This is a genomic window from Hymenobacter duratus (genome assembly GCF_014698995.1).
GTDB lineage: Bacteria > Bacteroidota > Bacteroidia > Cytophagales > Hymenobacteraceae > Hymenobacter > Hymenobacter duratus.
The window spans coordinates 172610-287952 of the sequence record NZ_JACWZZ010000002.1; the positions used below are offsets into that span (position 1 = coordinate 172610).

96 protein-coding genes, 1 tRNA gene, 1 other RNA gene, 1 pseudogene and 1 riboswitch (2 of these 100 running past the window's edge) are annotated in these 115343 nt (G+C 59.4%); of the genes and pseudogenes, 49 read left to right on the forward strand and 50 right to left on the reverse strand.

Annotated features, from left to right (window positions below; genetic code table 11):
• Both IC231_RS08640 and IC231_RS08645 read left to right on the forward strand, forming a co-directional pair.
• A protein-coding gene (locus IC231_RS08640; protein ID WP_190784138.1) for a M1 family metallopeptidase crosses the window boundary here: on the forward strand, positions 1 to 1430 show its 3' portion. 433 nt of this gene lie to the left of the window's left edge; only the last 1430 of its 1863 coding nucleotides appear in the window; the start codon falls outside the window, past its left edge; its stop codon occupies positions 1428 to 1430.
• A gap of 102 nt (positions 1431 to 1532) precedes the next feature.
• On the forward strand, positions 1533 to 2588 hold the full coding sequence (locus tag IC231_RS08645; RefSeq protein ID WP_190784139.1) for an NHL repeat-containing protein: 1056 nt from the start codon (positions 1533 to 1535) through the stop codon (positions 2586 to 2588).
• Positions 2589 to 2660: 72 nt separating this feature from the next.
• Here the strand turns inward: IC231_RS08645 and porX are convergent, their stop codons facing one another.
• A complete protein-coding gene (gene porX / locus IC231_RS08650) occupies positions 2661 to 4229 on the reverse strand; it encodes a T9SS response regulator signal transducer PorX (protein ID WP_190784140.1) in 1569 nt (522 codons plus the stop codon).
• Positions 4230 to 4577: 348 nt separating this feature from the next.
• Between porX and IC231_RS08655 the strand changes: the two genes are divergently transcribed.
• The 6 genes and pseudogenes from IC231_RS08655 (at position 4578) to IC231_RS08680 (ending at position 10695) form a co-directional block, all read left to right on the forward strand.
• Positions 4578 to 5807, forward strand: a complete 1230-nt coding sequence (locus tag IC231_RS08655) for an HD domain-containing protein (protein ID WP_190784141.1) — start codon at positions 4578 to 4580, stop codon at positions 5805 to 5807.
• Positions 5808 to 5934: 127 nt separating this feature from the next.
• Complete coding sequence (gene lpxD / locus IC231_RS08660; RefSeq protein ID WP_190784142.1) at positions 5935 to 6975, forward strand: UDP-3-O-(3-hydroxymyristoyl)glucosamine N-acyltransferase; 1041 nt, start codon at positions 5935 to 5937, stop codon at positions 6973 to 6975.
• Positions 6976 to 7111: 136 nt separating this feature from the next.
• Positions 7112 to 8506 (forward strand): bifunctional UDP-3-O-[3-hydroxymyristoyl] N-acetylglucosamine deacetylase/3-hydroxyacyl-ACP dehydratase, encoded by a 1395-nt coding sequence (locus IC231_RS08665; RefSeq protein WP_190784143.1) that lies wholly within the window; start codon positions 7112 to 7114, stop codon positions 8504 to 8506.
• A gap of 111 nt (positions 8507 to 8617) precedes the next feature.
• Entirely contained in the window at positions 8618 to 9415 is a 798-nt protein-coding gene (gene lpxA / locus IC231_RS08670) for an acyl-ACP--UDP-N-acetylglucosamine O-acyltransferase (RefSeq protein ID WP_190784144.1), read from the forward strand.
• Between the two features lie 58 nt (positions 9416 to 9473).
• Positions 9474 to 10037 (forward strand): annotated as a pseudogene (locus IC231_RS08675) (ABC transporter ATP-binding protein); the annotation flags it as partial.
• Positions 10038 to 10332: 295 nt separating this feature from the next.
• A complete protein-coding gene (locus IC231_RS08680; protein ID WP_190784146.1) occupies positions 10333 to 10695 on the forward strand; it encodes a hypothetical protein in 363 nt (120 codons plus the stop codon).
• Positions 10696 to 10808: 113 nt separating this feature from the next.
• On the opposite strand, the gene IC231_RS08685 is transcribed toward IC231_RS08680, so the two are convergent.
• Positions 10809 to 11564 carry a DUF4197 domain-containing protein gene (locus IC231_RS08685; protein ID WP_185886848.1) on the reverse strand — a complete coding sequence of 252 codons (756 nt, stop codon included), beginning with the start codon at positions 11562 to 11564 and terminating at the stop codon, positions 10809 to 10811.
• A gap of 106 nt (positions 11565 to 11670) precedes the next feature.
• Positions 11671 to 12498, reverse strand: a complete 828-nt coding sequence (locus tag IC231_RS08690; RefSeq protein WP_190784147.1) for a DUF4197 domain-containing protein — start codon at positions 12496 to 12498, stop codon at positions 11671 to 11673.
• A 98-nt stretch (positions 12499 to 12596) separates the two neighbouring features.
• Between IC231_RS08690 and IC231_RS08695 the strand changes: the two genes are divergently transcribed.
• The gene (locus IC231_RS08695; RefSeq protein WP_190784148.1) at positions 12597 to 13859 is read left to right on the forward strand and encodes a competence/damage-inducible protein A; all 1263 of its coding nucleotides are present in this window, start codon (positions 12597 to 12599) and stop codon (positions 13857 to 13859) included.
• 26 nt (positions 13860 to 13885) lie between these two features.
• On the opposite strand, the gene IC231_RS08700 is transcribed toward IC231_RS08695, so the two are convergent.
• The 6 genes from IC231_RS08700 to IC231_RS08725 all read right to left on the reverse strand — a co-directional run bounded on the left by IC231_RS08700 (position 13886) and on the right by IC231_RS08725 (position 19106).
• The gene (locus IC231_RS08700) at positions 13886 to 14659 is read right to left on the reverse strand and encodes a metallophosphoesterase family protein (protein WP_190784149.1); all 774 of its coding nucleotides are present in this window, start codon (positions 14657 to 14659) and stop codon (positions 13886 to 13888) included.
• 69 nt (positions 14660 to 14728) lie between these two features.
• The gene (locus IC231_RS08705) at positions 14729 to 15304 is read right to left on the reverse strand and encodes an ArsI/CadI family heavy metal resistance metalloenzyme (RefSeq protein WP_190784150.1); all 576 of its coding nucleotides are present in this window, start codon (positions 15302 to 15304) and stop codon (positions 14729 to 14731) included.
• Positions 15305 to 15335: 31 nt separating this feature from the next.
• Positions 15336 to 15683, reverse strand: coding sequence for an ArsR/SmtB family transcription factor (locus IC231_RS08710; protein WP_190784151.1), 348 nt, complete (start codon positions 15681 to 15683; stop codon positions 15336 to 15338).
• A gap of 135 nt (positions 15684 to 15818) precedes the next feature.
• Entirely contained in the window at positions 15819 to 17891 is a 2073-nt protein-coding gene (locus IC231_RS08715; protein ID WP_211538964.1) for a heavy metal translocating P-type ATPase, read from the reverse strand.
• Positions 17892 to 18053: 162 nt separating this feature from the next.
• A complete protein-coding gene (locus IC231_RS08720) occupies positions 18054 to 18452 on the reverse strand; it encodes a hypothetical protein (RefSeq protein ID WP_190784152.1) in 399 nt (132 codons plus the stop codon).
• 60 nt (positions 18453 to 18512) lie between these two features.
• Complete coding sequence (locus IC231_RS08725; RefSeq protein WP_190784153.1) at positions 18513 to 19106, reverse strand: glutathione peroxidase; 594 nt, start codon at positions 19104 to 19106, stop codon at positions 18513 to 18515.
• Positions 19107 to 19479: 373 nt separating this feature from the next.
• Here IC231_RS08725 and IC231_RS08730 point away from each other — a divergent pair, with 373 nt between their 5' ends.
• Positions 19480 to 23274, forward strand: coding sequence for a PAS domain-containing protein (locus IC231_RS08730; protein ID WP_190784154.1), 3795 nt, complete (start codon positions 19480 to 19482; stop codon positions 23272 to 23274).
• A 62-nt stretch (positions 23275 to 23336) separates the two neighbouring features.
• Here IC231_RS08730 and IC231_RS08735 read toward each other — a convergent pair whose 3' ends face one another.
• Positions 23337 to 23732 (reverse strand): thiol-disulfide oxidoreductase DCC family protein, encoded by a 396-nt coding sequence (locus tag IC231_RS08735; RefSeq protein ID WP_190784155.1) that lies wholly within the window; start codon positions 23730 to 23732, stop codon positions 23337 to 23339.
• A 472-nt stretch (positions 23733 to 24204) separates the two neighbouring features.
• On the opposite strand from IC231_RS08735, the gene IC231_RS08740 reads away from it, so the two are divergent.
• From IC231_RS08740 to IC231_RS08765, 6 genes are all read left to right on the forward strand, one after another.
• The gene (locus IC231_RS08740) at positions 24205 to 24558 is read left to right on the forward strand and encodes a hypothetical protein (RefSeq protein WP_190784156.1); all 354 of its coding nucleotides are present in this window, start codon (positions 24205 to 24207) and stop codon (positions 24556 to 24558) included.
• A 10-nt stretch (positions 24559 to 24568) separates the two neighbouring features.
• A complete protein-coding gene (locus IC231_RS08745) occupies positions 24569 to 24904 on the forward strand; it encodes a hypothetical protein (protein ID WP_190784157.1) in 336 nt (111 codons plus the stop codon).
• Positions 24905 to 25331: 427 nt separating this feature from the next.
• The gene (locus IC231_RS08750; protein ID WP_190784158.1) at positions 25332 to 26045 is read left to right on the forward strand and encodes a DUF5819 family protein; all 714 of its coding nucleotides are present in this window, start codon (positions 25332 to 25334) and stop codon (positions 26043 to 26045) included.
• A 27-nt stretch (positions 26046 to 26072) separates the two neighbouring features.
• The gene (locus IC231_RS08755; RefSeq protein WP_190784159.1) at positions 26073 to 27044 is read left to right on the forward strand and encodes an HTTM domain-containing protein; all 972 of its coding nucleotides are present in this window, start codon (positions 26073 to 26075) and stop codon (positions 27042 to 27044) included.
• A gap of 6 nt (positions 27045 to 27050) precedes the next feature.
• A complete protein-coding gene (locus tag IC231_RS08760) occupies positions 27051 to 27371 on the forward strand; it encodes a hypothetical protein (RefSeq protein ID WP_190784160.1) in 321 nt (106 codons plus the stop codon).
• Between the two features lie 11 nt (positions 27372 to 27382).
• Positions 27383 to 27928: a hypothetical protein gene (locus IC231_RS08765; protein WP_190784161.1), complete on the forward strand. Its 546-nt coding sequence runs from the start codon at positions 27383 to 27385 to the stop codon at positions 27926 to 27928.
• A 123-nt stretch (positions 27929 to 28051) separates the two neighbouring features.
• Here the strand turns inward: IC231_RS08765 and IC231_RS08770 are convergent, their stop codons facing one another.
• Positions 28052 to 29302, reverse strand: a complete 1251-nt coding sequence (locus tag IC231_RS08770) for a homoserine dehydrogenase (RefSeq protein ID WP_190784162.1) — start codon at positions 29300 to 29302, stop codon at positions 28052 to 28054.
• A gap of 278 nt (positions 29303 to 29580) precedes the next feature.
• Positions 29581 to 29695, reverse strand: a riboswitch (SAM riboswitch).
• A gap of 175 nt (positions 29696 to 29870) precedes the next feature.
• Between IC231_RS08770 and IC231_RS08775 the strand changes: the two genes are divergently transcribed.
• Positions 29871 to 31265 (forward strand): dihydrolipoamide acetyltransferase family protein, encoded by a 1395-nt coding sequence (locus IC231_RS08775; RefSeq protein WP_190784163.1) that lies wholly within the window; start codon positions 29871 to 29873, stop codon positions 31263 to 31265.
• A gap of 60 nt (positions 31266 to 31325) precedes the next feature.
• Positions 31326 to 31532 (forward strand): hypothetical protein, encoded by a 207-nt coding sequence (locus tag IC231_RS08780; protein WP_190784164.1) that lies wholly within the window; start codon positions 31326 to 31328, stop codon positions 31530 to 31532.
• 73 nt (positions 31533 to 31605) lie between these two features.
• Here IC231_RS08780 and IC231_RS08785 read toward each other — a convergent pair whose 3' ends face one another.
• Positions 31606 to 34194 carry a TonB-dependent receptor domain-containing protein gene (locus IC231_RS08785; protein WP_190784165.1) on the reverse strand — a complete coding sequence of 863 codons (2589 nt, stop codon included), beginning with the start codon at positions 34192 to 34194 and terminating at the stop codon, positions 31606 to 31608.
• Positions 34195 to 34572: 378 nt separating this feature from the next.
• On the reverse strand, positions 34573 to 37203 hold the full coding sequence (locus tag IC231_RS08790; RefSeq protein WP_190784166.1) for a valine--tRNA ligase: 2631 nt from the start codon (positions 37201 to 37203) through the stop codon (positions 34573 to 34575).
• A gap of 327 nt (positions 37204 to 37530) precedes the next feature.
• On the opposite strand from IC231_RS08790, the gene IC231_RS08795 reads away from it, so the two are divergent.
• Both IC231_RS08795 and IC231_RS08800 read left to right on the forward strand, forming a co-directional pair.
• Positions 37531 to 38421, forward strand: a complete 891-nt coding sequence (locus IC231_RS08795; protein ID WP_190784167.1) for a carbon-nitrogen hydrolase family protein — start codon at positions 37531 to 37533, stop codon at positions 38419 to 38421.
• 79 nt (positions 38422 to 38500) lie between these two features.
• Complete coding sequence (locus tag IC231_RS08800; protein ID WP_223831392.1) at positions 38501 to 39664, forward strand: N-acetyl sugar amidotransferase; 1164 nt, start codon at positions 38501 to 38503, stop codon at positions 39662 to 39664.
• Between the two features lie 163 nt (positions 39665 to 39827).
• Here the strand turns inward: IC231_RS08800 and IC231_RS08805 are convergent, their stop codons facing one another.
• Complete coding sequence (locus IC231_RS08805) at positions 39828 to 40172, reverse strand: 4Fe-4S dicluster domain-containing protein (protein ID WP_190784169.1); 345 nt, start codon at positions 40170 to 40172, stop codon at positions 39828 to 39830.
• A gap of 249 nt (positions 40173 to 40421) precedes the next feature.
• On the opposite strand from IC231_RS08805, the gene IC231_RS08810 reads away from it, so the two are divergent.
• The gene (locus IC231_RS08810; protein ID WP_190784170.1) at positions 40422 to 41435 is read left to right on the forward strand and encodes an acyl-CoA reductase; all 1014 of its coding nucleotides are present in this window, start codon (positions 40422 to 40424) and stop codon (positions 41433 to 41435) included.
• Positions 41436 to 41571: 136 nt separating this feature from the next.
• A complete protein-coding gene (locus IC231_RS08815; protein ID WP_190784171.1) occupies positions 41572 to 41877 on the forward strand; it encodes a hypothetical protein in 306 nt (101 codons plus the stop codon).
• A 285-nt stretch (positions 41878 to 42162) separates the two neighbouring features.
• Here IC231_RS08815 and IC231_RS08820 read toward each other — a convergent pair whose 3' ends face one another.
• The 8 genes from IC231_RS08820 to IC231_RS08855 all read right to left on the reverse strand — a co-directional run bounded on the left by IC231_RS08820 (position 42163) and on the right by IC231_RS08855 (position 53283).
• On the reverse strand, positions 42163 to 43035 hold the full coding sequence (locus IC231_RS08820; RefSeq protein WP_190784172.1) for a nucleoside phosphorylase: 873 nt from the start codon (positions 43033 to 43035) through the stop codon (positions 42163 to 42165).
• Between the two features lie 171 nt (positions 43036 to 43206).
• Entirely contained in the window at positions 43207 to 44160 is a 954-nt protein-coding gene (gene trhO / locus IC231_RS08825; protein WP_190784173.1) for an oxygen-dependent tRNA uridine(34) hydroxylase TrhO, read from the reverse strand.
• A gap of 111 nt (positions 44161 to 44271) precedes the next feature.
• A complete protein-coding gene (locus IC231_RS08830; protein WP_190784174.1) occupies positions 44272 to 44904 on the reverse strand; it encodes a NeuD/PglB/VioB family sugar acetyltransferase in 633 nt (210 codons plus the stop codon).
• 94 nt (positions 44905 to 44998) lie between these two features.
• Complete coding sequence (locus IC231_RS08835; protein ID WP_190784175.1) at positions 44999 to 46267, reverse strand: hypothetical protein; 1269 nt, start codon at positions 46265 to 46267, stop codon at positions 44999 to 45001.
• On the reverse strand, positions 46264 to 47568 hold the full coding sequence (locus IC231_RS08840; RefSeq protein WP_190784176.1) for a DUF2851 family protein: 1305 nt from the start codon (positions 47566 to 47568) through the stop codon (positions 46264 to 46266). The genes IC231_RS08835 and IC231_RS08840 overlap by 4 nt, the downstream gene beginning before the upstream one ends.
• Before the next feature lie 149 nt (positions 47569 to 47717).
• A complete protein-coding gene (locus tag IC231_RS08845) occupies positions 47718 to 48362 on the reverse strand; it encodes a LolA family protein (protein ID WP_190784177.1) in 645 nt (214 codons plus the stop codon).
• Positions 48363 to 48481: 119 nt separating this feature from the next.
• Positions 48482 to 51445: an FtsK/SpoIIIE family DNA translocase gene (locus IC231_RS20020; RefSeq protein ID WP_211538965.1), complete on the reverse strand. Its 2964-nt coding sequence runs from the start codon at positions 51443 to 51445 to the stop codon at positions 48482 to 48484.
• Between the two features lie 119 nt (positions 51446 to 51564).
• Positions 51565 to 53283 carry a DUF6044 family protein gene (locus IC231_RS08855; RefSeq protein ID WP_190784178.1) on the reverse strand — a complete coding sequence of 573 codons (1719 nt, stop codon included), beginning with the start codon at positions 53281 to 53283 and terminating at the stop codon, positions 51565 to 51567.
• Between the two features lie 105 nt (positions 53284 to 53388).
• On the opposite strand from IC231_RS08855, the gene IC231_RS08860 reads away from it, so the two are divergent.
• The gene (locus tag IC231_RS08860; RefSeq protein WP_190784179.1) at positions 53389 to 53820 is read left to right on the forward strand and encodes a hypothetical protein; all 432 of its coding nucleotides are present in this window, start codon (positions 53389 to 53391) and stop codon (positions 53818 to 53820) included.
• Here IC231_RS08860 and xerD read toward each other — a convergent pair.
• Positions 53817 to 54719: a site-specific tyrosine recombinase XerD gene (xerD, locus tag IC231_RS08865; RefSeq protein ID WP_190784180.1), complete on the reverse strand. Its 903-nt coding sequence runs from the start codon at positions 54717 to 54719 to the stop codon at positions 53817 to 53819. The genes IC231_RS08860 and xerD overlap by 4 nt on opposite strands.
• 155 nt (positions 54720 to 54874) lie before the next feature.
• Between xerD and aroQ the strand changes: the two genes are divergently transcribed.
• From aroQ to IC231_RS08910, 9 genes are all read left to right on the forward strand, one after another.
• A complete protein-coding gene (gene aroQ / locus IC231_RS08870; RefSeq protein WP_185886884.1) occupies positions 54875 to 55321 on the forward strand; it encodes a type II 3-dehydroquinate dehydratase in 447 nt (148 codons plus the stop codon).
• A gap of 224 nt (positions 55322 to 55545) precedes the next feature.
• A complete protein-coding gene (locus IC231_RS08875) occupies positions 55546 to 56610 on the forward strand; it encodes an aminotransferase class V-fold PLP-dependent enzyme (protein WP_190784181.1) in 1065 nt (354 codons plus the stop codon).
• A 5-nt stretch (positions 56611 to 56615) separates the two neighbouring features.
• On the forward strand, positions 56616 to 57176 hold the full coding sequence (locus IC231_RS08880; RefSeq protein WP_185886886.1) for a MarC family protein: 561 nt from the start codon (positions 56616 to 56618) through the stop codon (positions 57174 to 57176).
• A gap of 136 nt (positions 57177 to 57312) precedes the next feature.
• Positions 57313 to 57780 (forward strand): ribonuclease HI, encoded by a 468-nt coding sequence (gene rnhA / locus IC231_RS08885; protein ID WP_190784182.1) that lies wholly within the window; start codon positions 57313 to 57315, stop codon positions 57778 to 57780.
• Between the two features lie 18 nt (positions 57781 to 57798).
• An RNA gene (gene rnpB, locus IC231_RS08890) (RNase P RNA component class A) lies at positions 57799 to 58206 on the forward strand.
• Between the two features lie 86 nt (positions 58207 to 58292).
• Positions 58293 to 60926: a cellulase family glycosylhydrolase gene (locus tag IC231_RS08895; RefSeq protein ID WP_190784183.1), complete on the forward strand. Its 2634-nt coding sequence runs from the start codon at positions 58293 to 58295 to the stop codon at positions 60924 to 60926.
• A 2-nt stretch (positions 60927 to 60928) separates the two neighbouring features.
• A complete protein-coding gene (locus tag IC231_RS08900) occupies positions 60929 to 63343 on the forward strand; it encodes a glycoside hydrolase family 2 protein (RefSeq protein WP_190784184.1) in 2415 nt (804 codons plus the stop codon).
• Between the two features lie 87 nt (positions 63344 to 63430).
• Positions 63431 to 64588 (forward strand): sigma-54-dependent transcriptional regulator, encoded by a 1158-nt coding sequence (locus IC231_RS08905; protein ID WP_185886890.1) that lies wholly within the window; start codon positions 63431 to 63433, stop codon positions 64586 to 64588.
• Between the two features lie 112 nt (positions 64589 to 64700).
• Entirely contained in the window at positions 64701 to 65219 is a 519-nt protein-coding gene (locus tag IC231_RS08910; protein ID WP_190784185.1) for a YetF domain-containing protein, read from the forward strand.
• A 44-nt stretch (positions 65220 to 65263) separates the two neighbouring features.
• Here the strand turns inward: IC231_RS08910 and IC231_RS08915 are convergent, their stop codons facing one another.
• Positions 65264 to 66268 (reverse strand): long-chain-fatty-acid--protein ligase, encoded by a 1005-nt coding sequence (locus IC231_RS08915; protein WP_190784186.1) that lies wholly within the window; start codon positions 66266 to 66268, stop codon positions 65264 to 65266.
• A 117-nt stretch (positions 66269 to 66385) separates the two neighbouring features.
• On the opposite strand from IC231_RS08915, the gene IC231_RS08920 reads away from it, so the two are divergent.
• A complete protein-coding gene (locus IC231_RS08920) occupies positions 66386 to 66964 on the forward strand; it encodes a hypothetical protein (protein WP_190784187.1) in 579 nt (192 codons plus the stop codon).
• Positions 66965 to 67033: 69 nt separating this feature from the next.
• Here the strand turns inward: IC231_RS08920 and IC231_RS08925 are convergent, their stop codons facing one another.
• Positions 67034 to 69454, reverse strand: a complete 2421-nt coding sequence (locus tag IC231_RS08925) for an alpha-ketoacid dehydrogenase subunit alpha/beta (RefSeq protein ID WP_190784188.1) — start codon at positions 69452 to 69454, stop codon at positions 67034 to 67036.
• 264 nt (positions 69455 to 69718) lie between these two features.
• Between IC231_RS08925 and IC231_RS08930 the strand changes: the two genes are divergently transcribed.
• From IC231_RS08930 to IC231_RS08945, 4 genes are all read left to right on the forward strand, one after another.
• Positions 69719 to 70492 (forward strand): DUF1573 domain-containing protein, encoded by a 774-nt coding sequence (locus IC231_RS08930; RefSeq protein WP_190784189.1) that lies wholly within the window; start codon positions 69719 to 69721, stop codon positions 70490 to 70492.
• A gap of 215 nt (positions 70493 to 70707) precedes the next feature.
• The gene (ald, locus tag IC231_RS08935) at positions 70708 to 71835 is read left to right on the forward strand and encodes an alanine dehydrogenase (protein ID WP_185886896.1); all 1128 of its coding nucleotides are present in this window, start codon (positions 70708 to 70710) and stop codon (positions 71833 to 71835) included.
• A 161-nt stretch (positions 71836 to 71996) separates the two neighbouring features.
• Entirely contained in the window at positions 71997 to 72596 is a 600-nt protein-coding gene (locus tag IC231_RS08940) for an SMI1/KNR4 family protein (RefSeq protein ID WP_190784190.1), read from the forward strand.
• A 75-nt stretch (positions 72597 to 72671) separates the two neighbouring features.
• Positions 72672 to 74588, forward strand: coding sequence for an LTA synthase family protein (locus IC231_RS08945; protein ID WP_190784191.1), 1917 nt, complete (start codon positions 72672 to 72674; stop codon positions 74586 to 74588).
• Positions 74589 to 74613: 25 nt separating this feature from the next.
• Here the strand turns inward: IC231_RS08945 and IC231_RS08950 are convergent, their stop codons facing one another.
• From IC231_RS08950 to IC231_RS08960, 3 genes are all read right to left on the reverse strand, one after another.
• The gene (locus IC231_RS08950; protein WP_190784192.1) at positions 74614 to 75015 is read right to left on the reverse strand and encodes a response regulator; all 402 of its coding nucleotides are present in this window, start codon (positions 75013 to 75015) and stop codon (positions 74614 to 74616) included.
• Between the two features lie 4 nt (positions 75016 to 75019).
• Entirely contained in the window at positions 75020 to 76864 is a 1845-nt protein-coding gene (locus tag IC231_RS08955) for a PAS domain-containing sensor histidine kinase (protein ID WP_190784193.1), read from the reverse strand.
• A 158-nt stretch (positions 76865 to 77022) separates the two neighbouring features.
• The gene (locus IC231_RS08960) at positions 77023 to 77439 is read right to left on the reverse strand and encodes a type I restriction enzyme HsdR N-terminal domain-containing protein (RefSeq protein WP_211538966.1); all 417 of its coding nucleotides are present in this window, start codon (positions 77437 to 77439) and stop codon (positions 77023 to 77025) included.
• A 252-nt stretch (positions 77440 to 77691) separates the two neighbouring features.
• Here IC231_RS08960 and IC231_RS08965 point away from each other — a divergent pair, with 252 nt between their 5' ends.
• The 3 genes from IC231_RS08965 to IC231_RS08975 all read left to right on the forward strand — a co-directional run bounded on the left by IC231_RS08965 (position 77692) and on the right by IC231_RS08975 (position 80764).
• A complete protein-coding gene (locus IC231_RS08965) occupies positions 77692 to 78465 on the forward strand; it encodes an AMP nucleosidase (protein WP_185886902.1) in 774 nt (257 codons plus the stop codon).
• 159 nt (positions 78466 to 78624) lie between these two features.
• Positions 78625 to 79059: a hypothetical protein gene (locus tag IC231_RS08970; protein ID WP_190784195.1), complete on the forward strand. Its 435-nt coding sequence runs from the start codon at positions 78625 to 78627 to the stop codon at positions 79057 to 79059.
• A gap of 46 nt (positions 79060 to 79105) precedes the next feature.
• Positions 79106 to 80764, forward strand: a complete 1659-nt coding sequence (locus IC231_RS08975) for an amidohydrolase (protein ID WP_190784196.1) — start codon at positions 79106 to 79108, stop codon at positions 80762 to 80764.
• A gap of 74 nt (positions 80765 to 80838) precedes the next feature.
• On the opposite strand, the gene IC231_RS08980 is transcribed toward IC231_RS08975, so the two are convergent.
• The 4 genes from IC231_RS08980 to IC231_RS08995 all read right to left on the reverse strand — a co-directional run bounded on the left by IC231_RS08980 (position 80839) and on the right by IC231_RS08995 (position 84997).
• Positions 80839 to 82287 (reverse strand): T9SS type A sorting domain-containing protein, encoded by a 1449-nt coding sequence (locus IC231_RS08980; RefSeq protein WP_190784197.1) that lies wholly within the window; start codon positions 82285 to 82287, stop codon positions 80839 to 80841.
• Positions 82288 to 82369: 82 nt separating this feature from the next.
• The gene (locus IC231_RS08985) at positions 82370 to 82879 is read right to left on the reverse strand and encodes a DinB family protein (protein WP_190784198.1); all 510 of its coding nucleotides are present in this window, start codon (positions 82877 to 82879) and stop codon (positions 82370 to 82372) included.
• 96 nt (positions 82880 to 82975) lie between these two features.
• On the reverse strand, positions 82976 to 84412 hold the full coding sequence (locus IC231_RS08990) for an MFS transporter (protein ID WP_190784199.1): 1437 nt from the start codon (positions 84410 to 84412) through the stop codon (positions 82976 to 82978).
• A 195-nt stretch (positions 84413 to 84607) separates the two neighbouring features.
• The gene (locus IC231_RS08995; RefSeq protein ID WP_190784200.1) at positions 84608 to 84997 is read right to left on the reverse strand and encodes an HU family DNA-binding protein; all 390 of its coding nucleotides are present in this window, start codon (positions 84995 to 84997) and stop codon (positions 84608 to 84610) included.
• Positions 84998 to 85279: 282 nt separating this feature from the next.
• On the opposite strand from IC231_RS08995, the gene IC231_RS09000 reads away from it, so the two are divergent.
• A complete protein-coding gene (locus IC231_RS09000) occupies positions 85280 to 86092 on the forward strand; it encodes a DUF5602 domain-containing protein (RefSeq protein ID WP_190784201.1) in 813 nt (270 codons plus the stop codon).
• Positions 86093 to 86110: 18 nt separating this feature from the next.
• On the opposite strand, the gene IC231_RS09005 is transcribed toward IC231_RS09000, so the two are convergent.
• The 6 genes from IC231_RS09005 to IC231_RS09030 all read right to left on the reverse strand — a co-directional run bounded on the left by IC231_RS09005 (position 86111) and on the right by IC231_RS09030 (position 92809).
• On the reverse strand, positions 86111 to 86716 hold the full coding sequence (locus IC231_RS09005) for a nucleotidyltransferase family protein (RefSeq protein WP_190784202.1): 606 nt from the start codon (positions 86714 to 86716) through the stop codon (positions 86111 to 86113).
• 117 nt (positions 86717 to 86833) lie between these two features.
• Positions 86834 to 88024 carry an XdhC family protein gene (locus IC231_RS09010; RefSeq protein WP_190784203.1) on the reverse strand — a complete coding sequence of 397 codons (1191 nt, stop codon included), beginning with the start codon at positions 88022 to 88024 and terminating at the stop codon, positions 86834 to 86836.
• 130 nt (positions 88025 to 88154) lie between these two features.
• Positions 88155 to 90497 carry a xanthine dehydrogenase family protein molybdopterin-binding subunit gene (locus IC231_RS09015; RefSeq protein WP_190784204.1) on the reverse strand — a complete coding sequence of 781 codons (2343 nt, stop codon included), beginning with the start codon at positions 90495 to 90497 and terminating at the stop codon, positions 88155 to 88157.
• Between the two features lie 136 nt (positions 90498 to 90633).
• A complete protein-coding gene (locus tag IC231_RS09020) occupies positions 90634 to 91617 on the reverse strand; it encodes an FAD binding domain-containing protein (protein ID WP_190784205.1) in 984 nt (327 codons plus the stop codon).
• An 89-nt stretch (positions 91618 to 91706) separates the two neighbouring features.
• Positions 91707 to 92339 (reverse strand): (2Fe-2S)-binding protein, encoded by a 633-nt coding sequence (locus IC231_RS09025; RefSeq protein ID WP_190784206.1) that lies wholly within the window; start codon positions 92337 to 92339, stop codon positions 91707 to 91709.
• Between the two features lie 233 nt (positions 92340 to 92572).
• The gene (locus tag IC231_RS09030) at positions 92573 to 92809 is read right to left on the reverse strand and encodes a hypothetical protein (RefSeq protein ID WP_190784207.1); all 237 of its coding nucleotides are present in this window, start codon (positions 92807 to 92809) and stop codon (positions 92573 to 92575) included.
• A 282-nt stretch (positions 92810 to 93091) separates the two neighbouring features.
• Between IC231_RS09030 and IC231_RS09035 the strand changes: the two genes are divergently transcribed.
• Complete coding sequence (locus IC231_RS09035) at positions 93092 to 93643, forward strand: TetR/AcrR family transcriptional regulator (RefSeq protein ID WP_190784208.1); 552 nt, start codon at positions 93092 to 93094, stop codon at positions 93641 to 93643.
• A gap of 95 nt (positions 93644 to 93738) precedes the next feature.
• Here IC231_RS09035 and IC231_RS09040 read toward each other — a convergent pair whose 3' ends face one another.
• The 3 genes from IC231_RS09040 to IC231_RS09050 all read right to left on the reverse strand — a co-directional run bounded on the left by IC231_RS09040 (position 93739) and on the right by IC231_RS09050 (position 96493).
• A complete protein-coding gene (locus tag IC231_RS09040) occupies positions 93739 to 94491 on the reverse strand; it encodes a LytR/AlgR family response regulator transcription factor (RefSeq protein WP_190784209.1) in 753 nt (250 codons plus the stop codon).
• Entirely contained in the window at positions 94488 to 95597 is a 1110-nt protein-coding gene (locus IC231_RS09045) for a sensor histidine kinase (RefSeq protein WP_190784210.1), read from the reverse strand. Before IC231_RS09045 ends, IC231_RS09040 begins: the two co-directional genes overlap by 4 nt.
• Before the next feature lie 221 nt (positions 95598 to 95818).
• Complete coding sequence (locus tag IC231_RS09050) at positions 95819 to 96493, reverse strand: MarR family winged helix-turn-helix transcriptional regulator (protein WP_190784211.1); 675 nt, start codon at positions 96491 to 96493, stop codon at positions 95819 to 95821.
• Between the two features lie 110 nt (positions 96494 to 96603).
• On the opposite strand from IC231_RS09050, the gene IC231_RS09055 reads away from it, so the two are divergent.
• From IC231_RS09055 to IC231_RS09075, 5 genes are all read left to right on the forward strand, one after another.
• Positions 96604 to 99060 carry a TonB-dependent receptor gene (locus tag IC231_RS09055; RefSeq protein ID WP_190784212.1) on the forward strand — a complete coding sequence of 819 codons (2457 nt, stop codon included), beginning with the start codon at positions 96604 to 96606 and terminating at the stop codon, positions 99058 to 99060.
• A gap of 71 nt (positions 99061 to 99131) precedes the next feature.
• Positions 99132 to 99500, forward strand: a complete 369-nt coding sequence (locus IC231_RS09060) for a spore germination protein GerW family protein (RefSeq protein ID WP_190784213.1) — start codon at positions 99132 to 99134, stop codon at positions 99498 to 99500.
• 84 nt (positions 99501 to 99584) lie between these two features.
• Positions 99585 to 100772 (forward strand): PAS domain-containing sensor histidine kinase, encoded by a 1188-nt coding sequence (locus IC231_RS09065; RefSeq protein WP_190784214.1) that lies wholly within the window; start codon positions 99585 to 99587, stop codon positions 100770 to 100772.
• Between the two features lie 191 nt (positions 100773 to 100963).
• Complete coding sequence (gene nhaA, locus IC231_RS09070; RefSeq protein WP_190784215.1) at positions 100964 to 102307, forward strand: Na+/H+ antiporter NhaA; 1344 nt, start codon at positions 100964 to 100966, stop codon at positions 102305 to 102307.
• A 250-nt stretch (positions 102308 to 102557) separates the two neighbouring features.
• Complete coding sequence (locus tag IC231_RS09075; protein ID WP_190784216.1) at positions 102558 to 104195, forward strand: SBBP repeat-containing protein; 1638 nt, start codon at positions 102558 to 102560, stop codon at positions 104193 to 104195.
• 155 nt (positions 104196 to 104350) lie between these two features.
• Here IC231_RS09075 and IC231_RS09080 read toward each other — a convergent pair.
• The 7 genes from IC231_RS09080 to IC231_RS20330 form a co-directional block, all read right to left on the reverse strand.
• Positions 104351 to 104438: transfer RNA gene (locus tag IC231_RS09080), tRNA-Ser, on the reverse strand.
• Positions 104439 to 104507: 69 nt separating this feature from the next.
• Positions 104508 to 105560, reverse strand: a complete 1053-nt coding sequence (locus IC231_RS09085; protein ID WP_211538967.1) for an asparaginase — start codon at positions 105558 to 105560, stop codon at positions 104508 to 104510.
• Between the two features lie 175 nt (positions 105561 to 105735).
• A complete protein-coding gene (locus IC231_RS09090; protein ID WP_190784217.1) occupies positions 105736 to 106503 on the reverse strand; it encodes a TatD family hydrolase in 768 nt (255 codons plus the stop codon).
• Between the two features lie 20 nt (positions 106504 to 106523).
• Positions 106524 to 107624, reverse strand: coding sequence for a glycosyltransferase (locus tag IC231_RS09095; RefSeq protein ID WP_190784218.1), 1101 nt, complete (start codon positions 107622 to 107624; stop codon positions 106524 to 106526).
• A 156-nt stretch (positions 107625 to 107780) separates the two neighbouring features.
• Positions 107781 to 108419: a polysaccharide deacetylase family protein gene (locus IC231_RS09100; RefSeq protein WP_190784219.1), complete on the reverse strand. Its 639-nt coding sequence runs from the start codon at positions 108417 to 108419 to the stop codon at positions 107781 to 107783.
• A 93-nt stretch (positions 108420 to 108512) separates the two neighbouring features.
• Positions 108513 to 109643 carry a glycosyltransferase family 4 protein gene (locus tag IC231_RS09105; protein ID WP_190784220.1) on the reverse strand — a complete coding sequence of 377 codons (1131 nt, stop codon included), beginning with the start codon at positions 109641 to 109643 and terminating at the stop codon, positions 108513 to 108515.
• 45 nt (positions 109644 to 109688) lie between these two features.
• Positions 109689 to 111101 (reverse strand): oligosaccharide flippase family protein, encoded by a 1413-nt coding sequence (locus tag IC231_RS20330; RefSeq protein ID WP_190784221.1) that lies wholly within the window; start codon positions 111099 to 111101, stop codon positions 109689 to 109691.
• Positions 111102 to 111352: 251 nt separating this feature from the next.
• On the opposite strand from IC231_RS20330, the gene IC231_RS09115 reads away from it, so the two are divergent.
• Together IC231_RS09115 and IC231_RS09120 are read left to right on the forward strand one after the other, a co-directional pair.
• Positions 111353 to 112432, forward strand: coding sequence for a GumC domain-containing protein (locus IC231_RS09115; protein ID WP_185886939.1), 1080 nt, complete (start codon positions 111353 to 111355; stop codon positions 112430 to 112432).
• A 24-nt stretch (positions 112433 to 112456) separates the two neighbouring features.
• Complete coding sequence (locus IC231_RS09120; RefSeq protein ID WP_190784222.1) at positions 112457 to 113938, forward strand: O-antigen ligase family protein; 1482 nt, start codon at positions 112457 to 112459, stop codon at positions 113936 to 113938.
• 65 nt (positions 113939 to 114003) lie between these two features.
• Here the strand turns inward: IC231_RS09120 and IC231_RS09125 are convergent, their stop codons facing one another.
• A complete protein-coding gene (locus IC231_RS09125) occupies positions 114004 to 115239 on the reverse strand; it encodes a PP2C family protein-serine/threonine phosphatase (RefSeq protein ID WP_190784223.1) in 1236 nt (411 codons plus the stop codon).
• Positions 115240 to 115317: 78 nt separating this feature from the next.
• A protein-coding gene (locus IC231_RS09130; RefSeq protein WP_190784224.1) for an ABC transporter permease crosses the window boundary here: on the reverse strand, positions 115318 to 115343 show its 3' portion. The gene runs 1165 nt beyond the window's last position; the window shows 26 of its 1191 coding nt (coding positions 1166-1191); its start codon lies beyond the right edge, outside the window; it ends in the stop codon at positions 115318 to 115320.

Genomic DNA, 115343 nt, shown 5'->3' on the forward strand with positions numbered 1-115343 from the left:
TGGCTTCGGGCCGCGCCATCAAGATGCGGGTGGCGTATTCCTACACGCTCAACAAAGGCTCCCACATGCGCACCGGCGAGGTGGAGCCCAACGCGGCTTTCGTGGCCTATTTCTTCCCCCGCGTGGCTGTGTATGATGACATCGACGGCTGGAACGAGTTTGCCTACAATGGCTCCCAGGAGTTCTACAACGACTTCTGCACGTTCCGGGCGGCCATTACGGTGCCGCGCAACTTTGTGGTGTGGGCCACCGGCGACCTGCAGAACACCGACCAGGTTCTGACCAAGAAATACGCCAAGCGCCTCCAAGACGCGGAGCGCAAAGACGTCATTGCTACCATCATCAGTGAAGCCGACCTGCAGCGCCAGGACATTACGGCCGCCAACGCCGAAAACACGTGGCGCTTCGAGGCGAAGAACGTGACAGATTTTGTATTTGCCACCACCGACCACTATGTGTGGCAGGCCAGCAGCCTCATGGTGGACCCCGCCACCAAGCGCCGCACCCGCGTTGATGCGGTGTACAACCCCAAGCACAAGGATTTTGAGGAAGTGGTGCAGTTCAACCGCCAAACGGTGCAGGCCATGAGCTACACGTTTCCGAAGTGGCCCTTCCCCTACTCCCACGAAACCGTGTTCGACGGCCTCGACCAGATGGAGTACCCGATGATGGTGAACGACAACCCCGTAGAAACCCGCGACGACGCCATTACCCTCACCGACCACGAGGTATTTCACACCATGTTCCCGTTTTATATGGGTACCAACGAAACCAAATACGGCTGGATGGACGAGGGTTGGGCCACCATCGGCGAGTGGATTATTTCGGGCATCATCAAGCCCGGTTTCGAGGACGACTATGGCGTGGAGCCCTACGCCAAAGGCTCGGCGCAGGAGTTCGATGTGCCTATCACCACGCTCAGCACCCAGCAGACCGGCACGGCGTTTTTCCTCAACTCCTATCCCAAGCCCGCGTTGGGCTACCTCTACGTGAAGGATTTGCTCGGTGATGAGCTGTTTACGAAGGCGCTGCACACCTACATCCGCAACTGGAACGGCAAGCACCCCATGCCCTACGACTTTTTCAATTCGATGAACACGGGCGCGGGCCAAAACCTGAACTGGTTCTGGCAGCGCTGGTTCTTCGACGGCGGCTACCCCGACCTAGCCATTGCCAGCGTGAGCAAAACCGCCACTGGCCACGACATCCTCGTGCAGGCCAAAGGCACCAAGCCCGTCCCGATTGACCTGACCGTAACCTACGCCGACGGCAAAACCGAAAAGCTGCACCGCACCATAGCCGTATGGCAGGCCGGCAACTCCAGCGTGACCGTGCCGCTAGCCACCACTAAAGCCGTGAAGCGCGTGGAGTTGGGCAGCACCTGGGTACCGGACAAGAGCAAGGCTGATAATGTGTGGGAGGGGAAGTAGAACACTGAAACCCATATTTCCACCTCCCAATTACCCTATATCTAGACTATGAGAATCAGCTGTAGCTGTACTTGTGCGCTGGGCTTTATGCTAAGCCTTTCCTTGTCTGTTCACGCTCAGAACCTACCCAATACAGCGTCATCTGCCAGTGCTCATACCAAGGTGTTCACGCTGGCAGGTGCCCCCAAACAAGCGGGTAGCATAGATGGTGGTGGCACAGAGGCGCGGTTCAAACGGCCAATGGGCATAGCCATAGCGCCAAACGGAGTAGTTTACATAGCTGACACAGAGAACCATACTATTCGCCGCATTACGCCTGCTGGCGCCGTTACTACGCTGGCAGGCACAGCAGGCAGCAAAGGCAGCCTTGATGGTAGCGGAGAAGCAGCCCGATTTTACCATCCGGTGGGCATTGCACTTGATTCTCAAGGCAACTTGTATGTCACTGACAGTGAAAACCACACTATTCGCAAGATTAATTCGGCTGGTCTGGTAACGACTCTGGTCGGCACAGCGGGCCGTAAGGGCATTTCAGATGGCGCTGGCATACAGGCCAGCTTCAATTACCCGCATGGTATTGCAGTAGGCGCAGATGGTACTATCTATGTCACTGATACAGAAAACCACACCATCCGGCAGATTAGCAGCACGGGCGTAGTTACTACACTAGCCGGCTCTGCAGGCAAAAAAGGAGCTCCCGATGGAACAGGCGCAGCAGCACTTTTTTACCATCCTTCCGGCATAGCCGTTACTGCCGAGGGCATCCTTTACGTAGCGGATAACGGCAACCATACTGTCCGTAAGATTAGCCGAAACGGCGCCGTAACCACACTCGCCGGAATGGCACGTAAGCGCGGCCACGCCGATGGCACGGGACCAGCCGCCCGTTTTGACTGGCCAAACGGTGTGGCGGTCGATTCGCAAGGCCTTGTGTATGTGGCGGACAATGTCAACTCCATAATTCGGATAATCACCCCTACCGGTGTAGTAACCACGTTGGTCGGCAAAGCACTCAGTTGGGGCAGTCAGGATGGAAATTCAGAAAGCGCGCGGTTCGAGTTTCCGTTTGGCGTAGCTGTTAACCCCTCCGGCAACATTATCTATGTAACTGACACTAAGAATCAAACAATTCGTCGCATTCAGCGTCCCCCGTTGTAATCTATAATAGATAGACCTGAAATTGAAAAGGCCAACCCAAATGGGTTGGCCTTTTCAATTTGCGCTGTTTAATTACCCTTTCGGGCTGAGCGTGATGTACGGAATGATACATTCCTCCAGCGAGATGCCGCCGTGCTGGAACGTGTCCTTGTAGTAGTTCACGTAGTAATTGTAGTTGTTGGGGTAGGCGAAGAAATAGTCGCCAACGGTGAAGACGTAGGCGGTACTTACGTTTTCGCGGGGCAGGAAAATACGCTCCGGCTTACGAACCGTGTACACGTCCTTGCTGTCGTCGAAGCCCAGGTTTTTGCCGTGCTTGTAGCGCAGGTTGGTGTTGGTGTTCCGGTCGCCCACAATCTTGTAGGGCCGCTTCACCCGGATGGTGCCGTGGTCCGTCGTGATGATGAGTTTGCCCTTCTTCTCGGCAATAACCTGCAGCATCTCATACAGCGGCGAGTGCAGGAACCACGAGCGGGTGATGCTACGGTACGCCGACTCATCAGCGGCCAGCTCCCGAATCATGGCCATGTCGGTGCGGGCGTGCGAGAGCATGTCCACGAAGTTGTAGACAATGGCGTTCAGCTTGAAGTTGTTGTGCAGGTTGGACATCTTGCCCAGCAGGTCTTTGCCGGCCTGCAGGTTGGTCACCTTGTGGTAGCTGAACTTCTGCTTCTGGCTGGCCTTCTGGAACATGATTTCCATGAACTCGGCCTCGTTGAGGTTTTTGCCCTCGTCATCATCGTCCCACACCCACAGGTTGGGGTATTTCTTCTGAATCTCGCCGGGCATCATGCCCGAGAAGATGGCATTGCGCGCGTAAGCCGTGGTAGTGGGCAGAATGGAGTAGTACATTTCCTCCTGATCCACGGTGAACAACTCGGCAATGATGGGCTCCAGAATCTTCCACTGGTCGTAGCGCAGGTTGTCAATCAGCAGGAAGTATACAGGCGTGTCGCCGGTCTGCTTCATGAGCGGAAACACACGCTCCTGAAACAGCTGGTGCGACATGAGCGGGGCTTCCTTGTCGTCGCCGTTCACCCAGTCCTCGTAGTTTTCCGTGATGAAGCGGCCGAAGTACGTGTTGGCTTCGTCCTTCTGCATGTTGAAGACCTCGGCCATGCTCTTGCCTTCCGTCTCGTTGATTTCCAGCTCCCAGTACACCAGTTTCTTGTACACATCAGTCCACTCGGCGGGGCTGAGGCGGTCGGAGAGCTGCATGCCCAGCTGGCGGAAGTCGCGCTGGTAGCCCGAGTTGGTTTTCTCGCTCACAAGGCGCTTGTTGTCGAGCACCTTTTTCACAGCCAGCAGAATCTGGCTCGGGTTTACGGGCTTAATAAGGTAGTCGGCAATCTTGGAGCCGATGGCGTCCTCCATGATGTGCTCTTCCTCACTCTTGGTAATCATGATGACGGGCAGCGTGGGCTTTACCGCCTTGATTTCGGTGAGGGTTTCAAGGCCGGTCAGGCCAGGCATGTTCTCATCCAGGAACACAATGTCGTAGTTCTGCTCCTGTACCTGCTCAATGGCATCAGCGCCGGAATTCACGCCCGTCACGTCGTAGCCTTTCTCTTTGAGAAACAGAATGTGGGGCTTGAGCAGGTCGATTTCGTCGTCGGCCCAGAGGATGGAGTATTGTTGCATAGTAGGGTCTTGGGTATGGCCGAAGCATGTGCTCCGTGCCTCATTAAACGAGCCAGTACAGCTGCCGTCCGCTCCGCCTTACGGCTTCCCAAGGAAGCCAAAGTGCGAATTTAGGTTGCAACTGAAGTTTCGTAAGTAGCTTTACTCCCAATCCCTGGTTTTTGGTTCTAAAAAATTACCGGAAACAGATATTTGCCTGTAACTCCGCCGTAAAGAAGCCGAAAAAAGTTGGTTTAGGTTCCCGGCTTCACGTGGCGGGCACCCGCCGGACAGGCCGATTCCTGTCTTGCTACTACACCTGATACCGTACTTAATGATGCCCCGGGCCAGTATCTGCCCGACAGCTCTATGAACAAAAAGAAAATCTTCAACGACCCGGTGTACGGCTTCGTCACGATTCCTACCGAGCTGTTGTTTGACCTGATTGAGCATTCCTATTTCCAGCGGCTGCGACGCATTCAGCAGCTGGGCCTCACGATGTTCGTGTATCCGGGCGCGCTGCACACCCGCTTCCACCACGCGCTGGGCGCCATGCACCTGATGTCGTTGGCACTGCGCACACTCAAGGACAAGGGCATTCCGATTTCGGCCCGCGAGGGCGAGGCCGCCCAAGCCGCCATTCTGCTCCACGACATCGGCCATGGCCCCCTCTCCCACGCGCTGGAGCGCAGCATTTTTCATGATGTGCACCACGAGGAAATCAGCCTGCACCTGATGCAGAAGCTGAACGCCGAGTTTGGCGGCGCGCTAGATCTGGCCATTGCCATCTTTAAGGGCTCCTACCACCGGCCGTTTTTCCACCAGCTCGTAAGCAGCCAGCTCGACATGGACCGGCTCGACTACCTCAACCGGGACTCGTTCTATACCGGCGTGCAGGAAGGCCGCCCCGGCGCCGACCGTCTCATCAAGATGCTGACTGTGGTAGATGAAAAGCTGGTGCTGGAAGAAAAGGCGGTGTACAGCATCGAGAACTTTCTGGTGAGCCGCCGCCTGATGTACTGGCAGGTGTATCTGCACAAAACCGTGACCAGCGCCGAGCAGATGGTGATTCGCATCATGCAGCGCGCCCGGGACCTGGTGCGCACCGGCGTGGAGGTGCCGGCCTCGCCCAACCTGCATTTCTTCCTGTCGCGCAACGTCACGCAGCAGGAGTTTGAGCAGGACGACCAGATTCTGCGCCGCTTTACCCGCCTCGACGACACCGACGTATGGAGCGCCGTGAAGCTCTGGGCCGACCACCCGGACAAGGTGCTTAACTTCCTGGCCCAAAGCCTGCTCGACCGGCGCCTGTTCAAAATCACGCTCCAAAGCCAGCCGTTCGAGGAGGATTTCCAGATTGGCATTGTGGAGCTGATTGCCGAGCGGTTTGGCCTCACGCACCAGGAAGCGGCCCAGCTGATGATATCCGGCCGCATCAGCAACAACGCCTACGACGCCGACGGCCAGGACACCATCGACGTGCTGACCAAGCGCGGCCGCGTCATAAACGTAGCCGAGGCCTCCGATTTGCCCAATATCAAGGCCCTGGGCCAGCGCGTGGAAAAGCACTACATCTGCTACCCCAAAGAGATTCTGTAAATCAGGGTCTTGGGGTCTTGGGAGCTTGGGGGCTTGGGTGATGTTCTGTGTGAAACCCTTGCGCTAAATCCAAGACCCCAAGCTCCCAAGCCCCCAAGACCCCAACAATTCTCTACTTTTGCACCCTATGGAATTTACGGTAGGCCAGATAGCAGAAGTGTTGCGCGGCGCAGTAGAAGGCGACGCAAGCCAGCGGATTGACCGGCTGGCCAAAATCGAAGAGGCCCAAACCGGTGCCCTCTCCTTCCTTTCCAATCTCAAGTACGAGCCGCACCTCTATACTACGGGTGCTTCAGCCGTAATTGTGAGCCGCACGCTGGAGCTGAAACACCCGGTTACAACGGCCCTTATCCGCGTCGATGACCCGTATACCAGCTTCACCACCCTGCTCGAGTTCTATCAGCAGGCCACCCGCACCGGCAAGCGCGGCGTAGAGGAACCGGCCTACATAGCCAGCAGCTCTACCATCGGCGGCAACCACTACCGTGGCGCGTTTTCCTACATCGGCGAGAACTGCCAGATCGGCAACGACGTGGTGATTTTCCCGCACGTTTTCATCGGCGACCGATGCAAAATTGGGGATGGCACAATTTTGTACGCCGGGGCCAAAATTTACGCCGAAACCGTAATCGGTAACCGCTGCACGGTGCATGCTGGTGCCGTCATCGGGTCCGACGGCTTTGGATTTGCGCCGCAGCCCGATGGATCCTACCGCACTATTCCACAGATCGGTAATGTGGTGCTGGAAGACAACGTGAGCATCGGGGCCAACGCCACCATCGACTGCGCCACTATGGGCTCCACCATTATTCGCGAAGGCTCCAAAATCGATAACCTCGTTCAAATTGCCCACAATGTGGAAATCGGGCAGCACACAGTAGTAGCGGCCCAGACGGGTATTTCGGGCTCTACCAAGATTGGCGACAACTGCGTGCTGGCCGGCCAGACCGGCATTGCCGGACACCTCACGCTGGCCAACCGCACCACCGTCACGGCCCAGTCGGGCGTGGGCAAATCCATCAAGGAAGAAGGCATTCTGCTACAGGGTTCCCCGGCCTTCAACCTACGTGACAGCCTGCGGGCCAACGCCGTTTTCCGGCACCTGCCGGACTTGGAGCGCCGCCTTACGCTGCTGGAACGCGGCACAAACCCGCCGGAAAAGTCCTAGCTTTGCATTGTACTAGGCTGTTGGCTGATGGCTGTTAGCCGTTGGCTTGGGGCTTTTTCCGCACTTTTTATTTTTGAACCCGCAACGGTTCCGAACGTCAGCTGACAGCTAACAGCCATCAGCTAACAGCCAAGGAATGAACGACAAGCAACATACTATTAAGGCACCCGTCACGGTGAGCGGCATTGGCCTGCACACCGGCGTACAGGCCACCATGACGTTTTGCCCGGCGCCCGTTGGCCACGGCTACAAGTTTCAGCGCGTGGATTTGCCCGGCCAGCCCATCGTGGATGCCGACGTGGACAACGTAGTAGACCTCTCGCGCGGTACCACCATCGAGCAGAACGGCGCCCGCGTCAATACGGTGGAGCATACGCTGGCGGCCCTCGTAGGTCTGCAGATTGATAACGTTCTGATTCAGCTCGACGGCCCCGAGCCGCCCATTATGGACGGCAGCAGCCACGAGTTTATTGAAGCGCTGGAAGAGGCCGGCCTCGAAGAGCAAAACGCGCTGCGCAACTACTTCGAGATTCCCGAAGAAATCCGCTTCCTCGACAACGCCCGCGGCGTGGAAATTGCCGCCTTGCCCCTTAACGACTACCGCCTCACGGTGATGGTCGACTACAACTCGCCGGTGCTGGGCTCGCAGCACGCCTCGCTCACCGACATCAGCCATTTCAAGGCCGATATTGCCAGCTCCCGCACGTTCTGCTTCCTGCACGAGTTAGAGGCGCTCTACAAGCAAAACCTCATCCGGGGCGGCGACCTGAGCAATGCCATTGTGGTGGTAGACCGGGTCGTGAGCGAAGACGAACTCAGCGAACTGGCTACCATGCTGGGCAAGCCCAAAGTGGCCGTGAAGAAGGAAGGCATCCTCAACAACGTGGACCTGCGCCACAAAAACGAGCCCGCCCGCCACAAACTCCTCGATATGGTCGGCGACCTGGCTTTGGTGGGCCGGCCGCTGAAAGGCCAGATTCTGGCAGCCCGCCCCGGCCACGCTGCCAACGTAGCCTTCGCCAAGAAGATCAAGAAAAAGATGCTGGAAGCCGATTCGTCGCCGATTCCCAGCTACGACCCCAGCCGGCCACCGGTCATGGATATCAACCAGATAGCCGCCACGCTGCCCCACCGCTACCCCTTCCTGCTCATCGACAAAATCATTCACCTCGACGCCACTACCGTGACGGGCGTGAAGAACGTGACGATGAACGAGCCATTTTTCCAGGGCCACTTCCCCGGCAACCCAGTGATGCCCGGCGTGCTGCAGATTGAGGCCATGGCCCAGACCGGCGGCATTCTGGTACTGAATACTGTGCCCGACCCGGAAAACTACTGGACCTATTTCATGGGCATCGAAAACTGTCGGTTCCGCCGCAAGGTTATTCCCGGCGACACCCTCATATTCCGCTGCCAGCTGCTGGCGCCCATCAAGCGCGGCATTGCCAAAATGAAAGGCCAGGCCTTCGTGAATGGCAAAGTGGTAATGGAAGCCGAAATGTCGGCCAGCATCGTCCGTAAAGACGCGTAACCCTGAATTAGTAGTTAGTAACTAAGAATGAATAATTCTCAAACGACATTCGCATTCCGCGGCGTTGAGGCATTCTTACTTATTAATTCTTAAGTACTAATTAACCAACGAATGAACCAGCCGCTCGCCTATATCCACCCGCAAGCCAAAATCGCCCAGAACGTGGTAGTGGAACCCTTCACGACCATTGATAAGGATGTGGAAATCGGGGAAGGCACCTGGATTGGCCCCAACGTGACCATCATGGCCGGGGCGCGTATCGGCAAAAACTGCAGGATTTTCCCGGGCGCCGTCATTGCCGCCATGCCGCAGGACCTCAAGTTCGCAGGCGAGAAAACCACGGTTCATATCGGCGACAACACCGTAATCCGGGAATGTGTGACCGTCAACCGCGGCACTGTAGACAGGCTCCGGACCGTAGTGGGTGCCAACTGCCTGCTGATGGCCTACGTGCACGTGGCCCACGACTGTGTAATTGGTGACAACTGTGTGCTGGCCAATGCCGTGCAACTGGCCGGCCACGTCGAAATCGGCGACCATGCCATTATCGGCGGCACTTCGGCCGTGCATCAGTTTGTGAAAGTAGGTCCGCACGCCATGATTTCGGGCGGCTCTTTGGTGCGCAAGGATGTGCCGCCATTCGTGAAGGCCGGCCGCGAGCCGCTCACCTACGCGGGCATCAACAGCATCGGGCTGCGCCGCCGGGGCTATTCCGACCAGAAGATTTCCGAGATTCAGCAGCTCTACCGTTTGCTGTTTCTGGGCGGTATGAACAACAACGACGCCCTCGACAAGATTGAGCTGGAGCTGGCGCCTTCGCCGGAGCGCGACGAAGTGGTAAACTTTGTGCGCAACTCGGGACGAGGCATTATCAAGGGCTATTCGCGCGGCGGCAACGGTGCAGATTGAAGCAACCGGGCTAAGCAAGCGCTACGCCCGCGACTGGATTTTCCGGGGTCTGACGCATACGTTCCTACCTGGCACGGCAACGGCAGTGCTGGGCCCAAACGGCGCCGGCAAAAGCACCCTCCTCAACACTCTGTCGGGCCAACTGCTGCCCACGGCTGGCTCGCTTAGCTACACGCACGCGGGCCAAGCCATTCCGGTGGAAGAACTACCGCCCTTGCTGGCCTATGCGGCCCCGTATCTGGAGCTGATTGAGGAGCTCACGCTCACCGAGCTATTGCAGTTCCACACGCGTTTCAAGCCGCTACGCCCCGGCTCCAGCCCCCGGCAGCTCATCGAGTTGATGTATTTGGAAAAAAGCAGCCATAAACTGGTGCGCGACTTTTCTTCGGGCATGAAACAGCGCCTGAAGCTGGCCCTGGCCCTCTATGCCGACACACCGCTGTTGCTGCTCGACGAGCCTACTACCAACCTCGACCGTACCGGCGTAGCCTGGTACCTGGAGCACGTACACGCCACGCTAGCTGGCCGCACGGTGCTGGTGTCGTCGAACGTGCCGGAAGAGTACGCCTTCTGTACCCAGCAGCTGCTGATTACGGATTTCGGAGCGCAGGCAGCACGATAAGCATTGTTCTGGAGCAGTCTGCGGAGCTGCCTGGCCTCGCTCAACGTTCTCATTTCGGTGACGGTACATGGTGCGTGAGCAGGACGACAGCTGTACGTTGCGCGCTTCTTTTACTGCGCAATTTGGCAGTAGTTAGGCCAAGCAAGGGCGCAGCTAAAGCGGCAGGCGGATACGCGGCCAGCAGAAAAGCAGAAGCAGGCATCAACCGGAAATGGTTCGTGCCGTATCTTCGCAACCGAAACGGCGGTACTTGCGCCTCTTCCTTTTCACCTTCTTACCGCCCCTGACCAAGGCCATGAGACAATACGACGACCTAGACGATGACGACCTGCTCGGCGACGATGACGAGCTGGATAATTTTGCCAAAACCGGCGGCAGCAAAACCCGCGGCACTTCTGAAGACCAACTTTCGGCTAAGTACGCTGATTATCTGATGTGGCGCGACACCGGCTCTTCACACGATGAGGCGCTGGACCTGGCCAACATGAGCGAAGATGAGTTTGAGCTGGCAGATGCCTCCGAGGATTCGGAAAATGACACCAAATTCACTAGCCTCGACGACCTCGACGAAGACGATTATTCCGACGGTGGCGACGAGTATGGTAGCTCCGGCAGTTCCCGCAACAGCGGCCGCAACTCCGACTACGACGATTATTAGTCTGCTTTGATCTGACCGTATATAATTTGATCTGACCGTATATAAAAAGAGCCTGCACGTACTGTGCAGGCTCTTTTTGTGTGTAGCAAGAATACTCCCGCAACTGAATGCAGCTAGTTTTTGCGGCCGAATACTTTCTTAAGCAAATCTGTAGTGCGCGCAACGGGGTTTTCGCGGATGTTGGCTTCTTCCTGCGCAATCAGCGTGAACAGGCCACCAATGGCGCGGTCGGTAGCGTACTGATTCAGGTCAGTCTGAACGGGCGTTACGAGCGGAATCCGGTTGTAGCGGGTTGTCAGGTCAGTGTAGTAGCGGGTGGCGCCCACTTTGTCGAGGCTTTGCTGGATAATTGGCTTAAAGGCCGAGCTTAGCTGGGCAGTAGTAGTGCGCTGCAGATACTGCGTAGCAGCATTTTTCTCCCCCGTCAGAATATTCCAAACGTCCGTGAAGGTCAGGCTTTTGATAGCCGACAGGAAAATAGGCTTGGCACTTTTAGCGGCATCCTCAGCCCCCCGGTTCAACGACAGCTCAAACTTATCGACCTGGCTACCCAGCCCAATGTTGCGAAGCGTGGTGGCCACGCGCTGAGCATCGGGCGGGAACGGAATCCGGATAAGCCGGTTCAGATTAAAGCCATCCGTTTTGGAGGCCTGATCTGCACCTTTGCTGATGCCCTGGACTAAAGCCTCTTTCAGACCATTGGCGGCTTCCGTATTCGTCAGGCCCCCCTGGCTGGTAGTGCTACCCGATTTGGGCAGCGGCGGCAGCTTGATGTTGCCAATTTTAGGAAGGCTGAAAATCTGCGCCGAAGCGCTGAACTGGAAACCCAGCAGCGCCAGGGGAAGAACGAGAAAGAGGCGTTTGTTCATGGTAGGTGCGGCGGTAGTGAAAAGAACAGGCCGAGGCCGTACAGTGCCAATTGCACAAACCGGACCAAACCCCGCCGCGTTCCTGCAGGGGCCGACCAAGCCGCTTCTATTGCCCGAATACCCGCTTCAGCAGCTCGCTGCCGCGCGCAGCCGGGTTTGCCCGGATCCGGGCTTCCTCGGCGGCAATCAGCGTGAATAAGCCATCAACGGTCTTCTGGCTAGCGTAGGCATTGAGGTCTGCGTTGATGGGTGTTACGAGTGGAATCTTGTTGTATCTGGCCACCATTTCAGCATACAGCTTGGTAGCACCCGTTTGATCCAAGGACTGCTTAATGGTGGGCTGGAATGCTGTTTTGAGCTGTTCGGCAGTCTTTTCGTATAGAAACGTGGTACCGGCGTCGCTCTCTTTGCTGGTAGCCAACCCCAGTGCGTCCTGAAAGCTCAGATTCTGCAGCGCACTCAGGAATATCGGTGCGCCATCTTTGGCAGCCGTTTCTGCACCACGGTTCAGCGCTACTTCAAACTTATCCACCAGCGCGCCCATGCGGAGGCCCCGCAATGTGGTAGCTACCAGTTCGGCTTCGGGCGGAAACGGAATCCGGATATCGGCGTTGGCATTAAATCCATCGAGGGCCGAGGCCTGCTCTACGCTACGTGTGATGCTTTGCGTCAGGGCTTCTTTCAAGCCGCTGCTGGCATCAGTATCTGTCAGTGGGATTTTCACCGGGGCTACCACCGTGGCGGCTTTGGTGGTAGTAGTCGTGGTCTTCGCCGTAGTTTTTACGGGCGCTTTTGCGGGCGTTTTCGCCGTGGTTTTTTTGGCAGTGGTGGTTTTCTTGGTAGTTGTCGTGGTCTTTTTGGTCTGAGCCTGAGCGGCTACAGGAGCAACCAGGGCCAGCCCAAGCGCGAAAGTGAGCGTACGAAACGTGGACATATGCGGCAGATGACGAAAACCAGACGGCCTGCGTGGCGGTCTTACGCGTCAGGGTGCCAAATTGCGCCAAATCCCTCTCCTATCCTAACCTCCGCTGTATGCCGCTGCTTCCCGACGTTGAAATCATGACTATTGGCGATGAGCTACTCTACGGGCAGGTCGTCGATACCAATTCGGCCTTTATGGGGCAGGAATTGGCCAAAATTGGACTGCGCGTCCGGCAGATCAGCAGCGTATCCGACCGTGCCGACGAAATTGTGGCGGTCCTTGATCAAGCCCGTGAACGGGCTCAGGTGGTACTCATTACGGGCGGCCTTGGCCCCACAAAAGACGACCTCACCAAACACGTGCTGGCGCACTACTTTCACACGGAACTAGTGCTGCACGAGCCCACGCTGGAGCATGTGGAAGGCATTTTCCGTCGTTTCAACCGCCCGATGCTCGACGTGAATCGGCAGCAGGCGCTGGTGCCGGCCAACTGCGAAGTGCTGTTTAACGCAGTAGGCACGGCACCGGGTATGTGGTTCGAGGACCGGGGCACTGTGTTCGTGAGTATGCCCGGCGTGCCCCACGAAATGAAATATCTGATGACGGAAGCCGTGCTGCCGCGCCTGCAGCAGCGTTTTCAGGTGCCACCCATTGAGCACGTAGTGGTGCAGACCGTGGGCCTTGGCGAGTCGTTTCTGGCCGAGCGGATTGCGGACTGGGAAGCAGCCTTGCCCGCCAATTTCAAGCTGGCCTACCTCCCCTACCTTGGCGGCGTGCGGCTGCGCCTCACCGGCCACGCCGATGGCCTGCCAGACCTGCGCCAGCGAATGGAAGCGCTGCTGCCGGAACTACGGGCCCGGTTGGGCGAGCATGTTTTCGCCGAAGGCGAAGTGAAGCTGGAAGAAGCAATTGGCCGGCTGCTGCAGGAGCGTGGCCTCACGCTGGGCACTGCCGAAAGCTGTACCGGCGGCCTGCTGGCGCACCGCATTACCAGCATTCCGGGCAGCTCGGCTTACTTCCTGGGCAGCATTGTGGCCTACGACAACCGCGTGAAACAGCAACAGTTGGACGTGAAAGCCGAAACCCTGGCGGCTTACGGAGCAGTGAGCGAGGAAACGGTGCGGGAAATGGCCGAAGGAGCCCGCCAGCGCCTAGGGGTGGACGTAGCGCTGGCTACCAGCGGCATTGCCGGCCCCGACGGCGGCACCCCAGACAAACCCGTGGGTACTATTTGTATTGCCTACGCCGATGCCCACCAGACGGTGAGCCGGCGCTTCACCTTCAACCGGGGCCGGCAGCTAAATGTAGAATACACCGTCACGATGGCTCTTAACCTGCTGCGGCTACACTTGCCAGCCTTAGCTGAGGCCTAGCTACCATGAGTCTACGGTACGTTTTCTCAATAAGCCTTACGGAGCATATCCGCGTATTCATCAGGCAGGGTTGATAATTCAATGGCCTGAGCGGCCTTCTCCACGTCGTATGCTACCCGAACCAATTCGGAGCGGATACTTTGAGGGTCGGTGAGCCGGGTGTTTTCATCTAGGTGCAGCAACTGGTAGGCTGCTCGGGGGTCGCCATCCTTGGGTTTGCCTACGGAGCCGATATTGAGCGCATGCCGGTAGCGGGTTTCGCCCTGGTACTCATAGGGCAGAATGCGGTGGTACGGCTTGTGGGTGTGGCCGAAGAGCAACACGTCAGCATTTGCTTCCTGCAAAATTCTCAGTGTACTGGCTTCTGGTCGTTCCTCGAACAGATACTCATTGATTTTGCGTGGCGAGCCGTGCACCATCAGCAGACTCAGGGTGCACGGCTCTTCCTGAAATTCCAGCCGCATGTGTCTGGGCAGACAGCGCAGGTAGCGCCGCTCAGTTGCGTTCATCACGTGGTTGGTGTAGGCAATGCTGCGTGCCCCCAACTCTTTCTCACGGCTGGTTTTGTAGGCGCATCCACATTCTGACGACCCCAGCCCGATGCCTTGGTCGTAGTTTCCGGCCAGCGTTGGTATACCACGGCGGCGCACCTCGTTGACCACTTCGTTGGGCCAGGGGGCATAGCCGACTAAGTCGCCTAGGCAGAAAATCATATCCGGCTGCCGCTGCTCCATGTCAGCCAGCACCGCTTCAAGGGCGGGCAGATTGCCATGCACATCCGAGAAAAAGGCAATTGTCATCTTCGCTATTTTAGGAAGGATAAATACTCCGGCAGGCGGCCGACGCAACTAATACAACCAACTACCTGCCTAGCAGCAACCGCCACCGGGCGTGCAAGCGGCCGTAGTAGCCGGGGCAGCTTCCAGCAGCGTAAAGGCCATGGGCGCGGTAGTAAGTACCTCTTCGGCTTTGGGGGCAGCAGATGCGGATGGCGCGATACAGCACTGGGCACTGCTGCTGGCAGCGTGTTCGTATTCCTGCTGGTAGCGCGGGTCGTTGAATTCCGCATCCTCGTGGAAATAATACACCTCCCATTCCACACCGTCCGGGTCGTTTACCCAGAACTTGTCCTGCTTGGCATAGCAGCAATTCGTGCCCATTTCTTCGCGCGGTAGCAGACCAGTGGTGCGAGCCTGCTCCAGCCGCTGTTCCATTTCCTCCATGGTTTCTACCTGAAAGCCCAGATGGCCGAAGTTGCTGGCTACCCGTTCAGGATTTTCCACGAACGAAATGATGAGCGAAGGCTGATCAAGTACATATTTGGCATAGCCCCGCCGAATTTTGGCAGCGGGCCGGCCAAAGAAAGCCGTGTAGAAATTGACGGTAGCCGTCAAATCAGCCACGTACAGCGAGACGTGCATGCGGGGAAAGGCAGAAGTTTCCATAGAGCAAAGTGGGGTGAAGTGAACAGAAAAATTAGCAGCAGGATGCGCCTGGACCGCAAACATCTTCGGCAGTGGCATCCGTGAAAAAGGTCGTGAACTGCTGCTGCACCTGGCGCAGCAGTCCCATGTTGAGGCAGTAGCAAACGGTAAGCCCGTCTATTTCACCCCGAATCAGGTCCAGGGCTTTGAGTTCCTGCAAGTGCTGTGACACCGTCGTGCGGGAGAGCGGCAGCTCGGCGGCAATGTCGCCGGAAATGCATGTTTTTTTGGAGGCCAGTAGCTGAATAATGGCTACCCGAGCTGGGTGCGCCAACGCTTTAGCCACGCGGGCCAGCTGTTGTTGCTCCTCGGTAAAAACAGTTGTTTTGGCGTACGTCATAGCATCAATGTATTATGACGTAAACATACGACATAGTACGTCGTATGTTTACGTCATAGTCAATTATTTTTTCTCGTTACTCTTAATTGCCTTCTCTGCTGCTTATCCAGCAGCATGCAGTGCCACTCCCTTAGCCTAAAATTTCATACGCTGGATTCGTACGGCGTTCAGAATGGCGAGCAGCGCCACGCCCACATCGGCAAACACGGCTTCCCACATGGTGGCCAGCCCACCGGCGCCCAAGGCCAGCACAATACCTTTCACGATGAAAGCCAGCCAGATATTCTGCCAGACCACGCTGTGTGTGGCGCGGGCAATACGACGGGCAGTGGCAATTTTGCTCGGATGATCGGTCTGTATTACCACATCGGCCGTTTCGATGGTGGCATCGGAACCCAGCCCGCCCATGGCTATGCCCACATCGGCAAGGGCAACTACGGGAGCATCATTTACTCCGTCGCCCACAAATGCCACCCGGCGGCCTTCTGCCAGATACTGCTGCACATAGCGGGCTTTGTCTTCCGGCAACAAGCTACCGTGCGCTTCGTCGATGCCGAGTTGCCGGGCAACTTGCTGCGTGATGCTGTCTTTGTCGCCAGAGAGCATTACCAACTTCGAGATACCATCGGCTTTCAGCTCCTGCACTGCTCGGGCAGCATCTTCTTTCGGCGAATCGGCCACTGTGATGTATCCGGCGTATTGCCCATCTATGGCGGCTACCACAATGCTGTCTACCACCTCGTCGATTTCTGCGGGATAGGCTACACTGTATTTGCTGAGCAGCCGTGCGTTGCCGGCCAGCACGTCGTGCCCTTCTACCCTACCCCGCAAGCCGTGGCCGGCTATTTCCTCAACATTTTCCACGGCTACACCCACAGCAGCCTCTCCTACATGCGCCACTACGGCTTTGGCTATGGGGTGAGTAGATTTGGTTTCCAGAGCGCCAACTAGGCGAAGCAAATGGGCTGGCTCTATACCAGCTGCGGGCCGCACCTGCTGCACAGAAAACACGCCCTGCGTCAGGGTACCGGTTTTGTCCAGCACTACCGTATTGATTTCGCGCATCAGGTCCAGGAAGTTGGACCCTTTGAAGAGGATGCCTGCCTTGGAGGCCGCCCCGATACCGCCGAAATAGCCCAGCGGGATGCTGATGACCAACGCGCAAGGACAGGCTATAACCAGAAATACCAACGCCCGATATAGCCACTCCCGAAATACATAGTCCTGCACCACGAAATACGGCACCAGCACCAGCAACGCAGCCAACGCCACTACAATAGGGGTGTAAACTCGGGCGAAGCGGGTGATGAACTGCTGCGTTTTGGCTTTGCGGCCTACGGCGTCCTGCACCATGGCCAGTATTTTTGAGAGCTTGGTATCTGCAAAACCGGCCGTAACTAAAATCTGGGCCAGAGTTTCCTGGTTAATCATGCCGGCCAGAACCGTTTCGCCAGGCTGTTTGGTCTGGGGCACAGATTCGCCTGTGAGAGCCGACGTGTTGAAGGACGCCGCCGAGTTCTGCAGCGTGCCGTCAAGCGCGACCTGCTCGCCCGGCCGAACTTCCATGATGTCGCCCAGCACAACTTCCTTCGGGTCTAGCACCAGGCTCTGGCCGGCCCGCACTACCCTAACTTCAGTAGCCTGAATATTCAGCAAGGCCTGGATACTGCGCTTGGCTCGGTTCACAGCGGCATCCTGAAACAGTTCCCCGATGGTGTAGAACAGCATTACGGCTACGCCTTCCGGATACTCGCCAATGGCAAAAGCGCCCAGTGTGGCAATGCTCATAAGCAGAAACTCATTGAACACGTTGCCGGAAGGAATACTCAATATGGCCGCTTTCATCACCTTCCAGCCCACCAGCAGGAAGGCTACGCCGTACCACGCCAGGCGCACATACCCCGCAAAGAAACCTGCGTCATAATAATCCAAGCCAATACCAACGAGCAACAGCACCAGGCTTACGCCGGGTATCAAATAAGGATTCTCACCGAGTGGCCCGTGGTTATGGTCATCTTGCCCAAAGCTCAGCTCGCCTGGGTCGTGCGAGTGGCCAGCATGGTCGTGGCCGGCTACATCATGGCCCTGAGGTTGCCGGGTTGCTTCAGGCGTAAGCTGCTCCCGGCTGAGTGCCCCCACGTTTTCGGGCTTAATCTGCTTGGCGGTATTCAGTTTTTCGCCGGTATTGCGGGAAGTCGAATCGGGCATGAGCAAACGGAGGCATGAGAGGTTGAAGCAAGCGGCAGCTTGGGCCAGCTACTGCTACTACGCAAAACCGGCTACTCCAACTATCATCAACCCGGCCTGCGCATGCATACCGTCCATTACGGCTTGCCGCATGAAAACCCGGCAGACGCAGCACTACGCGGCTTAGGCTACCGCCCATTCCCGGGCCTGCTTCGGGTCAGAAAATGAGCGTAGTTCAAATTGCGGGCTGGTAGCGGCCTGCTGATACATCCTGCCAATCAGCAGGCGGTTCATGGTGTCCTGCGCATCCAGGCGGGCAAACCGTCGAATCCCGAGTTTCATCAGAGCGGGCAGTACGTGTTTGGCCACCCAGTCCAGATCAACGGGGCGCACGGCACCCAGCAGCTGGTCGTTGGCAATCCAGCCGGTAACGCCGTGCTGGCGGGCCAGGGCCAGCGCCTCTGTGATGTAACGCCGAAAATCCCGGCTGCCTGTAAACCCCAGCCACTCCGTTTCCAGCGCGGCAGCCGAACCTGAGTGCAGGTGTATCGTCAGGGAAGGGTGAGAAGCAACAACTGTCATAAAGAACCAATCAGCACGCCCCTAACGGGTTGTACCGCCCGGATGTTGCAGGCAGCGGTCCTACCGGCCTTTCAGCTGGCTGGTTACCGTGTCGCTGAGAGGCGAAACGGCCGGCCCGAAATAGTGCGTCAGGCGCCCGTCCTCACTGATAAGGTACTTGGAGAAATTCCAGTCGGGGGCCTGCTCATTCCAGCCGTTGCGGCGGGCATCACTCAGCCACTGGTACACCGGATTTTGCTGTGGCTGCTTTACTACCACGCTTTTTTTCATCAGCGGGAAGCTTACTCCGAAATTCACTTGGCAGAACTGCTCAATGGTCTTGTCGTCGTCCTTCTCCTGCTCGGCAAAGTCGTTAGCCGGGAAGCCCAGCACCACCAGCTGGTCGGCGTATTGCTCGGAGAGCTGCTGCAATTCCTGGTACTGATTGGTATAGCCGCAGTTGGAGGCCGTATTTACCAGCAGCACCTTTTTGCCTTTCAGCTCCTCGAAGGCAAGCGTACTTCCCGTGTTCAGCTGGCTACCCAGCTCGTGGAAAGGCGCCGGCGCGGCTACCGGCTTAGGGCTTTCCAGCACTTTGCCCCGATTACTCGATTTGGAAAGCCGCATGATCAGCGGATACAACTGTTTCAGGAGTTTCTGGCGGAAGGAGGCCATGGTGTCTCGTTAAGCAAAAAAGAACAGAACTGCTGGCAGAGGAAGATGTTTCGCGGGATACAAACCGTCATTGCCCCGGCCGCCCCGGTTTACGACCAATTACCGGGCAGGTTCCGCCACACCAACTGGTCCGGCCGGCCAAGTCTGGCCGCACGCTACGGGAAGCAAGGGCCCAGCAGCGCTGGGAAAAGGCCCGGACTACGGCTGAGCTCCAAAGGCAGGCAACCGGGCCGATGAGGATTTATTGGTAAACAGGGCCTACTTTCAGGGGGAATTGTGCTGCCCGCCGGGCCTCAGAACACCCTTCCCAGAGGATAGTTTATGCTGTACCAGCTGCTCTGCCTTCCAGTCTGCCTTCCGCTTCGCTGCTCTCATGTCTGATTTCCCACCGCTGCCAGTTGTCTTCAACGCCCTGCCCGAGGCCTGCCTTCTGCTCTCCCCGGAGCTGATCATTGAAGCGGCCAGCAATTCCTATCTGGCGGCCACGTTTACGCAGCGGGAAAGTATCCTGGGCAAATCCCTGTTCGACGTTTTTCCTGATAACCCTGATGCCCCCGAAGCCTACAGCAGCCACGATCTGCGGGCTTCCCTGAACCAGGTCCTCGCTACCGGCAAGCCGCACCAAATGGCGCGCCAGCGGTACGATGTACCTTCTCCGCAGTTCGCCGGCCAGTTCGTGGAGCGGTACTGGCTCCCGTGCAATACCCCCGTTCTGGACGAACAGCAGCGGGTGACGCACATTCTGCACGCCGTGGTGAACGTGACGGAGCAGGTGCACGACGAAGCGCGGCTGCTCACCCGCCAGAAACGGGAGGAGGAGGCGTTGGCCCAGGCCGAAGCACACCGCCTGCAGCTGCAGAAGCTGCTGTTGCAGGCCCCGGCCCTGATTGCCAGTCTGCGGGGCCCCAACCACGTGGTCGACATTGTAAATGAAGAATTCCGGCAGCTGTTCGGCGGCCGCGCCATGGAAGGCAAGCCCTACCGCGAGGCTGTGCCGGAACTGCAGGACCAGCCGTTTTTCGACCTTCTGGATGAAGTGTACCGCACCGGCGAAACGTACCACGGCAACGAAGTGCTGGCTTACATCGACCGGACCAACTCGGGGCAGCGGGAGGCGCTGCATTTCAACTTCATTTACCAAGCCACCCGCGACGCCGCCGGCACCATCACCGGTATTCTCATCTTTGCCTACAACGTAGAGGAACAAGTGCGCACCCGGCAGCAGGTGCAGCACCTGAACCAGGATCTAGCCGCGGCCAATGAGGCCTTGGAGAAAAGAGTGTCGGAACGGACGCAGGCGCTGCAGCAAGCGCAGGCGGAGGCGGAGCGGCAGCGGGCACGCCTGGAAAGCCTCTTTATGCAGACACCAGCCGCCATCTGCATTCTAGACGGCCCCGACCTAGTGTATGAGTTGGTTAATTCTGGCTACCAGCAGCTGTTTCCGGGGCGCCAACTGCTGGGCCAGCCCATTTTGCAGGCCCTGCCAGAAATAGCCAACCACCAGGTGTACCAGACGTTCCGGCGGGTGTATGATACCGGCGAGACGCAGCAGGAGTTGGGTATTCTGATTCCGCTGGCCCGCCCAACTGACGGCTTGCTGGAGGACCGCTACTTCAACTATATCCAGCAGGCCCGCTACAGCGCCGATGGCCTCGTGGATGGCATTATCGTGTTTGCCTTTGAAGTAACCGAGCAGTTAGTGGCCCGGCAGCAGGCCGAGAAAGCCCGGCTTACCAGCGAAACGGCAGCGCGGCAGCTGCAGTTGCTTACCGATTCGCTGCCCGTGCTCATCGGCTACGTAGACCAGAACCAGACCTACCAGTTTGCGAACCGCGCCTACGAAACCTGGTTCAATATGGCTCCCGAAGAGCTGGTTGGGCGCTCCGTGCGGGACGTCATTGGAGAGGCCGCCTACGCACGGGTAGCAGGCTTTATAGAGCGGGGCCTGGCCGGCGAGCGGCTGACTTTCGATGCGGCTATGCCGTACCGCGCCGATTTTACCCGCCACATTCATACCAGCTACATCCCCGATGTGCGCGCAGGAAAAGTCCTGGGGTTTTACAGTCTGGTAGCCGATGTAACGGAGCAGGTACAGACGCAACAGCAGGTACAGGAGCTCAACCAGGCCCTGGCCACCATCAACGCGGAGCTGCAGGCCTCCAACCAGGAGATTAGCAGCAACCATACAGAGCTGATCCGAACCCAGCAGGCCCTGCTCGACGCCGCACAGCGCCAGATTCAGCAGCGGGAAACATTTTACCAGGTGTTTGAGCAGACCCCGGCCAGCATTGGGCTGCTGCGTGGCCCTGAGCACCGGTTCGAGTATGTGAACGAAGCATATCAGCAGCTTTTTCCAAACCGGAAACTACTGGGCCGGCCGGTAGCCGAGGCCCTGCCTGAAACCGTGGGCCAGGGCTTTCTGGAACTGATTGACAACGTGTACCGCACCGGCGAAACGTTTTTCGGCACAGAGCTTCGGCTGAGCCTTGAGAGCTCCGACGGTACACAGCCAAATCAGGATGTGTACTTTACGTTCACGTACCAGGCCTACCGCGAAAACGGCGTGATTATCGGCGTTTCCATCTTTGCCTACGATGTGACCGAGCAGGTGCTGGCGCGGCAGGAACGTGAAGCCGAGCGGCAGCGGCTGGAAAACCTGTTTATGCAGGCTCCCGCTCCCATCACCATCCTCGACGGGCCGGAGCTGGTGTTTCAATTGGTTAACCCGGCCTATCAGCTCATCTTTCCCGGCCGCCAGCTGCTCGGCAAACCCCTGTTGGCCGCCCTGCCCGAGCTGGCCGACACCCTCGTTCCGTCATTGCTCCGGCAGGTGTACACTACCGGCGAAACTTATGTGGCCCAGGAAATGCCCCTTATGCTGGCCCGCCACGCGGGGGCTCCGCTCGAAGAAATATTCTGGACCTTTACCTACCAGGCCCGCCGCAATGCACAGGGCGCCATAGACGGAGTTATGTGCTTTGCCCACGAAGTGACGGACCAAGTGTGGGCCCGCCGTGTGGTAGAAGAGCGGGAACAGTCGTTCCGGCAGATGGCCGATAGCGCCCCGGCCATGCTATGGGTAACCGATGCCAACGGCTATTGCACTTACCTGAACTACCCCTGGTATGCATATACCGGACAAACCGAGGAGCAGGCCCTGGGTATGGGCTGGGTAGAAGCCGTGCACCCCGAGGATGCCGCCGCCACCAGCGCCGCCTTCGTGGAAGCCAATACGAAGCGGCAGCCGTTTCATTGCCAGTACCGGCTGCGTCGCCACGACGGCACTTACCGCTGGGCCACCGATTCCGGATTGCCGCGCTTCGGGGCTTCCGGCGAGTTTGAAGGCATCGTCGGGACGGTTATTGATGTGCACGAGCAGAAGCTGGCCGAGCTGGCCCTGCAGCACCTCACCCAGAAACTGCGCACCTCCCGCGACGAAGCCCAGACCCTCAACGTGGAGTTGCGTGAAACCAATGACCAGCTGGTGCGCACCAACGTCGACTTGGATAATTTCATCTATACCGCGTCGCACGACCTCAAAGCGCCGATTTCCAATATTGAGGGCCTGCTCCACATGTTGCAGGATGAGTTGCCGCCGCCGAGCAAGACGGGAGAAGTGCCCCATATTCTGGATCTGATGCAGGAGTCGGTGGACCGCTTCACCCGTACCATCGAGCACCTGACCGATATCAGCAAGCTGCAGAAAGAGCACGGCCAGCCTGTGGTTGCGGTGCCGCTGGCCGCCGTAATCGAGGACGTGCGCCTCGACCTCGCTCCGCTGCTTCAGCAAGTAGGCGGGCATCTCAGCGTGCATATAGAGGCGACCCCCACGGTCAATTTTTCTGAAAAAAACCTGCGCTCAGTGGTCTACAACCTGCTGAGCAATGCCCTCAAATACCATCACCCCGACCGGGCTCCCGAGGTTCAGGTGCGCACCCGGGTAGAAGCCGCTTATCATGTACTAGAAGTGCAAGACAACGGTCTGGGGCTGGACCTCACGCGTGAAAAGTCGTTGTTTGCCATGTTCCGGCGGTACCATACCCACGTCGAAGGCTCTGGAATCGGCCTTTACATGGTGAAGAAGATGGTGGAGAATACCGGCGGCAAAATTGAAGTGGAAAGTCAGGTCGGCAGCGGCTCCACTTTTTCGGTTTACTTTCCTGCCTAACGTCTGAGCGCAGCACTGGCTGCCACTATAGCACCAGCCGGCAGAGCACAGGCCGGCTAGTGTTACAGAAAGCGGCGGCGCAATGCCGGCGTCGGAATACGGCATTCCGTCTGCCGGCCCAGTAGCAGATAGCGGTGGCGAGCTACCAGCTGATACACCCAGTCGCGCAGGAACCGCGGCAGCACCAGTAGAGCCGCTGCGTGGCGCCATCCAGAATCCAGCTGTTGCAGAATCAGCAGCACTGCTTCGGAACGCTCATACAGCTGCCCATTACGCAGCAGATAGATGGTGGAAAGGGTTGCCGGCGGCCGCTCGCCATGCCGGATCAGTAGCTCGTGGGCTACTGCCGATTGCAAGGATACAAACTGAAAACGCGCTGCTTCATCCCGGTCGATGACAAACTGCACGAACCCATTGCAGAGGTTACACACCCCATCAAAAAAGATTATATCGTTCATCTGGCTTATGGCTACATACGTCGACACCCTTTCGCAAGGCTTATTTGCAATTAACTAATATATGAGTAACAAATGAAGTTTCATCCGCAAGAAAAAAATAATTAAAAAAATCTTTTCAGCCCTTGCATATTATAGTGGATACTTGTTATTTGGTCTTAACAATACGCGCTTGCTGCTTGATTAGCAGCCTCTTTTAGTACTGCCTGGTGAAACGCCGGCAGATAGTACCGCGCCCTACTACCACCAACTACCTATTGCACCTGGCTTCCTGAACTTAATGTGCTTTTGCACATTGACAGGAATGCTATTGCCGCATGATTCGTTTGCCAACAGCAAGCGAGACGGCCTGTTATACCCTTAAAATCCTACTTCCAGCCAGCAACAATCTACTGGTTACATAATAGCATTACCCCTCCTGGTCACTCTGGTACCAGTACAATTCATTTTTTTCAACCTTCACATCTTTCCAACGATGAAAAATTTACGCAAGATGAAACGGCCCATTGCGGCTGCAGTGTTGAGCCTATCCCTTTTCCAATTCTCCATCCAAAATGCAGTGGCCGTTGGCAGCTACCAGCAGGCGCCAACCTACGCTTCCATGCAAAGCCAGCAGGACCTGGCTTTTGGCTGGGCTGCTATTGCCGCGGGTGTTGCCGTGGTGGGCGCAGCTGTGGGTGCAGTGGTAGGGGCTTATGAGATAGGCACCATCGTTGGGCACGCCGCGCATGACTTACTGGGCCGCTCTAACGATATGGCCAGCAACTATGAGCGGGCCAGCTATGTAGCCGGCGACTTTTCTCAATTCGACAACGTGAGCCACAATTAAGCAGCTGACTATGAAAACCTTCCACAAATTTCAGCGCGTCATTGCAGCCTGCCTGCTCACAATTTTGCTGTTCACGGCGTCTATGCAGAATACCGTAGCCTTGGGAACCTACACCCAGGCCACGCCACTTCAGTCACAAAATGCTATGCTGGAGGAAGCTGTGTTCCCAGCTGTAGCGGCTGTGGCATTCGGCGTAGTGGTGGTGGGCGCTTTCGCCTACGGTGTGTATACCGGCTACCGCGAGGCGGCCAATGGCGACAGCAACAACATGGCAAATTCGGTGCTGCTTGACCCATATCAGAGCAACGATTTTTCGGAATTTGACCTGAAAGCCGCTGCTATCTAGGCGTTACCGGCAGTAGCATCCCCCGGCCAGGAGGGGTTTGGGGATGCTATACCCTCGCAAAACGCCCGTGCAGTTCGCTTAGCCGGCATAGTACAATTTATCCGGCATCATTAGCTCACACGCTGCCACACAGTACCTATTTGCAGCAGGGCATTCGGCAACTATCGCCCATCCCTGCAGCTGATGTCAACGTCAGCTGATCAATATGCAATCAGCACGACATAGTACTACTCTGCTTGCCTGTCGGCTCCCGCAGGTATCACTGCAGAGTACAGACTCTGATTCTGAATCATTGTAGGAGTCCCTTACGCACTTGCGCCTCTGCTCCCGCCTGACTACGAAAACCAAAGAATAGTTCTGTTTTAGCTGCACTTCACCACCCTTGGCAATAGTGCCTGACCAGCTTTTCTCACCCTTGCTGTGCCCTATGAAACCGAAACTTCTACCCCGCATTCTATTTTCCGGGCGCTACTGGTGGCTGCTGCATACCAGCCTGGTAATGATACTGATAGGCCACTTTACGGTAGTAGCGTTCAGTATGCTCCCGGCCAACCCGATCAGCCATCAATACAAATACCAGATTCAGGGCTACATGAATCCGTGGTTTTCGCAGACCTGGAACCTGTTTGCGCCTAATCCTATTGCGGCCAACCAGCGGCTGCTGTTTCAGTACGAAGTGTTTCAGAAGGGGAAGGCCCTTAATTCTGGCTGGGTTGATGTGGTGGAGCCGCTCACGGATCTGAAAAAAGTCAGCTACTGGTCGCCGGTGCAGCGCATCCTCAAGCACATGTCGGCCTCAACGAACGAGGTGATTGAGACGCAGAACAAGGCCTTCCGCTTTGCAGCCCGCCAGGATACGCTGGCCAAGGACACGGCCAAAACCAAGCGTTTTCTGCGCGCTGTGGTCAAACAGTCGCCGGGCCACCGGGCTATTCTGCAGTACTCGCGCCACACGCTGCAACGCCTCACGCAGGCAAACCCCACCTGGAACCGGGCCGATTCGGTGCGTGTGACCTACCGCATCATGAGCCAGGAATTTCCGCGCTTTTCCAAGCGCGAGCAGGATTACTTCAACGAGAAGAATTCGCGCTACACGCACATGACCAGTGAGGCCTATCTGCTGCACGTGGCCCGCCGCTAACCTGTCTTCACCTCATTTTACTTCGCCATGCTTCCCACTTCTGATTTGCTGCGCAATTCTATGGGCCTGTCGGTATTCCGGTGCCTGCTGGCCGGGCTGGTCATGAAAAATATGATTTTCTACCTACCGATGGCCGATAATCTGCTGGGGCCCCAGGCTATTGTAGACTATGACACATACCTGGGGCTTATGCACGCTTACGGCCTGGAGGCCCTGCTCTATCCGTTTCATGTGCCCTACGCGCCGCAGGCTTTTGTGCTGGTCACGTTTGTAGTGGCTTTTCTGCTCTTTTTTGGGGTGTTCGGGCGCGTTACGGCATTTGTGTTGTGGCTACTGCTCCTGCTCTTCAAGCAGCGCAACGGCTTCATTCTCGACGGCTCCGACAACGTGATTGAAGTAACGCTGCCGTTTCTCATTTTGGCCGATGCCTACCGCTACAACACGCTGAGCACCGGCTCCCGCTGGCAGTGGCCGGCTTCTTTGAGCAAGGCGGGCCAACTTGTGATGCGCTATGCCTCCCTGGCCCTGTTGATTCAGATCTGCTATGTGTACTTCTTCACGGCGCTGGCCAAACTGCAGGGTGACTTGTGGCTGAACGGTACTGCCACCTACTACACCATGCGCGTGGACGAGTTCCGGCAAACCAGTTGGAATATTCCGCTGACGGAGAACCACTATTTTGTGGTACTGAGCACCTATTTCACCATTCTGTGGGAACTGTCTTTTGCCTTCCTGATCTGGTTCAGACCCACAAAATGGCCGGTAATTGTAGGCGGCGTACTGCTGCACCTAGGTATCTGGTACTTCATGCGCATCGACAACTTTTCCTGGATCATGATTGGATCTTACGCCATGTTCATCACCAACCGAAACTACGTGCATGCCCTGGCTTACGTGCGGCGCTTTCTGCCACGCCGGAGCCGGGCCCCACAGCCCGTTTCTGAGCTGGGACAAACCGTGGTGGTCCACAGTGAGCAATCCATTTCTTCTCAAAACTAAGCGCTCATGACAGTTTTCCTGATTCTGTTGTTGTCTCATCTCGCTACCACAGCAGCCAGCCTGAGGCTACACCGCCGCCTGTTTGCCGGCCGTTCTTTTCAGTTTCCCCGAACCATAGATACAGCCGTGCAGGATCCGGTTTTCCGGGCGTTGCTGCTACTGGGCATCATTCTGCCCTACGTCGTTGCATTGATAATTAATACGTTGGTTTTCAAGCTGGATTATGCATCCGGGCGCTATACCTGGACACTGGCACTACATACCAGCCTGAGCATCCTGTACTACCAAGCCAGCCTCCGTGCTGCGTCCAAGAAAAAACGTTCTTAGCTCTACTTACTATGAAAAAAGATCTTCTTTTTCCTTTGCTGACCTGGTCCCTCCTGACATCGTTGGTATACCTGGCAATGCTTTATGCGGTATTCTACAACTGGATGGATGCTGATACCGGATTATTCCGCGACGACAAGATGATTCTGCTGCCTGTGGTGCCGGGGCTGCTGATGCTGCTGGCGGAAGGACTGCTCCACACATTTCCAATTTACCAGCACCGCGCAGAGGCGTTCCGCAACCACCTGAATCCGGTAAAAGGCATCTGGCTGCTGCTAGTGCTTTCATTGGGCACGTTGGTGTTCTGCTTTTCCCTCGATCTGCTTTACTGCCAGTTTGTGGATGCCAGCATTCCGCAGACCTACGCCGAAACCGTGGCCCAGATGTCGCTGAAAGGCGGGCGTGTCCCCGACGATTCTGTTGTTCGCTCGTTCGCGCAACTGCCCTTTTTCGCACAAAACATCTTCATGAACATCATTTCCATCATTCTGGGCAACGTGCTGGCCCTCATGATTGGCCGTAGTATCGCGAAGCCCCTAGTGCCACAGCTCACCTGAGACCTTATTCCGGCACCCAGAGTAAGCAGCCAAGCAGTACGCCCGAACTTCTGTTCTGGAGACTGAAACGAAAAAGGGCCGGACGGCTTCTGGCACTTGTTCCGAAACCGCCCGGCCCTTTTTCTATTGCATATTGCCGATGGCACCAGCGGCAGCTTCTACTGCTTGGGCAGCCCGTAATGTGCCCGGTAGCCGCACCACACAAATACCTGGCTCCCGCAGCCAGCGGGCCTGCGCCAGCTGTTCCAGCCCAATAGTACCGGTCAGGTAGTGGCCCCGCGCATCAGATTGGAACTGCTCATGCACTCGGCGGAAATCGGTGGGGTCTGGGGCTGTTTCCGCCGTAAACGTAACCAGCACTTCCACCTCGGCGGCGGCGGCCCCCAACGCCAGATGGGTTTGCTGGCGCAGTTTTTTGTACTCGTAGCGGTAGCCATAGGTGAGGGCCGACAGGTCGCTGAGCACGGCCGAAGCGGTAGGAAAAGCCCCGGCACCGCGGCCCAGGAAAAACTGCCGGTCGGCGAAACTGCTTTGGGTGATGAGGCCATTGTATTCGTCGTGCACATGCGCTAGTTCGTGCTCCGGCTTCACCAGGGTAGGCAGCACCGCCGCCGCAATAGTGCCGTTGGGCAAGCGCCGCGCTTCTGCCACCAGCTTCAGAGCATAGCCTTGCTCCTTCGCATACGCCGTAGCCAGTGGGCTTAGCCTGTCGATGCCAAGCGTAAGCAGTTGCTCAGGGGCCACTACCAGCCCAAAGGCATGGGCTAGCAGCAGCACCAGCTTGTTGCGAGCATCAAGACCTTCCACATCCAGAGCGGGGTTGCTCTCGGCGAAGCCCAAGGCCTGCGCTTGGCTTAATGCCTGCCCAAACGACAAGGCGTCGCGGTGCATGGCCGTAAGAATGTAATTGGTGGAGCCGTTGATGATGCCTTCCACCGACTCCAGCAAATCCGTGTCGTAGTACTCTTCCAGATTGCGGATTACGGGCAGGCTGGCACAGGCAGCTGCTTCGTAGAGGAGCGGCGTGCCCGTTTCGCGCTGCAACTCAATAAGCTCCCCCAGATGCTCAGACAGCATCTTTTTGTTAGCCGTTACGACTGCTTTGCCCCGGCGCAGTGCCTCGGTCACAATAAGGTAGGCTTCATCAGCATCGTCAATCAATTCCACTATTACGTCCAACGCAGGGTCGTCGAGCAAGTCGTGGCGGCTGAAGGTAAACAGGCCCAGAGGCAACGTACGCGGCTTGGCGCGGTCCTTCACCCCGATGCGCCCGATGCGGGCCCGCAGGCCCGGCGTACGCTCCAGTACCGTGTGCAGCCCCTGCCCTACTACCCCGAAGCCAAACAGCCCGATATTGATGTCTTTACGCAGCATATTCAACACCTAAACAGTCCAGGACAACAAACCAGAAGCGGCCAGCCCAGGCCATATCAGGGCAACATCAGCGCAGGTTTTCTTTCCGCATGACTGAGCAGCGGCAGTAGTAGCATGTTGAGAACAGCATGTGGTACGCATAGGGAAAGGACGTATTGAGGTGAATGAAACGCCTCCCTTACCAAAGCACCTGATCAAGATTCCTTACCGAAATGGGCATAAAAAAAGCCCTTCCGATAAGTCAGAAGAGCCGCACCCGCCGCAGCGGGGCATCATTCAGCTTATCTTCTCCCAAGCCTGCCGCAGCACGCCTGAAACAGGATTTAGCACCTGGTATTGCTACTGGTTGCTAAGGCATCACAGGGCCTGTCCCTCCGCCTTTCTTGATAAGTGCTCCGTGAAAGGAGCGCACGGCAAATATACAACCCGAAGCAGCAGACGCAAGTAGGTATGCCTGCACTAGACATTTGCAGCGCGGCAACCAATGGCATTGGCCGGCGTTGTGGCTTTCTGTTACCTTTGAGTCCGCAAATTCCCCACCCAATACTCCAACCCCTACCCCAACCGCATGGCACGAGTGGAAATGACGATGCCCAAGATGGGCGAATCCATCATGGAAGGCACCGTCCTGAAATGGCTTAAACAAGTTGGCGACACCATCGAGCAGGATGAATCCGTGCTTGAAGTAGCAACCGACAAAGTTGATACCGAAGTGCCTGCCATTCATGCCGGCGTGCTGCAGGAAATTCTGGTGCAGGAAGGCCAGGTAGTAGCCGTAGGCGCTCCTATAGCCATTGTAGAAACCGATGCAGCCAATGCCGGTGCTTCTGCTCCGGCAGCTGCCCAAGCTACTGCTGCCTCCTCCGACAACGGCGTGGCGGCAGTGCCCTATCTGCCCGAAGCCGGCGACCCACAGGCCAACCAGGCGCAAGCAGTGAGTACCTCAGCCGCTCAGCCGCAGCCGGGCCGCTTCTATTCGCCGCTGGTGCTCAGCATTGCCCGCGAAGAAGGCATTTCGATGGCCGACCTGGAGTATCTGCCCGGTACCGGTAGCGAAGGCCGGGTCACGAAGAAAGATATTCTTGACTATGTAGCTGGCGGCAAGAAGCCACTTGGTGCTGCACAGGCGGCGGCAGCTCAACCAGCAGCTCAGCAGCCCCCCGCTGCTCCTGCTCCTCAGGCAGCAGCTCCGGCAGCACAGCCAGTAGCCCAAACACCAGCGGCAGCGCCCAAAGCGGCGCCCTCAGTAAGTGGCAACCAGGAACTGATTGAGATGGACCGGATGCGCAAAATGATTGCGCAACGTATGGTTGACTCTAAGCGCATTTCGCCCCACGTTACTTCCTTCGTAGAGGCCGACGTGACGGACATCGTGAACTGGCGCAACAAGCACAAGGATGGCTATAAAAAGCGCGAGGGTGAAAACCTCACCTTCACGCCCATCTTCATCCAGGCCATTGCGCGCGCTATCCAGGACTTCCCGAACATCAACGTATCGGTAGAAGGCGACTACATCATCAAGAAGCGTGACATCAACGTGGGTGTAGCAGTGGCGCTGCCTTCCGGCAACCTTATTGTGCCCGTAATTCACAACGCCGACCAGCTTAACCTCAACGGCCTGAGCAAGCGGGTGAATGACCTCGCCAACCGCGCCCGGGCCAACAAGCTGAAGCCCGAAGATCTGGAAGGCGGCACCTACACGGTATCCAACGTCGGCTCGTTCGGCAACGTGATGGGCACGCCCATCATCATGCAGCCACAGGTAGCCATCATGGCTGTTGGCGCTATCAAGAAGAAGCCGGCCGTCATCGAAACTCCGCAGGGCGACCTGATTGGCATTCGCCACTTCATGTTCCTGAGCCACAGCTATGACCACCGCGTGGTAGATGGCTCGCTCGGTGGCCAATTCGTGCGCCGCGTGGCCGATTACCTGGAGCAATTCGACCCGAATACGGCTATTTAGGTTGCCTCATTTACTGGAAAGCCCGTCGTTCCGGCGGGCTTTTCTTTTGCCTGAACCACCATGAAAAACGTTATTACCCTTGGGGCGCTGGTCATTTCCCTGGCCCTGATTGTTTACCTGTACGTGCGCCTTTCTGATACAGAACAGAAACTGGCTGCTGCCGAACAGAACGCCAAAGACTGTATGCAGGTGACTTTCCAGCTGCAGAACAAGCTCACGCAAGCTACCAGCGGCAAAGCGCCCGACAGCCTGCAAGCGCGCAAGTAGCTTCCTGCACAGCCACACAAAAAAGGCCCGCCTGCTGAGCAGACGGGCCTTTTTGTATAAGGAGCACCAGCCGTTATGGCCGTCCGCCGCTGGGGCCCTGGGCCGGGGTTGCGCCAGCGCCATTGCCGCCGTCGGTGCCGCCGTCTTTCAGGTCATCGTTGTTGACGGAACGCTTGCGCCGCGCAGGAGCCATGCTCATCTTCCCGATGCGGTAGCTGATGTTCATGCGGAAACCTGTGCGCCGCAGTACGTTCACGCTGTTCTGCTCCAGGAAGGGCGTGCTGATGGAGCTGCGGATTTTGTTGGTGGGCGTGAAGATGTTATCGGCCCCGAAACCGATGGAGCCTTTCTTCTCGGCAAAATCCTTCTTCACCCCTACGCTATACACCCCGAAGCCGCCCTGGTAGCCTTGCAGCTGCACCTGCCGGCCGCGGTAAAACGCAAACGCCTGCATGCCCCAGCCTTTGGTAAAGCTGTAGCCCCCCATCATTCGGCCACTGGCCACCCAACCCTGGTTGCTGGCTGCATACAGCGGGCTGGAAATGTTGTTGTCGAGGGTGGCGTAGTACACGTCGGCGCCGCCGCCCAGCGTCAGCTTGTTGTTGATGTTGACGTTGGCGTTCAGGCTGCCGCCGTAGGCGTTTTCGGTGCCGATGTTGTCGTAGGTGGTCCGCACAATAGCGCCGTCCTGCGTGCGGATGGGCTGGATGGAGCCATCCGTGTTCCGCGCAAACACCGAGAAATTGAGCGAGGTCTGCTTGATGAAGGTATTGTAGCCCAGCTCGTAGTTGTTGGTGTATTCTGGCTGCAGCAGCGGGTTGCCTTCCGTGGTGCTGACCTGGTTAGGCACCTGTCGGTTAGGGTTCAGAAACTGCAGCGACGGACGCTGAATGCGGCGGTTGTAGGCCACTTTCAGTACGTTGCCGTTGGTCAGCTTCCGCGACAGGTTCACGCTGGGTACCAGCACCCCATAGGATGGAATGGAAGGCGCGTTTTCAGTACGGAAATTGGCGTCGATGGTCGTGTATTCGTAGCGGGCACCAGCTTTCAGCGTGTAGCTTTTCAGGAAGCTGAGCGTGTACGAAGCATAAGCTGCCGCCACGTTCTGGTTGTAGTCGAATACGTTCGAGAGGTTGGTGCCGGACTGCGGCTGGCCGTTGAGCAGCGTGGTGTAGTCGCTGTTTACGCGGCGCATAATGTCCTTGGCGCCAAACTCCAGTAGCTGGGTTTTGCTCAGGGGCGTCTGGTAGTCGGCCTGCACCGTTACTTCCTGGTTGTAGCTGTCGTTGTCGTTGCGCAGATTGTCGCCGGTATTCTCGCCGGCCAGAATCAGGTTAGTGAAGTTGTTGGTGCGGGTGTTGCGGCTGTACTGGGCCAGCAGACTGAACTCGCGCTGCGGCGTTTCGAAGGTGCGGGTGTAGTTCAGGGTGGCGTCTAGCGTATTCGAGTTATCAAGCACACTGATGTCGCGCAGGCTGCTGGTCGGGTTGCGGCCATCGAAGTAGGCAATACTGGTGCTCTGGTTGTCCTGGTAGTTCGTGCCATTGCGCAAACCCAGCTGCACCGATGCCGACAGGAAGTTGTACTTGTTGATATCGTAGTCCCAGCCCAGCGAGTAGCGCCCGAACAGGTTCTGGTTGCGCGTGTCGGCTTCCTGCACGGTGCGGCTCAGCAGCTCACGGGTGCTCAGGTCCTGCCCCTGAATGGAATACGTCTGCTGCTCGTTGCGGAAGCTGCCCGGCGTGTTGTACTGGCCCCGGCCGCCGCCACCCAGCGAAAAGCCCATCTTGCCCACGCGGTACGAGGCACTCAGGCCCAGGTCGGAGCTGCGCAACCCAATGCTGCTGCGCAGGTCCAGCGTAAAGCCCTGCAGGTTGTTCTGCTTGGTCACGATGTTGATGATACCACCAGAGCCTTCCGCATCGTATTTGGCCGAAGGCGAGGTAATGACTTCCACCGACTTGATCTGGTCGGCGGGAATCTGCTTCAGCGCATCGGCAATACTGTTGGCGGAGATGGTGCTGGGGCGGTTGTTGATGAGCACCCGAATGTTGGAGCTGCCGCGCAGGCTCACGTTGCCATCAAGGTCGACGCTGAGCATGGGCACCCGTTTGAGCACATCGGTAGCGTCGCCGCCACGGGTGGTTTCGTCCTTTTCGGCGTTGTATACGGTGCGGTCTACCTTCTCTTCTATCAAGCTGCGCTGGCCTTCCACTACTACTTCGCCCAGCTTCTGCGCCGACGACTCCAGCACGATACCGCCCAGCGCCACCGTGTTACCGGCGTCCGTAATTACAACGCCGGTCTTTTCAACGCTCTTGTAGCCGATGAAGCTGATCTGCACGGTATAGGTGCCAGCGGCCACACGCGGAATCGAGAATTTGCCGTTATCATCGGCCGAAGTCCCGTCCACCGCTTTGCCAGTAGCAGGGTTCAGCAATACTATCGTAGCATAGGGTACTGGCTGCTTGGAAGCCGCGTCCGTCACGGTGCCGGTGATACGGCCGGTGCCTGCTTGCGGTGCAGTGGCTGCACCCTGCGGGGCCTGTCCGGGCGCACCAGCGGGGCGCATCCCTCCGGCAGGCCGTTCGCCCTGTGGCATCTGTGCCCAGCCCAGTCGGCCAGCCGTGGTGAGAACCAGAACGAGGAAAATCTTTTTCATGAACTTCTATTGAAAGATGCCGCCCGGCAAACCGGCGCGGCGTTATGGCTGCTCTATTGTTGGCGCGAACTTACCTCAGGTGCCAAAGGCCCGAAAATCAAACCGACTAACCAGCAGTTTCTGCCCTTGAAAACCCACAAATCATCCGCTGGTTTCGCCGACCAGCCGAAGCCACAGACACGCTTTCGGCAGTAGAGTGGCACATGGTGTAGAAATTAGTTTCGAATCGGGCCTTGCAACCGGAATACTCTTGATTTTGCCCTGCAAGCGCTCCGCCAACTACCAGGCGCCACGCCTCTCCCCATGCTTTGGGCTGAGAAAAGAAAAGGCCGGCTCCTTGGGAGCCAGCCTTTTTCAAGCTACTCTATTGCGGTAGTACTACAACGCCGCCAGGCTTTGCTCCAGGGCCGTGATTTTGGCTTCGGTGTCGGCCAGCTTCTGCCGCTCGCGCTCCACCAGGTCGGGCTTAGCGTTGGCCACGAACTTCTCGTTAGCCAGCTTTTTCAGCACCGAGTCGCGGAAGCCTTGGGCGTATTCCAGCTCCTTGGTCAGGCGCTCCTTCTCGGCCCCGAGGTCAATCTGCCCTTCCAGCGGCACAAAGAACTCCGCGCCGCCCGCCACGAAGCATACCGAAGCCGCCGGCGCTTCCGTCACCACCGATACGTCGGTGAGGGCGGCCAGCTTGCGGATGATGCCGTCGTAATCGGTCAGCAGCTGGGTGTCGTCGGTTTTGGCGGCCAGGGTCAGGGGCTTGTTGGGGCCCAGGCCCTTCTGGTTGCGGATGGTGCGCACGCCACCCACGATGGCCAAGGCCTTTTCCATGCGGGCCAGCACCTCGGCGGCACCCGCTACGGGCTGGGCCTTGGGCCAGGCCGCCACGCACACGTACTCCTTGGGGCCGCGCTCCTGCAGCTCGTGCCAGATTTCCTCGGTGATGAAGGGCATGAACGGGTGCAGCAGCTTGAGCAGGGTTTCCAGGAAGCCGGTGGTCAGGCGCAGCGTTTCGGGGTCGATGGGGGCCTGGTAAGCGGGCTTGATCATCTCCAGGTACTCCGAGCAGAAGTCGTCCCACACCAGCTTGTACACCGTCATCAGCGCGTCGCTCATCCGGAACTTCTCGAAGTGCTCGTCCAGCTCCACAATGGTGGCGTTCAACTTGGCACCGAACCACTCCACGGCCTTGTCGTTGGGGAAAGGCAGCGCGGCATCTACCTCCCAGCCCTTGATCAGGCGGAAGGCATTCCAGAGCTTGTTGCTGAAGTTACGGCCCTGCTCCACCAGCTTTTCGTCATAAAGCAGGTCGTTGCCGGCCGGGGCCGAGAACAGCATGCCGGTCCGTACGCCATCGGCCCCGAACTGCTTGATAAGGTCCAGCGGATCGGGCGAGTTGCCGAGCTGCTTGCTCATCTTGCGGCCCTGGGCGTCGCGCACGATGCCGGTGAGGTAGACGTTGCGGAACGGCACTTCCTTGCGGAATTCCAGCCCGGCCATAATCATGCGGGCCACCCAGAAGAACAGGATGTCCGGCCCCGTCACCAAGTCGTTGGTGGGGTAGAAATAGTTGACGTCGGCGTTGTCGGGATCCTTGAAGCCGTCGAACACCGAAATCGGCCACAGCCACGACGAAAACCAGGTATCCAGCACGTCCTCGTCCTGACGCAGATCCGAAAGCTGCAGGTCGGCGTTGCCGCTCTGCTCGCGGGCCTGGATCAGGGCTTCCTCGGCGGTGAGGGCCACCACGTAGGTGCCGTCGGGCAGGTAGTAGGCCGGAATCTGCTGGCCCCACCACAGCTGCCGCGAGATGCACCAGTCGCGCACGTTTTCCATCCACACCCGGTAGGTATTTTTGAACTTGGCCGGGTGCAGCTTCACGGTATCGTTTTCCACTACTTCCAAAGCCGGCTTGGCCAGGTGCTCCATTTTCAGGAACCACTGCAAACTCAGGCGCGGCTCAATGACGGCCTTGGTGCGCTCCGAGGTCTGCACGATGCTGGCGTACTCCTCCACCTTCACCAAGTGGCCGGCTTCCTCCAGGTCCTTCACGATGTTGCGGCGGGCCGCAAACCGGTCCTGGCCCACGTAGAGCACCGCTTTTTCGTTAAGCGAGCCGTCGTTGTTGAGGATGTCGATAACGGGCAGGTTGTGCTTCACGCCCAGCTCGTAGTCGTTCAAATCGTGCGCCGGCGTCACCTTCAGCGCACCCGTGCCGAAGTCGATGCTCACGTACTCGTCCAGAATCACCGGAATTTCGCGGCCCAGCAGCGGAATCCGCACCTTCGCCCCGTGCAGGTGCGTGTAGCGCGGGTCGTTCGGGTTCACCGCCACGGCCACGTCTGCCATGATAGTTTCGGGCCGCGAAGTAGCTACAGTCAGGAACTGGCCCTCCTGCCCTACCACTTCATACCGCAGATGGTACATCTTGGCCATGACGTCCTTGGGAATTACTTCCTCATCGGACAAGGCGGTCTGGCCCAGCGGGTCCCAGTTCACCATCCGGACGCCACGATACACGAGGCCTTTCTGGTGCAGGTCCACGAACACGCGCAGCACGGCCTCGGTCAGCTCGGGCTCCATCGTGAAGCGCGTCCGGTCCCAGTCGCAGGAGGCGCCCAGCTGCTTGAGCTGCTCCAGAATGATACCGCCGTACTTTTCCTTCCACGCAAAGGCGTGCTCCAGGAACTGCTCCCGGGTCAGGTCCTTTTTCTCGATGCCCTGCTCCTTCAGCAAGGCCACCACCTTGGCCTCGGTGGCAATAGAGGCGTGGTCGGTGCCGGGCACCCAGCACGCTTCCTTGCCCTGCATGCGCGCCCGGCGCACCAGCACGTCCTGAATGGTATTATTGAGCATGTGGCCCATGTGCAGCACGCCCGTTACGTTGGGCGGCGGAATCACCACGGTGTAGGGCTGCTTGCGGGGGTTGGCTTTGGCTTTGAAAAAGCCCTGCTCCTGCCAGCGCTGGTACCATTTGGCTTCAACGTCGGCGGGCGTATAGGTTTTGGCGATGGACATCGTCGGAGGAAATCAGTTCAGAATACCCGCAAAAGTAGGCATTTCGGGCGGGGGCTGGAAATGGCCCTGTTCCGGTAACAGCAGTGGTCTTCGCAGCCGTAAAAAGCCGGCCAGCCAGCTCCCTACACGTCCGTAATTCTGATATTTATCGGGCTCATATCTGGCATAAACCGTATTTTGGCACTTCTCAAGCGTACCTTCCGCCACCTTGCCGCAGGTATTGCCAATTTAGTTTTAGCCTGTTTTCCTTCCTGTAGTTGATGCGTGCGTATGGCTCTTTTCTCCTTTCGTAAACCGTCATCCCCCAAAGCGGCACCTATGCCAGCTGTGGCTGCTTCCCCTCCGACTACCGCCACAACGCCCTCTTTCGCCGGTTCTATTCGGGTAGGTATGGGCCAGTTGCTGGTAGAGGGCGGGGAGCCAGAGCGCAACATGGAACGCGCCGCCCAGATGATTGCCGAGGCCGCCCGCCAGACCTGCGACGTGGTGCTACTGCCCGAAACGCTGGACTTTGCCTGGACCCATCCCAGTGCCCTGACGGAGGCACAGCCCATCCCTGGCCTCTACTCCGACCGGCTCTGCCAGGAAGCGCTGCGCCACCAGGTGTACGTGTGTGCGGGCCTGACGGAGCGTGGCGCCGACGGCCACAACTATAACGCCGCCATTCTCATTAACCCCCAAGGCGAAATCCTCACCAAATACCACAAAATCAACCTGCTGACCGTCGAGCAGCCTTTCTACGCCGTGGGCCAGACCCTGAACGTAGTGGACACGCCACTCGGTAAAATCGGGGTGAATATCTGTGCCGACAATTTCCTGGATGGCCTCAGCATCGGGCACACGCTGGCCCGCATGGGGGCCGAGTTTATCCTGTCGCCTTCCTCCTGGACCGTAGACTATTCCATTACGGAAGAAGACGACCCGTACCGCGAGAAATGGGTGAAGCCGTATTCCATCCTGGCGCAACTCTACAACGTCGCCATTGTTGGCACTACGTCTGTGGGTTACATTGTGGGCGGGCCCTACGAGGGCAAAAAAAGCGTGGGCTGCTCGCTGGCGGTTGATGCCTCGGGCATCCGGGCGCAGGGGACATTCAATGAGTTTGCCGGCGACCTAGTCGTGGCAGAACTACCACGGCCTGTACGGGCAGAAAAAGGGACGCAGATTGGGGAAATGCTGCTGCGCAAAGGTTTTCGTTTCGACGTATTGCCGGGTTAATTTCCCGAACATACGCTTTTTTTAATATGAGCTTAATTCGGTTATGCCAACTTGCAGGCATATTCCGTTTCGTTACTACATGACTCAACTTTACCAACAGTGCACCCGCTGCATCATGGATACCACTGTTCCTGGTATTCAGTTCGACAAGCGAGGTGAATGCAACTTCTGCGCCGTACACGACCACATGGACCAGGCTTTCCCGTTAGGCGAAGCCGGCAAACGTAAAGTGCAGGAAATAGCCGCTGACATCAAACAGCTGGGCAAAGGCAAAAAATACGACTGCGTGCTGGGAGTGAGCGGTGGCCGTGACTCGTCCTTTACGCTCTGGTACTGCGTAGTGAAACTGGGCCTGCGGCCGCTGGCGGTGCATTTCAACGACGGATTCGGCAACCCGGTAGCCGGCGAAAACATGATTAAGGCCTGCCGCAAGCTGGGGGTGGAAATGCGCACCATCACCTCCGACTGGCGCGAATCCAAGGACCTGAAAATTGCCTTCCTCAAAGCCTCGACTCCCGATATGGAGGAAGGCACCGATGTGGGAATTGCCACCGCCCTCTATGGCGTAGCGGCCAAGGAAGGCATTCAGCGCATTATTATCGGGCAGTCGTTCCGGACCGAGGGCATTGCGCCGCTCACCTGGAACTACCTCGATGGCAAGTACCTGAAGGCCGTGCACAAGCGGTTCGGCACCGTGCCGCTGCGCCCCTGGAAAGCCGATGACCCCGGCTTTCACCTCGATATTCCGCAGATGTTTTACTACGCCTTCATCCGCCGCATCAAAACCGTGACCCTGCTCTACCACGTGGACTATGTGCGGGCCGATGTGGATGAACTGCTGGAGCGGGAACTGGACTGGGTGAACCCCGGCGCACACTACTTCGACGACCTGTATCAGAGCGTCATCTACTACCTCAACCGCACCAAATTCAACATCGACCGGCGGCTGTTCAACTATTCGGCGCTGGTGCGTTCCGGGCAGATGTCCCGCGAGGTGGCGCTGGAACGCGTCAGCCACGTCAATAAGATTGAGGATGAAAAGGTGATTAACCTGTGCATCAAGCGGCTGGGCCTGACGCGGGAAGAGTTTGAGCAGATTGTAGCCAGTCCCCCCAAAACCTTCCGGGATTATCCCAACAACTACGCGCTTATCCGGCAGCTGCGCTGGCCCATCAAGGTGCTCAGCCGCCTGAACCTGATTCCGGAATCAGCCTACGACAAGTATTTCAACTGCGGCACCTAAAATCACAGATGGTGCAGATATTTTTGATTTAGCAGATTTTTTGATGGTTGATTCGCAAAAAGAAGAGGCTTGCCAGTCGGCAAGCCTCTTCTTTTTGGACGATTGAGTCCGGAACAGAACACAAATAAAATCTGTGATATCCAAGCATCTGTATCATCTGTGATTAGCTGTGCAGCCACTCTTTCTTGGCCGTCAGCTTCTCCTGTGATTCGCGGTAGTCGGGGTCATCCACGCAGCAGTCCACGGGGCATACGGCAGCGCACTGCGGCTCCTCATGGAAGCCAACGCATTCCGTACACTTGTCGGACACGATGTAGTAGTACTCGTCGGAAACGGGCGTTTGGGGTGCTACCCCGGACACGGTCTGGCCTCCATCGATGGTTACTTCCTTCAGCGTGGTGCCATCAGACCAGCGCCAGGCGGCGCCGCCTTCGTAGATGGCCGTATTGGGGCATTCCGGTTCGCAGGCACCACAGTTGATGCACTCGTCGGTTATCATGATGGCCATAGCCTTCGAATCAGTTAAGTGAGTAGTCGGAACGTTATAACGCAGAAAAAGGCTACATGGCAGCCTAACCGGTAGGCAAAAGTAGAAACTAACTCGTACCCTTGCGAGTTTTTTGCTGATGCCGGCCCCAGATAATGCGACGCCCGACGCCCGAAACGCCTCGTTTGCCGTTCTTGCGTCTGTTTGCCGGCAACTGTTCCGGCGTTTCGGCTTCGCCACCGCCCTTTTTTCGCTACTCTACTCCCGCTCATGACCCATTCCGAACGACTTACGGCCTTTGTTGCCTTGGGCCAGCTGCTGAGCCGCCTCCCCGAGGAGGAGCTGGCTTCGCTCACGTCGCGCGCCCGCAACCAGAATGCCTGGTTTGATACGCCCAACGTTGAATCAGCAATCCGGGGAGTGGCCGGGCTTCTGTCGGAAGACAGCCTGCGCCACTGGGCCGCCCGCTACCCCGCCGAACCTGCTACGCCCCGGCAGATAGGTGTGGTGATGGCCGGCAATATTCCGCTGGTAGGCTTCCATGATGCGCTGTGCGTACTGCTGAGCGGCCACACGCTGCTGGCCAAGCTCAGCAAAGACGACACCGTGCTGATGCAGTGGATTCTGGAGCAACTCAAGCGCCTGGAGCCGCGCTTCGCCGACCAGATTCAGATAGCCGACCGCCTCAACGCGGCCGATGCCTTCATTGCCACCGGCTCAGACAACACGGCCCGCTACTTCGAGTATTATTTCGGCAAGAAACCCAACATCATCCGGCGCAACCGCACCAGCGTAGCCGTGCTGACCGGCCGCGAAGAGGCCCACGACCTGGGCCTGCTGGGAGAGGACATTTTCCGCTACTACGGCCTGGGCTGCCGCAACGTAAGCAAGCTGTATGTGCCTCATACCTACGATTTCACGCCGCTGCTCGACTCATTGCAGCCCTGGCACCATATCCCCGACCACCACAAATACCAGAACAACTACGACTACAACAAGAGCATTCTGCTCGTGAACCGCGTGCCGCACCTCGACACCGGATTTCTGCTGCTCACGGAAAGCGCCCAGCTGGTTTCCCCGATTTCGGTGCTGCACTACAGCACGTATTCCAACGAAGTGGACCTGGTGGATCAGCTGACTGATGTAGCCGCTCAGACGCAGTGCATTGTGTCGGGGGGCGGACAGTGGGCCGGCAGCTTTCCGTTTGGGCGGGCGCAGCGCCCTGCCGTGTCCGATTATGCTGATGGCGTAGATACGATGGCCTTTTTGGCGGAGCTAGCGTAAAACACAGCAGAACGGTAAGGCACGGTTTTCGCCTCGCACCACCTCGGGTTCTGTGGTATCTGCCTCATGAATTCCTCATTGGCTTGCGGCCATATTCCGGCCTTCTGCTGTTCTCTGACCTTTAGCCTCCCCTTTTATGTCTCTGCCACTCCAGACTCTCGCTGCCGAGGTAATCGATAAAGACCTCATCCCGACCCTGAGCTTCCCCCACGACGACGTGCTGACCGATCCGGCCGACGTAAAACAGCGCCGCCATGATGCGGAACGGGCCACCAGCCTCGGCAATAACTACCACGGCAAGCTGGATATTTACTTCCAGACGGCCGATGGCGCCGTGAAGCGCGTGTATACCACCATCTGGGCCACGCACCAGGACTACCTCACGCTCAAGTCCGGCATCACCCTGCCCCTGCACGCCGTCCTGGCCTTCGACTTCTATTAACCCCCGGCTTTTCACGGTGACGGCGCCGGTTTCCCGGCGTCCGCACTCAACGCAGCCACAAAAAAGGCGCTTCAGATGAAGCGCCTTTTTTGTTGAACCTCTTTCAAACCAGCTCAGCGAATCCCGGAGGCTTTCGACACGACTTCCGGGGCTTTCGACACGACCTCCGGGCCTTTCGACACGGTTTCCAGAGGCTTCGACACGACTTCCGGGCCGTACGAGGGCCTATCCTACGCCGCTCATGCACTCTGGGGAAGCCACACAGTGACTGCCGGAACTGCGCTACTAGATACGGTCCAGCGTTTTCTGAATCAGGTCGTTGACAACGTCTTCTGAGTTGGTGGCAAATTCGCCGGTGGCGCGGTTGGCCACAATAGCGTTCAGCGACACTACCTCATGGCCCAGCATGCGGCCCAGCGCGTAGTAGCCGGCCGTTTCCATCTCGAAATTGGTGAGGCGGAACTCGCCCTCGGCGCTCTGGTAGCGGAAATTCTGGAACTGTTGAATCAGGTCGGGGATGCGCAGGTCGAGGCGCAGTACGCGGCCCTGCGGCCCGTAGAAGCCGGGGCAGGTGAGCGTATTGCCGACTACCATGCCCGCGCCCAGCTGCTCGCGCAGCAAATCGGTGCCCCGCACACAGTACGGGCGGTAGCTCAGGCCCAGCGCCTGCTGCACGCCGCTGGCTACTTCCACTTCCAGGCCGGTTTCCACCAGCGGATAAAACTGCATCAGCGAGTCGAGGCCCACGGCGTGCTCCGTCACCAGGTGCGAGCCCACCGGAATGTCGGCCTGCAGCGCGCCACTGGTGCCCACACGCACGATGCGCAGCGCAATCCGCTCTTCCAGCGGCCGCGGCTCCCGCGTCACGAAGTCGATGTTGACCAGCGCATCCAGCTCATTGAGCAGAATATCAATATTGTCGGTGCCCATACCGGTGCTGATGACCGTGAGGCGCTTGCCTTTGTAGTAGCCCACATGGGTCACAAACTCGCGCTTCTGCATCACCGTCTCAATGGAGTCGAAGTGCTGGCTGACGAGCGGCACCCGTTCCGGGTCGCCGACGGTGATGATGGTATCGGAAATATGGTCGGGCTGCAGATTCAGGTGGTAGATGCTGCCATCCTTGTTGAGGATAAATTCGGAGTCGGCGATGGGCATAGCGGGAGGGATTTAGGAGAGAAAGGTGCAATGGTACTGAAAAACGAAACATCGGGCAGCTGCCAAACCAAGGCTACTGCAGAACGAAAAGGACCTTGTCGCGCCGGAACGAGTCGTGCAGACGACAGCCATTCCAGCAGGACAAGGTCCTGACCGGGTAGTGCGGAGAGCTTACCGGGCCGGGGCGCGGTAAGAAATCAGGCCCTGCTCGGGGCTGTAGTGGTTGCTGATTTTGGGGTAGGTGCCGGTGCCATCATAAGGGCGCTTGTCGGGGTGCTCTAGGCAGGTAGCAGAGCAGGCTCCTTCCAATTGCTGACCGCAGGTTTCGCAGAGCGGCACGTGGGCGTTGCAGTGCGGATTGGCGCAGTTCACCATTCGGTCGGAGAGCGTGCCGCAGTGGTGGCAGTGGCTGATGATGGTGGGATTTACGCTGTTGACGTCCACGGCCACGCGGCCGTCAAACACGTAGCACTTGCCGTCGAAATCCTCACCCCCAGCCTCCAGGCCGTATTTGATAATGCCGCCATGCAGCTGGTACACGTCTTCGAAGCCCTGCTCCAGCAGGAAGGCGCTGGCCTTCTCGCACTTGATACCGCCGGTGCAGTACGTCAGGATTTTCTTGCCCTTGTATTGCTCCAGCTCGGCCACCTTGTCCGGAAACTCGCGGAAGTTTTCGATGTCGAGAGTCACGGCATTTTTAAAGCGGCCCAGCTCATGCTCGTAGTCGGAGCGCACGTCCAGCACCACCACGTCGTCCTGATCCTTCAGGGCACGGAACTCCTGCGGCGAGAGGTGCACGCCGGTCCGCTCGTAGGGCTTGATGTGCGGCAGGCCCACGTGCACGATTTCTGGCTTCACGCGCACGTGCAGCTTCTGGAAGGTGTGCGCGGCTGCGGGCTCCACTTTAAATTCCAGCGCCGCAAAGCGCGGATCGGCCTTCACCAGGCGCATATACTCCGCACAGTCGGCCACCATGCCCGACACGGTGCCGTTCAGGCCCTCGGGGGCCACGATGATGCGGCCCCGCAGGTTCAGGCGCAGGCACAGCCGATGATGCTCGTCGCGGAACTGCTCCGGGTCTTCAATCTGGGTGTAGCAGTAGTACAGTAGAACGTGGTAGTCCATCTTTTGAATTAATAATTAAGAATTAGTAATTAAGAATTGATGCCTGAGTTTCAAAGCCGCTGGCAGCCAGTGTAACAACTCAATCATTCATTCTTAATTATCAATTACTAATTAAACCTTGGCAGCAGGGTTGCCGAACACCGTTTGATTGGCAGGTACATCGGACACCACCACCGAGCCAGCGCCGATACGGGCTTTGTTGCCGATTTTGACGCCGGCCACCACTATAGCTCCCGCCCCAATAAAGGCCTGCTCCCCTACCGATACGTCGGCGTTGAGGATGGCACCGGCCCCAAGCTGCGCGTAGTCGCCCAGCTCGGCGCGGGCATCCACCACGGCATTGGGTCCGATCAGGCAGCCATTACCGATTTTGGCCGTGCCCACTACCACGGCGTTGGCGCTTATCAGGTTGCCATGGCCCAGCCATGCGTGCACCGACACGCTGGCGCGCTGGTGAATGGCATTGACGGGCACTGCCTGATACTCTTCGTGCAGCATGTTGGTGAGGCTGCGGCGGCTGGCCGTGTCTTCGGTAGCCACGAACACCTCACACTTTTTGCCCAGCAGCTTGAGCAGCTCTTTGTCGTCGGTGCTGCCCATCACGGGCACATCAAACAGCTCGGTGTTTTGCAGTTTGGTATCGTCGTCGAGGAGGCAATAGACCACCAAGTCGTTAGAAAGGAAGGCATCGAGGGCAGAGGTACCCACCGTTTGGGCACCGAGTATGATGATAGGATTTTCCATGCGAAGCGAAAAGCGGCCAGCGGCCGGCAGAGTTCCAAAACGCAAATTTAAGGATTCGTTTGCTCGTATGCCTCACCAGCAGCCGGCACCGGCCTCACAGGCCGATGCGCCGCAGCCAACGGGCCGCATGCGGATGCTGCAGCCCCAGCCACAGCAGATACGGCAGCAGGGCCACCCGATACCGGTTGAGTGTGCCCAGATTGGGCGTACTCAGGCCCAGCAGCGCAGCCAGCAGCAGACAATACGCCAGCAGCGCCACCACCACCGCAAACGGCAGACTGCCCGGCCGCCCTCGGGCTGTTTCTATGGCCGCCCATAGCAGCAGGGCCAGCAGCAGCAGGTTTTCGAGGCCGGCCGCAACATACAGCACGCCACTTCCCTCCCAGGGCCAGGGACGGCTCAGGGTGGCGGCAACTGCCTGCGGGGTGTGCTGCAGAAGGCTCGTGCCCGTAGGCCGCAGGTCGGGATAGTTGAGGTGCGGGCGGCTGCCGGAATTCTGCTGCAGTGTGTGGTAGTTGATGAGCAGGCGGCTGGTAAACTTATTGAGGCTGAACACCGGGCTGATTTCTCCCAGCATCCAGGCCCCGCCCAGCAGCCATCCGGCCAGCAGCAGCACCGCCACCTCGCGCCGAGAGCGGCCCAGCAGCCGCTCGGCCACCCGTATCAGCCCCAGGCCTGACAATACGGCCAGCAGAAGCCCGGCAAAAAAGAAGCGCATCTGAAAGTGCAGCACCGCCAGCGCCAGGGCCAAAACCACTGCCCCGGGCCGCACCCGCCGGCCACCATAGAGCCAGCCCAGTACCAGCGCTACCACCGCCGCTCCGCTCCCTACCAGCAGGCTTTCCTTCGTGATGCCCGACGTCCAGTACACGACGCTCGGCCACATCAGAAAACCAACCAGTACGGCTCCGGCGGGCGTAGCAGGCCAGATTCGGACTACGGCCCGAACCAGCTCCCAGCTGGCCACAAAGCAAAACAGGGAACAGTAAAGCCCCATCAGCAAAGCGCTGCCATTGCCAGCCAGCTGCAGCCCCGACAGCAGCTTGATAAAGAACAGCGTATTTGAAAACCCGTGAAAAACCAGATGCCGCCCGCCAAAGTGAAACTCGTTGCTTCCCAGCGTGTGCAGCCAGGCAGCCGGGTCGGCCCAGAGCTGCTGATTGACGGAGCATGACCAGCCGAAATAGTACAGTGGGTCGCCGCCGATGAAGTAGGTGGCTACGGCACAGGCCAGCACTTTCAGGGCCAGCAGCGGCAGCAGCCAGCGGCCCAGGAGCGGCTCGGCCAGCCGGAGCCGAAGCCAGCGCCACACCAGCAGCAGCAGGCCACTATTCAGTACCAATGCTACCAGCAGCTGCTTCACCGGACGGTACTATCACGTTGCAGAATCCGGCTCCCGATGGCGCACTGCATGCAGCGGCGCGGCGTGCAGTAGCCCCGATGCAGCGCCAGCAGCCCCTGCGAATCGGCGGCGGTACGCTGCACAAATCCCTGCGCGGCATACGCATCGGTGAGGTGGTTATGCTCAGCGGGCAGCTGACTGAGCAGCGCTACGGCGCTTTCCACCAGCTCCGGCTGGCCTACGTGCCGCGCATACGCTACGCGCAGTGGTACTACCACATTGGTAATCAGCATCTGGATACTGCTTTTGCCCAGCGCGGGCACCTTGCCCGGCACACCCGGCCGGTAATGCCCGCGCCAGTAGTCGGTGGTAGGTACCTGAAAAAAGCGCATCAGAGTAGGTACATCAGCGGCCGAAAGCAGGGCATCGAACAGGGCGGGGCGGGCATGCAGCACGGCCGACAGCTGCGCCAGCCGAACCGGTGGGAAGTTGGCGGGCCGCATCCGCAGAAAACTCCACTCGTGGGCGGCCAGTGCCGTGCCGTGCAGGCTGTACTTGTGGCGCAGAAACTCAAATTCCTGCCGCAGGCCGGCTATATAAGCATCTGTGCGGGTATTCTCATTCTCAGCCAGGAAGCCGGCCTGCCCAAACAGCAGCGCCTCCAGCTGGCGGGCGTCGTGGCGGTGGCGGCGCAGGACAGGCAGCGGCAGGGCCTTAGCCAGACGAGCCAGCGGCTCACTGTTTTTCTGGAATCCGAAGGCAGCCGCCAGCGCATGGTAGGCCGTGGCTTCCCAGTCCTGCTTCAGCTGCTCGTGCAGCTCTGCCACAACGGCCGCTTTCTGCTCTACCCGCTCCAGCAAGGCGCGTTCCGCCATGCTTATCCGCGTAATATCGGGCACGGTGCTCAGTAGCGGGGCGCACGGCAGTGCTTCGGCCGTACCCGGCGGTGCCACAAGCCGCTCATAGGTATGCAGCAGCGCGGGGGCAAGGCGCGGAGCCAGGGCCAGAGCGGGCACCTCGCTCCCATCGAGACGGCGCACGGGCTGGTCCGCTTCATAGACCACATGCAGCACTACCTGGTCGTATTTCGGGTCGTGCTGGTGCTGGTGGCGGTGCCAGTCGGAGGCCCGGATATGGATTTCCACTGCGCCGTTCCACTCCACTTCGCCCAACTGCAAGCGGGCATTCAGGAAGTCAGGCCCAGCATCGGAATTGCGCATGCCGGGCTTAAGCACGGTTATCAGTTCGCCGGCAGTGGTTTTTAAATCCGTCTTATCGAAATACTGATACTGCCAGACGTAGTGGAGAAAATCTTCTTGCATAACGCTATATCTACATATGAGCGGACAAGATACAGGAAACGGAATGTCCTGTTTTGATTTCCATGCCTGTAGAGTTAGTTGCGCTCTAAAACCAAACCGGCCCGCTTTTGCACGAAGCAGAAGCGGGCCAGCCAGAGTGGCAGAACTGCCTAGCGCAGGTCAATGACCTTCACGCCTTTGTATTTGGCTTTGTCGAAGTTGAACGTGGTAGCATCCACGGGCACATTCGGCGTAAACTTGTTGATTTTGAAGGTATAGCGGTTGCCGTTCTTCTTGAACATCTGCCAGCTTTTCACCGATTTATCGGCTTTGCTCACCTTCAGACGAACCTTGAAAACCGGGTTGTTGCGGTCTTCCGGCGACAGTTCGATGACGTCCACGGCCTCACCGCCTTCCCTGGCTTCCTGCACATAGGAGTACTTGTAGCCTTTTTTATACAGCGTGTAGATCTGAGAAGGCGAAATTTCCTGCTCATCAGGCTCGTTGTCGGAAATGGTTACTTCGTTTTCCGACTTCATGTAGGCCCACACGGTCTGGCCGTTGTTGATGACTTCCTGGCCGCTGATTTTCAGCCGGAACTTCTGCCCGCTTACCAGAATGTCGCCGCTTAGATTTTCTTTGACTTTGGTGGCATCATTTTCCAGGGTCTGCGTGAAGTTGGCCCGGAAGGCTTTCATCGTCTGGTACTTGGCGCTCATCTGGTCGAGAATCTTGCCGGCTTTGGGATCCTGCTGCGCCGAAGCGGCCGACAAGAGCGACACGGACAGGGCAAGCAAGGCGAGGTATTTTTTCATTGCAAAAAGGTGATTCGGTAGGTTGAGTACAGAGACGTGCAAGAGGCCACTTTGTTTAAGCGAGAACAAAAAGAAGTAGAAAAACCTTCCGTATTGGACTCCTGAACATTTTCGGACGCTTATTTCGGGAGCGTATTCAACAACTGTTCCAAACTGTACTCATCCGGAATTAATACCTCCCGGGCCTTGCTGCCCTCAAACGGACCCACAATGCCGGCATGCTCCAACTGGTCGATGAGGCGGCCGGCGCGGTTGTAGCCCAGCTTCAGGCGGCGCTGCAGCAGCGAGGTGCTGCCCTGCTGGTGCGTGACAATGACGCGGGCCGCTTCCTCGAACATGGCGTCGCGCTGCGAGGGGTCCATATCCTCCATGTCGCCGCTGCCACCGCCGCTTTCGCCCACCACTTCGGGCAGCAGATACGCATCCGGGTAGCCCTGCTGCTCCCCGATATAGTCGCAGAGACGGTCTACCTCAGGCGTATCAATGAAGGCGCACTGCACCCGAATGATGTCGGAGCCCTGCGAAATCAGCATGTCGCCCTGGCCTACCAACTGGTCGGCGCCACCGGCGTCGAGGATGGTGCGCGAGTCGATTTTGCTAGTCACCTTGAAGGAAATGCGGCAGGGGAAGTTGGCCTTGATGATACCGGTAATCACGTTCACCGAAGGCCGCTGGGTGGCCACAATCAGGTGAATACCGATGGCGCGGGCCAGCTGCGCGAGACGGGCAATAGGCGTTTCCACCTCTTTGCCGGCCGTCATCATCAGGTCGGCCAGTTCGTCAATCACCAGCACGATGAAGGGCATGAAGCGGTGGCCCTTCTTCGGGTTGAGGCGGCGCTCGATGAACTTGCGGTTGTATTCCTTCAGGTTACGGCAGCCCGCATCCTTCAACAGGTCGTAGCGCTTGTCCATTTCCATGCACAAGGAGTTGAGCGTGTTCACCACCTTCTTGGTGTCGGTGATGATGGCTTCCTCAGTGTCGGGCAGCTTGGCCAAGAAATGGCGCTCAATCTTGTTGAAGATGCTCAGTTCCACCTTCTTGGGGTCGACGAGCACAAACTTCAGCTGCGCGGGGTGGCGCTTGTAGAGCAGCGAAGCCAGAATTACGTTCAGACCCACCGATTTGCCCTGGCCGGTGGCCCCGGCCATCAGCAAGTGGGGCATCTTGGCCAGATCTACTACAAACACCTCGTTGGTGATGGTGCGGCCGAAGGCAATCGGCAGGTCCATTTCAGTGTGCGCAAACTTCTCGGTAGCAAACACCGAACGGATGCTTACCATCTCCTTCTTGGTGTTCGGCACCTCAATACCAATGGTGCCCTTGCCCGGAATGGGGGCAATGATGCGGATGCCCAACGCCGCGAGGCTCAGGGCAATATCGTCTTCCAGGCTCTTGATTTTGGAGATACGCACCCCGGCATCGGGCACGATTTCGTAGAGCGTAACTGTGGGGCCGATGGTGGCCTTAATGCTGGCGATGTTGATGCCGTAGTGGCCCAGCGTCTCCACAATGCGGTCCTTGTTGGCCTCCAGTTCCTCCTTGGTCACCTGCGCTTTCGCAACGCCGTAGTCATTGAGCAGCTCCAGTGTAGGATACTGGTAGCGCGAGAGGTCCAGCGTAGGGTCGTAGTTGACGGCAGGCATAGTATCAGCATCCTCATCGTCGTCGGCAATGGAGGCCATGTCGGCGCCGGCGGCGGGGTCCAGCTCGCCGGGCTTGGTTTCAATCTGAAAAGTGGGCTGATGCGTGGTGACGGGCACAACGGGCGTAGCGGCCGGCAAGGGCATGTCGGCATCGGCCAGATCGTCCATGGACAGAGGCGTGGGCACACGGGCAGCAGTGGGAGTCAGCGGCTCCGGGTCGGTGGGTGCTTCTATCGAGAAGCTGGGGCCTTTGGCGGGGGCCGCGGCGCCAGCCGAGGCTACGGTAGCGGCAGCACTGGCGGCACTCAGTCCGGCGCCAGCAGCCGCTACGCTCAACGGCACAGCTGCACCAGCAGCTCCGGCCATGCCAGCAGCCATGGTGAAGGCCGGCGAAGCCACAGAACCGGTTGTAACCACCGGTGCATCGGGCGTGCCAAACTCCTCTTCCAGGTCTTCTTCCTCCTCTTCCGCTGCCAAAGCGGGCACCGGAACCGGACGCGTGGCCGCCGGCCGGATATCACGCACGGTGATGCCGAGGTCGGGCTCTTCTTCCGGCTCGTTTCGGGCATCGAATGCAGCAGGCGCAGCAGCACGACTGGCCGGGCGGCTGCTCAGGCCATCCTGTACGGTATCTTCCTCATTTTCTTCGCCCTCCGCTCCAAAGCGGGGCAGCGTGATAGACGTGACGTTGAAGAAATACACCACGAAGGAAATCAGCAGGAAGGCCAGCAGCAGCACTGTGCCCCAGCCAATGAGGCTGTCGAGCCATACGGCAGCTTCGTAGCCGATACCGCCGCTCAGAAAGTCGAGGCGGTAGCCCAGGTTGGGGTCGGCATCGGGAGCCTGCATAGTAAGCACCACGTAGCCCAGCAACACACTCAGCCAGCCCATAATGAACAGGCACAGCGCCAGCACATAGCTCACCGAAACCCCGGCACGCCGGAACACAATCTTGTAGCCCAGAAAGAAGACAATCGGAATCAGGGCAAACGCGGCCACGCCGAACCCCTTGTAAATCAGGACCTGCGCCGCCATAGCCCCGATAAGTCCCAGCCAGTTGCCCGACTGCTTGCCGGCTTCCTTCACCGGCGTCTGATCCAGGCCTTCCACCACGCTCTGGTCGGCGTGTCCGGTAAACAGGAACGAGAAGAATGCGAAGGTCAGGTACAGGGAGCCAAGCAGGAAGAAGAAGCCCAGAAACAGCTGAAAGCGCCGGTCGCGCAGGAAACCAAACAGGTTCCCCAGGTTCAGGGAGGGCAGTTTCAGCGGCTTGCGCGGAGGCTTGGGAGCCGCCTTCGGTTCGGCAGCCCGCCGGTTTTCGCGGGGGGCGGCCACAGGTTCGGGCGCAGCCGCCCGGGGCTGGTTCGCACGGTTCGGCCGCGGCTCGTTGGCCCGGTTAACGGGGGTGGGGTCTTGCTTGTAGGTATTTTTTGCCATTCTCACGCACCAAAGGGCCAAATCTAGGTAATTCCGGTGAGTAACTAAGTAGGGTAGCAACCGGGTAATGACGGAAGCAAATCAACCATTTTCAGGTCAATCCACAGCAGATCAGCCACTCATTGCTTCAGTTTGTAGAGCCATATTCGCCAGTATGCGGCGGGCTGCTCAAACACGCCCGCCAGCTGCAGACCACTCTGGTCCGGTGTAGCCAGCTTCGCCGCCGACAGCACATAGCGCCCGCCCAGCCGCCGGAATGCAGCCGTATCGAAGGCGAAATCCTGCACCACACGCTGCTGAAACGCGCCGACCCGAAAATCCTTGCCCAGCTCCGCCGAAAACAGGTAGCACCGGTTGCCCCAGGCATCAAAGTAGCGGCGCAGCTCCGGGCTTTTGGCCAGCTCGCCGGCAATGATGGGGCGAAACCGGTGCTTGTAGGCCAATGGGTAGTTGTTCTGATACGAATCGAGGGTGTAAAAATTGTTGAGCTGGGCTACGGCCGGCGGCAGGCCCAGGCACGCCACCCGGTACTGCTCCGGCAACAGGCCCGACTCCTGACGAATGGTCTGCTGCACCAGCTGAAACAAGTCCAGCGCCACGTAAGCCGTGTAGTTGGGCTCGTGCGGATCGGGCCGGCCGGCCAGCTCACGCATATTATTCAGCCACTCCATGTTCATGCCGAGGCCAACGAGCAGCTGCAGCGCCACTACTACTGCCTGCCACCGGCCAGACAAGTAACGCAGAGCCAAGGCCAGCAGCCAGAACCAGAGCAGCGGCGCCAGAAAGTGGAAGCGCCCAAAGTTGAATACGCCCAGCAGCGGCAGCCGGTTTTGTCCTAGCGCTACCAGCTGCGGGTAGAATCCGCTGAACAGCGCCAGCCCGGCCAGTCCCAGCAGCCACGGCAGCAGGCGGCGCCAGCGGACGGCGCGCTGTCCGGCCGGGGCCAGGACTACGGCCACCGCTATGGCCAGCAGCACCGCCACGCGCAGAAACCGGCTGGCGTGGTACTGCCCCATCAGAAAGAACTGGCCGGCACTGCGCAGCCCGGCCTTCAGGCCCAGTGGAGTCAGCTGTGCCAGATCAAACTCCAGCCGGTGTGGCACAAACTGCCGGGCAACCAGCAAAGAGTAGAACAACGGCCATTCTACCAGCAGGTACACACTCAACAGCAGGAATACCCCCAGCAAAAATACCCAGTTTGGGCGGCGGGCCCGCCACCAGTCCCGGAGCCACAGCCCTCCCAGCGCGGCCAGCACAAACGGCCCCACAAACACGAACATGCTCCAGAGCGGAAACCCAACGATAATCACCCAGTGCCACCACCGCGCCGCCCGCCGCCGCAACGCCAGAAACGCCAGCAGCAGCGCCGGCTGCCCCGCCACCGACAGGCCGTAGACGGCATACAGCGGCAGCACGGCCCAGCAGAGCGCTATAGCGGCCGCTACGGGTTTAGCCCGAGGTGCTTGCAGCAGTTCCTGCCGCAGCAGCGCGTACATTCCCAGCAGCCCCAGCAGCCGCACCAGCGCCTGCTGCACCAGGTAGGCGGCCCAGGGCGGGAAAAGCGCAAACAGGCCCATGCCCGCATTCAGGCCCGAGCGTAGCGCGTTGCGCGGCAACCCATCCATGATGGCGGGCACTGTTGCCGACGCTTGGTAGTCAAATATTATCCCGTGATGGACAAGCAGATAGGGAATATTCAATTCCGCATCCAGATTATCGTCGATTGTAACGTAACTATGCGCCAGCAGAATGCCGTATGGCAACAGAAACAGCAGCAAGCCCAGCAGTGCCAGCAGCAACGGTGAAAACCGGGGCGAATCAGTAGGTTTTGATGGCACGCTAGTAAGTTTGTTGCAAAAGTACCCCGCCGCTCCGTTACCTCCGCCAACACCTGTTGCAATGCCCGATTAGGTTTCCTCCTACTCTTCTCCGCATTGCTTTCTATGTCCGATTCCTCTGCCTTCTTCACCGCACAACAGCCGTTTTGCCGTGTGGAATTTGATGCCTGCAACCACTGGCTCCGGGCCACGTGGCGTGGTTTCGTAAACCCGCAGCAAGCCCTGCAAAGTGTGGTATCCCATCTGAACCTGCTCAGCAGCCCTCTGTCTCCCCTTTTGCTGAACGATAACAGCCAGGTACTGAATCCGTGGTTTGACTCGCTGACCTGGCTGCGCTACGTCTGGGAAAGCACCAACACCTGCCCGCCGCTGTGCGTGGCCCACGTGATGCAGCCGGGCGCCAATGCCAATGTCGGCGACCTGGACATCAGCTGGACGCGCCGCACTGGCACGGAGCTGCAGCTGTTTGAATCGGTGCAGGATGCGGAAGAATGGCTCCACAGCTGCCAGCGGCAGCACTTCTCCCGCTCGGCCTAGCTTCGGGGGTGAAATGCCGTGATGACCTGCCGCAGGTAGTCCCGGTCGAGGTGGGTGTAGATTTCGGTGGTTGTAATGCTTTCGTGGCCCAGCATTTCCTGCACCGCCCGCAGGTCGGCGCCACCTTCTATCAGGTGCGTGGCAAAGGAGTGCCGAAACGTGTGTGGGCTGATGCTCTTGCGCACCCCGGCCTTATCGGCGGCGGCCTTGATAACCGTGAAAACCGTGACTCTCGATAGTTTCGAGCCGCGCTTGTTCAGGAAAACGAAATCTTCGTGGCCGGGCTTTATATCGAGGTGGCAGCGAATGCCCTGCAGGTACAGGCCCACATGTTTCAGCGCGTCGCGCCCGATGGGCACGAGACGCTCCTTGTTGCCTTTGCCGGTCACGCGCACAAAGCCTTGGTCTGCGTACACATTGGAAAGGCGCAAATCGGTCAGTTCGCTCACGCGCAGGCCGGAGGAGTACAGCACTTCCAGCATGGCGCGGTTGCGGGTGCCCTCAGACGTGCTCAGGTCGATACTGTCGAGCAGTTGTACTATCTCATCGTAGCTGAGCGTATCGGGCAGTTTGCGGCCGGTTTTGGGCGCCTCCAGCGTGTCGGTGGGGTCCAGCGTGAGCAGGTCTTCCATAATCATGAAGCTGAAGAAGGCCTTAATACCCGACAGAATCCGGGCCTGCGAGGTGGCGCTCAGGCCCATACCACCCAGCCACTCCAGAAACTCGCGCAACAGGGCCGTCGTCACTTCTTTGGGCGAGTTGGGCAGGTGCCGCAGCTCCAGAAAGTGCCGCAGCTTGCCCGCATCCCGCACATACGCCTCCACGGAGTTGGCGGAAAGCGACTTTTCGAGCTGCAGGTAGCCTTCGAATTGCCGGAGCGTGACGGACCAAGTAGACATGTGTTGCGTGTTGGTTGCTGATTGTTGGCAGGTTGCCCGGATATTCGTGCAAGTTTAGCGAGACTTACCCGAGAAACAGGTGTTGCTGCCTAGTAGTCCGCCTCGCAACAGCTACCACATCAACAATCATCAACCAGCAATTAGCAGCCCTCTACATGCAGCTTCTCATTCTCAACGGCCCCAACCTGAACCTGCTGGGCCGCCGCGAGCCAGGCATCTACGGCACCCGATCCTTTGACGACTACCTGCCCGAGCTGCGCGCCGCTTTTCCGGAAGTCACCATCGAGTATTTTCAGAGTAACCACGAAGGTGAGCTGCTCGACAAACTGCACGAAGTAGGCTACACCTACCACGGCATCGTGCTGAATGCTGGCGGCTACACCCACACCAGCGTGGCGCTGGCCGATGCTGTGGCCGCCATCAATACGCCCGTAATTGAGGTGCACCTGAGCAACCTGCACGCCCGCGAAGACTTCCGCCAGCGCAGCCTGCTGGGCAAGCACTGTGTGGGCAGCATCAGCGGCTTCAAGCTGGAAAGCTACCGGCTGGCCGTGCAGTATTTCGAGAGCCTGCGCCCCCGCCGGGTTGGATTTAAGGTGTGATGCTGGGATGAGGTGAATGGTGATGAGGTAAATGGTGACAAGTGCCAGGTGACAGGTAACAGGGTAAACAGAACGTCGTTCCGATCATGTGGCAGTTCTTTCATCAGCCCTTCACCATTTATCTATCACCTGTCACTTGTCACCCATTCACCCGCTCACCATTTACCTCATCACCCCATCCCCCTTATACTACCTTTGCAGTTCCTCTAGCCTCACCACACCCTATGTATACATTCAATCCCGGCCCTTCCCAGGTGTACCCGCAGGTACGCCAATACCTCCAGGATGCCTTCGATGAGGGCTGGCTCTCGGCACCACACCGCGGCGAGCGGTTCACGGGCCTCATGCGCCAGACCGTACAGGAGCTGAAAAATAAGCTCAATGTCCCGCAGGATTACACCGTGTTTTTCATGAACTCGGCTACCGAATGCTGGGAAGTCCTGACGCAGAGCCTCACGCCGCGCAAGAGCTTCCACCTCTACAGCGGCGCGTTCGGCGAGAAATGGTACGAGTACGCCAAGGCGCTGCGGCCGGCCTCCATCGGCTACCAGTTTGGCATCGATGAAGTGCCCGACGTGGCAGCCTTGCCCCTGCCCGACCACGAAACCGACCTTGTTTGCATCACGCAGAACGAAACCAGCAACGCCACGCAACTCCGCGACGGCTTCATCCTGAACCTCTACAACCGTCTCGGTTCGGCGCTGCTGGCCGTTGATGCCACTTCTTCCATGGCGGGCGTGCAGCTCAAATACATCAAGGCCGATGTGTGGTACGCCTCGGTGCAGAAATGCTTTGGGCTGCCGGCTGGGCTGTCGCTCATGATTCTGTCGCCGCGGGCCGTGACGCGCCTGCGCGAAATCAACGAGCGGAGCCACTACAACTCGCTGGCCTCGCAGTACGAGAAGATGCTGAACTGGCAGACCACGCACACGCCCAATGTGTTAGGCATTTATCTGCTCTACCGGGTGCTGCAGGAACGGCCCGTTATCAAAACGGTGCACCAGCATTTGCAGGAGCGGGCTACCAAGCTCTACGACTATTTCGAGCAGGCCACGCAACTCACGCCGCTCGTCACGAACCCGGAAACCCGCTCCACAACGGTTATTGGCCTGCAAGGCGCGCCCGCCCTGATTGATGAGGTGAAGCGCCGCGCGCTGGCGCAGGGCTTGCAGCTCGGCAACGGCTACGGTAACTGGAAAGCTGGCAGTCTGCGTATTGCCAACTTTCCAGCCATTCCGGATGCCGCATTTGAGCAGTTAGTGCAGTTTTTCGCCAAGGAGTTTGCCTAAACCGCATGTTCAGTCTCAAGGAAATATTCTCGGTTACGCTCACGCTTTTCGCCGTGATTGATATTCTGGGTTCCATCCCGATTATCATTCAGATCCGGCAGCGCGAGGGCAAAATCAACTCCGAGAAGGCCACACTGGTTGCGGGCCTGCTGATGTTCGTGTTCCTGTTTCTGGGCCAGAGCATTCTGAGCTTATTTGGCGTCGATTTTCAGTCGTTTGCGCTGGCAGGGGCCATTATCATCTTCCTGATTGGCATGGAAATGATTCTGGGCATCGAGCTGTTCCGGCACAATCCTACCGCGGCATCGGGCTCCATTGTGCCACTGGCGTTTCCGCTCATTGTGGGGGCCGGCACCATGACCACCTTGCTTTCCCTGCGGGCCGCCTACTCGCTGCCCAACGTGCTGGTGGGCATTCTGCTGAACCTGGTGTTCGTGTACGGCGTGCTCAAAAGCAGCGCCTGGATTGAGCGGAAGTTGGGCAAAGCCGGCGAAGACATTTTGCGCCGCGTGTTCGGCGTGATTCTGCTGGCCATTGCCATCAAGCTGTTTAAATCAAATTTTTAGTCTTCCAGACCGTCATTCCGAGCGAAGGTGTAGCCGTAGCCGAGGAATCTCGCTAGTGTAGTACATACCATGGCAACCTCAGCACGCGAGATTCCTCGGCTGCGCTCGGAATGACGTCCTTTTTCAACCGTTTCCCTTGATTTACCTGTTCACCGACGGTTCTTCCCGCGGCAACCCCGGCCCCGGCGGCTACGGCGCTATCCTGCGCTTTGGGCAGCACGAAAAGGAGCTGACCGAAGGCTTCCGCCTCACCACCAACAACCGCATGGAGTTGCTGGCCATCATCGTGGGCCTAGAAGCCATCAACCGCCCCGAGCTACCCATCACCGTCGTCACGGACTCGAAGTACGTGGTGGATTCGGTAGAGAAGAAGTGGGTGTTTGGCTGGGAAAAGAAGACCGATTTCGGCAAGAAAGCCAACGAAGACCTCTGGCGGCGCTTCCTGAAAGTGTACCGCCGGCGCACTGTGCACTTCAAATGGGTGCGCGGCCACAACGGCCACCCCGAAAACGAGCGGTGCGACCAGCTGGCCGTGCGCAGCGCCACTGGCACCAAGCTGCTGGTGGACGAAGGCTACGAATTGATTGAGGCGCGGCGGGGGTAAATGCCTACCTTTGCCTCAGTGATGAGTCGCTCCACCGCGGCGCCTGTGTCAAAAGCAGGCGACGAGGAAAGTCCGGGCAACACAGAGCACCCTGCTTCCTAACGGGAAGGACCGGGAAGTATAATGCAACCCGGGACAGCCAGTGCCACAGAAAATACCGCCTACGTTGCCCTCGGGCAGCCGGTAAGGGTGAAAAGGTGCGGTAAGAGCGCACCAGCGGCTGGGTGACCAGTCCGGCTGGGTAAACCTCAGGGGTTGAAAGACCAAATAAGCTGGCACGCGCCCTGCGAGGGCGCACCGGGCGGCTCGTCCGGGGCCAGCGGGTAGGTTGATGGAGCCTTTCCGCGAGGACTGGCCTAGATAAATGGTGGAGGCGCGGCCTTTCGGGGCAGCGTACAAAACCCGGCTTACAGACTCATCATTACGGCTTACGGCCGCCGCAACGTTGCTTGCGGCGGCCGTTTTCGTTTCTGCGTAGTGTTACTTCGCGCATCCAATTGTCTCTACTGTCTATGCCTCTTTATTCTCTTTGCCGGCTCGCAGCTACGTTGTGCCAGCAGCGTACGGCCCTCTGCTTTCTGGCCTTTTTCCTGCTAATCAGCATTTCAACGCAGGCTCAGTCCCCGCCGCCAGCCAAAGCCGATGTGTATATAGATGGCAAAGGCGTGATGCGCTGGCAGGGCAGCAAGCAGGAAGTAGCGCTGTTTGGCGTGAACTATACGGCTCCATTCGCCCACTCATACCGCTCTATTAAAAAGCTGGGCATGAAGCCCGAGCAGGCCATTGAGCAGGATGTGTACCACCTTTCCCGGCTGGGCATAGATGCTTTCCGGGTCCACGTGTGGGACGTAGAAATTACGGACACGCTGGGCAATGTGCTCGAGAATGAACACCTGCGCCTGCTCGACTACCTGATTCAGCAGCTCAAGCAGCGCCGCATCAAAATCATCCTGACCCCAATTGCCTACTGGGGCAATGGCTACCCGGAAAAGGACACCGCGCAAACCGGCTTCTCCAGCATTTATCCCAAGGGACGCGCCTACAACAATCCGCGCGCCATCAAGGCGCAGGAAAACTACTTGGCGCAGTTCCTCAACCACCACAACCCCTACACCGGCCAGCTCAACCGCGAAGACCCCGACATCATTGCCTACGAAGTCTGCAATGAGCCCCATTACCGGCAGCCCGAAGCGGAGGTAAGCACCTTCGTGCAGCGTATGGTACAGGCCATGCGGGCTACTGGCTACAAGAAGCCCATCTTCTACAACATTGCCGAAAGCCCGGCAGTAGCTAATGCCATCCTGAATAGCTCCGTGCAGGGCTTCACGTTTCAGTGGTACCCTTCAGCGCTGGTGGGGGGCCATACGCTGCGCGGCAACCTGCTGCCGCTGGTAGACAGCTACCCGATTCCGTACGCCAAAGACCCGCGTTTCAGCAGCAAGCCCCGCATGGTGTATGAGTTCGAGTCGGCGGATATTCTGCAGCCGGTGGCGTACCCGATGATGGCGCGCAGCTTCCGGAGTGCCGGCTTCCAGTGGGCTACCCAGTTTGCCTACGACCCGCTGGCCATAGCCTTTGCCAACACCGAATACCAGACCCACTACCTCAACCTAGCCTACACGCCCGCCAAGGCCCTGAGCCTGCTGATTGCGGGGAAAGTATTCCGGCAGGTAAAACTCGGTCAGCAGTTTGCCACCTATCCTGCCGACTCGATTTTCAATGATTTCCGAATCAGCTACCGCGCCGGCGTGAGCGAGCTGAACACGCCGGAAGAATTTTACTACACCAGCAGCACCACCACGCAGCCGCGCAAACCTGCTGCTCTGCGCCGTCTCGCGGGCACCGGTTCGTCGCCGGCAGTACGCTACGAAGGCACCGGCGCCTACTTCCTCGACCGGCTGGCTACGGGCGTGTGGCGGCTGGAGGTGATGCCCGATGCCATTGCGGTTCGTGACCCGTTTGCCCCTACTTCGCTCCGTCAGGCTGTTACGCGCATCGTCTGGAACACCCAACCGATGCAATTGACGTTGCCGGGCCTAGGTTCTGATTTCGCAGTGCGCGGTTTGAACGCTGGCAATTCGTTTCAAGCACAAGCCACCAGCAGCACCGTGCGACTGCAGCCAGGCGTGTACCTGGTGTCGGCGCGCGGCAAGTCTACGGCAGCCTTCACGGCTGAAACCATGCTGGGCGCTATAAAGCTAGGCGAGTTCGTGGCGCCGCCAGCCACGGTCCTTCCCACACAGGTCATGCACACGGCCCCTACCCAGTTCGCCGCCGGGCAGCCCGCTGTGCTGCAAGCCACCATAGCCGGTGCCACCGCTACCGATTCGGTGCTGCTCGTGGCCCAGCACTACTACGGGCGCACCCGCACCCTGCCGATGCGCCGCCTTACGCTTACTTCCGCCGAAGCCACCGTGCCCGCCGACCTGCTGTATCCGGGCCTGCTCCGCTACTGGATTGTGGTGAAGCGCAACAACATTTCCACCACTTTCCCCGGCGGTTTTACAGGCAGTCCGCTCGATTGGGATTATGCTCCACAGGAGCACTACGAGGCCTCAATTGTAGCTCCCGGTTCCGCTCTGCCGCTCTACGTGGCGGCGCTTGATCAGCAACGCACCGAAACCGGCGGCATCAACGGGGGCGGCTGGGCCGACTACGTGACGAGCAGCAACGGTCAGTTGGCATTGCGTCTGCTGCAGAGCCCGCCGCCGGCCAGCCCCATTCCCTTTTCCGACCCAACCGCACCGGTGGCCTTCCTGCGCGCCTACTTCGGCGACCGGCTGGCTACGCGGGCCGCCGATGCCGCCAATTTCCGGGAACTAGTGATACGCGGCCGCCGCGGTGCCGGCGCTGGTACTGTGCGCCTGGTTCTCACCACCCGCGACGCGGCGGCCTACGTAGCCGATGTGGATCTTCCGGCTGAAATGCAGGAAGTGCGGGTTCCTTTGACGGCTTTCCGCCCGGGTGCTCAACTGCTGCTGCCACGCCCCTACCCTAGCTTCCTGCCCCTCTCCTTCCAGGCTAATGGTCCGGTGGCGCTGCCACTGGCACAGGCTGAAGTGCTGCAAGTGCTCCTCGGGCCTGCGGCCCAGTCAGCGGCTGATGCCCGCCCCTTCCTCGACCTTGAATCCATCTACTTGCGCTAACGATGCTGCTTCGCAACTTTCTCCCACATAGTCTGGCACTAGTAGCCTGGCTGGCTCTGGCAGCCTGCACACGCTCCGGCAGTTCCTCTCAGCCCAGTGAAACCGCGCTGCCTGCTAGTTTCAACACGGACTGGGAATTTGTGCGGGATATGGATACCGTAGTCGGGCCGGCCTTCTTTGTTCGCGAAGACAAGGTTCGTCCTTGGGCGGGCGTATTGTTGCCGCACACGCCGCGCCTAGAGGCAGTAGTTACCAAGGAGCGGCAGTGGCAGGGCACCTGTTTTTACCGCCGGTTTTTCCGGGTTTCGGCCGCCGACACCAGCCGCCGTGTGGCAGTCCGCTTCGAGGGAGCTATGCACGAGGCCGATGTGTACCTGAACGGCCAGCGTCTTGCTCGCCACCAAGGCGGCTACCTGCCCTTTACCGTAGATCTGACGCCTTATCTGAAAGCCAATGCGGAGAACTGCCTGCTGGTGAAGCTCAACAACCAAGACAACCAGGCTATTCCGCCCGGCAAGCCTCTCAAAGACCTTGATTTCAACTACTACGGTGGTCTTTACCGGCCCGTGCAGCTAGTTGTGCAGGAGCGGCTGCGCATCACGGACGCTGTGGAAGCTGCCCGCCCGGCAGGCGGCGGCATTATGCTGCACTACGAGAATGTGAGTGAGCAGCAGGCTACCCTGCATGTTCAGACGGAGGTCCGGAATGATTACCGCGACGCCCGCATTTCCAAGGTGCAGACTGTGGTGCTGGATGCGCAGGGCAAGGAAGTAGCACGTACCCTCACTGATGCGCCGTTGCTCACGCCGGGCGCGGCTACATCGGCAAGGCAAATTCTGCCGCTGGCGCAGCCCAAGCTGTGGTCAGCAGACCGCCCTTACCTCTACCAGGTAGTGGTGAGTGTGCTGAACGACAAAGGCCAGCGGGTGGATCAGCAGCGGATTTCTACCGGCGTCCGCACCATTCGGTTTACGCCGGATGGCTTCTACCTGAATGGCCAGAAAACCCGACTTCGGGGTACCAACCGGCATCAGGAATACCCCTACTTGGGCTATGCACTGTCTGATGAAATGCAGTACCGAGACGCCTGGAAAATCAAGGAGGCCGGCTTCAACTTTGTGCGCTGCTCCCACTATCCGCCTTCGCCGGCCTTCCTGCAAGCCTGCGACGAACTGGGGCTACTGGTGATGAACTCGATTCCGGGCTGGCAGTTTTTCGGCGACGCGGCGTTCCAACTCAACAGCCTGCAGAACGTGCGCGACATGGTGCGCCGCGACCGAAACCACCCCAGCATCGTGCTCTGGGAAGCGGCCCTCAACGAAACCGATATGAGCAAGTCGTTCATGGACCAGGCTCACCAAGCGGTGCACGAGGAGCTACCCTGGCCTACCGATGTATATACCTGCGGCTGGCTGGACTATGCTTACGACGTGTTTATTCCGGCCCGCCAGCACGCCGAAGCCCCCGACTACTGGCACAAGTACAACAAGCAGAAGCCCATCCTGCTCTGCGAGTACGGCGACTGGGAATACTACGCTCAGAACGCCGGTTTCAACCAAACAGCCTATGCCGGCCTGCAAGCCTCGGAACGCACGTCGCGGCAGCTGCGGGGCCAGGGCGAGCAGGCGCTGGCGCAGCAGGCCCTCAACTTTCAGGAAGCTCACAACGACAACTTCATCGGCCCGGCCCTCGGCGACGCCAACTGGCTGCAGTTCGATTATAAGCGCGGCTACGACCCGGACATCGAATCCTCGGGCATCATGGATATCTACCGGCTGCCCAAATTCGTGTTCTACTTCTACCAGAGCCAGTATGGCCCCGTGCCCGACGCCTTGGGTTTCGGTAAGCCGATGGTGTTCCTTGCCAGCTACGCCCAGGCCAGCAGCGCGCCCCGGCAGGTGCGCGTATACAGCAACTGCAGCGAGGTGGAGCTGCAGTTGGATGGCCGCACACTGGCCCGCCAACGCCCCGACCAGGACCGATATTCCAGCCAGCTGGCGCACCCTTCTTTCACCTTCGTGGTGCCGGCATTTGCCACCGGCACGCTGCGGGCAGTAGCCTACCAGAACGGGAAGCCGGCCGCCGAGCACATTCGCCGTACGCCGGGCGCGGCGCACCATGTGCAGCTTTCCTTCGACAAGAGCGGCCGCGACCTAGCAGCCGGCCGCCAGGACGCCGTGTTTGTGTATGCTACCGTAGTAGATGCCCAAAACACGCCCGTCCCGACGGCCACCACGCCTATCCGTTTTGCCGTGGCGGGTGATGCAGAGCTGCTCAGCGACAACCCGGTAGCGGCCGAGGCCGGCGTTGCCACGGCGCTGCTGCGGGCGGGCCGGATGGCTGGTGCGCTACGTATTACGGCTACCGCTGAAGGTCTGCCAGCAGCTACACTGGAGCTAGTGAGCGTAAAACCCTGACACAGGCAGAGACTCCGGGAGCAGCTACATCGTTTGCACGGAGGTTTTCGTTACTTTGACTTTTCCCATTTCCTCTTACTTCAGCCCATGCCCCGCATTCTCATCATCGACGACGAAAAGGCCATTCGCAATACGCTAAAGGAGATTCTCGAATACGAAAGCTACCAAGTAGATCAGGCAGAAGACGGTCCCACCGGCCTCGACATGCTCATCCGCGACAAATACGACGTGGTGCTCTGCGACATCAAAATGCCCAAGATGGACGGCATTGAGGTGCTGGAGCGGGCCAGTGTGCTGGCTCCCGACGCCGCTTTCATCATGGTATCGGCGCACGGCAACGTGGAAATGGCCGTGGATGCTACCAAGAAAGGCGCCTACGACTTCCTGCAGAAGCCACCGGACCTCAACCGCCTCCTCGTGACCGTGCGCAACGCCCTGGACCGCACCAAGCTGGTGGCCGAAACCAAGACGTTGAAGAAAAAGGTGGCCAAAAGCTCCGAGATGATTGGCTCCTCGGAGGGCCTTGGGGCGGTGCGCAAAGCCATTGAGAAAGTAGCCCCCACCGATGCGCGGGTGCTCATCACGGGGCCCAACGGAGCCGGCAAGGAGATGGTAGCGCGCCAGTTGCACGAACTCAGCAACCGCGCCAACGGCCCGCTGGTAGAGGTGAACTGCGCTGCCATTCCTTCCGAGTTGATTGAATCAGAGCTGTTTGGACACGAGAAAGGCTCGTTTACGTCGGCCGTGAAGCAGCGTATCGGCAAGTTTGAGCAGGCCGATGGCGGCACGCTGTTCCTGGATGAAATCGGCGACATGAGCCTTTCGGCCCAGGCCAAAGTGCTGCGTGCTCTGCAGGAAAACAAGATTACGCGGGTGGGCGGCGAGAAGGAAATTTCGGTGAATGTGCGCGTACTGGCGGCCACCAACAAAAACCTGCTCCAGGAAATAGCCGACCGCAACTTCCGCGAAGACCTCTACCATCGCCTCTCCGTCATCCTGATTCAGGTACCGGCCCTCAATGACCGGCGAGACGATATTCCGGAGCTTATTGAGAAGTTTCTCAAGGACATAGCCAGCGACTATGGCACCAAGCCCAAACAGATTGATGCCGCTGCTTTAGAATACCTCAAAGGCCTCGATTGGCGCGGCAATATCCGGGAGTTGCGCAACGTAGTGGAGCGCCTCGTCATCATGAGCGACGACACCATTTCCGCGGCCGACGCCAAGGCGTTTGCCGGCAAATAACTTCCGGTCGTTGGCAAACATCAGCTAGCGGCGGCAGTTTTAGTGTAACTACAGACAGCGCGGGCCAGCCGCCGGGTACGCCTCCGGTTGCTGGTCCGCGCTGTTGTTTATTTTGTCTCAAACCCGATACGCAATGCAGGAGTTTTTCAACAACCTACTGGGCATGCAAGCCACGGCCGAGACCATTACCATTGGACAAACCTGCGCGCGGGCGGTGCTGGTGTTTCTGGTGGCGCTGGTGTTGCTGCGGCTGTCGGGCCGCCGCACATTCGGCGGCAACAGCGCCCTCGACATGGTAGTGAAATTCATGTTTGGCGCCTTACTCAGTCGCGTCATTATTGCTGATGCGCCAATGGGTATTACGTTCGTGGCCGCTGCTGCTTTGGTATTTGTGCACCGGACACTGGCGTACGCAGTGTATTTTTCGCCACTGCTGCGCAAGCTGGTGAAAGGCTCCGACTCCATCTTAGCGGAAGGGGCAACCATTCATCAGCACGAGTTGCGCCAAGCCAGTGTGAGCGAGCAGGAGCTTCGCGCCGGCGTACGGGCCGCTGCCAGCACCAACGACCTGTCCACTATCAAAGAGGTTCGCTTAGAGCACGACGGCGTGATTACTGTCGTGAAGATGTGAACTGTCAGCCCGATTCCTATGCTGTTCGGGAAGACAAAGCCAGCTTAGCTGCTCACCATCTGGTTGCAGCCGCGCACATCGGAGTTATCCAGGCGGCCGAGCACTTCGAAGGACCCATCGGGATGCATCCGGGCCAGATCCTTGGTTTCGATGAAAGCGCAGGAGTCTATGTTGGCTAGGTCGATGACATTGATGGCACCGTCGGGGCGGGTGGCGGATACGGCAAACGGGTCGGCGGGGTCGCGCAGCAACACTTGCAATTGCGGCGGCGCATGGAAACGCCCATCCCCGAAGCTGTAGGCCTGACTGAGCAGTTCCGTCATACCGTACTCGGAGTGAATGCCAGCCGGACCGAATGCCTGCTGGAGTTCTTGGTGTAGCTCCTCGCGGATCATCTCGCGGCGGCGCCCTTTCATACCACCAGTTTCCAGCACGGTCAGGCCCTGCAGTTCCGGCACGGCACCATATTCCGCCGCCAGGTCGAGCAGCGCATAACTCACCCCGAACAGCAGTACGCGCCGGCCCTGATCTTTCGCCTCCGCTAAGGCCTGCAGCAGTGCGGCATGGTCGTGCAGGAAAAAGGCCTGCTGCTGTTGTCCTGATTCGCGGGCGAAATACTCGACCATGGCTACCAGCGACGAATGCCCCTGCTCCAGATACGATGGCAATAGCGCCAGAAACGTCCACTCCGTGATGGGGCCGTAGTACTGCTCGAAAATGCGGCCCGCGTTCCGGCGGTAGAGCTGCGGGTCGCGCAGGTGATGCTGGCTGCGCTGCTGCTGCGTGGTGCCGCTGCTCAGAAACAGCTCCTGCGGCGTCCAGCTTTCCGGCTCCGTGCGCACCTCATGCGTTTTGAAAAACTCGATGGGTAAAAACGGAATATCCGCCAACTGCTGCGCCTGCGCGGGGTTGCGGCCCAGCGCCGAGAGGTAGGCGCGGTAGGGCGGGCAGTGCTCGGCCTGGTGCCGGAACAGGCGCAGGGCCGCAGCCGGGGCCGTGGCATCCGTCAGGTGAGGCAATGCATTCAGGTAGTCGTCGCGGAAACTCATTAGCGGGAAGCGGGGTTTGCAGAGAGGATAACAATTGCGTTCCGGCTTCGTTGAGAAGTTGTACCTTTTGCCCGTTGCTTCGGCACTTCGTATCGTAGTTTACTGCTTCCTATGACCATGTTTCGTACTCTTCGCGCAGGGCTGCTCATCGGGGTGGGCAGCGTAGCCATTGGCTCCTGCATCAGCCCCCCCAATTTTCCTGAAACACCCAGCATCGAGTTCAAGGAGCTGATTGTAAAGCGGCAACCTTCCAACGGCAGCATTCCGGTTGACAGCGTAATTGTGACGGTCAGTTTCAAGGACGGTGATGGTGACCTGGGCCTGACGGAAGAGGAGTACAACAACCCTCCGTATCAGCGGCTCAACGGTGACGGCACGCTCAACCTGAACCACTGGAATTATTACTTTAAGCTCTTCGTGAAGGCTCCCGGCGACACAGAATTCCGGCCCTATACGACAACACCTGATTTGCTAGTGCTTAAGCCGGAAGACTATTACGGTCAGTTCCCGCATCTGGAGCCACCAAACATCGACAAGAAAGCCCCGCTGCAGGGTGATTTGCGCTTCAGCCAGGCATTTACGCTGGGCTCGCCCTTTTACCCGGGCCAGGAAGTGCGGTTTGAAGTAACGATAAAGGACCGTGCACTGAACACGAGCAACACTGTTACCACCTCCAGCTTTTTAGTGACGCGCTAGGCTGGTCGGAAACTATAAATCCCCGCTGGCGGCTCCTGGGAGCTGTCAGCGGGGATTTATAGTTTCCGGTTAGTAAATAGCCGGGAACTGCTTGGGGTCCACTTCCTGCATCAGCGCGTACACCGTATCGAACACGTCTTCGGTATTGGGCTTGCTGAAATAGTCGCCATCGGAGCCGTAGGGAGGGCGGTGGGCCTGGGCCGCAATGCAGCGCGGCGCCGAGTCGAGGTAGCGGTAGGCATCCTGCTCATCGAGCACCTGCTGCAGCATGTACGCCGTAGCGCCGCCCGGTACGTCCTCATCGGCGAAGATGACCCGGTTGGTTTTGCGGATGCTGTCCGTGATGATGTGCTCTAAATCGAAAGGAAGTAGGGTTTGCACGTCCAGCACTTCTACCGAAATACCCGCGTCGGCGAGTTGCTTGGCGGCTTCCAGCACAATGCGGCACATCGAGCCGTAAGTAACAATCGTGACGTCGGTTCCTTCGCGCAGCACTTCGGGCATGCCCAGCGGCAGCGTAAACTCGCCCACGTTGCTCGGAATCCGCTCTTTCAGACGGTAGCCGTTGAGGCACTCAATCACAATGGCCGGCTCATCAGAGCGCAGCAACGTGTTGTAAAATCCGGCCGCCTGCGTCATGTCGCGCGGTACGCACAGGTGCATGCCCCGGATGGAGCCCAGAATCATCTGGATGGGTGAGCCGCTGTGCCAGATGCCTTCGAGGCGGTGGCCGCGGGTACGCACAATGAGCGGCGCTTTCTGGCCACCCTTGGTGCGGTACTGCAGGCAGGCTACGTCGTCACTCAGAATCTGAATGGCGTAGAGCAGGTAGTCGAGGTACTGAATTTCGGTGATGGGACGCAGACCGCGCAATGCGGCCCCGATGCCCTGCCCCACAATGGTGCACTCCCGAATGCCGGTATCCGTCACGCGCAGTTCGCCGAACTTATCCTGCAAGCCGGCAAAGGCTTGGTTTACGTCGCCGATACGGCCCACGTCCTCGCCAATGGCGAAGATGCGCGGGTCGCGCTGAAAATTGGCGTCGAAACAGGCCTGCAGTACTTCGCGGCCATCTACCTGTGGGGCATCGGCAGCAAAGGCCACCTTCACCTCCTCGATGTTGCCAACGGCTTCCTCGCTTTGGCTGAACAGGTAAGAGTTGTAACGGTCCGCGTTTTCGGCGAGGGCCTGCTCCAGCCAGTTTACCAGTTCGCGGCGGGCCCCACTACGCTGGCCCCGCACCTGACGCAACGCCCGGCGTGTGGTGCGCACCAAATCAGCACGGATAGGCGTGGGATTGTGCTCCAAATGCTCTACCAGCTCATGCAGGCCATTTTCTGTTCCGGTTTCGGCTACCAGCTTGTTGAGCATAACCACCACCTCGTCGCGTTCCTGCTTGATGGGGTTGAAAAACTCGCTCCAGGCGGCCGTGCGGGCTACTTTCACAGTTTCTTTGGCCTCAGCTTCAATCTGATTCAACTCCTCTTCGGTAGCATAGGCTTCGGCCAGCAGCCACTCGCGCATCTTGCGCAGGCAGTCGTGCTCCTCTTCCCACGAAAGCCGGTCTTTGGACTTGTACCGCTCGTGCGAGCCGCTGGTGCTGTGGCCCTGCGGCTGCGTTACTTCGGTTACGTGAATGAGCACTGGCACGTGCTGGGTGCGGCACAGCTCAGCCGCACGCTGATACGTGTCAACGAGGGCAGCATAGTCCCAGCCTTTTACCACGAAAATCTCGAAGCCCTGCTCGCCTTCACCGTCGCGTTGCAGGCCAGCCAGAATGGCGGAAATGCTCTGTTTGGTGGTTTGATACTCAGCCGGCACCGAAATGCCATAGTGGTCATCCCAGACGCTCATCAGCATCGGAATCTGAAGCACACCAGCGGCATTCAGCGCCTCGAAGAACATGCCTTCGGAAGTACTGGCGTTGCCGATGGTACCAAACGCCACCTCGTTGCCGTTCACCGAAAACTGGTCGAACTGATGCAGGTCAGGGTTTTGGCGGTAGAGTTTGGAAGCGTAAGCCAGCCCCACGAGGCGCGGCATCTGGCCGGCCGTGGGCGAAATATCGGCGGAAGAGTTTTTGCTCTGGGCCAGTTTTTTGAAGTTGCCGTCCTCGTCCAGAATGCGCGTGGCGAAGTGGCCGTTCATGGCGCGGCCGGCGGTGGCGGGCTCGGCCTCGGCATCGGGGTGGGCGTAGAGCTGCGCGAAATACTGCTGCAGCGTCAGTTCACCGGCGGCCAGCATAAACGTCTGGTCGCGGTAGTAGCCGGAGCGCCAGTCGCCGGGCTGAAAGGCCCGTGCCATGGCCAGCTGCGGCAGCTCTTTGCCGTCGCCGAAGATGCCGAACTTGGCCTTGCCCATAAATACTTCCTTGCGGCCGGCCAACGACGCCTGCCGGCTTTCCCAGCCCAAACGATAGTCGCGGAGCAGTTCTTCTTTACTTAAGGTAGTGGCAGTAGCCATCAGATCAGCAGATTCAGCAGTGGGCATAAAACGGATGGGGAGGGATGTTGATGCCAGGTAAACAGGGGCGGAAAGAGTATCTGTTAGGAACAGATGCCCAAAAGTACGGATTTGGCCGGGAGCATTCGTTGCGCCAATGCTTACGGTGCCGGAGCGTTTTTGTATATCTTTGGGGAGGCATGCCATAGTGCGACATTTTTGCCTCGTGTTATGTTTGCCCTTGCGGCTTCTGCACCAGCCGGCACCTTCCTACTCATCGAAACGCAAAGCACCCACTTTGTGCCCCATCTTATGAAACACCTTGCCTCCCTCCTGCTCTTTACCTTGCTGGCCTTCGGTAGCCGCGCCCAGGGCGTAATGACCTTCGAAAAGGACGCGCATGACTTCGGCAAAGTGCCGGAAGGCACCATGGCGACGCACGAGTTCAAGTTCAAGAACACCGGCAACCAGCCCATCATGATTGCCAATGTGCAGGCCTCATGCGGCTGCACCACGCCCGACTGGACCAAGACGCCGGTATTGCCAGGTAAGTCGGGCATCATCAAGGCCATGTACAGCAGCGCGGGGCGGCCGGGCATTTTCTCTAAAACCGTAACCGTCACCAGCAATGCTAGCACTCCCAGTGCGGTGCTCACCATCAAAGGCGACGTCGTATCGAAGTCAGAAGCCAAGGAAGCCCTGACGCCGGCCCAGCTGGCACAGTCGCCACGGCTGGTGCTGGACCGCACCACCCACGATTTTGGCAAGATGGAATCGGGGCAGCAGGTGGTGGCCAAGTTCACGGTGAAGAACACAGGCAAACAGCCACTGGAACTGGGTATGATTACGTCGGCCTGCAACTGCGTCGGGTATAAGTCGGTGCCGCCTACTATTCAGCCGGGCAAAAGTGCTGTAATAGAGCTTCTGTATGCCCAGCGCCAGACCGGCCAGATAGCCGATGTAGCCACCCTGACATCGAACGATTTGAACGGTGACGTAAAAATTACGCTGAAAGCCAACATTGTGCGCGACCTGAACGGCGGCAGCATGGTGAAGGAAAGCGGTGCTGTAGTGCCCTTCAAATAGCCTGCTCTACCAGACAGGCTTGGTAACCGGGCTTGCCTGAAACGTTTCCTGCTAACACGATACCCGAGCCCCTGGCGTCTGTATGGATGCCAGGGGCTCGGTGCATTATAAAATTTGGCGTATTGCTGGCAAGCAGTAGCGGGCTTCGTGCACAATGCCAGCGGCGGTGCCTATCTTTGTAGCCTTATTCCACCCATTTACCCTCACGTTCTGCCATGATCATCGGCGTACCGAAAGAAATCAAGAACAACGAAAACCGCGTAGGTCTGACTCCTGCCGGTGTAGCTGAATTCCGCAAGCATGGCCACGACGTGTACGTGCAAGCTACTGCCGGCCTCGGCAGCGGCTTCTCGGACGCCGAGTATGAGCAGGCTGGCGCCACGGTTTTGCCGACCATCGAGGATGTGTACGCCAAGGCCGAGATGATTGTGAAGGTGAAGGAGCCCATTGCCTCGGAGTATCCCCTCATCAAGGAGAATCAACTGCTGTTCACGTATTTCCACTTCGCCTCGGGCGAGGAGCTGACCCACGCCATGATTGAGCGTAAGGCAGTGTGCTTGGCTTACGAAACGGTGGAGCTGCCCTCACGCGCGCTGCCCCTGCTCATCCCGATGAGTGAAGTAGCTGGCCGTATGGCCCCGCAGGAAGGTGCCAAGTACCTGGAGAAGCCGCTGAAAGGCCGTGGTATTCTGCTGGGTGGTGTGCCCGGCGTGAAGCCTGCCGAAGTGCTGGTACTGGGTGCCGGTATCGTGGGTACGCAGGCTGCCAAAATTGCGGCCGGCCTGGGCGCCAAAGTAACCGTAATGGACATCAGCCTGAACCGCCTGCGCGAGCTGGACGACTTCATGCCCAAGAACGTGGTAACGCAGTACTCCAACGAGTACAACATCCGCGAAGCCATCAAAACCGCCGACCTCATCATCGGCGCCGTGCTGATTCCGGGTGCCAAAGCTCCGCACCTCATCACGCGCGACATGCTGAAGACCATGCGTGCCGGCACGGTGCTCGTGGACGTAGCCGTGGACCAGGGTGGCTGCATTGAAACCTGCCGCCCCACCACGCACGAAGACCCGACGTTCATCATCGACGACATCGTGCATTACTGCGTGGCCAACATGCCGGGCGCAGTACCCTACACGTCTACGCTAGCCCTGACCAACGCCACGCTGCCTTACGCGGTGAAGCTGGCTAACCTGGGCTGGCAGGAAGCCTGCCGCCGCGACGAGGCCCTGCGCCTCGGCCTGAACGTGGTGCACGGCAAAGTGGTGTACAAAGGCGTAGCCGACGCTTGGGGGCTGCCACTGGAAACCGTGGAATCCGTAATGGAAGAAGCTGTTGCTTAACTAGTAATTGAGAAGTAGCAAGTAAGAATTGGGCGTTCTGGCAGCATGTTGGCTGTTAGGGCGCTCAATTTTTCTTTACTATCCGAATTCCGGCTGTCGTGCCGGTACCCACTGAATCGGCAGGCGGCCATTTGCTCCTTCCTGATCTTATTAACTCCCCCATGAAAGGCATTCTATACAAAGGCAGCGAGCTGACGGATCTGGTGAGTTTCGCGCGCCTCCCTTCCTACCTGCAAGCCTTTTTGCGCGAACAAAACGGTGTAGTGGCTTACTTTGGCGGGCTGCACATCCGGGGCTGCGTTTCTGATCCAAGCTGGCACTCCCTGGCTGAAGCATGGCAGGGCGAGCGGGCATTCTGGCGCACGTATGCTGCAGTGCAGGAAACCGATATTCCGTTTGCTCAGGATTGCGCCGGCAACCAGTTTCTGTTGCGCGGTGATGCCGTGCTCTGGCTGGACACGGAAACCGGCGAGCTGGCCGACCTGGAAGTGGACTTTAAGCACTTCCTGTTCGGGGCCGAAAAGTTTCCGGTAGATGCCCTAGGCATGGAACCGCTGCGGGCCTTCCAGCAAAGTGATGGGGTGCTGCGGCCAGGCCAGCTGCTAAGCGTTTACCCGCCTTTCTGCATGGCTACCGACGGGCAGCAAACGCCCAGCTTCAAGGCAATAGATGCCACTGAGAGGCTGGCCTGGCTAGCCGATTTCTACCGCCAGATTAAGGATTTGCCAGATGGACAGTCCATCAGCCTGAAACCGCTGTAAGCTCTAGCGCCCTTCCCTCTTTTGCCGCTGGCTGGCCTGTTCAGAGCAGGCGGACAGCACTGATTTCTCGTTTGTATGCCTGCTGAGTTTCTGTGGTTGCTGCTACGCCGTCTGGCCCTGTTACTGGGGGCCTACCTATTGCTGCGCCTTGGATTCTACGCAGCCAACGCCGGCATTTTTCGGGAAGCGGAATCCACTGCCCTGCTGCTGGCCTTCTGGCACGGCTTCCGCTTTGATGTATCGGCGCTATTGCTGCTGAACGTGCCGGTTATTGTGCTGTCGTTGGTGCCGAGCCGCGGGCGGGTATGGCAGCGGATGCTGCGGGCGGTATGGCTGCTAATCAATGGGTTTGGGGTGGCCCTCAACCTGATTGATACGGAATACTTCCGCTTTATCGGGCGGCGCACCAGCAATGAGCTGGTCACCATCGGGGATGATGTGCGGCGGCAGGCCGGCCAGCTACTGCTCAACTACTGGTATCTGCTGATTCCGTTTGGGCTGCTGCTGCTGGCCCTGTGGCTGCTGTACCCGCTGCCCAGGCCCTTGCCCGCGCCAACCGGGCCGCTGCCAGCAGCCAAAAGCCGCACGACTACCGTGCTGATTTTTGGGACGCAGTTGGTGCTGCTGGCCGGGCTGGTGGTGCTGGGTATCCGGGGCGGGCTGCAGCTGAAGCCCTTGCGCACCGGGCACGCCTTTGGGCAGCAGCCGGCAGTGCTGGGCCACCTAGCCCTCAACAGCACCTTCACATTCCTGAAAAGTATTGATGCCCAAACGATAGAGCGCAAAACGTATTTCCGCTCTCCTGCTGAGTTGCGCCAGGCCCTGGCGGCCCGCCCTTTGCCACCCGCCACAGCCCCGCCCACCGCTGATAACGTAGTGATTCTGCTGCTGGAAAGCTTTGCATCGGAATACACAGGGGTTGAAAACAGCGGCCAAACCGGCTATACCCCCTTTTTCGATTCACTAGCGACGCACGGCGGAGTGCTGTTTCGGGAGAATTATGCCAATGGCCGCCGCTCCATTGAGGCCCTGCCTGCCACGCTGGCCGGCTTGCCCGGCCTAATGGACAATTCGTTCATTACTTCCAGCTTCCAGACCAATGAGTTGCATGGGCTTGGTGAACTGCTGGGCCAGCGTGGCTATGCTACATCTGTTTTTCACGGCGCCCAAAACGGCACTATGGGTTTCAATACCTTTTCCGGTATTGCGGGAATACAGCAGTATTATGGTCTGGATGAGTACCCGGGTGGCGCAAAGAGCCCCGATTATGACGGACACTGGGGTATTTTCGATGAGCCTTACCTGCAGTATTTCAATCGGGAGCTGAGCCGAAAGAAGGAACCATTTTTCAGCACTGTATTCACGCTAAGCGCCCACGAGCCATTCACGCTGCCCAGCCAGTACAAGGGGCGCTTTCCGGCGGGCACCCTGCCTATTCAGCCCACTATTGCCTACACCGATTATGCGTTGCGGCGCTTTTTTGCGGCAGCTGCCCGCCAGCCCTGGTACCGCCGCACGTTGTTTGTGCTACTCGCCGACCACACTTCCCAGAGCGACAATCCGGCTTATCTCAATACGCTGGGCGCTTACAAAACGCCACTTCTGCTTTTTCATCCTGGCCGAACCTTGCCCGCCGCCAACGTGCACCGCATTACCCAGCAGGCCGACGTACCGGCTACGGTGCTGGATGTGCTGGATGTGCCCGTGCCGGCGTCCCGGCTATTGCCTTTCGGCTATTCGGCTTTTGATGCCGGAACCATGGGGCGGGCTCTTTTTCTGAGCGGCGGCAGCTATTTTCTGGTGCATCATGACTTCGTAACGGAGCTGACCGCCGACAACAAAATCCGCTTGTATCCTTATCAGACGCATTTTATTCCGGCCAAACCGCTGCCCAACCCCGATCCGCAGAAGCTGCAGCAATACGGCAATGAGCTGAAAGCCTGCGTGCAGTTCTTCACCGCTGGGCTGCTCGACAACACGCTCTACCGCTGAACCAGGCAGTTTGTGGGCCGCGGTTCTACCCCTGCTGCTCCTGCAGCCGTGCCTGGATGGCCTTTATCTCTTCCGAATCGATGGGCTTATGAATCAGGCCGGCAACCAGTTCGTATTGCTTGGCCTTTTCCATGTCCGAGAGGGCCAGCGACGAAGTGAGAATGTAGATCTGGCAGCGCCCCTGCAACTCATCTGTGTAGGGCTCCAGGGCCTCCAGAAACTGCCAGCCGTTCATCACGGGCATATTCAAATCCAAAAAAACGACCTGCGGCACCGTCTTCTCCTTGTTCTGGACCAGCTGCTGCAGCGCCTTAGTAGCCGAAACAAACGTGCAGATCAGGTTTGAAAATCCTTCGGCCCGCAGCAGCTGCTCCGTAAGGTAGATGCTGAGAGAATCGTCGTCGATTAAATAGGTTTCAATTCGCATAACACTAGAATTCTAAGGTGAAGTGGGTTCCGATGCCCACTTTGCTCTGCACGCTAATACGGCCATTCATGGATTCGACATGGGATTTCACTAAAAATAATCCGATGCCCCGCCCCGGCTTGTCGGGATGGAAGCGGCGGTAGAGCTGAAAGACGTCTTCCCCTTCCTTCTCCTGGTCGAATCCGGAGCCGTTATCCCATACCTCTATCGTCACGTGCTCATCGGCAGCCACGGAAGCCTCGATGGAAATCTGCAGCGGGCGCGCATCAGACCGGTATTTGATGGCGTTGGAAATCAGATTGTGAAAAATGCTGTGAAAATAGGCCCGACTTCCCTGCACCTGCAGCTGCTCGGCAATACTGCAGTGCAGCTGGCCCCCGCATTGGCGGAGCTGTTTCTCCAGGCCGGTCAGGGCCTGCCGGCACACGGCCGCCAATGCCACCGGCTCCGGCCGGTAGCTGCCCTGCTGGTCGCGGATAGCCAGAATGCCGTTGACGTCGGCCAGCACGCCATCCAGCTGCTGGATACTGGTACGCAGGTGATTGAGTGACTCGTCGAACACGGGCGACGCTTTATCAACTCGCAGAAGCAGGTTGCTGTAGCCAAGCGCATTGGCCAGTGGTGCCCGCAGATTATGCGACACGATATAGGCAAACTGTTGCAGGTCGGCATTTTGCTTGCCCAGCCTGTCGGCCAGCAGCAGTTGCTTCTCCTCCGCTTCTTTGCGCGCCGTGATGTCCTGCATGGCGCCAATCATCCGGACCGGGTGGCCATGCTCGTCGCGCAGGATATAGCCCCGGTCGAATACGACTGCCCAGGAGCCATCAGCACGGAGAAACTTGTATTCCTGCTGCCAGAATGTGTTGGCGGTGTTGAAGGCCGTTTGCACCAGACCCGCCACTACCCGTTGGTGTTCTGCTTCTTCTACGGCATCAGCCCACGTGCTGAATGGGGTCGGATTCTGCTTTAGCTCATAGCCAAACAACGTATTAAACCCCTCCCCCCAAAACAGCGTGTTGGCCGCCACGTTCCAATCGTAAAGAGCGTCGGTAGTAGCCCTGAGAGCATACTGAAACCGTTCGTTACTGGTCTGCAGGTCTGCTTCCACTTCCTTCTGCGCCGTCAGGTCATGTACAATCCCGACCAGCTGGCAGCAGGTACCGTCCGGCTCCAGCACGGGGGTTATGCTTACTTCAGCCGTTTTGCGGCCGTTCGGATAATCTGACACTTCCTGCCAGACGACGCTCTTCATGGTACGCAGCGCCGTATTGTAGTGCTCCAGCACCATACTGAGCGACGGCTCAGGAATAACTTCCGGAACCAGACTGCCCACTACCCGAGCCGCCGACACACCGGTCGTTTGCTCGAATGCCTTGTTCACAAACATGAACCGGAACTGCCCGTCTTCTTCCCGCCGCAGCACAAACGTCACGTCAGCAATATTATCGAAGATGACTGACAGATGCTTTTCGCGTTCCAGCAGCAAAGAATTTGTGGACGATGCCAGCTCCTTCCTGACCACCCCGTAGACTCCGGCCGCGTGCCCTTCGGCGGCCGGCAGTAGCGTCAGCAAAACCGGTAGTGGCTGGCCTTGCACCAGCAGTTGCGCTTCGCAGGCCACTACTTCGCCGGCTGCCGCGCGGCGCAGGTATTGGCGCAGGGCGTCAGCCTCCGACGAAACCGTGAGCTCCATGAGCAATTGCCCGGCTAAGTGCGCGGCGGGCTGTTGGAGCAAGCCGGCAAATCCGGCTGTCAGTTGAGACAAACGCCCCTTTTCGTCCAGCCTGAAGGCGGCTTCCGCACTGTGCTCAAATCCTGTACTATCCAGCGGCGTACCTGCATCTATCATAGTCAGTCGGAAGCAAAACAATTCGTCTCATTCTGGCAGCTTCCCGGCTAGTGTCTTTTGCTCATGCAGCAGAAGCGGCAGCGACGGTAATGAGGCAGAAGTATACTCGCGAGGGTATAAAGAAAGTGAATTACCGCAACTCATTCAGTATAAGCACCTCAATCTGATATTTTGTCATTTTCGGCTGGCCCGGTATAGTGCGGCACTTCAGCCAGCCGCTCGTTGGTACGCTGCTCGAAATTCACGCGCCAGCAGAAATGGTGCAGGCCGTTGGTCAGCAGCAGCAGCGGGGCACCAATGGTCTGGTTGTAGGTGGCAGCCTGCATAGCCACTGCGGCCGTGATGGGCACCGTGGGACGCTTGCATTCTACTAACAGCAGCGGCAGGCCGGTGGCATCCAGCGCAACCAAATCGGTGCGCTTCTGGCGCTGGTTGTAGCGGTGCCCCTGCTCCAAACTCAGCAGGCCTTTGGGGTAGCCGCGGTGGTTGATGAGGTAATGCACCACGTGCTGGCGCACCCATTCTTCGGGGGTCAGCACCACATGCTTGCGGCGCAACACATCCCATATCAGCAAATTTTCGCTGGATTGTGTAACTTTGTATTCGAAAGGCGGCAGGTTCAACTCTTGCATCACCTCCAAAGGTACGGTCCCCGAACTTCGGTTCCCGCTTTTCCCCTCCGTACCGTCACATCCTCTTTCCAAGGATCTGACGGTTTTTTTGTACCCGGTTGGGTGCCCGGCCAAGGCAGCAGATACTGAGTTTCTCCTGCCCAAAGCCCTATTTTTCTCATTCATTCACTCGTTTAGCCATTCCCCGAATTGCCTATGAAATCCAAATCTGACATTGTAGAAAACTGGCTGCCCCGCTACACCGGCGTGCCGCTGAAAGAGTTCGGACAGTACATTCTGCTGACCAACTTCATCAACTATGTGCACATGTTCGCCGAACAGTTTGGCGTGGAAGTGCGCGGCCTCGACAAGCCGATGCAGACGGCTACCGCCAACGGCATCACCATCATCAACTTCGGCATGGGCTCGCCGATGGCTGCCACCGTCATGGACCTGCTGTCGGCCGTGAAGCCCAAGGCGGCGCTGTTTCTGGGTAAATGCGGCGGCCTGAAGAACAAAACCAAGCTCGGCGACCTGATTCTGCCCATCGCCGCTATCCGGGGTGAGGGTACGTCGGATGACTATCTGCCGGCCGAAATTCCGGCCCTGCCTTCGTTCCGGCTGCAGCGCGCGGTCAGCAGCATGATCAAAAAGCACGAGAAGGACTACTGGACCGGCACGGTGTATACCACCAACCGCCGCGTGTGGGAGCACGACGAAAACTTCAAGGAGTATCTGCGCCAGATCCGGGCCATGGCCGTGGATATGGAAACGGCCACCATTTTCACGGTTGGCTTCGTCAATGAGATTCCGCATGGCGCGCTGCTGCTCGTCAGCGACAACCCCATGACGCCCGAAGGCGTGAAAACTGCTGAAAGCGACAAGAAGGTGACGGCCGACTACGTCACGGCGCACCTGCAGATTGGGATTGACTCGCTGCTGGAACTGAAAAACTCCGGCGAATCGGTGAAGCACATGCGCTTCGAATAGCAAAACTGCCGCCCGAAAGTTAGCTTGCACGGTATGCAGGCACCCTCTATCCCCAGTGCCTCACCCGAGGGCGCTGGGGATTTTTTTGGCAGAAACGGACCGCAGCCGTGCGGTTCGGGCTCTTACCAATCTGTGTATCAGACCTCCAAAACGAATTCTATGACCTCATTTTCTACTCCTTATCTGGATATCATTTACCGGCCGGAACAGCACGTATTGCTGGGGCGCTGGCTGCGGGGCGTGATGCCCTTTGAGCTGCAGCAGGGCTATGCCGCCCTGCTGGAAGCGGCCACCGAGTACAACTGCCGCTTCTGGCTGCTCGATATCCGGCGGCGCGCCGGGGTTGATTCGTCGGATGTATTCTGGATTATGGAAGAGTTTTTTCCGAAGCTGCAGCCCCGCTTGGGCCGCACCACGTACTTGGCCTTCCTGATGTCGCCGCACCACCTGGCCGGCGTGCTCGCCAACGCTACCATTCCTTCACTCACGTACTTCGATACGCTTCCCTACCAGCTGCAGCGCTTCACCGACGAGTCGGCTTCACTAGAGTGGCTGCAGCAGCAGTACCAGCAGGATGCGGTAGCCAGCCAATAACCTCCCCTACTATTTGGATGCGGAATGCCGTGTGTACTTTCGCCCCATGATTCTGTTTCGCCTCCGCCTGCTGGTAGTGCTGCTGCTGCCCGCTCTGCTCAACAGCTGCCAGCCCCGCACCGCTGCCGACCTGATTGTGTACAACGCCACCGTCTACACCGTCGATTCGGCGTTCAGCAAGGCGCAGGCCTTTGCTGTGCAGGATGGCCGGTTTGTGGCGGTAGGCACCGCTGAGGAAATCCGGGCCAAGTACCAGAGCAAGCAGGAAGTGGATGCGCAGGGCCAGTTTATCTATCCTGGCTTCTACGACGCGCACTGCCACTTCTACCGCTATGCCCTGGGCCTGCGCGACGCTAACCTGGTAGGCACCGGCTCGTGGCAGGAAGTGGTGAAGAAACTCCAGGAGCAGCGTCGGCAGTACCCGCAGGCTGCTTGGCTGACGGGACGCGGCTGGGACCAGAACGACTGGCCTGGCAAGCAGTTTCCTACCAAAGACACCCTCGATGCGCTGTTTCCGAACACACCCGTTTTCATTATCCGGGTAGATGGCCACGCGGCCCTCGTCAACCAGAAGGCCCTGGATCTGGCCGGCATTACGGCCCGCACACCCATCAGCGGGGGCACCATTACTCTAGATGCGGGCGGCAAACTCACCGGCCTGCTCGTAGACAATGCCGTAAAGCTGGTATCGAGCAAGATTCCGGCGGCCACACCGGCAGAGGCGGAAGCCGCACTGCTCGAAGCCCAGCAAAACTGCTTGGCCGTGGGCCTCACCAGCCTTGCCGACGCGGGCCTGGACAAGTCGGACATCGACCAGATGCAGGCGCTGCAGAAGACCGGTAAGCTGAAGCTACGCCTCTACGCCATGCTCAACCCGACCAAAGCCAACCGGGACTTTTACCTCAAAAATGGTCCGGTCTTTACGGACCAGCTCACCGTCAGCTCGTTCAAAGTATATGCCGATGGAGCCCTGGGTTCCCGCGGCGCCTGCCTGGTGCATCCGTATTCCGACCGGCCCAAGGAAACCGGCTTCCTGCTTTCCACCGAGAAGGAATTTCGGACCCTGGCGCAGGAAATTGCGGCCAGCAAGTTCCAGATGAACACCCACGCCATCGGCGACTCAGCGAACCGTATCATTCTGAACATCTACGGCGAGGCGCTGCAGGGCCAGCAAGACCGGCGCTGGCGCATCGAGCATGCCCAGGTGGTAACTCCGGCCGACATGCCCAAGTTCGGGCAGTTCGGCATTGTGCCTTCGGTGCAGCCTACGCACGCTACTTCTGATATGTACTGGGCCGGCGAGCGGCTGGGCGCGGCCCGCCTCAAAACAGCGTATGCCTACGAGGCCCTCCGCAAGCAGTACGGGCAGGTGGCTATCGGCAGCGACTTTCCGGTGGAAGACATCAATCCGCTGTTCGGCTATCATTCGGCCGTGGCCCGGCAGGATGCCAGGAACTACCCCGGCGGCGGCTTTCAGATGGAAAACGCGCTGAGCCGCCCCGATGCTCTGCGCGGCATGACCACCTGGGCTGCCCATGCCGCCTTCGAGGAAAAGCAGAAAGGCAGCATCCGTCCCGGTATGGCCGCCGACTTCGTGCTGCTGAATACTGACCTGCTGGAGGCTCCCAAGGAAAAGCTGCGCAGTGCCAGAGTGCAACAGACCTGGATTGCCGGCGAGCAGGTGTTTACCGTAACATCTCGGTAATCCCTGTTTTTTTGAAAAAGCACAAGGCCGACCGTAACATAACGGCCGGCCTTTTTTCATGGCGTTTTCCTATTCTAGTACAATACTACTCGTCGCAGTACTCGACCGGCATTGGCATACTCAACCTGTACATAGTAAGTACCGGCGGCCAAACCTGCTACTGGCAGTGTGAGCATGTCCGTGGGTTGCTCCAGGGTGAGCACCGGCTGGCCCAGCACGTCAAGTAATTGTACACGTTGTGGCCGGCTACCGGCATCCAGACGCAGGTTGAGCGTTTCGCGGGCCGGTACTGGCCAGGCAACCGTACGAGCATCAGCCACCGAGGACATTATCCCCAGCACGTTGGCATCAAGCACCCGCACTAAACTAGTAGCACTGCCAGTTACCACCCCAGATAATGCTGCGCCAGCTATCATAATTGCGCCGTCAGGCTGCACCAGAAACCGTCGGACATTACCAGCAATACCCGTTATAAATCCTGCATCAGCGCTGCCATTAGATTGCACGCGTTCCACTGTAGCATGAGCTAGTAACACCCGCCCGTTGGGCTGCACAGAAAGTGCTTTTACTGCCCCAACATATGGTGGCACCGTGAAAGACCTGAAATAGCCAAAGGACGAGTCAATTGTACCATCAGGCAAGTACCGGCGCAGTAAACTATTGCCCGGACTGCCTTGAAACATACCACCCGCGTAGATTCTACCAGCAGCATCCAGCGCCAACCCATTCAGATCGGCAGTAACCGAACTTTCCAGCGGAGAGAAAGCAGTATCAATCGTGCCATCAGGCTGCAGTCGTATAAGCATGAACGCTCGACGGTAAGAGGGCCCGTTTGCAGCTACTAAAATCTTCCCATCAGGTTGAATCAATATCGTGTGGGGCGAGGTATCGGGGGTCGGGAGGGCATACTGAAAGCTAGGGTCGTATTGGCCGTTGGTGCCATTGAGCCGGACGATCTGCTGCTCACTGAACCCCGCACCACGCATATTTACTCTGCCCACTACTAGTAACTGCGCATCGGGCTGTATCAGCACCTGAGCTATTCCGTAGCTGGTGGCAATAGCCGATGAAGCTGGAGTGAAAGTTGAGTCCAAAGTTCCTGAAGGCAGCAGCCGGCCCAAGTATATTCGTCCACTGCCAGCCAAAGTGGTGAAACTACCGCCCACGAGTAAGCGCCCATCTGGCTGCAACGCTAAGCTGTTTACCGGCCCATTGGTGGCACACGCCGCTGTGAAAGCAGCATCGAGGGTACCATTCGCTTCTAGGCGCGCCAGCCGGGAAGCAGCCACCCCATTGATGGCTGTGAAGTCGCCGCCAATGATGTATTTCCCGTCCGGCTGGCGCACTATATCATTGATAGTACTCGCCTCTACAGCACCGGTTATGGAGTTGAGTTTAGTAGCTTGAATTGGTGGAAATGTTGGGTCGATGATAGACTGTTGCGCCCAGGCTGACAGAGAAAGCAGTGTCACGGCTACCATAACACCCATATTCCGGACGAGAGATATGCAATTTTTGGCCATGTGTTTACAAGATAATAAGCCGGGAGGCGGCAAGATAATTATCTGATTTATAAAAATATTCTTACAAGAGAATTAATTATTCCTACTTCTCGTCGGCGGAGGGGCCGTAGAGGCCGGGCACCGGAATGTCGAGCAGACGCAGGTACACGGTGAGCTGGCCCCGGTGATGAATGCTGTGGTTGAGGCCCATGAGGCGGATGGCAGTGCTTTTCGGACGGTCAAACATCACCTGCTCGCCGCGGTGCAGCTTGAAACTGTGGGTCAGCTTCTCGTCGGTGGTGGCCTGCAGCTCCTGCTGCAACGTGGCGCTGTACTCGTCGAAGCGGGCCAGCAGCTCCTCCTTGCTCGTGGGCGTAGGGCCGGGCTTGGGCGCATCGGGGTCGAGGAAGTCGCGCGAGTCGTGGGTGACAAACAGCGTCTTGAAGGCCAGCAGGTTGACAACGTGCGTGGCCAGCTGCCACAGCGTCATGCTCTTGGGGTGCGGGCGGTACTCGGCCTGCTCAAACGGTACTCGTTCGAGCACTTTGCGGGTGCCGGCCAGCTCCACATGGAGCTCCGCCAGAATATTTTGCTGCAGGGAAGAAGTGTGCATTGGGTTGACTGTAAGTGGGGTTAAACGCGAGGAAAAGCAAACGAGCATCGGGGCCTTCCCGATGCTCGTGCAAGAAGCAAAAACCGTTCGTAATGTTCAGGAAGCTGGCATGCCCGCATTGGGGGTGGCAGGCGGCGGCCCCAGGGTGTCGGAAGAGTCTTCGCGGAGCTTGCGGCCACGCAACTGAAGCAGGAAAATCAGGCCCAGGATGAAGAACACAATCAGAGCCAGGATGCTGTAGCGCATGTTGCCGCCCATCAGCTGCGAAATGCCGCCGAACACCACCAGCCCCACCACAATGCCCACTTTCTCCGTGACATCGAAGAAGCTGAAGTATGCCGCCGAGTTGTGCGTATTCTCAGGAATGATTTTGGAGTACGTGGAGCGCGACAGGCTCTGCACTGCTCCCATCGTGAGGCCGATGACGGCCGCCAGCGCGTAGAAGCTCCACCCGGCCTGCACGTAATAGCCCGCCACACAGATCAGCATCCAGATGAACACGGCCCAGCTCAGGGCCCGCGTGTTGCCGATACGCTCCGAGAGCTTGGCAAACAGGTAGGCGCCCAGTATCCCGACAATCTGAAGCAGCAGAATGGTGATGATCAGTGAGGTGCTATCCAGCTTGAGCTCCTCGGAGCCAAACAGCGTGGCCACGTACATCACGGTCTGCACGCCCATGTTGTAGGTGAAGTAGGCCAGCAGAAACCGTTTGAGGTTGGGCTGCTTTTTGGTTTCCTTCCACACCTTGGCCAGCTCGCGGAAGCCGTTGAGCAGCCAGCCCGATTCGGAGGCGGCGCCGGCCGGGCGGCCGGGGTCGGCGGGCAGCGTGAAGAAGGGAATCTGGGCAAAGCCGGCCCACCAGATACCCGTGAGCAGGAAGCTGTAGCGGGTAGCTTCGCCGGTGCTCAGCCCAAACATGGGCGTGCCCGACAGCGTAGGCCCCTGAATCAGGAGCAGGCACAGCACCAGCAGCACCACCGAGCCGATGTAGCCCATGGAAAAGCCCCGCGCCGACAGCGAGTCGAACTTCTCCTCGGAGGAAATATCGGGCAGGTAGGAGTTGTAGAAAACGATGGAGCCGGAGAAGCCGATGGTCGCCAGTATGAACACGAATACGCTCAGCGTAAACGTGCTCGGCTCGAAGAAATACAGCCCGGCGCAGGAAGCGGCGCCCAGGTAGCAGAACACCTGCAGAAACAATTTTTTCCGGCCCGAGAAGTCGGCCAGCGACGTGAGCAGCGGGCTGATGAGGGCAATAATCAGGAAAGCGGCCGACACGGAGTAGTTCTGCAAGGACGTGCCCGGCACGTGCATGCCCAGGAACTCAACCGGCGTTTTGCCACTATCCGTGCCGGTGACTTCCTTCACCATCGAGCTCCAGTAGATGGGGAAAATACTGGAGGTGATGACCAGCGGATACACCGAGTTTGCCCAGTCGTAGAACGTCCAGCCGCGGGTGATGCGCTTATCATCCTTGGGAATATGGTACAGGTCGGCCGCGGGGGCAGCCGGGGCGGCGGAAACGTCGCTCATAAGGACAATGGTTGAAGAAGGGTACGGGCAAGATAACGGGAATTCGGCGCGGCCGTTGCCGGGACAAGGGGCACCCTCCCCAAAAATAACGGGCCTGCCGATACCGACAGGCCCGCTGAGCCCCAGGCTCCTGTTGCGGAAGAGTCCGGCAACTGTTGGGCAAGAGTTGGGTACCTCCTGCCCAACAGGTTGGCCTTACTTCTCGATGCGCCTGAAGTCGGCGGCCTGAATGGCCTGCCCGAAGAGCTTACCGGGGCGGAATTTCACGCTCACGCTGCTGATGAGGGCCGGGTTGAACTCCTTTTCCGAGTCGGCGCCGCCGCTTTTGAGCGTGGTGAAAAAGGAGCCGAAGTCGCCGCAGCGCACGATGCGGCCATCGGCCAGCTCGCCGGGTACCACCTGAAACAGGGCTTCGAGCACGGCCATCACATCCACGGAACTGACCGTGGAAATTTCGCTGATGCGCTTGGCCAGGTCGCGCACGGTTGTGTCGCCCTGCGACTTGGCCGTGGCATAAAACTTCTTCTTGGCCGTGGCCGGTGCTCCGGGCGTGCCGCGCTCCACGAGGGAATATTCGATTGGCATACGAAATAGGGTTAGGATGAGGCCGTTAAGATATCGGTATTTAGAAGTATTCCCTACCCATATAACTATTTGTTGAGTCGGAATGCAACCGGACAGCGGTCGGCCCGGCCGGGCACCAGCGGCCGATGATACGCTCCACCCCCGCTATCTTATGATAACACTTATTCGGTCAAAACCAACTTATTTCAAGACATATATGTGTTATTTCAATGAGCTGGTTTGTAGGGTATCTTTAGTGATGCGACGCCTCGCGACGCTTCCACTCCCTTTTCTGCCTGCTCTATGAAAACCAACCTTCCCTCTTATCGGCCGGTCTGGAGCCGGCTGCTGCTGCTGCTGGCCGTGGGCCTGCCGCTGGTAGTAGCCTGCGACGACGACGACGACTCGCCCCGGCAGCCGTCCATCAGCTATGGTCCTACGGTGCAGGTGGGCAGCGGCTCGGCCCGCAGCTTCGTTGCGGCCGATGCCGATGGCAAGCCCACCGAAATCGGTATTGCTCTGACCGAAGCCGGCCTTACCGGTCTGCCCGCTACGCCGGTTACCGGCATCATGTACGAGCTGGCCCTGCCCACCGGCGACGCCACCGCCCGCCTGCCCTTCGACCATCTCTCCTTCGATTGGAACCCCAGCGGCCACGAGCCCGCCGGTGTCTATACCGTACCGCATTTCGATGCCCACTTCTATATGATTCCGTCGAGCGTGCAGCATGCCATCATCCTCGACGACCCCAAAGGCGACATTCTGCCGGCCCCGAACAAGCTGCCCACCGGCTACGTCACCGCGCCCAACGTAGCGCCGGGCCGCACCGTGCCCATGATGGGCCGGCACTGGTCGGACCCCAGCAGCCCCGAATACCAGCCGGGCGGCAGCTTCAGCCACACCTTCATCTACGGGTCGTACGATGGGCACGTCAGCTTTCTGGAGCCCATGTTTACCAAGGCGCTGCTGGTACCAGCAGTAGCGGTTCAGCAAGCCATCAAGCAGCCGCAGGTATACGAAGCAGCGGGCAAATACTACCCCGCCACCTACACCATTCGCTACGATGCGGCGACCCGCGAATACATCATCTCCCTCAAGGACATGACGCTGCGCTAAGCTCCGCGGCCGGCAGCCTTACCCGGTAGCAGTCGGCCCGGCCAACAGGGCCGCATACTGCGCTTCCGTATCCACATCCAGTGCCCCGCCCGGAAAGGACACGGTGGCTACCAGCTCCGAGTGCTGCTTCAGGAGCTGGCCGGCGCCGGCAGCGTCCGGCACTTGATAGAGCAGAGGCAGTGCTTCGGCCCCAAACAAGACCGGTACGCCCCGCACACCCCCATACTCACTGGCCACGATGGACCGGCCGGTAGCGGCATGCGTTTCGGCCAGCTGCCGGAGCAGCGCGGGCGTCACGAGAGGCTGGTCGCAGAGCAGCACCGTGACGGAACGGAGCGGAGAATACTGCGTTTTTAGTGCCTGCAGGCCGGTTTTCAGCGACGCGCCCATGCCCCGCGCCCATTCCGGGCACCGCACCACCCGCACCGGCAGGCCGGCCAGCTCCGGCAGCAGCTCCGTATGCAGCGCCCCCGTCACGACGACCACCGGCACGCCTCCCGCGGCGGCCACGGCGGTTTCGGCCGCCCGCCGCAACAGCGTCCGGCCCTGATAAACCAGCAGCTGCTTGGGCCGACCCAGGCGGGACGAGGACCCAGCGGCAAGCAGCAGTATGGCGTCGGGCATCAGTTGTGTTGTTTCAGATTGTCATCCTGAGCAGCGCGAAGGACCTTATCACGCATGAGCCAGTCGTGCTAACGTGATAAGGTCCTTCGCGCTGCTCAGGATGACAGGCGTTACGTATTACAGTCCGCACACGGCATCTACGCGGCCTTCCGCTACCAGCGGGGCGTTGCTGTGCAGGGGCGGGTGAATGGGGTGCGGGGAGTCGCGGAGGAAGCCGGCGGGGCGGCCCGTGAGCACCGCCTGAATTTCAGCCACGATGGACAGGGCAATTTCCTCGGGCGTTTCGGCTCCCAGGTTCAGGCCGATAGGACTGTGGATGCGGCCCCGCAGTTGCTCGGCCGCGTCGGGCGTGTCCTTGCACAAGTCTTCCAGCAGCCGCTCGTACTTCTTGCGCGGCCCCAGCAGCCCGATGTAGCGCGCCGTGGCGGCCGGCAGCAGATGCTGGAGCACCGCCAAATCGTAGTAGTAATTATGCGTCATCAGCAGGGCGAAGCTGCCATCGTGGGGCTGCTGGCCGACTTGCGCCAGCGGTAGCACGCGCACCTCATCGGCTTCCGGGAAGCGGGCGGGCTGGGCCTGGGCGGGGCGGCCGTCCACCACCAGCACGCGCCAACCAAGGCTGGCGGCCAGTCGCACCAGCGGCTGCACATCGTTGCCGGCCCCGTACACGGTGAGGCGTACGGGCGGGCGCAGGATTTCCAGGCTCACGCGCACGGTACCGGCACCGGCCGGGTAGTGTCGGGTAGCAGGCTGCCCGGCCGCCAGGGCGGTGCGGGCGTCGGCCAGAATGGCGGCGAACAGTTCGGCGGCTTCCGGCAGCGTGCCTTGGGCGGCGTTATCCGAAGTCAGCAGCAAACGCTGGCCCATGGCTACCTCAGCCCCCGGGCCGGCCGTACTGAATACGGTGGCCACCACGGCGTTGGCCTCCACACCTTCAGCCCAGCGGCGCAGCAGCTCCACGGGGTTGTCGGGGTTTTGGAAGTCGAGAGGTTCGAGCAAAATCTGCACGATGCCCTGGCAACCCAGCGCGGCCCCGAATTGCAGGTCGTCGTCAGGGTCGGTGGAGTCGTAGGTGACGACGGTGGGACGGCCCTGCTGAATCACGCGGCGGGCGCGCTGGCGGGCGTCGCCTTCGAGGCAGCCGCCGCTGATGGCCCCGGTCAGGCGGCCTTCGTCGGTGACCAGCATGCGGGCTCCGGGACGGCGGTAGGCCGAGCCAGCCACGTCCACCACCGAGGCCAAGGCGCAGGCGCGCCCCTCAGCGCGGTGCGCGTCGTAGGCGATAAGCAGGCGTTGGAGTTCAGTCATGATACACAACAGTACGGATAGGGAAACGGTGGCGTTGGCCTGAAACTGTCATTCCGAGCGAAGCGAGGAATCTGGGTTAGCCTGTAACTGGCAACTCAGATTCCTCGCTTCGCTCGGAATGACAGTTTTACTACGCCTGTACTGGTTTCGTGGCCAGCACTTTATCAGGGGTGATGGGCAGGCTGCGGACCCGCTTACCGGTGGCGTGGAACACGGCGTTGGCTACGGCGGCGGAAACGCCTACCATCGAAATTTCGCCTATACCCTTCACGCCCATGGCGTTGATGTAGGGGTCTTTTTCGTCGATGAATTCCACCGTCATTTCCGGAATATCGGCGTTGACGGGAATGTGGTAGTCGGCTAGGGAGGCGTTGGTGTAGCGCGAGTAGTTCTGGTCGCGCACGGTGCCTTCCATCAGCGCCGCCCCGATGCCGAAGATGCTGCCGCCGATGATCTGGGAGCGGGCAGTTTTGGCGTTGAGGATGCGGCCAGCCCCGTGTACGCTCACCCAGCGCGTGACGCGCACGGTGCCCAGGTCGGGGTCTACCTTCACCTCGCAGAAGTGCGCCCCGAAGGAGTGCATGGAATGGTCAGCGGCCTGATCCTTTTTGGCGGGGTCGGCGTTGGCGGCGGCTTGGGCGTCTTCGTAGCCGCTGCCGTAGCGGCCCTGGCCGTTGCCTTCGATGTCGGCCATTTCGGCGCGCTTCATGATGGCGGCAAAGTCCTCCCCTTTCTGCGGGTTGGCCTTGAGCTGCAAACGGCCCTGCTTCACCTCTACATCGGCCGCTTTAGCGCGGTACAGCGGCGACTTCTTATCGAGCACCGCCACCTTAATGAGCTTCTGCCACACATCCTGCGCAGCCATGTACACCGACGACGATACCGTGCCGGCCGCCACCGAGCCGCCCGAGTTGGGCGCGGTAGGCAGCTTGGTGTCGCCCAACTCGAAGCGCACCTTGTCCACGGGCAGAAACAGCGCATCGGCCGCTACCTGCGTCATCACGGTGTAGGTGCCGGTACCCAGGTCGGTAGCGCCCGACTGCACCACGGCGTGGCCGTCGGCGTAGAGGCGGGCGCGGGCCGTGCCCTGCGAGTTGTGGACGGGGTAGCTGGCCGTGGCCATGCCCCAGCCCACCAGCAGGCGGCCGTCGCGGGTGGCGCCGGCTTTGGGGTTGCGCTTGCTCCAGCCGAACAGCTCAGCCCCGCGGGCATAGCATTCCTTCAGGCTTTTGCTGCTCCAGGCCTTGCCGGTGCTGGGGTCCTTCTCGGCGTAGTTGCGCAGCCGGATTTCCAACGGATCAATACCCAGCTGGTAGGCCAGATCATCAAGGGAACACTCCAGCGCAAACGAACCGGGCGCTTCACCAGGAGCCCGCGTGAAGGTGGAAGTCATGACGTTGGCGCGGGCCAGCTGATACGACGCCTCGAAGTTCTGACACTCATACAGCATGTTGATAATCTTGCTGTTCGACTCGGCGTAGTTGTCCCACGGCGAGGTGGTGGAGGTCTTCTCGTGGATGAGGGCCGTGAGCTTGCCGTCGCGGGTGGCGCCCATTTTCAGGGTTTGGGTCTGGTCTTCGCGGTGGCCCATGCCCGTGAACATTTGAGGCCGGGTGAGCGACAGTTTCACGGGCCGGCCCACAGCCTTAGCCGCCTGCACCGTCAGGATGGTGTGGGGCCAGCTGGAGCCCTTGCACCCAAAGCCGCCGCCGAGGTACTTGGTCACGACGCGCACCTGCTCCGCCGAAAGTCCCAGCATCGTGCTGACGGCCTTCTGGGTGCGTGTCACGCCCTGCGTGGCGTCGTAGATGGTAAGGCGGTCGGCGGCTTCCCAGTGGGCCGTGGTGGCGCCGGGCTCCATCGGGTTGTGGTGGTTGATGGCGTGGGTGTACTTGTGGGTAAGCTGCACCGGAGCCGCCGCAAAGGCCGCCTGCGCGTTGCCGCGCACGGTGTGGGCCGGTGCTTTGCCGTCCTGCACTTTCGTGGGGTCGAACAGCTTGGCCTGCGGGTCTTCGTAGGAGGCTATCGGCTTTTCGGCGGCTACCTGCACTTTCAGCAGCGCAGCGGCGTACTGGGCGCGTTCCAGCGTATCAGCCACCACAATGGCTACGGGCTGACCGGCGTAATGAATCTGGTCGGTGGTCAGCGGCATAAAGCCCATGGGCGCGCCGATGGCCTTCTTACCCTCCGCGTCATTCGGCGTTTTGGCGAGCTTGGGCAGGTTCTGGTGCGTCAGGATGGCCAGCACGCCCGGTTGCTTCATAGCTGCCGTGGTATCGAAGCCGGTGATACGGCCCTTGGCCACGTCGCTGGTTTTGAGCACGGCGTGCACTAGGCCCGGCAGCTGGTTGAACTCGGCCGAATACTTGGCCTTGCCCGTGACCTTATCCCGGCCGTCCACCCGGTTCAGCGGCTGCCCTACGACGCCTGCCTTGGGGTTGGTATCAAAGAAAGTTGGTTCTGCGGTATCCATGGGAATGAGGTCCGTGAGGGAGGGGGTAGAGACGCGATACTTCGCGTCTCAATCGTTGCTGACGCTGTCTGTTGCGGCTTTTCAGGAGCAAGTCGTTCAACGGGGAGACGCAAAGTGTCGCGTCTCTACGCTGTTATTAGCCCGCTACTTTCATCAAGGCCTGCACCAGCGTGTTCTGCGCCAGCTCTACCTTGAAGGCGTTTTCCTTGCGCGGCTGGGCGCCACGCAAAGCGGCGGCAGCGGCGGCCCGGAACGTGGCTTCAGTGGCCGGCTGGCCCACCAGGGCCTTTTCCGCCTCAGGGCTACGCCAAGGTTTGGTTCCCACGCCGCCCAGCGCCACGCGGGCCGCCCGGATGGTGCCGCCCTGCACGTCGAGGCCCACGGCGGCCGAGGCCAGTGCGTAGGCATAGCTGGCCCGCTCCCGCACCTTGAAATACGTAGAGCGACGGGCATGCGCGGCAGCCGGAATGGTCACGGCGACAATCAGTTCGCCGGGCTCCAGCACGTTTTCCTTCTGGGGCGTTTTGCCAGGCAGTAGGTAGAATTCCGTCACGGGCACCTGGCGCTGCTTGCCCTTCTGGTTTTCCAGGGTCAGTACGGCATCCAGCGCAGCCAGGGCTACACTCAAGTCGCCGGGGTAAGCGGTGGCAATGCAGCTGTCGGAGGTGCCCAGCACAGCTAAGTTGTGGTTGTCGCCTTCCAAAGCGGGGCAGCCGGAGCCGGGCACGCGCTTGTTGCATGGAAACGCCGGGTCGCGGAAGTAGCCGCAGCGGGTGCGCTGCAAAATGTTGCCCCCGATGCTGGCCATGTTGCGCAGCTGCGGCGAGGCCGCCAGCAGCAGCGACTCGGAAATGGCCGGGTATTGCTCCAGCACCAGCTTGTTTTCTCCCACGTCGCTCATGCGCTCCATGGCCCCGATGCGCAGGCCGTCCTTGGTTTGCTCGATGCCTTTGAAGGGCATAGTGTTGATGTCGACCAGCTGCGGGTGCTCCTCCAGATTGGCTTTCATCAAGTCCAGCAGCGTGGTGCCGCCGGCAATGTAGGCCGCCTGGGGTTTGTCTTTCAGCAGGCCCGTGGCCTCTTTGGCCGAACCAGCCTGGGTATAGCTAAAGTTGTTCATGGAATTAGTGATGAAGTGATGAAGAGATGAGGTGACAGGCAGCAAGCAGATGACGAGAATTCCTCATCACTTTTTGCCTCATCACTTCATCACGCTTTGCCAGCCACTTCCCGCACGGCGGCCACAATGTTGGGGTAGGCGCCGCAGCGGCAGAGGTTGCCGCTCATCCACTCGCGGGTCTGGTCGTCGGAGCTGGCGTGCCCTTCTTTCACGCAGGCCACGCCGCTCATAATCTGGCCCGGCGTGCAGTAGCCGCACTGGAAACCATCGTGCTTGAGGAAGGCCTCCTGCATCGGATGCAGCGCTTCGCCTTGGGCCAGGCCCTCGATGGTGGTGATTTCTTTGCCTTGGTTCATCACGGCCAGCGTGAGGCAGCTGTTGATGCGCCGGCCATCCACGTGGACGGTGCAGGCACCACACTGGCCATGGTCGCAGCCTTTTTTGGTGCCGGTTAGGTCCAGGTACTCGCGCAAAGCATCCAGCAGCGTCACGCGGGGCTCGGCCTGGATGGTGCGCACGGTGCCGTTGATTTTCAGCTGGAGCGACGTGACGCCCTCCACGGTTTTGGAGTAGGCAGTCAGCCGCTCGGCCTGCGCTACCAGCGGTGGGGCCAGAGCCAGGCCCAGCAGGCCGCCGGCCTGTTTCATGAACGAACGGCGCGTGCCGTCCTCAGGATGCGGCGGTGTGCCCTCCGGCGTGCCGGAAGAAGAAACTGTTGACATACAAGAAAAGCAGATAGATGAAAAGCCTGCACCACGTACCGAACCCTACTCCAAACAACCATTCGCAGCCGGCCAGGTTGGCCCAGGCGGAACATAAAATATTGGCATAGCGGCAAACGGCAGCACCTGGGCCACTTTTACGGCCCAGGCCTGGTATAGTTGAGCCCGGACACACCTGTTCTGCGGCAGAGCTGAGCCAGCACGACCAGTCCCGCAGCCCCGCCCGAGCCTACCTAATGGTGATGCGCCGCTTCCGACTCTTCCATAGAAGAACCCTCGGCCTGCGTGGCAAACCAGCGCAGAATATCATCGGCGTCGTAGGGGTTGCCCTGCACCAGGTAGTGCACAGCGGCCTGCTTCCAGTTGGCCAGACTTTCGGGCTGGTGACGGCGGTTCTGTACCCGGTCGGGGTGGTTGGAAAGCCACTGCTCCACCAGAGCCAGGGCTTCTTTTTCGGTATACGCTTCCATAGCAGACCTACCTTGAAGTGAACATGAGCCGGCCAGACAGCCAGCTTCCCTTCCGTGCTATAGGTTAATATACGTTTTTTGCTACTTATTCCCGAACCCTTGTCGGAAGCCCGGCAGCTGTTGCGGATTACGAAAACAGCAAATTTGTAGTAGGCATGCCGTGTATTGAACTCGGCTGCCTATTTTTGAGGTACAGGGATATAGCCACGCTGCTACCTTAGGAGCTGCTTTCAGCTACGTTCGCCTTTCGCGGGGCGTCTGCCTACTTCACCTACCTGCACCATGAAAAGCTTCCAGCGAATCGAGCAAACCGCCTTGCAGCTGTTTGCAGAACGGGGCTACGACCATACATCTACGGCGCTGATTGCCAAGGAGGCCGGTGTTTCGGAGCCCCTGATTTTTAAATATTTCCAGAGCAAGGACAAGCTCTTCGAATCCATCATCAAGGATGGCTACAAGCGCATTGTGGAAGCCAACCGGGGCATGCTCACCGAAGCCGACGCCAGCGCGCTGGTCCTGAAAGTCATCGACCTGCCCTATAAGCTGGTCCGGGAAGAGCGCGCCTTCTGGACGCTGCAGGACAAGGCCTTCGACAAAGAGGTGGTGCAGAAACACTTCCAGAAGTTTATGCTGCCGGTCTATTCACTGCTCAACAAGGCATTTGTGGATATGGGCTATGCCCAGCCCGACCTGGCCACCTACCACCTCACACTGCTGGTACAGGCCCTGTGGCGGCAGCTGCTGCACGAGCAGGACGACGAGATGCTGAACCGCCTGAACGCCTACCTCAAGCGCATGTACACCAACCCAGCCATGACCGAGCTGCACCAGTAGCCTGGCTGCACTTATTGCCTGGCAACAAAAAGGCCGCTCCTGCTTCAGAGCGGCCTTTTTGTTGCCGGACGCAACGTATCCGGGTAAGTCTGCCTTCAGGTCCAGCGACTCAGAAACTGCAGAAAAGCTTCCTTGTACTGGTCGCTCACAGCAATGGTGGCCGGGCCAATCTGCACCGTCAGGCGCCGCACCGACTCAATCTTGTCGAGGGCCACAATAAACGAGCGGTGAATGCGCATGAAGCGCCGGGCAGGCAGCTTCTCCTCAATGGCTTTTAGGCTCATCAGCGACAATAGTGGCCGTGGGGCGCTGTGCAGATGCACTTTCACGTAGTCCTTCAGGCCCTCCACGTACAGAATGTCGCTCAGGGCCACTTTCACCAGCTGGTACTCTACTTTCAGAAACAGGAACTCCTCCTCAACAGCGGCGGCCGGAGCTGGTACCGGCGCCGCTACGGTTTGGCCTCGCTCGGCATAGGCACGGGCTTTGGTGGCGGCCCGCAAAAACTCTTCGTAGTTGAAGGGCTTCACTAGATAATCCAGCGCATCCACGCGGTAGCCGTCCAGCGCATACTGGTTGAAGGCCGTGGTGAAGATGATGCGAGGCCCGGTGCCCGGCTGCCCCCGGTCCAGGGTGCGCGCCAGCTCCAGGCCATTGAGGTCGGGCATCTGAATATCCAGGAAAATCAGGTCTACCCCGCCCGCGTGTTCGTGGAGGCCTTGCAGCGCCTCTACACCGCTGCTATAGCGCCCTACCAGGTTCAGAAAAGGGGTTTTTTCGATAAATGAGCAGGCCAGCCCCAGGGCCAGCGGCTCATCATCAACGGCTATACAGTTCAGAACGGTCATGCGAAGGGAGCTACGTGCAGGGTAAGATGCACCAGGAATTCCGGGTCGGGAGCCGCAGGGTCGGTGACAAGCAGCGTGTAGCGGCCGGGATACAGCAAATCGAGGCGGCGGCGGGTATTTGCCAGCCCAATGCCGTTGCTTTCTTCGAGGCTGGCTACGGGTGTGGCAAAGCGCGAGTTCCGGACATCCAGCTCCAGCACCTCACTGGCCGGCTGCCGCACCGCTATATGAATATGGCTTGCCTCTGTGGCGCTGACGCCATGCTTAAAGGCGTTTTCCACGAAAGGCAGCAGCACCATAGGCGCCACCGGCACTTCCATCACGGGCTCCGGCAGCTCCAACACCACATCTACCTTGTTGGTGAGGCGCAGGCGCATGAGCGTCACATAGTCCTGCAGAAACGCAATTTCCTTGCTCAGCGGCGTGGTGCCAGCCGTGGTGTCATAGAGCACATAGCGCATCATGCGCGAGAGGGTATGCAGCGCCACGCGGGCAGCATCACCATCCAGCAAAGTCAGCGCGTAGATGTTGTTGAGGGTATTGAAGAAAAAGTGCGGATTGATCTGAGCTTTCAGAAAAGACAGCTCGGAGCTTACCTGTTGCTGCTCCAGCTCCTGCCGCTGCCGGGCATCGTGCTGCCACTTCTGCACCGCCGTAATGCTCGTGCTAATCCCCAGCACCAGCAGCGTCATCAGCATACTTATGGCATCGAAGCGGCGGCGCGGGCTGCCGCCGGGGCCGCCGAAACCGCCGGGCCGCTGCCCCCCCTGCCCCTGGTGTAGCGCCTGTTCCATCAGGGCCGGCAGGTTCAGCCACGATTCAATGGCCTGGGTAAGCAGCGTAACCGCTACGGCCGTACCGAGCAGAACTGCCACAAACCATCCGGCGTGCCCGCGAAACAGCAGCCGCGGGACGCTCACGCGGGCCGTGAAATAGAACGCGGCCACCCACATGGCAAACACCAGCGCCTGCTTCATCCAGAACTGAGGCGGCAGCACCACGCGCCCCGCAAACGGCTGAAACAGCAGCAGCGTTAGGCCGAACACGCCCCACAGCAGCACGTGAATCAGGGGCGTGAGCACACGCCGAAACGAAAATGAAACCATCAGGAGCAAGTGGTAAAAGAGCAAGTACAAACCTACCCTATACCGCCGCCCCAAACCAGCCCGTCCGACTGCCAGGCAGAATATATCGACCGGTCCGGAGCTTTCATCGGCCAGCTGGTGGGCGCCTGCCGGAAGTCAGGAATCCGGGGTGGTCGGTGTGCTTTGGTGCCGGCCGTTTCAGCCGCAGGCTTGTACTACCGCTGGCCGCGAAGCGGGGGGCGCTATGCAGTTGGATTATCATCCGGCAGATGCTGCAGCAGGTCGGAGAAACTGCCGGCGCGCCCCCCCTGGAAAATGGGCAGATGGAAGGCGTCGAGCTTTTGCAGCAGGTACAGGAGTTGAATCCGCTCGGCGCGGGTCAGGTCGCCGGCAATCAGCTGGGAGGCCTGGCCCATCGGCCCGAAAACCTGCCCCAGTACCTCGCCGCCCGCTTCCGTGATGGTCAGGAGCTTGCTGCGCCGGTCGGTAGCATGTGGCTGCTCGGCTACCAGCCCACGGGCCAGCAGCCGCTTAATAACTTCCGTACCAGTGGCTTTTTCGTGGATGTTGCGCGCAATCAGCTCAGTCTTCGAAATCGGCTGATGGCCCATCACGGTGGCCAGATAGGCAAAATCGTCGGGGGTGAGCAGTGGCGTGCCCGCCAACCCCAGCCGGATATACGAGCGGGCGTAGCGGGTAAGAAAGATGAGCAGCTTGCCAATCTCCGCTTCCGGCGGCATAGACGGCACCGTGGCCGTCGCCGCTGGTCCGCGTGGCTCCGGCGGCGCCGCAGTTCGGCCGTAGAGCCAGGCAGCAAAGCCAGCCAGATCAGGCGCAGAACTGCCTGCACCTACCCGGCTCAATTCCTCAAACTGCTCTAGCTGCTCCAGAAGCTGCTTCAATAAGGTATACGCCATGAAAAGCAAAGAAAATAAGACGCCTAAAGGAAGGATGAAAAAATACTTCTAAATCCTTAAACATACTAAAACATCTCATGTTCGTACGATACCCAACTAAATTCACGGTTATGCTGTTTCGCTACCTCCTTGCGTTTCTTCTTCTGATTGTGGCCTCCGGGCCAGCGCACGCCCAAAGCACCGGTGTGCTCAGCGGTACCGTGCGCGACCGGACCACGCAGCAACAGCTGCCCGGCGTGACGGTGGCGCTGGAAGGCACCAGCCTGGGCACTGCCACCGACGAGCAGGGTCGCTTCCGCCTCACCGGCATCCCGACGGGCAGCTACAACGTGCGCGTGTCATTCATTGGGTATGAGCCGCTGCTGCGGGCCAACGTGAGCATCACTTCCGGCAACGCCAACATCGTGAGCCTGGAGCTGGTACCGTCGGCGCAGGCGCTGGGCGAAGTGCAGGTGACGGCCAGCCGCGCCATTCGGGCGGCTACGCCCGAAACGCCGCTGAGCGTGCAGCGCCTGAACGTGGAGGAAATCAAGAGCAACCCCGGTGGCAACTTCGATATTTCCCGGGTGGTGCAGGTGCTGCCCGGCGTGGGCGGCGGCGGTACCAGCGGCACGGCCGGCTTCCGCAACGACATCATCATCCGGGGCGGCGCCCCCAACGAAAACGTGTACTACCTCGACGGCATTGAGGTGCCGGTCATCAACCACTTCCAGACCCAGGGCAGCGCCGGCGGGCCCACGGGCATGCTGAACGTGAGCTTTATTGAGGACGTGACGCTGAGTTCCTCGGCCTTTGAGGCGCGCTACGACAACACGCTGAGCAGCGTGCTGCAGTTCCGGCAGCGCGACGGCAACCCCGACCGGGTGCAGGGCAACGTGCGCCTGAGCGGCACCGAGGTGGCTGGCACGCTGGAAGGCCCGCTGGCCAAAAACACCACGTTTCTGGCCTCGGTGCGGCGTTCCTACCTGCAGCTGCTGTTCAAGGCCATCGACCTGCCCATCCGGCCCGACTACTGGGACGCGCAGTTCAAAGTCACTACCAAACTCTCGCCCAAAACCACCCTCACGGCCCTGGGCCTGGGCGCGCTGGACCACTTCGAGGTAGCCGTGCCCAGAAAGTCGTCGTTGGAGAAAGAATACATTCTGCGCAGCCAGCCCATCGTGGACCAGTGGAACTACACAGTGGGCGTGTCGCTGCGGCAGCTGCTGGAGCGCGGCTACCTGAACGTGGCGCTGAGCCGCACGCAGCTCGATAATCAAGTGAACCGGTTTGAAGGCGGCGCCGAATTCAGCAACGACGAAAGCCGCCGCAACCTGCTCACCCGCTCGGGCGAGACGGAAAACAAGCTGCGCGTGGATGTAAACCGGTCGGCGGGCAAGTGGCAGTACGCCTACGGGGCGGTGGGCCAGTGGATTACGTTTGATAGCCGCTACTTCAACCGTCTGCGCCGCGAGGTGCTCAATCCCGACGGCTCGGTGCAGCAGTCGGCAGTAGATGTGCGCTTTCAGTCCGACCTGAGCTTTGCACGCTTCGGGGCGTTTGCGCAGGTCACGCGTCCTTTCCTGCCCGACGACCGGCTCACCCTCTCGGCCGGTGTGCGCGCCGATGGCAACTCCTTCACCGAGGACGGCGCCAACCTGCTGCGCACCATCTCGCCCCGCGTGTCGGCTTCGTACGCGCTGGCCTCGCGCTGGAACCTGAACGCCAGCATCGGGCGCTACTACAAAATTCCGCCTTCCACCCTGCTCGGCTTCCGCGACGCCGGCGGCCAGTTCGTCAACAAACGCAACCGCTACATCGGGAGCACGCACTACGTAGCAGGGCTGGAATTTCTGCCCGCACCCAGCACGCGTTTCACCCTGGAAGGCTTCTGGAAGCAGTACAGCCACTACCCGGTGAGCGTGCGCGACGGTATTTCGCTGGCCAATCTGGGCGGCGACTTCGCGGCCCTGGGCAATGAGGACGTGACGAGCACCGGCAAGGGCCGGACCTTCGGCGGCGAGTTTTTCTTTCAGCAGAAGCTCACCAACAACTGGTTTGCGGTGGCTTCCTACACCTTGTTCAGCAGCGAGTTTACCGGCACCGACGGCGTGTACAAGCCCTCGGCCTGGGACACGCGCCACTTGGCGTCGGCATTGCTGGGGCGCAAGTTCAGCCGTGGCTGGGAAGCGGGCGTGAAGTACCGCTTTGCAGGTGGCGCGCCCTACACGCCCTTTGATCTGGCAACTTCGCAGCAGAACTACCTCACCATCGGGCAGGGTGTGCCTGACTACGCCCGCCTGAACACCGAGCGGCTGGGCAGCTACCAGCAGTTCGACTTGCGCGTTGATAAGAAGTACAACCTGCGTCGCGTCACCATCGACCTATTCATCGACCTGCAGAATGCCTTCCTGATCAAGAATCCTGCGGTACCGAACTATACCTTCCAGCGCACCCCCGACAACTCGGCGTTCGTCACCACCGACGGCCAGCCCATCCTCGCCAACGGCTCCAACGCGGTACCTGTGCTGCTCGCCGAGGACGACGCCACCGTGCTGCCTACCATCGGCTTCATTGTGGAGTTTTAGATTGAAGCGGGCCGGCGTTGTACTGCCGGCCCACGTGTTTACCTTGCCGCAAACGTCTCCCCTTCCCCGCTATGAAACCTGATTCCGTTGCCACGCCCTCCTCTTCGCTGGTTGAACGCTTAGCCCAGCAGCTGGGCGCTTCGGCTACTGCCCAGACTATTTATAGCACACCCGTAGAGCGGGACGGCGTCACGGTGATTCCGGTGGCGCGGGCCGTGTATGGCTTTGGCGGCGGCGGCGGTGCCAAAGCGGCCGAAGCAGAAGGCTCCGGCGGCGGCGCAGGCATGGCACTTACGCCCATCGGCTACATCGAGCTGACCGAAGGCCGCTCCCGGTTCCGGCCTATCCGGGGCTCGGTGGTGCCGCTGGTAGCCGTCAGCGGGCTGGTGGCCGTGCTGCTGCTGCGCAGCGTGCCCAGGCTGCTGCGCCGCAACCGGTAGCCGCCGCCAGCCGCTGGCTTTTGTGCAACTTGCAGCCTGGCAGTCCAGCGACCCACCATCCCTCTGGCCGCTGCTCGTTCTGCTATGCCTTCATCCCGCCCCCCTTCTTCGGCCGAATTCAGCACGCTGGAAGCAGAAAACCGCGCGCTACGCGAGGAAATTGCCCGACTGAAAGCGCAGCCAGCCGCCGAACTGGCGCAAAAGCAGGAACGCTTCCGGACCGTGTTTGAGAACTCGCCGCTGGGCCAGAAAATTATTACCCCCGATCTGGTTATCAGGCAAGCCAACCAGGCCTTGGCCACCATGTTAGGCTTCGAGAGAGGCCAGGACCTAGTGGGCCGCCGCATCCTGGAGTTTGCCCACCCCGACCATGCCCCGGACTGGCAAAAGCTGCAGGAGCGCCTGTGGGCCCACAAAGAGCCCAGCTTCACCCTCGAAACCTGCTTGGTTCGCCAGAACGGTTCCTCGTTTTGGTGCCGTATCACGTCGGTGCTGTTTCCGGATGATGGCGCGGAACTGGGCTACACAACCCTGGAAGATATTGCGGAGCGCAAAGACCTGGAGGTAGCGCATAAGCGCCTCTACGATGCGCAGGAAACCATTCTGCACCTGGCCGCCCACGACCTGCAAAGCCCCATCAACAACCTGCAGATGCTGATTGAGCTGCTGCGGCTGGAGCCGGCGGTGCAGGCCGCTCCCGAGAGCAGCCGACAACCGCTGCAGGAGCTGCTCACGATGATGGACCGCTCCTGCCAGGATGCCAATGTCCTGCTGAAAGACGTGCTCTATCTGGGCCAGATGGAGTCTTCGCGGCTGGAAAAGCACCGCACCGACCTGGGGGCCTACCTGGATGAGCGCCTGATTCTGTTTCGGGTGGCGGCGCAGGAAAAGGGCGTCGAGCTGGTGCTGGACCTGCCTTCCGAGCCTATTCACGCCAACATCCACGCCGATAAGTTCGGCCGCATCCTCGACAATCTGCTCACCAACTCCTTTAAGTTTACGCCCGCCGGCGGCACAATTCATGTGCGGCTGCAGCGGCACGAAGGACACGTACGCCTGACGGTGCAGGATACGGGCTTGGGTATTTCGGAGAATCTGCAGCCCCACGTCTTCGACAAATTCACGGCAGCCTCGCGCCCCGGCCTCTACGGCGATACGACTACGGGCCTTGGCCTGTTTATCACCAAGCAAATTGTGGAGCTGCACGAGGGAAAAATCTGGCTGGAAAGCCAGGAGCACCAGGGCACCACGTTCTTTATCGACCTGAGCTAGCGCCTGCCTGCACGCGCCTGCAGTTGTTGTTCAAAGCCCAGGAAACCACGTAAAAGGGCATTTTCGGAAGCTGTTCGTATACTTTCCTGCCCATATAAACGGTATGTTTGCAGGCGGCCATGCCCCGGCCTGGCACTGTATAGCGCAGGCCGGGCAGCCAGGGTACCAACGGCTTCTGTTTCTTCCCGCTTATGGCATTAATCCGACTTGTGCAGCCGCTGGTGCGGCCTTTTTCCGAGTTTTTCCGGCGTGAGGCGGCCAGTGGTATCGTGCTGCTGCTGAGCAGCGTACTGGCATTGGTGCTTGCCAACCTAGACTGGGGCCCGGCGCGCTACTTTCCGGCTATCTGGGAAAGCCCGCTACGTCTGGCCATCAACGAGTTTGTGCTGGAAAAAAGCCTGCTGCACTGGATAAACGATGGCCTGATGACGGTTTTCTTCCTCATCGTGGGCCTGGAAATCAAGCGCGAAGTGCTGGAAGGCGAACTGGCTTCCGTGCAGCAGGCAGCCCTGCCCATTGCCGGGGCCCTGGGGGGCATGCTGATGCCGGCGCTGCTGTTCACGCTCTTCAACCGGGGTACGGCTACCGCCAGCGGCTGGGGCATTCCGATGGCCACCGACATTGCCTTTGCCCTGGCCGTGCTGCAGCTGCTGGGGCCACGGGTGCCGCTGGCGCTAAAGGTGTTCCTTACAGCTCTGGCCATCGTCGATGATTTGGGGGCGGTGCTCGTTATTGCCATTTTCTACACCCAGGATCTGCGGCTTGACTACCTGTTTATGGCCCTGGGCATCTGGGCTATGCTGGGCATGCTCAATATCATGGGAGCACGCAGCCTGTTTCTGTATCTGCCGCTGGGCGCAGTGCTGTGGTACTTCATGCTCAAGTCGGGGGTGCATGCCACGCTGGCCGGCGTGATGCTGGCCGTGACCATTCCCTCGCGCATCGGACACAGCCGCGGGGCACTGCTGCGCTTGCTGGAAGGCCGGCTCGCCTTCATTCAGGAAGAGGCGCATGCCGGCAACACCGACCCGCGTACCATTAGTGAGGAACTGGAAGCCCTGTCGGAAGCCGTCAGTTCGCCGGCCCAACGGCTGGAGCAGCGCCTGCACAGTGTGGTTTCGTTCGGCATCATTCCACTGTTTGCCTTCGCCAATACCAGCCTGGTGATAGAGCCGGCGGTATTTCAGCAGCTTTTTTCGCCGCTGGGCCTGGGCATTATCACAGGCCTGTTGGTAGGCAAGCCACTGGGTATCTGCCTGCTGGCCTGGCTGGCTACCCGGCTGGGCTGGGCCACACTGCCCGCGGGCATCACCTGGCGGCATCTGTGGAGCGTAGGCGTGGTGGCGGGCATCGGGTTTACCATGTCTATTTTCATAACGCTGCTCGCCCTGGGCGAAAAATCGGAGGGCGAGGTAGTTGCCAAAACGGCTATTCTGGTAGCATCGCTGCTGGCCGGTGGCATTGGCTATGTGCTGCTGCGTACGGCACCGCCCGTTGTGCCGGCCGCCTCCGTACTGCCGGAACAGGCAGCATAGGCATCGGTCCGGAAACCACCCGCGCCGCCGCACAGGTCGGCGGCATTGTTGCACGTATTTGGCAATATATAATTTATAAACTATATTATATAATTAAAACATTATTCACTAACTTATCAGCACTCCGCCTTCTGCGGTAGGGCCGCCTGCGGACTGCCCTGCTAACGGGCCTGAGGTGGGTCCTGCCTGCGGAGGCATTCCTACGGGATGGGCAGGGTCCTTGATCCTTCACCCTTACCTTCTATGCCGCATGAAAGCTTTTTTTCTCCTGATCCTGTGCCAGTTGCTCAGCGTTGTGGCAGCCGCCCAACCCGACGACTGGACCTTTGCCTGCGCTTTCGGTGCCCCTACTGAGGTGGCTGACGTAGCCACCGACGAGGATGGCAACTATTACATAACCGGCCGCTTCAGTGGCAGCCTGCAGCTGGGCAACACCCGGCTAACCAGCGCCGGCCCCAGCCTGTACATTGCCAAGTACCGGCCCGGCGGCCAGCTCCTGCGGGTCACGCAGCTCTCGGCCACTACCGATGTGCAGCCGCGTGGCATTGCCGTCGATGACGACGGCAACTGCTACGTTACGGGCAGCTTCCGGGGGACGCTACGGGCCGTGTGCAGCCCGTGGGCGCCAATTGCCCTGACTGCCGCCGGCACTTCCGACGTGTTTGTGCTCCGGTGCGGCCCGCTGGGCATCGTCCGTTGGATCCGGCAGGCGACCGGCAGCTCCCTAGGCAGCGGAAGCATCTGCTACGGCGAGGGAGTGGCCCTGGATGCCGCCGGCAACTGCTACCTGACGGGCCAGGTGAGCGGAATAGAGGTGCTGTTCGGCTCGGTGCGCGTCGCAAACACTACTCTCAACTCCGCCTTCCTGGCCAGCTACTCGGCGCAGGGTGCGCTACGCTGGGCCCGGATCTGGCGCAACACGGGCCTGTCCAGCATCAGCCGGGGCGGCGGCATTGCGCTGGCAAGCGGCAACACCGGCTACCTAAGCGGCATTTTCAACGGCGTTTGGACCCTCGACAACGTCACGATGTCGGCTATGCCCGGCGGCCTGTTTCTGGCGCAGTTTGACAGCCGCCAGGGCCGGCTGGCGTGGTCAATTTCGCCAGCGGCCCTTACCAGTGGGAGCGGGCGGGCCGTAGCTACCGACCGCCGGGGCCGGGTGTACCTGGGTGGTGGCTTCTTCGGCTCGTTCGGATCTTCCGGTCCGGCCAGCCAAGGCTCTTCCGATGCCTTTGTGGCCCGCTACACCGCGCAGGGCACCCTGGAGCAAGTGGTGCCGCTGGGCGGCGGCGGCGCCGATGCCATCAACGACATAGCCACCGAACCAAATTCGGGCAAAGTCTTCGCGACGGGCAGCATCACCTCGGCGCAGGCCCCCAGAGAGCAGGCATTTCTGGCCCGGATTCAGCCCAACGGCCGGGTGCAGGCGCTGGAAAAAGTAACTGGTCCCGGCTCCGGCATCGGCCTCTGCCTGGCTATTGATGAGCGTGAAAACATCTACACCACCGGCGCTTTCACCGGCAACTGCCGCTTCGGGTCATTCGTGCTGAACGGGGGTGCCAGCCAGCAGGGCTACTTTGCCCGCTACGGCCGCGCTTTCTGCCCGGTTCCCCCCGCCCCGGCAGACGCCCCTACGCTCGCCCTTGACGTCTTCCCGAATCCTGCCAATCACCAGCTGACACTCCACCTGCCGGCCGGGCAAGCTGGGGTGCGGGCCACGCTCTACGATGCCCGGGGCCAGGTAGTGGCGGAGCACACAGCCGCCCCCGGCCAAGCGCCGGCGGACCTGCAGTTCGGCACGGCCACCCTCCCCGAGGGGCAGTATACGCTCAGGATAGCGCAGGAGCAGCAGCAGGTACGCACCCGCCAGATCAGCATTCGTCATTAGCCAAGTGCCCGCAGGCTGCTTTCGGCTGTGGCTGGAAACGCAGAGCGTTCTTTTTTTGGAGCGGCGTGTTGCGCGCGAGCCTGTTTTCCAGCTGCCCCACTAAGCCGGACATGAAAAATAAAACCCCGTTTCTGGTTCAGAAACGGGGTTTTGTGCAGAGAGGATGGGATTCGAACCCACGATGAGCTTTAGACCCATACACACTTTCCAGGCGTGCTCCTTCAACCACTCGGACACCTCTCTGGGTGCTGGGAAGTGGCGCAAAATAACACCCTATTTTCGGGATACGCAAGCCCCGGCCCCAACATCGGCTCAGACAATGGTGATTTCGCCGCGCAAATCGTGGGTGAGCAGGTGGCGGGTTTCGGTGGCAGAGCGCTCCAGGCCCAGCACAAACATGAGCTTGGTGATGGCCGCTTCGCGCGTGATGTCGGCGCCGCCAAGTACGCCGAGGTCGGTGAGGTAGGCGCTGGTTTCATAGCGCCCCTGCATCACGCGGCCTTCTTCACACTGGCTTACGTTCAGGAGCTGGACGCCCCGGTCGGCTGCTTCGCGCAGGCACCCGAGAAACCACGGCGCCGTGGGCGCGTTGCCAGAACCGTAGGTTTCGATGATGGCGCCGCGCAGGTCGGCGGCCTCCAGCTGGGCGCGCACCATGCGCTCCGTGATACCAGGGAAGAGCGGCAGAATCGTCACCCGGTCATCAAGGCGCTGGTGGGCGTGCAGATGAGCGGCGGGCAGCAGCCGGATCTGCTTGTCGTTGAAATCCAGCTCGATACCGGCACGCGCCAGTGGCGGGTAGTTTTCGGACCGGAAGGCATTGTACTGCTGGCTTTCCACTTTCTTGGCCCGGTTGCCCCGAATCAGCACGTCGTTGAAGAACAGACACACCTCCGGCACGCGCACGGTGCCGGCCACCGGGTGACGGGCCGCCGCTATTTCGAGGGCCGTAATGAGGTTGCGGCGCGCATCGGTTCGGATGCGGCCCACGGGTACCTGCGCGCCCGTAAACACCACCGCCTTGCCCAGATTCTCCAGCAGAAAGCTTAGCGCCGCCGCCGAATAAGCCATGGTATCGGTGCCGTGCAGCACCACGAAGCCGTCGTAGCGGGCGTAGTTTTCCTCGATGAGGGCCGCAATACGCAGCCAGTCCTCGATGGTGATGTTGCTAGAGTCAATCGGCTGACTGAGGCTCTGTACTTCCACCTGCATGTTCAGCTGGCGCAACTCGGGCATCTTCTTGCGGATCTGCTCGAAGTTCATCGGGACCAGCTCGCCGCGCTTGTTGTAGGCCATACCGACGGTACCACCGGTATAGATGACGAGGACGGTGGCTTCGGGGAGGTTGTCGGGGTTAGTAGGCAAGGGCGGCGAGGATTGGATGGGGGCGGCAAGTTAGCAAGGCTGAGCGAGGCCAGTACGCAAACCCGTCATGCTGAGCTTGCGAAGGACCTTATCACGCCAGAACGGCCACAGTTGCTATATCTCGCTCTATGGTACTAAGGTCCTTCGCTCTGCTTAGAATGACGGACTGGGCCACTTACAGGCTGAACAGCTTCTGCGCATTTTGGGTGGTGGCTTCCACTACTTCCTCCACGTCTTTACCCAGCAATTCGGCTACGCGGCGGGCAATGAAGGGCAGGTAGGCGGGCTCGTTGCGCTTGCCACGGTACGGCACAGGAGCCAGATACGGGCAGTCCGTTTCGAGCATCAGATGCTCAAGCGCAAGGCCGGGCAGTACCTTATCGAGGCCACCGTTTTTGAAGGTTGCCACGCCCCCAATGCCGAGCATAAACCCAAGCCGGATGGCCTCTTCGGCTTCGGCGCGGGTGCCGGAAAAGCAGTGGTACACGCCGCGCAGGGTGCCGTCCTGGCCGGCTTCTACCAGCTCGGTGGTTTCGCGAAAGGCGTCGCGGGTGTGCAACACGAGGGGCAGCTGGTGCTTTTTGGCGAGGCCAATCTGCACGCGCAACGCCTCCTGCTGCCAGCCCAGGGTAGTCTTGTCCCAGTACAGGTCAATGCCGCACTCCCCTACCGCCGCAAAGGGCCGCTTGCTGAGCCAGTCTTCCACCTCGTACAACTCCTTTTCAAAGTTTTTGGTGACGTGGCACGGGTGCAGGCCCATCATGGCGTGGCACTGCTGCGGGAAGTGGGCCTCCGTTTCGAGCATCACATCGATGCTTTCGTGGTCGATGTTGGGCATGACAATGGTGCGCACACCGGCCTCATAAGCGCGGTTGAGCATGTCGTCGCGGTCCGTCTTAAACTGCTCGGAATAGACGTGGGCGTGGGAGTCAGTGAGGTGCATATCTAGTTGTCGGTTATGAGTCACTTATACCGTCTCCCCTTCCAGTCGAAGGAAAGCGGCAGCAGGCGAAAAATGGCAAGAGCAGCGGTGAGGGCAGGCGTGTACAGCTCGAACAAAGGCAACAGTCCCAAAGACACGCGGCGGCCGGCGCGGCGGAAGCAAAGGGCTGCCAGCACACCCTGCAACAGCATTTTAGCCAACAACACGGCAGCAGCCGATAGTGGGCCGGCTAACCACCACAGTGCCAGCAGCGCCGGGTAGAAACCGGCATAGTAGAGCAACCCGCCCTGCAGCCACCACGGCAGCGCCTCTACACCACGGGTCCAGCGGCGGCGCTGATGGAGTAAGGCACCCACCGTAGGCATCGGCAACGACTCAGCCAGCACTTCGGGCCGAAACAGGATGCGGTAGCCGAAGCCATGGCGCAGCGTGGCCCGGAACAGCTCAAAATCTTCGGTGACGGAGAATGGCAGCGCCTCGTAGCCGCCAGTGGCCTGGTAGGCGGCGCGGGTCACGAGCATGTTGTTGCCCATGGCCGTAACGGGCCGGCCCAGATCAGAAACTACCTGCACGAGCCCGAGCGAAATCAGCCAGTCGAGCCCCTGGAGCCGGTCGAAGAGGCGCGGGCCCTGCACCAGCGTGAGTCCCGTGACGGTTCCAATGCCAGGCTGGGCGTGCGCCAGCAGCGCCTGGACCCAGGTGCGAGGCACGGCAATATCGGCGTCGGTGATGAGGAAATAGTCAGTAGTAGCGGCGCGGGTAAGGTGGGCCAGCACGTTGGCTTTGCCGCGGGCAGTACCGAGGTTTTCCCGAATGGCCAGGATATGGAAAGCACCTTCAAAACCATTCATAGCTTGGGTAGCAACAGCAGCGGTAGCATCGGTGGAAGCGTCGTCGCCGAGCAGCACTTCGAGCAAATGCGCCGGGTACTCCAGCTGCTGTATGGCGTGCAGGCAACGGGTAATGGCCGCTTCTTCGTTGCGGGCGGCAATGAGGATGCTCACGCGAGGCAGCGGCTGGGGCAACGGGCCGGGCTGACTGCCCCGCCGCAAAGCAAATAGCAGCGTGGAAACGGCCAGAATCAGGAACCAGCCGGCGAGAAAAAGCGTGAGGAACAGCAAGCTGAGGTGGTGAGGTGATAAGGTGGCAAAGTTACTGTCATCCTGAGCTTGCGAAGGACCTTGTCATGCCAGAACAAGTCATTCGGCAGTAGCTCAAACGTAGCAAGGTCCTGTGCGCTGCTCAGGATGATAGATAGTGTATCTGCCGGCTTCACTTCACAGCACCTCAAACGAGTATCCTTGTTCAGCGCAGGCCTCCAGATAGCGGGGCAGCACAGCACGCAGATTCTGGCGGGCCTTTTGACTGTCGTGGAACACTACGATGGAGCCGGGGCGGGTGTGCGCCAGAGCAGCGCGCAGGCAGGTCTGGGGCGGATAGGTGGCGTCGTAGTCGTAGGTCAGCACGTCCCACATGATGAGGCGGTAGCCGGGATGCAGTGCGGCGGCCTGGGCGCGGGTGAGGCGGCCATAGGGCGGACGCAACAGCGGATGGGCCTCGGGCTGGGGCAGCAGCGCATCAAGGGTCTGTTGGCAGCGCTGCACGTCGGCCAGATACTGTGGCAGCGGGGTGCGCCAGCCACTCACATGATGGAACGTATGGTTGGCGAGGCGGTGGCCGGCTGCGAGTACCTGCCGGGCAATATCCGGGTGTTTATCCAGGTTGTCGCCGACACAGAAGAAGGTAGCGCGGGCACCGTATTGGGCCAGCTGCTCCAGCACGAAGGGCGTTTCGTCAGGAATAGGACCGTCGTCGAAGGTGAGGTAGAGCGGCTTCTCCCCTGCCCGCACCGGCCCGCGCCACTCGGTGTGCGGCAGCCAGCGCTGCATGATTTCGGGGAGGCGGTGAAGACGCATAAGACGGAGCAGAATGGAGCGCTAAAGTACGGCAGGCGGCGCGGAAGGGCTACGACAGGCAGTGAAAACAGCGTCAGCGCATTATGCCGGATGCTATTTTCTGGCTACACTTTCGATGGACTCCCACAACACCTCGGCGCTTTGCTCCCACGAAAAGCGCCGGACATTCACCAGACCTTGTTCGATGAGCTGCTGCCGCAATTCCGGCTCCTGATGCAGCCGGACCAGCGCGTCGGCAATGGCGGCGGAACTGTACGGATCGGCGAGCAGGGCTGCGCCGCCGGCTACTTCGGGCATGGAGCTGCAGTTGGAGGTGAGCACCGGCGAGGCGCAGGCCTGAGCCTCAATAATGGGAATGCCGAAGCCTTCGAAAAACGGCACGTAGGCCGTGGCTAAGGCGGCGGCATACAGCTGCACCAGCTCATCGTCCGTAACGCGGCCGGTCAGGTGCACGTCGTGGCGGAACTGCATCTGCTGGTACACGTCGAACATCGGGCCGGCCTGCCAGGCGGTACGCCCCACAATAAGCAGCTTGGTGGGCGCGCCGGTGCGCTGCTTGAACTCGTCGAAGGCGCGGAGCAGGTTGGGCAGGTTCTTACGCGGCTGCAGCGCCCCCACGAATAGGAAGTACGGCTTACCGGCTGCGTACCGCTCACGCGTAGCCTGTTGCTGAGCGTCCGGCAGAGGCCGGAAATGCTTGTCGGCAGCGTTATAAGCAATGCTGATGCGGGCGGCAGGAATACCATAGGTCTGCACCAGATCCTGCCGCGTAGCCTCCGACACCGCCACCAGCCGCTGAGTGGCGCGGGCAAAGCGCGGTGTAAAAAACCGGTAGTAGCGCTGCACCAGCCCGCCGGTATGCTCCCGGAAATGCTCGAAGGCAAGATCGTGGAAAACCGTGACGCGCGGTACACTGGTAGCCAGCGTGGTGTAGCCATCGGGGCTGAGGAACACGGCCGGTTTGTGCTGGCGCAACCATAGCGCTACGGCGCCTTCAAACCAGGCCAGCCACAGCAGTGGGTGCCGGGCCGGCGGAGCCAGCACGTGCGGCATCACATTCGGGCCAAACAGGTAGCGGGCATCGTAGGCGCGGTCGAAGAGAAAATGAAACGTGTGCTCTGGATTGGCCGCCACGAGGCGCTTCAGGGTTTCGTAGGTGAAGCGCCCGATGCCTTCGAGCTGGTCGCCGGGAAGCAGAAAGCGGACGTTGACGGCTATGTGCAAAGAGTCAGGAGTGAGAGGTGAAGGCGTGGCAAAGGTACTGGCCGCTCATTTCTGTTCTTCTCTACCCCTCTTTTCCAGTAGCAGGCGCAGCTCGGACAGGCGCAGGATGCCGGTAAGAAACAGGATAACGACGAAAGCCAGACCCGCCAGAACCGACTCGGGCAGCCAGTGCAGCCGCAAGCCGGTTTGCATCCCGAACCACACGGCGCAGAGCAGCCCGAAAGCCAGGCCCAGCCGCGCCAGCCAGTTCCAGGGCACCGCAATGCCAGTCCGGCGCTGCACCAGCCACAAATACCCCACCGACACAAATACGGCGCAGACCAGCGTATTGATGGCCCCGGCCACCGCCCCCAGTTTCGGGAGCAGCACTAGGTTCAGGCCCACATTCAGAGCAATACTGGCCGCTACCAGCCAGCTGACGGGCCGCTCGTGGTTGGTGCTGGTGAGCAGGGTGCTGTAGATGGCAAAAAAGGCGTGCACCAGTACGCTGACAAACAGAATCTTGAGGCAGAGCGCCATGCGGCTCACTTCCAGCGGGGTGCTGTGCCCGAACTGCCAGAACAGAATTTCGCCCCGAAACAGCACAAAGGCGCAGATCAGCAGCATGGGCACCGTCACGACGCGCTGCCCGAACCAAAGCAGGTCGCGCTGCTCGGCGGGGCGGGCGGTGGCATGGGCAAACTTGGCAAAAAACAGCGGCAGCACCGTCCAGAGGTACATCATCATGGTGTCGCACCAACGGTAGGCGGCGGCGTAGTAGCTGGCTTCCTGCGCCGATACCAGCCGCTCCAGCATGAGCATATCAATCCGCTCATTCAGGCCATACACCAGCGTAATGAAAGCCAGTGGCAAGCTGGCTTTGAGCACCGTGCGGGCATGGTCCCAGCGCAGCCGAAACTTCACCCGGCCATACAGGCGCGTCACGAGGCCGTAGAGCACGATAAAGGTGAAGCCAATGGCCACCGACCGGGCACCTACATAATTGTTGAGCGTGATGCCGATAGGGACCAGGGCCAGCACCAGCCCCAGCAGCAGAAACTTCTCCAGCACCGACAGCAACGCATCGGTATTGAAGCGCTGGTGGGCCTGCAGCACGCCCCGCAGAAATAGCGTGTACTGGGCCAGCAGCAGCCCGCCGCCTGTGAGGGCCAGCAGCGTGAGCGTGTGCCCGCGGTAGCCCAGCAACCACCCGATGCCCACCGTAGCCACCAGAAACAGCGCCGAAAGCCCGCCTTTCAGCGGCAGCAGCGTGGGGAAATACTCGGTCAGAAACTCTGGAGTGGCGGCCACGCGCTTGGTGGTGAGCTGCGTGGTGCCCAGATCCGACACCGACGCCACGATGGTGGCCAGCGTGAACAGGGCCGTGAACGTGCCAAACGCTTCGTGTCCCAGCCGGTCCTGCACCAGATTCTCGACCACCACCCAGCCTGGCTTTACCAGCAGGTTGAGCAGCACCACGAAGCTAATATTTCCGAAAAAGCGTTTGATACGGTTGTCAGCTAAAGGATTGGGCGGGCCAAATTACACGGATAGAATGAGGAATGAAGCATAAGCAGGCCGGAAGACCTACCAGACAAATGCCTAACCCGGCCCAATTGCGCATTCTTTGTTCTTCATTCCCTAATCTTGCCCGATTGCAGTAGCTTTGCTCCACTGCGCTGCATCCGGTAGGCCGGCTGCAACCCGTTTGGTAGTCTTTTCTGTCCCGTATGTCATCCCGCTCCTATTCGCTGCTGGGCCTGTGGCCTGTTATCAATCGTTGGAAATATCTGGTAATAGGGGCCTTGGCGCTGGCGCTGGTCGTAAGCGCAGTGGTAGCGCTGCTGATGCCCAATATCTATAAGTCGACCACGGTTTTCTACCCCACCGACCCCCAAACCACGGACCCTGACCGGATTGTGACCGAGGGTGGCAAGCTGGAACTGGGCGGCCGCACCGAAGACCTGGACCGGGTTATTACCATTGGTCAGTCGCAGCCGGTAGCCGAGGGCATTATCCGGCGGTTTCGCCTGCATGAGCACTACAAAGTGGGCAAGGCCGGCGATGATGCAGCCGATAACGCGGCACTCAACGAGTTTTCCAGCAACCTCGACATCGTGCACAACGACCGGGACGCCATCGAGCTGACTTTCCGGGACAAGGACAAAGTGCTGGCCGCGCGCATTGCCAATGCCATGGTGCAAAGCATCGACTCCGTGAACCAGCAGCTTACGTTTGCCAACCGGGGCAAGGTACTGGAGTTGTATGCGCAGCGCCGCAACTTCCTCCAGCGTGAATACCAGAGCACTTCCGACAGCCTGCTGGCAGGCCGCCGCCGCTACGGTATCTACGGACTGGCCCTGGAATCCCGGTATCTGGCCAAGGAAATCATTGAAACGGAAAGCGCCCTGCGCCGCGCCGAGGGCGAAGGCAACAGCAGCAAGGCAGCCGGGCTGCGCCGCGCCCTGCGCGCCCTCACCAAAACGGAAGGCGGCAATATCTTCAACCTGGAAAGCTACACCACCGGCATCGACCGGATGAATACACTCTACGCCCGCTTCGCCGACCTGCAGAACCGTCTCATCAAGGCCCGCAGCGACTACGAAACGGCCCGCTTGGGTATCAGCGGCAAGATTTCCAACATTTATGTAGTCCAGGAAGCTTACCCCGCTACCCGCAAGGCGGCACCGGTGCGCTGGTTCATCGTCATGTCGTCGGTGCTGATTACGTTCGCGCTGTCGGTCATCTTCATCACGCTGCTGGAGCTATACCGGGGCAACCTGAGCATGGGTAAGCCTGCAGCTCGCTAACCCCTGGTTCTTCTGCGTTCTGCCATGAGCTTTCTTGCCCGCCTGCGCCCCCAGAACCCCGACCAGCGCTTGTTTGTGGCGTTTGTGGGCCTGCTGCTGGTAAGTGGCATGGCGGCCCTCCTACTGCGGACGCAGTTGTGGCTGGCGCTGCCGGTGGCCGTGCTAGGCGCGGTGGTGCTACTGGTAGACTGGCGCTGGGTGTACTATCTGCTGCTGGGCATGCTGGCCTTTTCGATTGAGATGCCGCTGCCCGGCGGGCTGAGCATGGACGTGCCCTCGGAGCCACTGATGCTGGTGCTGCTAGGCTGCTTTGGGGTGAGTGTGCTGCTGGGCAACAGCGGCGTTTCGGCGCGCGTCTGGCGCCATCCGCTGGTGATATTTATCGGGCTGGCACTGCTGTGGTCAGTGGTGTCCACGGCATTTTCGGTAAGCACGCTCAAATCGGTGAAGTATCTGCTGGCCAAAACCTGGTACATCGTGCCCTTTGTATTCGTGACGTTGGCCGTAGTGCGCAAGCCCTCCGATGTGTGGCGAATGATGGCCTTTTTCGCGGCTGGAGTCAGTGTTACGGTGCTATACACCATGGCACGGCATGGCGGCAAAGGCTTCGGGTTCAACTCCATCAACTGGGCCATTCAGCCTTTCTACCATAACCACGTGCTGTACGCCGCCACGGCTGCGCTGCTCGTGCCTTTTGCCTTGTACGCCGCCCGCGACGCCTCCTCGAAAGCGGCCCGGTGGCTGTGGTATCTGGTGCTGTTTATTGCCGTGAGCGGCGTAATGCTTTCCTACACCCGCGCCTCGGTGCTTTCCCTGGTGGTGGCGGCGCTCTACTACGGTATTGTGCGGCTGCGGCTCACGCGCCTCACGCTGATGGCCGCCAGCCTCGCCGCCCTGGTTACAACCGCCTATTTCGTGCGCGAAAACACCTACATGCTCTACGCGCCGGAGTTCGAGAAAACGGTATTCAACAAAGGCAACTTCGAGAAGCACCTGGAAGCTACCTACAAGCTGCAGGATGTGTCGGGTATGGAACGGGTGTACCGCTGGGTAGCCGCCGCCCACATGATAGCCGACAAGCCGCTGGTTGGCAGCGGCCCCGCCACCTTCTACCCGGAATACAAGCGCTACACGGTAAGGAGTTTCCGCACCTACGTGAGCGACAACGTAGAGAAATCCACGACCCACAACTACTTCCTGCTGCAGCTGGCCGAGCAAGGTGTGCCGGGCTTTTTGCTGTTTGTGGCACTGATTTTTACGGCGCTGCTGCTCGTGGAGCGGCTTTACCACAACGCCCGCACCGCCAGCCACCGGCGCATTGCCATTGCGGCCGGCCTCTCGCTGGTCATTACCATATTCCACTTGCTTCTCAACGAGTTGGTTGAGGTAGATAAGATTGGCTCCATCTACTACGTTTCGCTGGCCCTGCTCATTCGGGTGCAGCTCTGGCAGCAGGATGCGGCTAATACGGAACAGGAGGCCGCGGCACCTCCGCTTCTACCCTAACAACTCTGCTGCAGCACCGGCCGAAAATCATCGTGCGGTCTATTCTTCATCAATCAGCGGAAGCCTTACTTAAAGCGGCAGCTGAGGATAGTAACGTCGTCAGCAAACTGGTTGTCGTTGATATTGAAGCTGCGGATGGCAGTCAGCAGTTCTTCGTGCAGGCGCTTGAGGGGCAGGTAACGGTTTTGGTCCAGAATGCGCAGGATGCCTTCCTCGCCAAATTCTTCCTGCTCCGAATCGAAGACTTCCGTCAGGCCATCGGTGTAGTTGAGCAGAAGTGCGCGGCCTTCAATGTGCACTTCCCCTACTTTCAGTAGCGGTAATTCATCCATGACGCCCAGCATGATGCTGCCTTCTTTGAGGCGCCTCACCTCGCCCGAATCGAACACGAGCAGCGGGTCGTTGTGGCCGGCATTCACGTACTGCAGGCGTCGCGTGGCCTTGTCGTAGATGCCAAAAAACACGGTAATGAACTTGTCACCACCGGAGTTACGGAAAATCAGGTTATTGAGCTCCTGCGCAATAGTGGCCAGGTCTACCTGCTGGCGTAGCAGCGTGCGCAAGCCGGCCTGGAAGTTCGACATCAGCAGCGAGGCCGCCACGCCTTTACCCGACACGTCGGCCACGCAAAACAGGAAGCGGTTGGCATCAATATCTACCACATCGTAGTAGTCGCCGCCCACGGCGGTGTGAGGTACGTAGGACGCGGCCACGGCCACGTGCGCATCATTAGGCAGTTTGCGCGGAAACAGCATGGCCTGCACCTCCTGCGCAATTTCGATTTCCTTGCGCATGGCCGCAGCGGCGACACGCTGGCGGCCTAGGCGCCGGTTTTCGATGGCACCAAGCAGGATATTACTCAGGGTTTCCAGAAACTTCGCCGCTTCGCCGCTGGCGTAGTCATCGTGCATATTGCCGATGAACACGTAGGCCATTACCTCGTCGTTGCGGACCACCGGAATCACCGTTTCAAGCAGTTTCCACTCGGGCCCCAGTGGCAGTTCCGTCACGGCGCACGCCGGCCCCATGCAGGTCCGCACCACGGCTTCCGGCAGGTCGATTCGGCGGAAATCAGGCAGGTTGGCCCCGAAGGAAACCACGCATTGCCACTCCCCTTCCTCTTTCACATACAGCACCAGCCGCCGGATATTGAGCTGGCCGAGCAACGTAAAATGGAAGATTTTGTACAGCGCCCCTTCGCCGTGGTCCTGGTTGATGGCCTGCGTAATTTCCAGCAGTGCCCCTAGCTCCCGGTCCTTGAGGAAGAGTCGTTTTTCAGGAGTGAGTGCGGAATGGGGCATAATCGAGTTGGAAGAACGGTGTAAAAGACGGGCTGAGCAGTATGTGTTAATGAGTAGCTAATCTGGCAAATTAGGCGCTCAGCTACCCAGTGGCGTTTTGGGGT

What these genes read in the sequence shown, in the direction of transcription:
- IC231_RS08810 (WP_190784170.1), top strand. Translation starts at nt 40,422, where the DNA reads ATGACCCATTCCGAACGACTTACGGCCTTTGTTGCCTTGGGCCAGCTG.
- IC231_RS08740 (WP_190784156.1), top strand. Translation starts at nt 24,205, where the DNA reads ATGAAAAATTTACGCAAGATGAAACGGCCCATTGCGGCTGCAGTGTTG.
- IC231_RS08845 (WP_190784177.1), bottom strand. Translation starts at nt 48,362, where the DNA reads ATGAAAAAATACCTCGCCTTGCTTGCCCTGTCCGTGTCGCTCTTGTCG.
- IC231_RS09020 (WP_190784205.1), bottom strand. Translation starts at nt 91,617, where the DNA reads ATGAACAACTTTAGCTATACCCAGGCTGGTTCGGCCAAAGAGGCCACG.
- IC231_RS08975 (WP_190784196.1), top strand. Translation starts at nt 79,106, where the DNA reads ATGATTCTGTTTCGCCTCCGCCTGCTGGTAGTGCTGCTGCTGCCCGCT.
- IC231_RS08745 (WP_190784157.1), top strand. Translation starts at nt 24,569, where the DNA reads ATGAAAACCTTCCACAAATTTCAGCGCGTCATTGCAGCCTGCCTGCTC.
- IC231_RS08720 (WP_190784152.1), bottom strand. Translation starts at nt 18,452, where the DNA reads ATGACAGTTGTTGCTTCTCACCCTTCCCTGACGATACACCTGCACTCA.
- IC231_RS09005 (WP_190784202.1), bottom strand. Translation starts at nt 86,716, where the DNA reads ATGCCCGACGCCATACTGCTGCTTGCCGCTGGGTCCTCGTCCCGCCTG.
- IC231_RS08815 (WP_190784171.1), top strand. Translation starts at nt 41,572, where the DNA reads ATGTCTCTGCCACTCCAGACTCTCGCTGCCGAGGTAATCGATAAAGAC.
- IC231_RS08685 (WP_185886848.1), bottom strand. Translation starts at nt 11,564, where the DNA reads ATGAACAAACGCCTCTTTCTCGTTCTTCCCCTGGCGCTGCTGGGTTTC.
- IC231_RS08995 (WP_190784200.1), bottom strand. Translation starts at nt 84,997, where the DNA reads ATGCCAATCGAATATTCCCTCGTGGAGCGCGGCACGCCCGGAGCACCG.
- IC231_RS08925 (WP_190784188.1), bottom strand. Translation starts at nt 69,454, where the DNA reads ATGCCCACTGCTGAATCTGCTGATCTGATGGCTACTGCCACTACCTTA.
- IC231_RS08830 (WP_190784174.1), bottom strand. Translation starts at nt 44,904, where the DNA reads ATGGAAAATCCTATCATCATACTCGGTGCCCAAACGGTGGGTACCTCT.
- IC231_RS09125 (WP_190784223.1), bottom strand. Translation starts at nt 115,239, where the DNA reads ATGCCCCATTCCGCACTCACTCCTGAAAAACGACTCTTCCTCAAGGAC.
- IC231_RS08860 (WP_190784179.1), top strand. Translation starts at nt 53,389, where the DNA reads ATGTCCGATTCCTCTGCCTTCTTCACCGCACAACAGCCGTTTTGCCGT.
- IC231_RS08770 (WP_190784162.1), bottom strand. Translation starts at nt 29,302, where the DNA reads ATGCTGCGTAAAGACATCAATATCGGGCTGTTTGGCTTCGGGGTAGTA.
- IC231_RS08800 (WP_223831392.1), top strand. Translation starts at nt 38,501, where the DNA reads ATGACTCAACTTTACCAACAGTGCACCCGCTGCATCATGGATACCACT.
- IC231_RS08780 (WP_190784164.1), top strand. Translation starts at nt 31,326, where the DNA reads ATGAAAAACGTTATTACCCTTGGGGCGCTGGTCATTTCCCTGGCCCTG.
- IC231_RS08805 (WP_190784169.1), bottom strand. Translation starts at nt 40,172, where the DNA reads ATGGCCATCATGATAACCGACGAGTGCATCAACTGTGGTGCCTGCGAA.
- IC231_RS08710 (WP_190784151.1), bottom strand. Translation starts at nt 15,683, where the DNA reads ATGACGTACGCCAAAACAACTGTTTTTACCGAGGAGCAACAACAGCTG.
- IC231_RS08945 (WP_190784191.1), top strand. Translation starts at nt 72,672, where the DNA reads ATGCCTGCTGAGTTTCTGTGGTTGCTGCTACGCCGTCTGGCCCTGTTA.
- IC231_RS09030 (WP_190784207.1), bottom strand. Translation starts at nt 92,809, where the DNA reads ATGGAAGCGTATACCGAAAAAGAAGCCCTGGCTCTGGTGGAGCAGTGG.
- IC231_RS09090 (WP_190784217.1), bottom strand. Translation starts at nt 106,503, where the DNA reads ATGCACCTCACTGACTCCCACGCCCACGTCTATTCCGAGCAGTTTAAG.
- IC231_RS09060 (WP_190784213.1), top strand. Translation starts at nt 99,132, where the DNA reads ATGAAACCTGATTCCGTTGCCACGCCCTCCTCTTCGCTGGTTGAACGC.
- IC231_RS08900 (WP_190784184.1), top strand. Translation starts at nt 60,929, where the DNA reads ATGCTGCTTCGCAACTTTCTCCCACATAGTCTGGCACTAGTAGCCTGG.
- IC231_RS08790 (WP_190784166.1), bottom strand. Translation starts at nt 37,203, where the DNA reads ATGTCCATCGCCAAAACCTATACGCCCGCCGACGTTGAAGCCAAATGG.
- lpxD (WP_190784142.1), top strand. Translation starts at nt 5,935, where the DNA reads ATGGAATTTACGGTAGGCCAGATAGCAGAAGTGTTGCGCGGCGCAGTA.
- lpxA (WP_190784144.1), top strand. Translation starts at nt 8,618, where the DNA reads ATGAACCAGCCGCTCGCCTATATCCACCCGCAAGCCAAAATCGCCCAG.
- porX (WP_190784140.1), bottom strand. Translation starts at nt 4,229, where the DNA reads ATGCAACAATACTCCATCCTCTGGGCCGACGACGAAATCGACCTGCTC.
- IC231_RS08765 (WP_190784161.1), top strand. Translation starts at nt 27,383, where the DNA reads ATGAAAAAAGATCTTCTTTTTCCTTTGCTGACCTGGTCCCTCCTGACA.
- IC231_RS08930 (WP_190784189.1), top strand. Translation starts at nt 69,719, where the DNA reads ATGAAACACCTTGCCTCCCTCCTGCTCTTTACCTTGCTGGCCTTCGGT.
- IC231_RS09055 (WP_190784212.1), top strand. Translation starts at nt 96,604, where the DNA reads ATGCTGTTTCGCTACCTCCTTGCGTTTCTTCTTCTGATTGTGGCCTCC.
- IC231_RS08750 (WP_190784158.1), top strand. Translation starts at nt 25,332, where the DNA reads ATGAAACCGAAACTTCTACCCCGCATTCTATTTTCCGGGCGCTACTGG.
- IC231_RS08950 (WP_190784192.1), bottom strand. Translation starts at nt 75,015, where the DNA reads ATGCGAATTGAAACCTATTTAATCGACGACGATTCTCTCAGCATCTAC.
- trhO (WP_190784173.1), bottom strand. Translation starts at nt 44,160, where the DNA reads ATGGACTACCACGTTCTACTGTACTACTGCTACACCCAGATTGAAGAC.
- IC231_RS08980 (WP_190784197.1), bottom strand. Translation starts at nt 82,287, where the DNA reads ATGGCCAAAAATTGCATATCTCTCGTCCGGAATATGGGTGTTATGGTA.
- IC231_RS08840 (WP_190784176.1), bottom strand. Translation starts at nt 47,568, where the DNA reads ATGCAAGAAGATTTTCTCCACTACGTCTGGCAGTATCAGTATTTCGAT.
- nhaA (WP_190784215.1), top strand. Translation starts at nt 100,964, where the DNA reads ATGGCATTAATCCGACTTGTGCAGCCGCTGGTGCGGCCTTTTTCCGAG.
- IC231_RS09035 (WP_190784208.1), top strand. Translation starts at nt 93,092, where the DNA reads ATGAAAAGCTTCCAGCGAATCGAGCAAACCGCCTTGCAGCTGTTTGCA.
- aroQ (WP_185886884.1), top strand. Translation starts at nt 54,875, where the DNA reads ATGCAGCTTCTCATTCTCAACGGCCCCAACCTGAACCTGCTGGGCCGC.
- IC231_RS09025 (WP_190784206.1), bottom strand. Translation starts at nt 92,339, where the DNA reads ATGTCAACAGTTTCTTCTTCCGGCACGCCGGAGGGCACACCGCCGCAT.
- IC231_RS08955 (WP_190784193.1), bottom strand. Translation starts at nt 76,864, where the DNA reads ATGATAGATGCAGGTACGCCGCTGGATAGTACAGGATTTGAGCACAGT.
- IC231_RS08665 (WP_190784143.1), top strand. Translation starts at nt 7,112, where the DNA reads ATGAACGACAAGCAACATACTATTAAGGCACCCGTCACGGTGAGCGGC.
- IC231_RS08725 (WP_190784153.1), bottom strand. Translation starts at nt 19,106, where the DNA reads ATGGCCTCCTTCCGCCAGAAACTCCTGAAACAGTTGTATCCGCTGATC.
- IC231_RS09045 (WP_190784210.1), bottom strand. Translation starts at nt 95,597, where the DNA reads ATGGTTTCATTTTCGTTTCGGCGTGTGCTCACGCCCCTGATTCACGTG.
- IC231_RS08915 (WP_190784186.1), bottom strand. Translation starts at nt 66,268, where the DNA reads ATGAGTTTCCGCGACGACTACCTGAATGCATTGCCTCACCTGACGGAT.
- IC231_RS08990 (WP_190784199.1), bottom strand. Translation starts at nt 84,412, where the DNA reads ATGAGCGACGTTTCCGCCGCCCCGGCTGCCCCCGCGGCCGACCTGTAC.
- IC231_RS09040 (WP_190784209.1), bottom strand. Translation starts at nt 94,491, where the DNA reads ATGACCGTTCTGAACTGTATAGCCGTTGATGATGAGCCGCTGGCCCTG.
- IC231_RS08905 (WP_185886890.1), top strand. Translation starts at nt 63,431, where the DNA reads ATGCCCCGCATTCTCATCATCGACGACGAAAAGGCCATTCGCAATACG.
- IC231_RS08880 (WP_185886886.1), top strand. Translation starts at nt 56,616, where the DNA reads ATGTTCAGTCTCAAGGAAATATTCTCGGTTACGCTCACGCTTTTCGCC.
- IC231_RS08755 (WP_190784159.1), top strand. Translation starts at nt 26,073, where the DNA reads ATGCTTCCCACTTCTGATTTGCTGCGCAATTCTATGGGCCTGTCGGTA.
- IC231_RS08695 (WP_190784148.1), top strand. Translation starts at nt 12,597, where the DNA reads ATGCCGCTGCTTCCCGACGTTGAAATCATGACTATTGGCGATGAGCTA.
- IC231_RS09065 (WP_190784214.1), top strand. Translation starts at nt 99,585, where the DNA reads ATGCCTTCATCCCGCCCCCCTTCTTCGGCCGAATTCAGCACGCTGGAA.
- IC231_RS08655 (WP_190784141.1), top strand. Translation starts at nt 4,578, where the DNA reads ATGAACAAAAAGAAAATCTTCAACGACCCGGTGTACGGCTTCGTCACG.
- IC231_RS08735 (WP_190784155.1), bottom strand. Translation starts at nt 23,732, where the DNA reads ATGAACGATATAATCTTTTTTGATGGGGTGTGTAACCTCTGCAATGGG.
- IC231_RS09015 (WP_190784204.1), bottom strand. Translation starts at nt 90,497, where the DNA reads ATGGATACCGCAGAACCAACTTTCTTTGATACCAACCCCAAGGCAGGC.
- IC231_RS09050 (WP_190784211.1), bottom strand. Translation starts at nt 96,493, where the DNA reads ATGGCGTATACCTTATTGAAGCAGCTTCTGGAGCAGCTAGAGCAGTTT.
- IC231_RS08785 (WP_190784165.1), bottom strand. Translation starts at nt 34,194, where the DNA reads ATGAAAAAGATTTTCCTCGTTCTGGTTCTCACCACGGCTGGCCGACTG.
- IC231_RS09100 (WP_190784219.1), bottom strand. Translation starts at nt 108,419, where the DNA reads ATGCGTCTTCACCGCCTCCCCGAAATCATGCAGCGCTGGCTGCCGCAC.
- IC231_RS08820 (WP_190784172.1), bottom strand. Translation starts at nt 43,035, where the DNA reads ATGCCCATCGCCGACTCCGAATTTATCCTCAACAAGGATGGCAGCATC.
- IC231_RS08985 (WP_190784198.1), bottom strand. Translation starts at nt 82,879, where the DNA reads ATGCACACTTCTTCCCTGCAGCAAAATATTCTGGCGGAGCTCCATGTG.
- IC231_RS08760 (WP_190784160.1), top strand. Translation starts at nt 27,051, where the DNA reads ATGACAGTTTTCCTGATTCTGTTGTTGTCTCATCTCGCTACCACAGCA.
- IC231_RS08705 (WP_190784150.1), bottom strand. Translation starts at nt 15,304, where the DNA reads ATGGAAACTTCTGCCTTTCCCCGCATGCACGTCTCGCTGTACGTGGCT.
- IC231_RS09010 (WP_190784203.1), bottom strand. Translation starts at nt 88,024, where the DNA reads ATGACTGAACTCCAACGCCTGCTTATCGCCTACGACGCGCACCGCGCT.
- ald (WP_185886896.1), top strand. Translation starts at nt 70,708, where the DNA reads ATGATCATCGGCGTACCGAAAGAAATCAAGAACAACGAAAACCGCGTA.
- IC231_RS20020 (WP_211538965.1), bottom strand. Translation starts at nt 51,445, where the DNA reads ATGGCAAAAAATACCTACAAGCAAGACCCCACCCCCGTTAACCGGGCC.
- IC231_RS08965 (WP_185886902.1), top strand. Translation starts at nt 77,692, where the DNA reads ATGAAATCCAAATCTGACATTGTAGAAAACTGGCTGCCCCGCTACACC.
- IC231_RS08895 (WP_190784183.1), top strand. Translation starts at nt 58,293, where the DNA reads ATGCCTCTTTATTCTCTTTGCCGGCTCGCAGCTACGTTGTGCCAGCAG.
- IC231_RS08940 (WP_190784190.1), top strand. Translation starts at nt 71,997, where the DNA reads ATGAAAGGCATTCTATACAAAGGCAGCGAGCTGACGGATCTGGTGAGT.
- IC231_RS08970 (WP_190784195.1), top strand. Translation starts at nt 78,625, where the DNA reads ATGACCTCATTTTCTACTCCTTATCTGGATATCATTTACCGGCCGGAA.
- xerD (WP_190784180.1), bottom strand. Translation starts at nt 54,719, where the DNA reads ATGTCTACTTGGTCCGTCACGCTCCGGCAATTCGAAGGCTACCTGCAG.
- IC231_RS08700 (WP_190784149.1), bottom strand. Translation starts at nt 14,659, where the DNA reads ATGACAATTGCCTTTTTCTCGGATGTGCATGGCAATCTGCCCGCCCTT.
- IC231_RS08680 (WP_190784146.1), top strand. Translation starts at nt 10,333, where the DNA reads ATGAGACAATACGACGACCTAGACGATGACGACCTGCTCGGCGACGAT.
- IC231_RS08690 (WP_190784147.1), bottom strand. Translation starts at nt 12,498, where the DNA reads ATGTCCACGTTTCGTACGCTCACTTTCGCGCTTGGGCTGGCCCTGGTT.
- IC231_RS08875 (WP_190784181.1), top strand. Translation starts at nt 55,546, where the DNA reads ATGTATACATTCAATCCCGGCCCTTCCCAGGTGTACCCGCAGGTACGC.
- IC231_RS09115 (WP_185886939.1), top strand. Translation starts at nt 111,353, where the DNA reads ATGTCATCCCGCTCCTATTCGCTGCTGGGCCTGTGGCCTGTTATCAAT.
- IC231_RS08715 (WP_211538964.1), bottom strand. Translation starts at nt 17,891, where the DNA reads ATGCCCGATTCGACTTCCCGCAATACCGGCGAAAAACTGAATACCGCC.
- IC231_RS09075 (WP_190784216.1), top strand. Translation starts at nt 102,558, where the DNA reads ATGAAAGCTTTTTTTCTCCTGATCCTGTGCCAGTTGCTCAGCGTTGTG.
- IC231_RS08775 (WP_190784163.1), top strand. Translation starts at nt 29,871, where the DNA reads ATGGCACGAGTGGAAATGACGATGCCCAAGATGGGCGAATCCATCATG.
- IC231_RS08920 (WP_190784187.1), top strand. Translation starts at nt 66,386, where the DNA reads ATGTTTCGTACTCTTCGCGCAGGGCTGCTCATCGGGGTGGGCAGCGTA.
- IC231_RS08730 (WP_190784154.1), top strand. Translation starts at nt 19,480, where the DNA reads ATGTCTGATTTCCCACCGCTGCCAGTTGTCTTCAACGCCCTGCCCGAG.
- IC231_RS09120 (WP_190784222.1), top strand. Translation starts at nt 112,457, where the DNA reads ATGAGCTTTCTTGCCCGCCTGCGCCCCCAGAACCCCGACCAGCGCTTG.
- IC231_RS09000 (WP_190784201.1), top strand. Translation starts at nt 85,280, where the DNA reads ATGAAAACCAACCTTCCCTCTTATCGGCCGGTCTGGAGCCGGCTGCTG.